This window comes from Sulfurospirillum sp. 1307 (assembly GCF_054408545.1).
Window position 1 is genome coordinate 402,912 of the sequence record NZ_CP176011.1, and the last position, 115,343, is coordinate 518,254.

A 115,343-nucleotide genomic window follows, 5' to 3' on the forward strand; every position below is an offset into this window, starting at 1 on the left:
ATATATTTTGGAATAGCTGCAATTATGCAAGTAAACATCAAAAAAATGTTTGCATACTCTTCAGCTTCACACTTAGGGTTTATTGTTGTTGGTATTTTTTCATTAAATGTATATGGTATGACAGGAGCTGCATTTTTAATTATAGCTCATGCAATGGCAACAGGAGGTCTTTTCTTGCTTGTTGGAAAGATGGAATTTGATATAGGTATAAAATCTATCCCTGCATTGGGAGGAATTGCAAAAAAAGCACCTTTATTTACATTTTATTTTGCGATTATGCTTCTTTGTATCGTTGGACTTCCAGGAACAAATGGCTTTGTAAGTGAGTTTTTGATTATTTTAGGAGCATTTGGGTTTAATCCAGCTGCAGGAATTGTTTCAGCATTAACTGTCTTGGTAGCAGCGAGTTTTATGTTTTGGGTGTTTCAAAGAGCAATTTTAGAAGAGACAGGAAATGATGTAGCTAAAATGAAAGATTTAAATAAAAAAGAATTTATAGGAATGCTTCCATTGGTTGTATTAATAATAGCGATGGGTGTATATCCAGATTGGTTTTTTTATAAGATTGACCCAACAATACAGCATTATATAAGAGATATTTTAGACATAAGGATTAATGGATGAAATCACCAGATATTATTTACATATTGCCACTTCTTTCTATAATTATTGGTGCAATTTTTATGATGATTTTAAGCAGCTTTAAAAAAACAACAATAAGAACTGCCGTATATTATACACTTTTCTTTTTGATTATAGCATTCATCATAAATATAGTTAATATGAATAGTTTTGAAGGTGCATATTCTCTTTATCCATTTGCTGAGACTTTTAACAAAATGATTGTAGTTGATACTTATTCAGATTATTTTAGTGTTTTCCTGATTTTAGGTGGAATCCTAACGATGCTTATTGGGCTTCATTATTTTGAGAATCACGATTATTTTAAGGTTGAATTTTTCTCACTTTTTTTATTTTCACTATCAGGCTTGATGCTTTTAACACATGCAAATGAATTAGTAACAGCGTATGTTGCTTTGGAAATAGCATCAATTTCAATGTATGTAATGATTGGTTTTCAAAAAACTAGAGATAAAAGAATTGAAGCAAGTTATAAATATTTGGTTTTAGGATCAATCGCTGGAATATTTTTTATATTGGGAGCATCATTTATATATGCTAGTACACAAACAACTGTTGTTGGTGAAATTGGTGGTTTCATCTCTAAAAATATAAATATGGACACTTCTTTATTTTTTATTGGTGGAACTATGATGTTATTTACATTTTTATTTAAAATAGCAGCATTTCCATTTCAAAACTGGGCAATAGATGTTTACGATGGGGCACCACTTCCAGTAACTGCATTTATGGCAGCTACTTTCAAAATGGCAGTTTTCGGTTTTATGCTAAGACTTGTACTTATAGACTTTGGCTCAATCAGGGATGATTGGTATGATATATTAGTGTATGTAATTATTTTAACTTTAGTTTATGGAAGCTTTTTAGCTATTATCCAAAAATCTTTAAAAAGAATGCTAGTTTCATCAAGTATAGTTCACACAGGATATATGCTTATAGCATTTGCATCAATTAGTGTTTTAGGTCAGAGTGCGGCTAGTTCTATAATTTTTTATTTAGTTGCATATTTTTTATCTTCAGTAGGTGCTTTTGGTCTATTGTCTTATATCTCAAGTGATGACCATATTAGAATTTCTTATGAAGATTTTAGAGGATTTGCACATATTAGACCATATATGGCAGCGATGTTGAGTGTATTTATGCTTTCTCTAGCAGGAATTCCTTCAACTATCGGTTTTATAGGTAAATTTTATATTTTTATTGGTGCAATTGAATCTGGGCATACTATTTTAGCTATATTTGCAATTTTAGCTACATTTGTATCAGTATATTACTATTTTAAATTAATTGCAGTAATGTATTTTTATCCAAGTGCTGAAATGAAAGGTGAAATTCCCACCTTAAGAGGACTAGCCCCTATTGTTATTGCAGTAATTGCTTTAGCGATTATTTGGGGAGGTATAGGAAATACTCTTGTAGTATATTTCCCTGGAGTTGACTTTTTGATTGATATTGCTAAAGAAGCTTATAAATCTCTTTTCTTGAACTGTTATTTAGTTCAATGTTTATAAAATAAAATCTTAAAAAACTAACTGAGTATACACGCTATTTAAAGTGCATATACTCAGTTTTATAATATCAATTTTTATCGTAGCTTGGACAACATGCAAAGAGTTCGCTTAAAGCATCTTTGTCTAAAATTTCAAATTCTTTTTTAGAATATTTTATAATACCATCATTTTGTAGTTTTTTTAAATTTCTAGAAAAAGTTTCTGGTGCAATATTTAAAATTTCAGCAATTTTGTATTTTTTTAATTTAAGAAATAGCTCTTGATTTTCAAAAATTAATCCAGCTAGTTTTTGCATAGAAGTTTGTTTTAGATTAGCATCCATAAGTTTTTTTATTTTAGAAATTAATTGCATAATAATTCCAATAGCAACTTTTGGATCATTTAAAAAATTTTTTTCAAACTCATCAAATGGAACAACTAAAATACTACACTCAGTTTCACATTCAGCAGTTACTTGATGAGGAGTTTTTTGTAAAGTTGCAGCTTCACCTATGAGAGCTTGAGAATAATAAAACATAAGTATATTTATATTGTCAAATTTGTCATATCTATAAAGCTTTACTAGACCATCAAGCAAGAAAAAGAGATTTTTTGGCTCATCTCCTTCATAAAAAAGAATATTTCCTTGCTTGTATGTTTTTATCGTACTAATAGAATCTAATTTATTAAGTTGATTGTCATCTAATGAGCCAAAAAGACATATATCTTTTAATTTTTCTTTCATATTTTCTTATGTACTACGCATCATTTAAAAGTGAATAAAATTCATCTTTAAATTTTGTTATGTAACTATTTGCTATAAATGCAACAGAAGGTGCAAAAACACAAATAGTTTTTCCGTTTAACATATCACATGCATCTAAGATGGTATCATAATCTTTCTTGTAACCATTTCCATCTAAAATTTTACCTAAAATTCTATCAACCCAACCGCAACCTTCACGACATGGAGTACATTGTCCACAACTTTCATGATGATAAAATTCAAAAAGATTTTTCATGACTTCAGGCATTGAAGTATCTTCATCCATGATAATCATACCACCAGTTCCTAAACTTGATCCATGAGCTCTTAATGATTCATAATCAAGCGTGATATCATCTATCTCGTCAGCTCTTAAAACATGACAAGATGAACCACCAGGAATTACAGCTTTTAATTTTTTACCACCTTTTACTCCACCACCAATTTGTTCTATAACATCCTTCATTTTAACGCCAAATGGAAGTTCATAAATTCCAGGGTTGTTTATATGTCCGCTCATACCAAAAAGCATAGTTCCTGGAGATTTTTCAGTTCCATAAGCTCTGTACGCTTCATAACCCTCTTTTATGATAAAGGGTACACTAGAGATGGTTTCTACATTATTTACCACTGTTGGTCCTCCAAAAAACCATTCTGGTTCTTTTTGTTGAGGTTTAAGTCTTGGATGACCTCTTTTGCCTTCTAGTGATTCTAAAAGAGCACTTTTTTCTCCACAGATATATGCTCCTGCTCCTCTGTGTACTGTAACATCAAGCTTATATCCACTGCCAGCTACATTCTCACCTAAATAACCTGCATCATATGCTTCTTGAATTGCTTCATTCAGCCTTTTTGCCCAAAAAACATATTCGCCTCTTATGTATATGTATGCGCTATGCGCTCCTATTGCATATGAAGAATTTATGATTCCTTCAATCAAAAGATGAGGGTCATACTCCATAATTTGTCTATCTTTAAAAGTACCAGGCTCACTCTCATCAGCATTTACTACAAGGTAGGATGGTTTTGGATGATCTTTTGGCATAAGTTTCCACTTATCACCAGTTGGTGCTCCACCACCACCTTTTCCTCTTAAACCGCTTTTTGCTACTTCTTCAGTAACATCATCTGGAGCCATTGTAAATAGCTTTTTTAGTGATGAGTATCTTCCATGCTTAAGAGCGACTTCTAGTTTATGAGAATCTTTGATATCAAAATTTTTACTTACAATTTTTACTATCATAATTTATCCAATACTTCATCTATTTTTTCTATTGTTAGATTTTCTATATAATCATCATTTAATTGAATCACTGGAGCTGTACCACAAGAGCCTAAGCACTCTACTTCACTTAGTGTAAACTTCATGTCTTTAGTACTTTCTCCAAATTTGATACCTAATTTTTTTTCTATATGGTTTTTTATCTTTTCACTACCACAGAGCTTGCATGAAAGAGTTTTACACATTTGAATATGATATTTTCCAACAGGTTTGAGATTGAACATCGAATAAAATGAAGCAATACTTTTTATATCCATTGGACTTGTATTTAATTTTTCAGCAAGATAAACCATAGCATCTTCGCTAATCCATCCCTCTTGATATTGTACCATCCATAAAGATGGTAGAGATAATGATGCTGGATCAGGGTATCTTTTTAGTAATTCTTGAAATTTTTTTTCATTTTCTTCATTGAATTTAAAATTACTCATCTATCTAACTCCCCAGCTATAATATTTAAACTACCCAAAACTAAAACATAATCAGCAACCATTCCTCCTTCAATCATAGAAGGAATTGCTGCCATCGCAGGAAAACAAGGAGGTCTTACCTTAACTTTGTATGGTGTTCCGCTTCCATCACTAACGATAAAAAATCCTAATTCACCATTACCACCTTCAGTAGCCCTATAATACTCTTTAGGCAATACTTTAACACCTTCCATAATAAGCTTAAATTGGTTCATCACGCCTTCAATTGTGGTATAAACTTGTTGTTTTTTAGGAAGCGCAATAGCATGATTGTTAACTATGATTTCGCCTTTAGGCAACATTTTCATAGATTGATTAATGATTTTTATGCTTTGTCTAATCTCTTCAAATCTAACCATCATTCTATCATATACATCACCAACGCTTCCAATTGCTATATCAAAATCTAGTGCATCATAAAAGTAATATGGGTTTGTTTTTCTAACATCATAAGCAACACCACTAGCTCTTAAATTAGGACCTGTAAAACCAAGATTTATAGCTTCTTCGGCACTTACTGATCCAACATTTTGTGTTCTATCATGAAAAATTCTGTTTTTTTCTACAAGATTTAAAGTATCACTCATACCTTTTTCAATTTCATTGATACAACCCTTCAAGTCCTCTTCAAATCCATCATAAAAGTCATGAGCAACTCCACCAACTCTCATATAAGAGTTTGTAAGTCTAGCTCCTGTTAGTTTTGACAAAAGATCATAAACTGCCTCTCTTGGATTGTAAAGATACCAATAGTTTGTTAATGCTCCCATATCAACTAAGTTTGCAGCCAAACATACAAGGTGGTCAATTATACGCGAAAGTTCCCCTATAATTACCCTAATAAATTGCGCACGCTCAGGAATATCAATACCCAACATTCCCTCAACACTATGAGCAAATGCGATATTGTTAAGTATTGCTGAACAATAATTAAGTCTATCAGTATAAGGTATGATTTGATTGTATGTATGGTCTTCACAAGATTTTTCAAAGCCTCTGTGAAGATATCCAATCTCACTTACAGCGCTTACTATATTTTCTCCATCAAGTGCTACAAACGTTCTAATAGTACCATGACTTGCAGGGTGAGCAGGTCCTAGATTTAGAAACATTAGTTCATCATGATTAAGATAATTTTTTTGTTCCAACTTTGGAATCATTTCATCCATTAAATCATCAGTTTGAGTACAAAGTTGGCCTTTTGTTTTTGGATAATCTTTTCTTAGTGGATGACCTTCAAAATCTTTATGGTTTAAAACTCTTTTTAAATTTGGATGATTTACAAATTTTATCCCATATTGATCATACACTTCTCTTTCAGCCCAATTTGCTGATTTAAAAAGATCAGTTATACTTTCTACATGTAAAGCATTGTCATCTAAAAACGCTTTTAAAATTATGTGCTTTTTAAAATCTTTTTCTCTAAGTATATAAACAACAGCAAACCTGCTTGGCATTTTTTTATTATAATCAAGATAATCGATTGCTGTAATATCAGCTAAAAAAACAAAACCTTCATTTTTTAAGTTTGAAATTACCTGCTTTACTTCATTTTGATTGATTAAATATATACCATTTTCATCAGTTGTTAATTGTTCCAATTGGCTACTCATCTAGCCTTCCTTTATAATCATTATTTACCCTATCTTTTAAAATGCTTTCTTTTTGAGCTTGAAGCTTTTGAATTTGCATAAGTCCATCTAGTAGTGCTTCTGGTCTTGGCGGACATCCAGCAACATAAACATCTACTGGAATAATTTCATCAATTCCTTGTAGTGTTGTATAATTATCATAAAATCCACCACTACAAGCACATGCACCCATAGATATAACCCATTTTGGTTCAGTCATTTGATCGTATATTCTTTTTAAAACTGGAGCTTGTTTGTAACTAATAGTTCCAGCAACTATCATTAAATCTGCCTGCCTTGGTGAAAATCTTACTACCTCTGCTCCAAATCTTGAGATGTCAAATTTACTCGAAGCAACACTCATAAATTCAATAGCACAACAAGCAGTACCAAAAATATAAGGCCACATTGAAGATTCTCTAGCCCAAGCAATAGCACTATCGAGCTTTGTTGTGATAACACTATCACCAAATACGGCTTCAGCACCTACTGCCATTTTAAAGCTCCTATTTTATAAACATAGATCAATCCAGCTATTAAAAGCCCCATAAAAGTAAACATTTCAAATAGCCCAAAAAAGCCTAACTCTCTTACATTTACTGCCCAAGGAAACATAAAAATGATTTCTACATCAAACAGTACAAAGAGTATGGCAACTAAATAAAATTTAACACTAAATCGCCCATCACTTCCCCCAATAGGATTAGTGATACCACTTTCGTATGAAAGATTTTTCTGCTTATTGCCTTGAGTATTTGGTCCCAGTTTTTTTGACATAACAAAAAGAGTTGGGATAGCAATAACTAAAACAAGAACAATAGAACTTGCAAGTATTAGTTCGAGTGACACAATAGTACCTCTCTTTTAAGATTTTAACTGACATTACACACTTAGATAGTGTGCTAGATTAGTTTTTAGTATCATACCTTAGAAAACTTGAAATCAAAGTAAATAAAAAAACCAAATAATCTTCTAAGACATTTTTAAATATAATAATTTTTTTTATATAAATATATTGGGGAAAATTTTGAAAAAATTTATTTTATTTATTTTCGTAGCACCTTTTTTATTCGCAAGTAATATTGTTGATATTTATAGGCAAAATGGCTTAGAAGCAGTAGAAGATGAAATAGTTTTACAATTAAAAAATCAAGATTATTGGAAAAATTATTTAAAAGATTTTGATGTTAGTTTGGGCTATTATGAAAATTTAGATTCTTTGTTGATTGCTAACAAAGAAAAAAAAGAGTTAAGTGTTTATAAGATTGAAGGAAAGTTAATTGAGTTACTTACAGTTTACAAAAATGTAATTGTTGGGGCAAATGGTGATAAACAAAAAGAGGGAGATTTGAAAACTCCATTGGGTGTGTATGAAATAAAAAAAAGATTTATCCCAATGGATCAATTTTATGGCCCTTTAGCATTTTCTTTATCTTATCCTAATACTTATGATAAAGTTCAAGGTAAAAATGGATATGGCATATGGATACATGGATCACCTCTTGATGGAAGCCCTAGAGATTCTATGAGCAAAGGTTGTATTGTTTTAGATAATGATACGATTGAGCTTTTAGATAAATTTATTAATCCAAAAAAAAGTGTAGTAATAGTTAGTGAAAATATTTCACCTGTCGTTACAAAAGATGATATAAGCTTAATACTTTCAGAACTTTATAGGTGGCAGGATGCTTGGAGAAAAAATAGATTAGAAGAGTATTTGGATTTTTACTCATCTGATTTTAGAAGATTTGATGGTATGCATAAAAGATATTTTTCTCAAATGAAAAAAACAATTTTTTCTAAGAAACAATCAAAAACTATTATTTTTAAAAATATCAATATATCACCTTATCCAAATTTATCAAAAAGAAAAATTTTCAAAGTGGCTTTTTATGAGATATATAAAAGTAAAAGTTATAAGTTTAAAGGTAATAAAGAACTTTTTATTGAGCTAAAAGATAAAACATTTTCAATATTATCAGAAAAATAGGAGAAAGCAATAATGTTAGATAAAGAAATGGTTGAGAAAGAATTAGATAAATTGATTAAAATAAGAACAGATTTTATAGATTATCTTGATAGAAATATCCCAAAAAAAAGTAATAATATGGAATTTGATTTTGAGAACAATCCAAAGTTAGATGCAAAAGACGTGTATGAACACTTTTTTAAGTTAGATTATCAAGCAAGAAAACTAAGAGGATTTCTAGTAAGTGAACTTGGTTTAAAAGCAGAATAGATATGGCTTGTATTAGAATTAGTAAGCAAAATTATTTTCATAATTTATCTTATCTATCAAATAAAGCTGGTGGAAAAGATAGGCTAATGGCAGTACTAAAAGATAATGCCTATGGGCATGATTTAAAGATTATGGCTAGATTAGCACATGAATTTGGTATAAACAAATGTGCTGTTAAAAGCCTGCAAGAAGCTTTAGAAATTTATAATTTTTTTGAAGATACCCTTATCTTAGCTGATCATCCGCCATTAACCTTACAAGATAGCTCGATTTCCTTTGCAGTTAATTCTATCGAGTGTTTAAAAAGGTTTCCTAAAAACAGCTCAATTCATTTAAATATTGATTCAGGAATGCATAGAAATGGCATAAAAGAAGAAGAGATTAAAGATGCACTTGAGATTATTTTAAAAAATGATTTAAATTTAAAAGGGGTATTTACTCATTTTAGAAGTGCAGATGATCTTGGAGGCGAACAATATTGGCAAGAGCAAAATTTTAAACAAGTAAAAAAAATAGTTATCAAGTATATAAATGAACTAGGTTTATCTATGCCAAAATTTCACTCATGCAACTCAGCTTCACTACTTAGAAGACAAAGTCCACTTGAAGATGATTTTGCAAGATGCGGGATTGCTACATATGGATATACTCATCTTCACCCATCCTTTGGAGAGTTTGATTTAAAACCAGTTATGTCACTTTGGGCAAATAAACTTAGTTCAAGAAAATTAAAAGTGGGAGATAGAGTAGGCTATGGTGGAATGTATACTTTAAGTAAAGATGATACGGTCTCTACATATGACATTGGCTATGGAGATGGATTTTTCAGACATGATGGAAAAACAAAGCTTATCTTAGAAGGCAAAGAGGTTTTAGGAAGAGTTTCTATGGATAGCCTTTCTATGCTAGGAGATGATGAGGAAGTTTGTCTTTTTAGTGATGCTAGATATTTAGCTAAAAAATTCAATACAATATCATATGAAGTGATTACTAAACTTATGCTAAATATAAAAAGAGAAGTTATTTAATAGGTGCTCTTAAGCAATAATTTTTACTTCAATAGAGTTGCCACCACGCTCTTTGGCTTCTTCAAGTGCTTTTTCAGCCCTTTTTCTAAATTCTCCCATAGTATCTTGCTTATTATATGTTGTAATTCCATAACTACATGTAACTTTCCCTACTTTACTAAACCTATGTTCTTTTAGTTTATTGTTCAGCTTCGTTGCAAAGCTTTTTGCACCTCTAAAATCAACATCAGGTGCTATTATTGCAAATTGTTGTTCATTACTCCATTTACCAAAAGTATCAGTTTCTCTTATGCCTTTTTTAAACAAAGCCACAAACTCTTTTTTTAGATTTAAAACATCTTCTTCATTAAATATATTTGATAGGTTTTGTATATGGTCAATTTCTAAAATTATGAGAGATAGTAAAGTTCCATATCTATCTGCACGCTTTCTTTCATGCTCTAGTATTTCTTGTAATTTTGCATTGTTATAAATCTTTAAATCTGGATCCATTGGTGAAAATTGTGATTTAAATCTCTCTTGTGACTCAACTAGTTCAGCTCTTTTTTTAGCAAGATTAACAATAAAAGCAATTTCATCACTAAGCATTTCTATGAAATTTTTATAATCATTTCTATCTTCTTTATTAGTTATGATTCCTACTAAACCAATATGCTGTTTTACATTTTTCATTTTAAAAGCGTGTAGAATTACTCTATATTCTTTATTGTTTATTTTTATGTTTTTATCAATAAATTCTTCTTTAGTTATATAAAAATCAGAAACTAATGCCTCTAGGCTATCTTTTTGTAAATTATCCCTGTGTGGTAAAAATTTATCTTTGATTCCAAATTTTTGCAGTGATTCATTGGTATTTAAAACGGAAATAAAATTTTCATTATATTCACCTACGAAGCTAGATTCTACATGTAAATCTTTTTCTAAAATAGTTACTATATTTTCAAGTTGTTTTTGAAGTGGAATTGGCGCTAAGATAATATTGGCTATATTTTGCATAGCATCTATCATAATTGATGTACAATATGTTAAGCTATCTTCTTGATTGTTATTTTCTTTATCGTTTTTTAAAAGCATAAATACCATAATAATAGCAGCAATTGCTATTTTTAAAAATGGATGTGCTTGAGGATAATTTAAAAAAAGTGCATCTTTCAAAGATAAGGTAAAAGTTTGCATATCAATATAAGAGTCAATTAGCCAGTATAGTATGGTTAAAATAATCGCCATAAATACTTTCATCTTTAACTCCTTATTATTGCTTGTTTATACAAAACTCCATCTATAAAATTTTCTATACAAAAATCAATCTCTTCTTCATCTTCTACCAAACAAAGAATTTTAGCATCAAACATATACTCTTCAGCAATTTTTTGAATTTTGCTTGCGATATCTTTTGGAGAAATTATATACTTAGCTCCAAGCGCATTTGCAAGGCAAGCTTCAATAGGCTTGCTGATTTGTACACAAAATGCTACATCAGTGTCTTTTATATATTGTAGCACTTCTTTATTATTAAAATCAAATAATATAGTGCTATTTGAAGGAGTTTTTTTAATTTGTGACATATTTGTAACTTTATATATCTTTTCATAAGGTATAAGTTTATGCCCAATTATTAGCATCATTTTACTCCTGCACACTCTTTTGAGCAATAATACTTGCCATCTTTGATAATGGCATCATCTTGAGCTACAAATGTCTGACATTTACTACACTCCATCAAAATTTCACCACTTACCGATTTATGGTTTGTTTTATTTGTCTTTGGTTTACCTTTTATTTTGGTGCTTTGTTTAAAAAATACTATATAGATTATTAAAAATATAATAATCAAAATTAAAAATTTAATCAACACAGATTTCCTTTAAAACAAGATAATTTCTCATCTCTTTTTTATATATTTTATACTCACTTAGACCTTCTAACTCTTCACTTACATTTTGTCCTTTATAAAACAAAAGTGTGCTAGATGGAGATATGTAAGATTTACACAGATTTATTAGCATTTTAGTATTTGTCACAGCGCGTGAACATATCAAATCTGCTTTAAATCCATTGTTTTTTTCAACCCTCGAAGTAGAAATTGTAACATTTTTTAGATTTAAACTAGATTTTGCTAAATGCAAAAATGAACTTTTCTTTGTAATTGGCTCAAATAGTGTAAAATGAGTATTTGGCATTGCCATTGCTAAAATCAATCCAGGAAATCCAGCACCACTTCCAACATCAACAGCAGTTTTGATATCTTCTACATGTAAAAAACTTATTGGATGTAAACTATCTTCAATATTTTCATAAATTTTTCTTTTATCCTTTGCTCCAGTTATATTGTGAACTTGATTGTATTTTAAAATAATATCACTAAATACTTCACATTTTTCATCAAAGCCTGAAGGCAGGTTGTACTTCTCTTCAAACAAATTATTCTCCGATTTTTTATTGTATAGTATACCAAATAAAAGATATTTTTGTATAAACAAGCTTTAATAAAATTACTTTTATTAAAGCTTGTTATAAGAGTTAATTTTTTGCCGGTGAAAATTTTTGTTTTACCCACATAACAACATAAAATAAAAATGGGATAAACAAAACTCCTATCATAGTCGCTGAAGTCATACCAAATACAACTGAAGTTCCAAGTATATGTCTACTGTTTGCTCCTGCACCACTGCTTAAAACTAAAGGAAGAGTTCCAAGTATAAATGCAAATGAAGTCATGATGATTGGTCTAAATCTAAGTTTTGCAGCCTCTAGAGTTGCATCCATTAGAGTATATCCTTTTTTTATCCTTTCAACTGCAAATTCTACTATCAAAATAGCATTTTTTGCACTAAGTCCTATGAGTGTTATAAGTGCTACTTGGTAGTATATGTCTGCTTCAAGGTGCATAAACTTCAGTAGATAAATACCTCCTGCTGCTCCAAACAATGCAAAAGGAACTGAAAGTACAACAGAAATCGGTATAGTCCAGCTCTCGTAAAGTGCTGCAAGGATTAAAAATACAAAAATCATTGCATAAATCATTGTATAGTTATTTGAATTATTTAATTTATCTTCTTGATATGAAGTTCCTGCCCAAGATATAGTATATCCGCTTTTTGGCAGTATTTTTGCACTTATTTCTTGGATTGCTTGCATTGCTTCACCTGAGCTATGACCTGGTGTTGCTGAGCCTGTAACATATCCTGAGTTAAACATGTTAAATCTTTGGATTACACTTGCTCCAACAACTCTTTTTACTTCTACTAGTTCACTAATCGGGATCATTTTAGCATCTGCTGATTTTACATAAATATTTTTAAAGCTATCAAGATTTTTTCTAAAATCTCCTTGTGCACTAGCATTTACATTGAAAACTTTACTAAAAAGATTAAAATCATTTATATAAGTTTGTCCAAAATATGAACTTATCGTACTATACAAATCTGATAAACTAACATTCATAGATTTTGCCTTTTCATTGTTTACATGTAGTTTATATTGAGGTGTACTTGTACTAAGAGTTGAGCGAACCATCATCAATCTTGGGTCTTGGTTTGCAGCTGCTACTATCTGTTTTACATACTTATCAAGCTCTCTTATATCTCCTCCTGTTCTATCTTGAACCCACATTTCAAAACCTTCAGTCATACTCATACCCATAATCGGAGGAGGATTAAAAGCTAAGACCATAGCATCTTTATATGTTGAGAATTGCCCCATGATGCCCCCAGCAATTGCTGTTGACATTTCATTTGGTTTAGTCCTTTCATCCCAAGGCTTTAGTTTTGCAAACATAAAAGATGAATCACTTTTAAATGCCATTGTCATTAAATCTAATCCACTAACTCCAGCAATTTCATCTATATATGGATTTTTAAGAAGCATATCTTCAACTTCTAATGTAGTTTTGTCAGTTTCACTCAAAGAAGTTCCAGGCATATTGAATTTAAACATCATCAAGACACCTTTATCTTCAGTTGGAACAAGTCCTTTTGGTAAAACCTTATTAATCTCAACAGTAGCATAGATTAAAATACCATATAAAAGTACTGAAAACACACCTATCTTTATGATAAATTTAGCTGTTTTTGTATATTTGTCTGTAATCCAAGAGAAAAGTTGGTTAAATTTCCTAATAGGCCAGATTTGTTTCTCTTCTCTTTTTAGTAAAAGTGCAGCCAGTGCAGGAGTAAGAGTAAGTGCAACCAATCCTGAAATTGCAACTGCAATTACAATAGTAAGTGCAAATTGCTTGTAAAACTCTCCACTAAATCCAGGAGTTAGAGCTGCTGGAATAAAAACAGCACTTAAAACTAAAACAATTGCAATAAGCGGTGAGGTTAGCTCTTTCATAGCATTTATTGTTGCATCTTTTACACTTATATTTTTATCTTCGCTAAGATTTCTCTCAACATTTTCAACAACAACAATAGCATCATCAACAACTAGCCCAATAGCAAGCACTAATGCAAACAAGGATAATAGATTTATAGAAAAACCAAATGCATAAAGTCCGGCAAATGTTCCTATAATAGCAACTGGAATTGCAATGACTGGTATGAGCGTAGCTCTGAAATTTCCAAGAAAAACATAAATCAGTATAATTACTAAAATCATTGCTTCAAAAAGTGTTTTTAAAACCTCTTCAATAGAAGCTTTTACAAATGGAGTTGTATCATAAGGAACTTTATATTCCAAATCTTTAGGAAAAGTTTTCATAAGCTTATCGACTGTTTCATTAACTGCACTAGACACTTCAAGGGCATTTGCTCCAGGAGACAAAAAGATTCCCATACCAACCATTGGTTTTAAATTGTATGAACTTTGTACATTATAAGAATTCATACCAAGCGAAACTTTTGCTATATCTTTTAATTTTAGTGTACTACCATCACTATTTGTTCTAACTATTATGTTTTCAAACTCTTTTGCGCTACTAAATCTTCCCTTTGTAGCTATTGTATACCTATATGGCGTTCCTTCGTTTAAAGGTTCTGCTCCTAAGCTTCCAGCAGTATATTGGTTGTTTTGCTCTCTTATAGTATTAATTACTTCACTAGGAGAAAGATTATAAAAGCTTAATTTTTGTGGATCAAACCAAACCCTAATAGCATAGTCTCTATCCCCAAAAACCATAACACTACCAACACCAGGAATCCTTTTTAAATCATCTACCATATTTATCTTTAGATAATTATGTATAAATGCTACATCATGAACATCATCTTTTGATGAAAAGGTTATAAATTTTAAAACATCTGGTGATCTAGCATCAACACTAATTCCTTGGTCTGTTACTTCTGAGGGAAGTTTACTAAGCGCTAGTTGAACACGGTTATTTACATCAACTTTTGCTTGTTCCTTGTCTGTCCCAATCTTAAAATATACATTAAGAGTTAACATCCCACTTGGAGAAAGAGTTGAGCTCATATATATCATATCATCTACACCATTGATTGATTCTTCAAGTGGTGCAGCCACTGTTTTTGCCAAAGTTTCAGCATTTGCCCCTGGATAAGCTGCAGTTACTACAATTTGAGGTGGAGTGATGCTTGGATACTCTTTTATAGGAAGTAGTTTTATTGACACTAATCCAGCCATAATAATAACAAGTGATATTACAGTTGAAAAGATAGGCCTATTGATAAAAAATCTAGAAAACATTGTTTTATTCCTTATTTATTGTCTTATCAACGACAATATTTGCGCCTGGTTTTATTCTAAAAAAGTTATTAACGATGACTTTATCACCAGGTTTGATTAAACCTTTTACTATGTACTTATCTTTATATTCACTCATTGAAAAAATAGGACGAACTCCTACTTTTCCATTTTCTTCGATAAATACAATAGTTCCTTTTGCGCTTTGTAAAATTGATTTTTGAGGTATCAATATAGCACCACTTTGATATACATTTGAAAGCTTTACTCTGATAAAATCTCCAGGTAAGAGTTTTTTATCTTTGTTGTCGATTATAGCTCTTAACTTAACAGTAGAAGTACTTCTATCAATCTTTTTATCAAGATAATCAATGTTACCATTAGCAATGACTTTGTTGTTTTTTAAAATATCGATTTTAAGATTACCGTCTACCTTATAAATACTTTGTAATTTTTCAAAATCACTTTTAGGCATTGAAAAATTTGCATAAATTCTATCTATATTATAAATATCAACTAAAGGAGTTCCTGGATTTACAAAGTTTCCTACATCTATTTTTTTGATTGTTGTAATTCCGTTTATCGGTGAAGTCACATTTGTATAATCAAAATTAATTTGCGCTTTTTGGATTGTGGCTTTTGCTGCTTGCACTCCTGCTTGTGCACTTTTGTAAGCACTAAAGGCATTGTCTTTTTCTTTTTCACTAATCGAGTGCTGCTTAAAAAGTTTTTTTGCTCTTTGCCAGTCTTTTTGGGCTCTATATAAGTTTGCTTCATTCAAATCTAGATTTGCTTTAGCTTCATCTAAACTAGCTTTGTATATGTTGTCATTTATTTTAAAAAGAGTGTCTCCTTTTTTGACAACATCACCCTCTTTAAATTTCATCTCTTCTAGTGTTCCACTAACTTTTGCTACAATACTAACATAGCTTTTTGCATTTGTTTGTGCTGGATAGATTAAATTATCTATTTTTAATTTGCTAGGTGCTTTTACTTCAAAAACATCAACATGAGGTGTTGGCATTTTATTGTTTGAAGGAGCTCCTGCTGCATAAACGATGCTTCCTGATATGAGCATTGTTGCACTTAAAATTGTATTTATTAGTACTCTTTTTTTCATTTTATATAATCCTTTATGTTTTTATTTGTATAGTAATAATATGTTGCATAAGCAATTTGCAAGTCATTTAAAGCTTTTTCATACTGAGCTTTAGCACTTGTTTTAACGCTTAGTGTGTCCAAATAAGCTACATTGTCAATAACTCCTGCTTGAAATTTTTGAGATATTGTTTTAAAAGCACTATTTGCTGAGATTAAAGAGCTTTTTGCGCTTTTTATTTGAGCTTTTATAGTTTGGATTTTTGACTTTGCTAATTTTGCATTGATATTTTGCATATCTTTTTGTTGGTTTATTTGTTTTTGAAGAGCCATTTTCTCTATCATAATTGATTCTTTTTGTTTTTTGACAACATCATTATCAAATAACCTTATATTGAAACTAAGCATAAGTTGATTTTGATGGTCAGCTCCTTCATAGTGAGTTGAATCGCTTCTTCCATAATTATATATGCTAAATGTATCTTCTAATCTAACTTGAGGTTTATAAGTAGAATTTAAACTATTTGCACTAAATTCTAAGCTTTTTGCGCTCTCAATCATGGCTTTGATATCATCACTTGGTGCTATTGTTAAATCTTTTGGCTCAATTATATTGCTTGATTGTATATCTTTTATATCTTGTCCGATTTTTATACTTAGCATTTGCTTTAAAGAGAAAATTTGAAATTTCAATGCCTCTATTTGATATGAACTATTGCTAAGTTCAGCTTGTAGTTTATCTATATCATCTTTTGTAGCACTTCCAACTTCATAAAATTTTTTTACTCTTTGAAGTTCTGCATTTAGTTGGTTTTTTTTGTTTTTTAGTGCTTCTAAATTCTCTTTAGCACTTAATATGTTGAAATAGTCATTGATAATATCTAGTTGTAAGCTTTTTTGGTATGCCAATTTATCATATTTTGCAGAGTTTAGTAATGCCTTGTTTTTTTCTATATCATTTTTTTTCTTTCCACCATCATACAAATCAACTCCAACCTTAGCATAGCCACTATATATATCTCCAGCTACACTTGGTGTCTTTACATTTGAGCTTTGAAAATATCCTCCTGCATCTACTGTTGGATAGTAGGCATTTTGTGATGATTCAAGCTGTTTTAATTTTGCATTTTGGCTTAACTCTTTTGATTGAATCATTTTATTATTAGTTAGTGCAATATCTAGTAATGATTTTAAATCATTTGCTTGTAAGGCAACACAAATTGCCAAAAATAATAATTTTTTCATTTATTTAATCCTTTATAATATTTTTTAATTTTACCCATTACTCTAAGAGCAACTTTGTAATCATCTTTTCCTATGATGTTTTTTAAATCTTCAATTTGTTTTTGAAAAATCGGGTTTAATTGTTTTGCCATTTCTTCAGTCTCTTTTGTTAGATAAATTTTGTAAATTCTTCTATCTTCATCAGAGTTTTTTCTAACAACAAAACCTTTTTTTTCTAGCGAATCAATCATCCTTGTTATAGTAGTTTTGTCTTTATGTACCAATTCAGCTAGCTTTGTTTGAGTAAGCCCAGGCATTTCATATACAAATTTCAATAAAAGACCTTGTTCACTACTGATATTTAGTGGTTTGATATATTTGTTGTGTTCATTATCCATTATGTTTTTAGTTAATTTTATCTCTAAAATAATGTTTTCAATAAGATCTTGCATGCAATCCTCCTTTCTTTATTGATATGCCAATAGTTGTATATGCAACTATTGGCTATGAAACTATATTTAATTAATCCTTAGATATACATAAAAAATAATACTAAAATTCAAATAGAAGATTTTTGTGGAATAGGGCTAAAACATATGCCCCATTTGCTCTTTTTTGGTTTTTAAGTAATTTTCATTGTATTTGTTTGATTCAATGACTATGGGGAGTCTTTCTACTATTTCTACATTTTGTAGTGATTCTATTTTATTTGGATTATTTGTTAGCAGTTTGATTTTATTGATTTTAAAATGAGCTAGTATAAACTCAACTACTTCGTAACTTCTCTCATCGGTTTTAAATCCCAGTTGGTGGTTTGCTTGAACTGTATCTAAGCCTTTGTCTTGAAGAGCATAAGCATTTGTTTTATTTAAAAGACCTATATTTCTTCCTTCTTGGCGAAGGTATATTACCATGCCACCATTTTTTTCTATCTTTTTTAATGCAAAAGCAAGTTGGTCTCCACAATCACACTTTAAGCTTCCAATAGCATCGCCTGTTAGACATTCGCTATGAACTCTTACTATTGGGATTTCGCCAAGAGGCTCTTTAAATATAACTAAGTGTTCTTTAATGCCTTCAGCAAAAGTTTGTATTTTAAAATTTCCAAATTTAGATGGAAGGTTTGCTATGTTTGAAATATTGATTCTCATTTTATTGATCCTTTTATCTTGTTATTTTACATGTAAATCCTTGCAAATTGGACTTAGAGAAAAATTTTATAATCTTTATGGTAAAATAACTACTTTTAAAAATAGGATTATACCCATAAAAGGACAAAAATATGTTTAAACGCTTTAGAAGATTAAGAATTAATAAAAATTTAAGAGACTTAGTAAGAGAAACATCTCTACATGTAGAGGATTTTATATATCCATTGTTTGTTAAAAGCGGTGAGGGTATAAAAAAAGAGATAAGCTCAATGCCAGGAGTTTATCAAATGAGTATAGATGAAATCTTAAAAGAGTGCGAAGTTTTACAAAAGTTGGGTATAAATTCTATTATACTTTTTGGAATTCCAGCTATTAAAGATAGTATCGGAAGTGATGCACTTTGTGAACATGGTATCATTGCAAGTGCTATTAGGGCTATAAAAGAGAAATTTCCAGATATGTTTGTAGTAAGTGATTTGTGTTTTTGTGAGTTTACTGACCATGGACATTGTGGTATTTTAGATTTAGAGCATGAAACAGTTGATAATGATGCAACTCTAGAGATTTTAGCAAAACAGGCTTTGATTCATGCAAAGGCCGGTGTTGATATGATTGCGCCTAGTGGTATGATGGATGGTACTATTGAGATTTTAAGAGAAGCGCTTGATAATGAAGGATTTATTAATCTTCCGATTATGAGTTATTCTACTAAGTTTGCAAGTGCTTATTATGGGCCATTTCGTGATGTAGCTGAATCTGCTCCTAGTTTTGGAGATAGAAGAAGCTATCAAATGGACCCTGCAAATAGAAGAGAAGCAATTAGTGAGAGTGTTGAAGATGAAGTTCAAGGCGCAGATATACTTATGGTAAAACCAGCGCTTGCATATCTTGATATCATAAGAGAAGTAAAAGACAATACAAGCTTACCACTTGCAGTTTATAATGTAAGTGGAGAATATGCTATGCTAAAAGCTGCTGCTAAGGCTGGTGTAATTGACTATGAAAGAGTTATGATGGAAACTATGCTTGGTTTTAAAAGAGCAGGAGCTGATATCATCATAAGCTATCATGCAAAAGAAGTAGCAGAGATTTTAAGGGGGACAGCAAAATGAAATGTATTCTAGGCGACAGCCTAAGCTTCAGTGAGAGGAATTTAACTTGGGCTTTGCTCAAGTTAAAGGAGACAGTCAAATGAAACATTTCCTTTCGATATACGACCACTCAAAAGAAGATTTACTAGAGATTTTTGATTTAGCAATTAAAATAAAAAAAGAGGCAAAAAAGAGAAACTATATCCCTTACCTTCAAAATCAAACTCTTGGAATGCTTTTTGAAAAGAGTAGTACAAGAACTAGAATAAGCTTTGAAGTAGGTATCCATCAACTTGGAGGACAAGGACTTTTCCTATCTTCGAATGATTTGCAATTAGGAAGAGGTGAGCCTATGAAAGATAGTGCTAGGGTGATGGGTAGAATGATAGATATGATTATGATTAGAACTTATGACCAAAAAGTTTTAGATGAATTTGCCAAGTACTCTGGAGTTCCTGTTATCAATGGCCTTACAGATAAGTATCACCCAGTTCAGCTAATGGCAGATTATTTAACTATGATAGAATATAACAAAACCAATAATCCAGTTGTTGCTTATGTTGGAGATGGAAACAATATGACTCACTCTTGGATGATGTTAGCAGGTAAGCTTGGTTTTGAGCTAAGAATTGCAACTCCAAAGGGAAGAGAGCCTTGGCAAGAGATAATTGATGATGCAAAAGAGCTTGCTAGTATCAGCGGAGCAAAGATTACTTATATGAATGATCCAAGAGAAGCTGTAAGTGGAGCAGATGTTGTAACAACTGATACTTGGATTTCCATGGGACAAGAAGCTGAAAAAGAGCAAAAAGTAAAAGAGTTTGCAGGATATATGGTTGATATGGATATGATGAAACTTGCAAAAGATGATGCTATATTTTTACATTGTTTACCAGCTTATAGAGGCTATGAAGTTAGTGATGAGGTTTTAGAGCATTATTCTAAAATCGTATTTGATGAAGCAGAAAACAGACTTCATGCACAAAAGGCTGTAATGGTTTGGTTAGATTCATGGAGGCAAAAAGATGGCTAACGATATTTCTGTTTATAAAATGATTAATGACCTATCAAAAGATTTGGGATTTGATGATGAAAAAACAGTTATAGAAGTTAAAAGTACAGATAATCAAGATATAAAGCAACTTAGTTTAAAAAGTGGAAGTTGGGATAGTGAGGAGCCATGGTTTGTTGTTGATGAAAATCAAAAACTTCATACTATGATTTCACTAAAATCTATCAATCAGATTATACAAAATTATAAAGAAACTATGGAAGAAAACTTCCAATTAAAACTTGAAAAAGCTATTTGGAAGAGTATTCCAATTGATTTTCAAGATGTGTGGGTAGTTGCTATGGATGAGATTAAAAAGATGGCAACTTCTCAAAATAAAGAGACAAGAAATCTAAATGTAGATTTAGAAGCCTTAATAAAAAAAATAAAAACAAAACACCCAAATCTATTTTTAGATTTAAAAGATTTGAATGTTTTAGGAATGTAGGAAAAAAATGATAAATTTCGAACAATTTTCAAAGTACTCAAAACCAGGTCCTAGATATACTAGTTATCCAACAGCACCAGAATTTAATGAAGAATTTAATGAGCAAACATATATCGATATATTAGAAAATCAAGATAAAAATAGAAAGTTGTCTTTATATTTTCACTTGCCATTTTGTAGAAGTGCTTGTTATTTTTGTGGGTGTAATGTAGTTTTTACTTCTAAAGAGGATAAAAAAGAGAGATATATAGGCTATTTAGAAAAAGAATTAAACATACTATCAAAACATCTTGACAAAAAAAGAGAAGTTTTGCAAATGCATTTTGGTGGAGGAACTCCAACTTTTTTTAGCGCCGAGCAATTAGAAAGAATCATAAAACTAATAAAAAAACATTTTCCAAATTTTAGTAGTGATGCTGAGGTTAGCTGTGAGATTGATCCGAGATTTTTAACACAAGAACAAGTTGATGTTTTAGTTCAAGGTGGATTTAATAGAGTTAGTTTTGGTGTTCAAGATTTTAATGAAAAAGTTCAAACTGCAATTCACAGAATTCAGCCATTTGAAGTAACTAAAAATGCTGTTGATATGGCAAGAATTGCTGGAATAAATTCAGTTAATATGGACTTGATTTATGGACTTCCTTATCAAAGTTTAGATACATTTAAAAAGACTTTAGAATTAGCGCTTAAATTAGACACTGATAGATTTGCTGTGTTTAATTATGCTCATGTTCCATGGATGAAAAAAACCATGAGAAAGATAGATGAAACTACGCTTCCAAATCCAAGTGAAAAACTAGAAATTTTAAAATATACCATAGATTATCTAACAAGCAATGGCTTAAAAATGGTTGGAATGGATCATTTTGCAAAGCCTGAAGATGAGCTGTTTTTAGCGATAGAAAAGGGCGAACTTCATAGAAATTTCCAAGGCTATACCACAAAAGGTGGGGCTGATTTGATTGGAGTCGGGCTTACAAGTATTGGTGAGGGAGTTTATCATTATGTTCAAAATGTTAAGGATATGAAAGAGTATGAGGCTCTTTTGGACAGTGGTCATTTGCCTGTTCATAGGGGTTTAAAATTAAATGATGATGATGTGCTTAGAAAAGCAGTTATTATGGAAATGATGAGTAATTTTAAGTTAGATATTACAAGAATTGAAAGAGAGTTTGGAATTGATTTTAAAGAATATTTTGATGACGCTCTTGAGAAGCTAAAAGTTTTTGAAGAAGAGGGACTTGTTAGAGTTAGTAATGAAAAGATTGAAGTTAGTCAAACAGGAACGCTTCTGATAAGAAATATAGTGATGCCTTTTGATGCGTATTTGCAAAAAATACCAGAAGATAAACGAAGATTTAGTAAGACTGTATAGATGAAATATATAACTTTTAGTCGCGAAGAATTTTTATTGGACTTGTTCAATAAAAAGGGGACAGTGTAAATGTTAGCAACTTTTGATTTTTCAAAAACAAGTGATTCTTGTATAAAATGTGGTAAGTGTATTCCTACATGTACAATACATCAAGTAAACTCTGATGAGGTTACAAGTCCAAGAGGTTTTTTAGAGCTTTTAGGAGCTTATCAAAAAGGAAATTTAGAGCTTGATAAAAATGCTAAAGATATATTTGAGAGTTGTTTTTTGTGTACTAACTGCGTAGATGTTTGCCCAAATGATTTGCCAGTTGATATGCTGATTGAGCAAGCTAGAAATGATATAAGAAAAAAATATGGCCTTGCTTGGTATAAAAGACTTTCATTTTTTCTTTTAAGAAATCGTAAAATTATGGATATTGTTGCTAAGTTTGGATTTGTTTTTCAAACTTGTGCATTTAAAAAAGATGACAAACGAAAATCTATGTTTTTAAGAAATTTTCCACTTATAAGATATGATAGGTTATTGCCAAGTATGGCAAAAAAAAGTTTTTTAAACTCTTATCCTGATGTAATCAAAAATGGTAGTAAAGGAAAAGTAGGGATATTTATAGGTTGTCTTGGAAACTACATGTACACAGATATTGGAAAATCACTTTTAAAAATTTTAGAAGTTTTACAAATCGATGCATACTTAATCAAGCAACAAAAGTGTTGTGGTGCACCATCTTATTTTACGGGTGATTTTGATAGCGTTGATTCCTTAGCCAAATTTAATATTGAGTATATTGAGGGTTTTGTAGATGAGCTAGATGCCATTATCATACCAGAAGCTACTTGTAGTGCTATGATAAAAGTAGATTATGCTCACTTTTTTCATGACCAGCTAGAATGGAAAAAAAGAGCTGAAGCTATAGCACCTCATATATACATGGCAACTGAGTATTTAGAAAAAAAGACAAACCTAAAAGAGATTTTAGCAAAAAAAGGTAAGCTTAATTCTACTGTAACTTACCATGACCCTTGTCACGCTAGAAAGATGCAAGGTATTTACAAAGAGCCTAGAGATTTGATTTCTCAAAACTATGTAATGAAAGAGATGAGTGATCCTAACAAGTGTTGTGGCTTTGGTGGAGTTACAATGCAAATTGAAAAATATGATTTTTCTGTAGCAGCAGGAATTCCAAAAGCTGATATGATTAAAAAAACGAAGGCTGAAGTAGTAAGTGCTGAGTGTAGTGCTTGTAGAGTGCAGATTGGAAACTCTTTACACTTAGCAAAAGCTGATACAATTTTTAAAAATCCTATAGAGTTAATTGCCGAAGCTTTAGAATGATACTAAAGTTGCATTTTTATTTAACTTTTCATGATAAAATTTGGCTAAAAAAGTAGGAGTTTGATATATGGCAATACTAATGCTTATTGTTATGAACCTAGCTGTAATGGCTTCTTTGTATTTAGTTTTATTTGTACTTGAGAATTTTTTTGGCATTTATATTGATCCAAATAGTGTAAATGGACTTTTTGTATTTGCTTTAATATTTGGTTTTGGTGGAAGTTTTATATCATTATTGCTTTCAAAACAAATGGCTATACGAGGTATGGGAGTTAGAATTATTGATACTCCTAGAAGTGATTTTGAAGTTTGGCTTTTGCAAACTGTAGAAAAATTATCTTATGAAGCTGGTTTTGATATGCCTGAAGTTGGAATTTTTGATGCCGCACCTAATGCTTTTGCAACTGGTTGGGATAAAAACAATGCTTTAGTAGCTGTAAGTACTGGTTTGATTGATATTATGAATAAAGAAGAAATTGAAGGAGTACTTGCTCACGAAATAAGTCATATTAAAAATGGTGACATGGTAACTATGACCTTGATGCAGGGTGTTTTAAATACTTTTGTAATTTTCTTTTCTAGATTGCTAGCAAATATGTTCTCAAGAGATCGTGAAGGAAATACAAACATCATGACTTATTATGCAATAAGCTTTGCTTTGGAGATGGTATTTTCACTCTTTGCAACTGCGATTTTGATGTGGTTTAGTAGATACAGAGAATACAAAGCAGATGAAGGAGCAGTTTCTTTGAGTGGAGTAAATGGAATCTATTATGCTTTAGCAAAACTAGGTAAAATTCCAGCAGAACAGTTAAGCTTACCAAATGATATGAAAGCTTTTGGAATAATTGGATTTTTAGAGACATTTTTTGCTTCACACCCTCCAATAGAAAAAAGACTTCTTCACATAGAAGAGTTAGCAAGAGGAAATTAAATTTTGGATTTTTGGAATCACATATACTCTCATTTTAATCCCATAGCCTTTGATTTAGGATTTATATCTGTTCATTGGTATGGGATTATGTATGTTTTAGCACTACTTACTGCGCTTGGTGCAGCTAAGTGGTTTGTTAAAAAAGATAAATTACCAATCAAAGATAAATTGTTGGATGATTATTTTATTTGGATTGAAATTGGTGTAATTTTAGGTGCTAGGATAGGATATATCCTTTTTTATGACACGCATACCTACTACTACTTAACACACCCTTGGCAAATGTTTAATCCATTTTTGGATGGAACTTTTGTAGGAATTCGTGGTATGAGCTACCATGGAGCAATTGTTGGATTTTTACTTTCTACTATACTTTTTAGTTATCGTCACAAAAAAGTTGACATATGGGGATTGTTAGATCTTGTAGCATTAAGTGTTCCGATTGGTTATATTTTTGGACGTATTGGAAATTTTTTAAATCAAGAATTGGTAGGAAGAATTACAGAAGTTAGCTGGGGAATTTATGTAGATGGAGTTTTAAGACATCCTTCTCAATTATACGAAGCATTCCTTGAAGGATTAGTTGTTTTTATTATCCTTTATATATATAGAAATAAAAAAAGATTTTCAGGAGAGTTAATTTCTCTTTATGGAGGATTATATTCCTTAGCTAGATTTATCGCTGAATTTTTTAGAGAGCCTGATTTTCAAGTAGGCTTTGTATATGGTGGCTGGATGACAAAGGGACAAGCTCTTTCACTAGTAATGATATTGATTTCTATCATTTTATATGTTTATTTGTATAAGATACATAAAAATAAATCAGTGAAATAAATTTAATACAAAATTTTAAATATTTTTTTTGTTTTAGTCCAATGTTTGTCACTTTAGAACTGCTATAATTCTTAAACTTTTTTTTTGATCTATGTATAGTTTTTACATAACTTAAATTTAATATTAAAAGTAGTATGATTTCTGAAACAACCATAGTTTAAAGCCGATTACAGCTAAATAGGTACCATTTAGCTGTAATCTGTCTAAGCTTTGGCAAACCACAAAAAGGATGCAAAAGTGAGTGACCTGATAGAAGGTTTTTTAGGTAAGTCTGTGGAGGGCAAAAAAAGTAGAGTTCCAGCTCGTCTTGATTTTGTCCAAAGTGCGACAGGTCTTTTTATGGCCTTGTTTATGTGGGGGCATATGATCTTTGTTTCAAGTATCTTGGTAAGCAAAGATTTTATGAATACAGTAACTGAATTTTTTGAAGGAAAGATGTTCTTAAGTGAGCCAAATCCTGTTTTAGTTTCTGTGGTAGTTGCGATTGTGTTCGCCATATTTATTATTCATGCTGGTCTTGGAATGAGAAAACTTCCTATAAACTTCAGACAATGGCAAGCTTATAGAACTCATATGAAGATGATGAAGCATGATGAAACCAATATGTGGTTTATTCAAGCATTTACTGGATTTGCAATGTTCTTTTTGGGCTCTGCTCATTTGTATTTTATGTTGACTAATCCAGGCTCTATAGGTGTTGATGGAGTTGGTGATTCAGAATTAAGAATGCTTTATCAATGGCCATTTTATTTAACATTATTATTAGCAGTTGAGTTCCATGGTGGAATTGGATTGTATCGTCTTTGTGTTAAATGGGGATGGTTTGAAGGAAATAATGCTAAAGAAACAAGAGCAAAACTTAAAAAGGTTAAATGGGCAATTACAGTCTTTTTATTGGTACTTGGTCTATTAACTATGGCTGCTTATATTAAATATGGTTTTGAAAAATCAAGTAGCGTTATGGGAGTGTCACACTCTGTGGTTATCACTAAAAATATCGATATGAAGGTTGCGTAATGAATATTAAATATTGTGATGCATTAGTAATAGGTGGAGGGCTAGCTGGCCTTAGAGCGGCTGTTGCTGCACAATCAAGAGGATTAAGTACTACAGTTTTAAGTTTGGTTCCGGTTAAACGTTCTCACTCTGCTGCGGCTCAAGGTGGTATGCAAGCAAGTCTTGGTAACTCTAAAATGAGTAGAGGTGACAATGAAGATGTACACTTTGCAGATACTGTAAAAGGAAGTGACTGGGGATGTGATCAAGAAGTAGCAAGAATGTTTGTTACAACTGCTCCAAAAGCTATTAGAGAATTGGCTGGTTGGGGTGTGCCTTGGACTAGAATTAAAAAAGGTCCTAGAGAAGCAGTTATAAATGCAGAAAGAACTACAATCGTAGAAGATGATGAAGTTCATGGTTATATCCACTCAAGAGACTTTGGTGGAACTAAAAAATGGAGAACTTGTTATACATCAGATGCAACAGGTCATACGATGCTTTTTGGTGTTGCAAATGAAGCTTTAAAACATAATGTAAATATTGAAGATAGAAAAGAAGCAATTGCTTTGATTCATGAAAATAATCGTTGTTATGGTGCAATTGTTAGAGACTTAGTAACTGGAGAAATTAGTGCTTACTTAGCAAAAGGTACACTAATAGCAACAGGTGGTTATGGAAGAATTTACAAACAAACTACAAATGCTGTAATTTGTGAGGGAACAGGTGCAGCAATTGCTCTTGAAACTGGCATTGCAAAACTTGGAAATATGGAAGCTGTTCAATTTCACCCAACTCCAATAGTTCCTTCAGGAATTCTTTTAACTGAAGGTTGTAGAGGAGATGGTGGAATCTTAAGAGATGTAGATGGTTATAGATTTATGCCAGATTATGAGCCAGAGAAAAAAGAACTAGCTTCTCGTGACGTTGTTTCAAGAAGAATGTTAGAGCATATTAGAAATGGGAAAGGTGTACCTTCTCCATATGGACATCACTTATGGCTAGATATTTCAATCTTAGGTCGTGAACACATCGAGAGAAACTTAAGAGATGTTCAAGAAATTTGTATGATATTTAACGGAATTGATCCAGCTGATGAAGGTCCAAAAGGTTGGGCTCCAGTTCTTCCGATGCAACACTACTCAATGGGTGGTATTAGAACTAAACCAACAGGAGAGTCTCCAACATTGAAAGGATTGTTCAGTTGTGGTGAGGCAGCTTGTTGGGATATGCACGGATTTAACAGACTTGGTGGTAACTCAGTAAGTGAAACAGTTGTTGCTGGTATGATTGTTGGTGATTACTTTGCGCAATTCTGTGAAGCTAATGATATAGATATTAGTACTAAAACTGTTCATGACAAACTAGAGCAAGAAACTAATTTCATAAAAGGTCTTTTAGAAAAAGATGGAAAATACGATGTATTTGAAATCAAAAACCGCATGAAAGAAATTATGTGGGATAAAGTAGCTATATTTAGAGATGAAAAAGGTTTAACTGAAGCTGTAAATGAACTCGAAGAATTGTATAAAGAATCAACAAATGTTAAAGTAAAATCTAAAACTATGGCGGCTAATCCAGAATTAGAAGAAGCATATAGAGTTCCTAAGATGCTTAAACTTGCTTTATGTGTGGCTTCAGGCGCGCTACAAAGAAAAGAGAGTAGAGGGGCTCACTATAGAGAAGATTATCTTAAACGTGATGATAAGAACTGGTTAAAGAGAACTCTTACTTCATGGAAAGAGGGTGATACACTTCCAACTATAGAGTATGAAGAATTAGATATTATGAAAATGGAAATGCCTCCAGCATTCCGTGGATACGGTGCAAAAGGTATGTTGATTGAAAATGAATTAAGTGCTAAGCGTCAAGAAGAAGTTGATAGAATTAGAGAAGAAATGGAAGCTCAAGGTAAAGATAGATACGAGATTCAAGAAGCACTTATGCCATTTGAGTTGCAACCATATTATAAAGCAAAAAATGAGAGATTTGGAGATTCAAAATGAGTAGAACTATAACTATAAGAGCATTAAAATATAATCCAAACTCAAAAGTTTCTAAGCCACATATTGCAGAGTATAAACTAGAAGAAACTGATGGTATGACTCTTTTTATTGCTCTAACTAAGATTAGAGAAACATTAGATGCTGACTTGTCTTTTGACTTTGTATGTCGTGCGGGAATTTGCGGAAGTTGTGGTATGATGGTAAACGGTAAGCCTCAACTTGCATGTAGAACATTGACAAAAGATTATCCTGATGGTGTTATTGAGCTTTTCCCAATGCCAGCATTTAAACTTATAAAAGACCTTTCAGTTGATACTGGTAACTGGATGAATGACATGAGTAAAAGAGTTGAGAGTTGGATTCACTCAAACGAGGAAGTAGATATCACTAAACTTGAAAAGCCAGTTGATCCTGATGTTGCAGATGAGACATTTGAGCTTGATAGATGTATTGAGTGTGGTATTTGTGTTGCAGCTTGTGGAACAAAACTAATGCGCCCTAACTTTGTTGGTGCAGTTGGACTAAATAGAGTTGCAAGATTCCATGTAGACCCACATGATGAAAGAACTGACGAAGACTTTTATGAGTTAGTTGGTGATGATGATGGAATTTTTGGATGTATGAGTCTTCTAGCTTGTGAAGATAATTGTCCAAAACACTTACCTCTACAAAGTAAAATAGCTTATATGAGAAGAAAGCTAGTAGCTTTACGTTAAACTTTTTTGAGGATGACATTTTAGTGTCATCCTCATACCTTTTTTAAATCTTTTTTCTGTATACTTTCATATATAAATTTTCAATTAAAGGAGATGATATGTGTGTAAGTAGAATACAAAGATTAATGACAGCTTTTGTCTTATGTATAGTTTTGTACTTTTTTTATGTATCTGATTTAGAAAATGCAAAACAAATTGCACTTTATTTACAGGTTTTTGTTATATTTATGCTAAGCCTTTGGGCATTTACTAATTTTTGTCCATCAATTTGGTTATTAAAAAAAATCTTTCCTCCTTGTAAATGGGAAGAATGATATAGGATATAAATGTATATTATAAATGATTTTTTTCTTTTAATTTGGCAAGAGGGTTCTAAATGTAGATTTTCTAGTTATGGAGATATTAAAAACTATTTAGGAATTGTTTTAGAAAAAAATTTTGAGTTATTTTGTGATTATGTCGCAATACTTTTAATAGTATCAAATGAAAATATAAATAGCTTAAAAGATATAAAAGAGGCAAGAGATGCTTTAAATTATCTTAGTGGGCTTAATGAATGGGATAAAAAAAGGATACAATTTACTCAAAAAGAGGTATTGTTTTTTTTAACTCAAGTAGGAAATGTAAAACTCAATAAAGCCATTGAAAAAAGGTTTGACAAACTTAGAAAAGAATCTATAATTGGATATGAAAAAACTAGAAAACTAATAAGCCTACTTGCCCTAATCAAAGAGAAGAAAAATCAAATAAAACCTTTACATGTAGAAAAAGCGAAAGAGGGTGAAAATTTTTATGAGAGTTCTATAAATCTAATTTGTAGTTCAATTGCAAATTTAAAAAAAGCTATAGAAGATACAAATAGTTTAAGTAGACTAGAAGTAATCCCACAAAAACTAAAAGAACAAAAATTTTCTATTGGTGTCACTGGAGTTATGAATGCTGGAAAATCTACTATGCTTAACGCTCTTTTGGGAAAAGAGATTTTAGGTACTTCAGTAATCCCAGAAACTGCAAATCTTACAGTTATTAAATATGCTAAAGAGCCAAGTGCAGTTGTTAATTTTTGGAAGCAAAATGAGTGGAAAAAGATAGAAGAATCTGCAAGCTATTTGGAAAATTTAAAGCCGTTTGTAGATGAAACAAAAAAGATTTTTTTTAAAAATTTAGGTGAGTTTATAACACAAGATGGATTAAGTAAAAAAATAGATATAAATGAGCTTCCTTCTTATACTTCAGCAGAACATTCAGATAAAAAATGTAATCTTGTAAAAAGTGTTGAGCTTTATACTGATTTGAAATTTGTAGAAAATGGTGTTGAGATAGTCGATACTCCTGGTCTTGATGATCCTGTTATACAAAGAGAAGAAATAACCAAAAACTACCTTTTAGAATGTGATTTGATGATTCATCTTATGAATGTAAACCAAAGTGCAACACAAAAAGATGTAGAATTTATCATAGATTCATTGTTATATCAAAATGTTGCAAGATTATTAATAGTAATTACAAGAATTGATACAGTAAGTAGCGAAGAACTCAATGAAGTTATTGAATATACAAAAAATAGTATCAAAAATAAACTAATTTCACTAAATAAAGAAAATAGCTTTGATGCGATTTTAAATAAAATTGATTTTATACCAATAGCTGGGTATATGGCTCTTCTTCATAGAATAGGAAGAAAAGATGAAGCTTTAAAAGCTGGGTATGATTTACAAAGTAGTGGTATTTTAAAAGTTGAAAATTATTTAGAAGAAGTACTTTTTGGAAAAGACTCTCAAAAAGCCAAAGTTATCATAGATGCTAATAAAAAAGAGATAATAAACATCATAAAATTTAATAAAACTTCATTTTTAAATGAGAAAGAATTACTCTCAAAAAGTTCTAGTGAAATTGCCAATGAATACAAAAAATATCAATCAGAAATTTCTGGGATTAAGGATAAATTAGAAAAACTTAATTCTTTGATAGATGAAGAAACAAATGAGTTAAAGGGGTATTTTAGTACATTAAAAAGATTTGCACAATCTAAGATAAATTCTTTAAAAGATATAGCCAAAAGAAGAGTTTGTGATGATTTTTCGTATGAAGTTAGAAAAAATAAAACAAAGCCTAAAGAAGAAAGAATCGCTTATATCATCGAAACAGCTTTAAAGGATGGCTTTATAGACTTAACTCGTGATTATAGATATCAATTTAGTAAAAAGATAGAAGAATCTTTTGAAAAAATCTCTAGAGAATTTGAAGAATTTAGCCAAATTGATAAAAATAGTATGACAGATTCAAAAGAATTTTTTAATAAACATTTTTCAGATATAAATTTTACTAATTCTAATGTATTGCTTATACAAAAGGTAAATACAGCTATAAGAACTGCAAGTAAAAAAGACATTGATAGTTTATGTGAAAAAGTTGATGTATATTTTGAAGAAGCTATGAAAAATATTTATGAAGAATTTAATAAAAAAGTTGAACATATCAATGATGATTTAGTGTTAGAGTTTACTAAAAGTGCAAAGCTTCCAATGCAAAATATGCAAGAGAGTATGCAAAAGCAAGAAGAGATTTTAAATCTTGCTAAGCAAAGAATAGAAGATAAATCTTTTGATACATCAAAAAGGGTTAGTGAGTGTGAACAAAAATTAAAACTTCTTGATATAGTTTTAAAAGATTTAGAGGATTTATAATGAGTGTGTTAGATAGTTTTATAAAAAATTATAATGATAAATTTGTAGAAAAAAAACCAGATTTTGATGAATCTTTAGTTGGTATTGTAAATAAAACAAAATTCACGCTCTTAGATGAAAAAATGTCTGCTTCAAAAGAGCTAAAAGATAGACTAAACTCTCTTGTAATAAGAGCAAAAGAGCCTATGAGAGTGGCTATCACTGGGCAATTTTCAAGTGGAAAATCTACATTTTTAAATGCACTATTATCAAAAAACATACTTCCAACGGGAATAACTCCTGTAACTTCTAAGGTAAATTATATTCGCTTTGGTGATGAACTTAAGATTAAAATAAACTACAATGATGGAAGAGAAGAGTTTCAAAGTGTTGAAAACATAGCAAAATTTACTGACCAAAGAGGAGTAGTTGAAGAGATTGAGTTTTTAACTCTTTATGTTCCATTAGAGCTTTTAAAAACTGTTGAGTTTGTAGATACTCCAGGTCTAAACTCACAATCAGCAAGTGATACGACTACCACTCAAAAGGTTTTAAAAGAGGTTGATGGAATTATTTGGCTTAGTCTTATAGACAATGCTGGAAAACACAGTGAGGCAAAAGTTTTAGAAGAGTACTTAGATAAGTACCAAAACAAATCTTTATGTGTTTTAAATCAAAAAGACAAATTCACAAATGAACAGATAGAAAGAACAACTTCATATGTAAAAAAGGCTTTTGCTCAATTTTTTAGTGAAGTTATACCAATTTCAGCGAAACAAGCTTTAGAATCAAGAAGTCACGATAAAAATCTGATGATTGAAGAGAGTTTAGAAGAGTTTTTACAAAATCTCAGAAAAAATATAAAAAATGGCTCTTTGGAAGATATCAATAGGGCTTATAAAGAGTATCAAAAAAAAGTAGAAGATATAAGTAAAGCAGATTTAAATGAAAATATTAAACTTTTAAAAGAATCAAATATTCAAGCTGTTTTAGATTTTATAGAAAATGAGATAAAACCACTTGAAAATAGTTCAAAAGATTTTGCTATTAAAAATGAGATTAAAAATATTTGTTCAACTTTGATTGAACAACATAATCTTTTTATAAAAATTTATGATGAATTAGCAGAAGAATTAAGAGAATTTGAAAGAGAAGCTGATGAAAAATTAGCAGATTTAAAGATTAGATTTACTAAAAAATTGAAAAATGCATATGCAAAAATTGAAGAGATTATAGATACTATTGCAAATGATATATTTAATCACGTTGTTGATTCAAAAAAGGTTAGATACAAAGCTGTAAAGACTGGGCTATTAAAAAGTAAAACTTTATATGAAGCAATTGAGTATAAAGTTCCTAAAATTGATTCTGATTTAGTGTACAAAAATCTTTTTTACGATGATGATGTTGTAGGAAAAATGTTTAAAAAGTATGTAAAGGAGTTAAAAGCCATTCAAGATGAAGTAAATGAAAATAATGCCTTAGTATATGAAATGCTAAAAAAACGCGTAAGAAAATGGCAAAATCCTTATGAGTTTATAAGAAAATCAAAAGAAATTCACTCAGATATTGAATTTGCAAACATAAGAAAATTTGCATCAAAAGCATATGAAAATATACTTAGACCATTTAGTGATGAAATTCACGCATCCTATGCAAAAATAAGCTCGGAATTTAATCATCTAAGTAGTGCAGTTAGTTTTAACTATCAAAATGCTACAGGAGTAAGTGTGGCATTTTTAGAGCAAAAAATTGCTCAATCAATCAAATTGTATGAAGAAAACCCAACTAAGTTTTCTTTATATCAACCAAAATTAGCAGAGATTAAAGAGCGCCTTAGAATTAGTTTTCATTTGTATGAACTTCAAAATATGATGAATACAAACAATACCTTCTTGAATAAAAACTATGACAGGTTGATTGAAGAGTTTAAAAATATAAGTAAAGATAGACAAAATTTCTGTGCAAAAAGACAAGAGAGACATATAAAAACAATAGAGATTTTAAATCTACATGTAAAAGATTTGTAATTCCTTTACATGTAGTGTTCTTTTTTTAATAATTCATATAGTTTTAAGATAGAAATAAAAAGTGCAGTTATTGCTGGACCTAAAATCATACCCCAAAAACCAAAGGTAGAAAGTCCCGCGATTATTGCAAAAAATATAACTAGTTCGTTTATATTTGTAGGTACTTTTGCAAGTTTGTTTATGTATTTTATAATCATAGGCTTTATAAATGTATCGGCTATGATTGAAATTACTATGATTGAGTATGAAGCGATTATGATAGCTTCAAGAACATTTCCTCTAGCTAATTCATAAGCACAAATAGGAACCCACATCAAAGCTCCTCCAATCACTGGAATTAATGAAGCAAATCCATAGAGTATACCAAGTAAAAGCCCATCATATCCAAAAACCATACCGATGATAGCAAATAAAGCACCCTCAAATATTGCAGTAACAAGGATAGAGTAAAAAAGTACACTCATAACATTTGCAACTTCACTAAAGACTAATGAAATTTGTTTTGGATCAATTGGAGTTAAACTTTTTGCGTATTTTACTATCTCTTTTCCATATAAATTTGCAAAGAAGAAAAAAACTGTGATTAAAAACATATCTTTTAAAAATTTAGCACTGTTTTTCCCAATAAACGCAGCATATGATAGAATATTTCCTGTGATTTTATCTACATTTATATTTTGTATAAACTCATCTATATTTGGTTTTAAAAATGCAATTGAATTCGGAAGATTTATTTTAATTGATAAAATATAATTTATAATTTTTTGTATGATTGCAGTATCAAAATTTGCTGCAGTTACTCCAATAGTTGTTATTATATATACAATAGGTGCAAAAAATAGAATCGAAAGCAATGTTGTTGATAAAAAAGCAGCTAGAATATTTCTTTTTGTTATATTAAGTATCTTTAAGTTTATATTGTAAGTTGCAATTGCAAGAAGTGATGCAATTGTGATGGTTAGTAAAAATGGCTCATACAGTTTTAAAACCCAGTACAAAACAATTACAAAAACTATTCCAAAAAAAAGCTTGTTATTATTCATCAAAAAGTCCTTTATTTGGTTTGCTTAATCTAAATACATCATATGATTTTGAAGTGGCGATTCTACCTCTTGCTGTTCTTTCTATGTAGCCTTTTGCTAAAAGGTATGGCTCAATTACATCTTCAATTGTACCTTCATCTTCACTCAAAGCAGCTGCAAGTGTACTAAGTCCAAGTGGTCTTCCTTTTGATTCTATCAAAATCTTGATATATCTTAAATCAAGCTCATCAAAACCTAAATCATTTACTCCTAATTCATCGAGCCCATACTTAGCTCTTTTTAATGATATACTCTCTTCATCTTCAACATCTGCATAATCTCTTATCCTTCTTAAGAGTCTTAGAGCAATCCTTGGAGTTCCTCGGCTTCTTTTTGCAATTTCTAAAGAAGCTTCTTTATCACACTCTTTTTCTAGTTTACTTCCAGCTTTTCTTATGATGGTTGCTAACTCATCTTGATTATAAAATTGCAATCTAAAATGCATACCAAATCTATCTCTAAGAGGCGAACTTATCATACCAGCTCTTGTAGTTGCGCCAATGAGAGTAAATCTAGGCAAATCAATCTTTATAGTTTGTGCTGCTGGTCCACTTCCTATGATAATATCTAAGCGAAAGTCTTCCATAGCAGGATATAAAATTTCTTCAATTGCAGGAGATAGTCTATGAATTTCATCTATAAAAAGTATATCTCCCTCTTCAAGGTTTGTTAAAATCGCAGCTAAATCTCCACTCTTTTCTATCATAGGAGCGGCAGTCATTTTTATATTTGTTTGCATATCATTTGCTATTATGTAAGCTAGAGTTGTTTTTCCAAGTCCAGGAGGTCCAAAAAATAAAATATGATCAAGCGCTTCTTCTCTTTTTTTTGAAGCCTTTATAAATACTTGCAAATTCTTTTTTATTTGACTTTGGCCTATATAATCTTCCCAAGTTTTTGGACGCAGTGAGGTTTCATACTCATTTTCAAAAGAAATTTTATCTATCTCTACTACTCTTTCCATTAGTAGGTATGTTCCTTTGCTGGAAATTTCCTAGCTTTAACATCTTGGACATATCTATCAACAGCATCTTTAACCAAAGTTGCACCATCAAGATATTTTTTAACAAATTTTGGTTGAAACTCTTCAAAAAATCCGAGCATATCACTCCAAACTAAAACTTGACCATCAGTTACATTACCTGAGCCTATACCAATAGTTGGGATATTTACAGCTTCAGTGATTCTCTTAGCAGCTTCTTCTTTTACCCCTTCAATAACCAAACAAAACGCACCAGCTTCTTCAACTGCTTTTGCATCTTCTATCAGTTTTAAAGTATCTTCTTCGCTTTTACCTCTGATTTTGTATCCACCTTCTACTCTTACAAATTGAGGCATAAGACCAATATGTCCTACAACTGCTATCGAGTTTTGAGTTAGCGCTTTTATGATATGAGCTCTTTCAACTCCACCTTCAATCTTTACTGCATGTGCAGTTGTTTCTTGATATACTCTTGAAGCATTTTTTAAAGCCATTTTTTCATCAGTGTAGGTACCAAAAGGCATATCACAAATGACAAATGTGTCTTTTGCACCTTTGCATACAGCTTTTGTGTGGTATATCATAATGTCAAGAGTTGCACTTAGTGTATCAGGTTTGCTATTAAAACTCATATTAAGACTATCACCTACTAAAATCATATCTACTTTTTTATCAAATAACGATGCAAAAAGAGCATCATAAGCAGTAATGACACTTAATGGAGTTTTGTTTTTTGAGTTTTTTATAGTTGTTATAGTTTGCATTTATTTCCTCGTATAAATCAATTGTATTTATTAAAATTAGATTTTATCTAAAAAATGGTATGATTACAATTATTCCAAAGGATTCTATATGGGTTTATTTACAGAATTAGAGATAGATTTTGATTTAGAAATTGTTGAAGACTTTGTCTCCCACTATGGAATAATGTGTGAAACTATGGAACCACTCATTATAGGACTTGGAAATAAAGATAATTATGAAAGAAATATTGGAGAACTTTTTAGGATATTTCATAACTTAAAATCAGCAGCTGGTTTTTTAAAATTAGACCCTATCATCAAATTAGCAACACTTTGTGAAGATGTAGCGGAAGAAGCAAGGATTATAGAAGGTCCTGCAAGTGAAGAGTTTATAGATTGGCTTCTTTTGGTAAGCGACCAGTTTAATAAGTACAGAGAAGACATTGAAGAAGATGCTGAGTATTTTAGTATGTTAAATCCTCTAATCATAAAAGTTCCAATACATTTACAAAGGTATGATGATAAATGAAAAAATTAGTAGCATATATAACAGCTGGATTTCCAGATAATAACTTTACTATAGATTTGGCTTTAGCATTAAAAGAAGCAGGTGTTGATTCTTTGGAACTTGGAATTCCTTTTTCAGATCCAGTTGCAGATGGACCGATTATCGAAGAAGCAAATTTAAGAGCTTTAGAAAATGGTTTCAAGATAGATGATTTACTTGATATTTCAAAAAAAGTAGCTCCAGTTATAGATACTTTATGGATGGGATATTTTAATCCATTTTACAACAAAGGATTGCCTTTTTTTACTGATAGAGCACAAGAGTATGGTGTAAGTGGATTTATAATCCCTGATTTGCCTTATGAAGAAACAAAACTATATAGACCTCTTATGGATAAAGCTAATTTATCTCTTATATCCTTTGTAGCTCCTACATGTAGTGATGCAAGGATAGAAGAAATTGTAAAAGATAGTAAAAAATTTATCTACCTTGTAGCATATGCAGGTATTACAGGAAGTGGTGCAAGTGAAAATTTGGACACTACTATTAAATCCATAAGAAGACATACAAATACCCCAGTTTATGTTGGATTTGGGGTAGATGAAAACACTGCAAAAGATAAAGCAAAAGGTGTAGATGGAGTGATTGTTGGGAGTGCATTTGTAAAGATACTATTGGATGATTCTTTAAAATACACTCAAAAACTAAGCTTGATTGCTAAAAAAGCAAAAAATATAAAAGAGATTATAAACGAGGTTTAAAAACTATTAGGAGTCTTGGAAGTAGCAACAATGCTCCAAGAAGTGCAAAAAACATAGCAATGACAGTTAATAATCCAAAATAAATTGTAGGTAAAAAGTTAGAAAGCACAAGGACACAAAAGCCTAAGATTATGGCAAAAGAGGTGTAATACATAGCATAGCCTATACTTTCGTGAGATCTTTTCATGGCATTTGTAAAATTATTATCTACTTTTAATTCTTCATAAAATCTATGTATGTAGTGGATTGTATCATCAACTCCAATTCCCATACTAATTGCAGCAATTGTTATGGTCATCATATCAAGTGGTATCTCAAACCAGCCCATAAAACCAAATATAACTCCTATACTAAGAGTATTTGTAGTAATTGCAATTAGAGCAATTTTAAATGATTTAAAAGTAATCCAAAACATCATAAAAAGTAAAATTAAAACAAATCCCAATGTAATGATTTGAGATTTAAAGAGAGATTGGAGCATATTGTTATACAAAATCATCAGATTAGTTTGTCTAAAAGTTGCAGTTTTAGGATCTATGATTTTTGCTAAATCTTTGTTTATCTCTTTTATTAGTTTGTCTCTTCTTAGCTTTGGATTTGAATCAATTATTCTAGTTGAAAATCTGATTTTATTTTTATATATGTTTATATAGGGTTCTAGTACAATTTTCCTAAACTTTTGAGGCAATTTGTTGTATATAAGAGCTAAGCTAAAACTATCTAATTCTTTATTTTTATTAAGTTTTCTTCCTATCTCAAGAAGCGTAGCAAATGATTGAACTTTGCCGATTTCATCTTTACTCTCAAGATAGTTATGAACCTTTTTTATAAGCTCAATTTTGTTTGGAGTAAACCAGTATTGGTTTTTATCTTTTGTCTCATCAAATTCATCATCAAAATCAGAAAATTCATCATCTGATGAAGAAGCTTTTGTTTGCTTTTTTTCTTCTTTAAATTCTACTACGATATCAAGGGGTGTAGTTCCTCCCAATTTTTCATCTATAACTTTCATTCCCTTGTAAATTTCAGTAGAACTTACAAAGTAGTTTATAAAACTATTTTCTACGATTAGTTTTTTAGCACCACTTACACTAAATATCGCTATGAAAATGGAAATCAAGATGATTAAATTCCCTCTTTTTTCTACCAAGTTAGCAAACACTTTAGTAGGGCTAAATTTTTCTTCTAATTTTGTATAAGGTTTTGAAATGTCAAGTTTTAAAAGTATTGTAGGAAAAAGTATAAAAGAAAGCATTAATGATATTGCGATCCCAGCACTCATCATCCAGCCAAGGTTTATAACTGGGAGGATATTTGAAAACATTAGTGAACTAAAACCGATGATGGTTGTTAGAACTGCAAAAAATGATGGAGATATTTTAGATAACACAGTTTGAAGAACTAACTCTTTTTGTGAAGCATTTGGCATAATTTGAACTAGTTCTCTATATCTAACAACAAGATGAAGTACAATTGAAAGAGTAATGATAAGCTGAAGAGAGATAAAATTTGATGATATTACCGTAACTTCCCAACCAAATAGCCCTAAAAGTCCAGAAGTTGCAACGATTGATACAAGAGAGATAAAAATCGGTATGACAACCCATCTTAATTCTCTAAATACAAACCATAAAACAAAAGCTAAAAGCAAACTAAGTGAAGTTCCAAAGATGATTAGGTCATTTTTCACAAAAGTAACCAAATCATCACTAATCATATTTACTCCACCCAAAAAGAGTTTTCCTTTGTTTTTATACTTTTCTATGATAGCTCTGGTTTTTGCGATAAATTGATGGTTTTTTTCTCTATTTAAATCTCTTAATTCTTTATATTTTGGATTTTTTTTGTCTATGATTTTTTCAGGCTTTAGATTTATGATAATTGCAGTTGTTTTAAAATCTTTACTAACTAAACTATCGCTATAAAGAGGATTTGTTAAAAACTCTTTTTTAAGTATCTCTTTTGATATATTTGAATCACTTAAAGTTGGTATTTTATCTAGCAATTCTTGAAGCTCAATGTTTGAGCTGTATAAAATAGGAACATTTAAAATTGAAGTTATACTCTGCACTTTTGAGAGTTTTAAAAGCTCATTGCTTAAATTTTTGATTGCTTTTAAAGTATCATTTGATAACAATTCATTTTTTGGGCTAAAAGCTATGATTAAAAAATCATTTGTTTTAAAATCTTTATTTGTCAATCTTGAGTAAAGTAAATCAGAATCATTTTCTAAGATGATTGTATCACTAGATGCATCAATCTCTAATTTTGTAGCAAAATATCCTAGTATTATTATAAAAACAAGTAAAAATGAAAGTACAACTTTAGGATATTTTAGTATATAATCTAAATATATTTTCTTTATCATTTAAGTTTGTCTAAAAGAGCTGTAAAAGTTGCATTTTTTAGAGTATCTGCAAATTGAACTCGATATGATTGTATGATGCTAACGCCTATAATATTTACATCATATATTTTCCAATCACCTGTTTTTTTTCTATAAAACTTATAAGTTATTTCATATTTATCTTTATTGCTTACAAGCTGGGTTATTAGCCAAAGCCTATTTTTTTTGACCTCTTTTAAATCTAGTATTTTTATTTTCTCATCTGTATAAAGATTTAATTTATCCATATATGAATGTTTTAAATGTTTTTCAAATTTTTTTGTAAATTCTTTTTTTTGCTCACTCGTTAAATTGTTCCAATTTGTTTTTCCAAGACTAAGTCTTGCCATCAAATCATAATCAAATACTTCATCTAAAAGATTAAAAATCTTATTTGCTTTTTGTTCAATTGATAAGTCTTTTTCATTTCTAAGTATGCTTGTTGCTTGGTCTATCTTACTTGTCATACTAGGTATAATTTCTTCTTTTTGAAGCGCAAAAAGAGAGCTTGTTAAAAGACATATTATTAAAATTATATTTTTCATTTTATTCCTTGATTAGTTTGTTTCTTCTTTGTTCATAAGCACTTTTAAGCAAAGGGTATAGGTCGATTGAGCTTTTCCTTATAGCTTCATACTCTTTTACATGTAAAGAGTAGTTATTGATAGTTTTTCCACCTTGAAGCAAGTAGTAGTTAAGGTCATCATCTAAATTACTTATTTCATTGTTTCGTGCGTAATTTAGTGGGCTTATAAATGTATCACCTACAATTCCAACAACATCTCTTAAATTAGAAGGACCAAGTAGTGGGAGTACTATGTGAGGACCACTTCCTACACCATAAAATCCTAAAGTTTGTCCAAAGTCTTCATTGTGAGCTTCTAGTTTTCCTTCACTTTTTGCAACATCTAACAGTCCTGCTACTCCAAAAGTAGAGTTTATCAAAAATCTTGCACTCTCTTCAAAACTATTTTTAAATTTTAACTGTAAAAGGTTATTTGCAAGTCTTATTGGAAAGAAAAGGTTTTCAAAAAAATTAGATATGCTAGTTCTAACAGGTTTTGCAACTACTTTTGCATAATTTTTAGCAATTGGCCCCATGATATTTGTGTACATGTAGTCATTAAAATCTGTCATAACTACATTATAACTTTTTAGTGGATCATACTCTTTTTGAGTATTTATAGCACCAAACTCATCGCTAAAATCATCTTCACTTACAGCAGAAAAAAGTAGCGAAAAACCAAAAACAAGAACAAGTAAAAATCGCATATAATAAAACCTTAAATGATTAGTAAACATTAAAGTGTTATTATATTGTTAGTTTTATTTAATAAAGGTTAAATAAATAATTATGGTGGAGTTGTGGGGAATCGAACCCCAGTCCAAAAGTAGCCACTTATGACGTCTACATGCTTAGATATGATTGTTTAAATTTAACTTCTACCTTGCACAACCAACAAAGCTTAGTAGAAGCGAGTCTTTAAACTTCGCTTTAGCCCAAGACATTGCTAAAGTATATCTATCATAGCTATTATACTTCCAAAATCACCCTTAGATAGAATTGAGTGTGGAAGCAGTCCTAAGTTTAGTTAAACTTACGCTACAGCGTAAGCAGGACGATAGTTACTGTTGTTAGCAGTTATTTGTTTAAGGGTTGTCTAACGCAAGACCCTTACTCGCGACATGCAGCCATAAGCTAAAAACTACTCCTGTCGAAGCCAAGTCAACCCCGTTTGTAAGTAGACAGCAATTATATCTAAAATTTCATAAATTTTATCTTTTTAAAATTTTTTCTATGTTAGAGTAAAGAAAAATTATGGAGTTGTTTTTTGAAAAATATCGTTTTTTTATTTATTACTATCTTTTTAACAGGTTGTATTAGTACAAATCAAAAAGTTGTGTATGAAGAGTACAAAGCTACTAAACAAGTAAAATATACTAAAAAAGTTGATACAAAAAAACAAGTTACAGTAAAAAAAGAGATAAAAGAGCAAAAAATTTTTATCCCCAAAAGTGGAATTATAAAAGGGGTTGTTAAGAAAATAAACTTTGATACAAAATATAGATATGAAATAAGAGGAAAAGACATATCAAATGGAAAACTACCATATGCAGTTGTGTTTAGTAACAAAAAACTTTTTTCTTTGAATGATGAAGTATATGTTATCTTTGAAAATTTAAAAATCAAAGAATTTTACATGCTAAAAAAAGCAAATAAAATAAAAAAACAAAAAATTAAAAAAGCAAAAAAAGTTTTTCGCTCAAAACAAATTGTAAAAAAAGAGCCAAAAAAAGATATTATAAAAGGCAAAAAGCATCAAATCTTAGCAGTTCCAACCAGTGAATCAATAGAGTTAGATTAGTTTTTTTAGCCTTATCGTAAAAATAGCACCATTTTTGCCATTTTTTACATTTAAAATTCCACCCATACTTTTTTCAACAATGAGTTTTGACATGTAAAGTCCTATACCTGTTCCACCACTTTCTTCTTTGGTAGTAAAGTAGGGTTCAAAAATCTTTTCGGTGGGTTCTACTTTGATTCCTCCTGCATTGTCTTTGATTTGAAGGTATAAAAAACTATCATCTACATGTAAAGAAATATCTATTAAGGCATCTTCTACTTTTTCACTGACTAGAGCATGTTTTGAATTTGTTATGATATTTAAAAGAACTTGTTCAAATTCGCTTTTATGTCCAAAAGTTTTAATCTCTTTTGGGATGTTTATATTTACTTTTATATTTTTGTTTTTTATTGTCGTACCAATTATGTTCATAACTGATTGGACTGTATCTAATATATAAAATTCTTTTTTATCTCGTTTTGGCATAAAAAATTCTCTAAAATCATCTATAGTTTTAGACATAAACTCCAATATATTCTCAGCCTCTTTAGTTTTTTGATTCATTGTAGAAGAATCTAGTTTTCCAAGATTGTATTTGAATTTTAAAGTCATTAGGATTGCTGAGAGTTCTGAGAGTGGTTGCCTCCACTGATGAGCAATATTACTTATCATTTCTCCTAGAGATATAAACTTTGATTTTTGTATAAGAAGTTGTTCTTGATCTCTACTTTTTTGGATTTCACTATGAATTCTGTTTTCAAGATTTTTATTTAATTCTTTTAATTCTTCTGTTTTTTGTTTTACTTGTAAATTGTAGCTGTTTAAGTATTTTTCTATTTGTTTGCCAAGAAAAATTGCAAATGCATTTGCTACCAAAGAAAAAAGCAAAAAAATCACAATAGCAGAAGTAACTTCGATTTGCATTGTTCTTTTTAGTTCATTTTTTCTATATTCTATTTGTGAATCTATATCATCAAGATATGCACCAGCTGCTATAACCCAGTCCCACTGTGGAAATAGTCTAAAGTAAGATACTTTTGGTCTAACATCACTAGAGCCTGGTTTTTTATACATGTAAGTAACAAATGAACTTCCTTCTTCGTTTATGTCTCTTAAAAATATTTTACGAAATTTTTTACCATTTGCATCTTCATACTCATCTGATATCAGTTTGCCTTCTAAATCAGGTCTATTGGGATTTATTAAAAGTCTAGCAAAGTTTTTACCTCCACTAAAATTTTTGATTTCGTAAACAAATATATAATTTTTTTTATCTTTTCCAAATCTAATGCTTCTAATCCAGTCTTTTAATTCTTCTTTATAAGCCTCTTCAATGCTCGCATCTTCTATATTGCTAAATTGTGCCCTTTTATATCTGATAAGATCGATTATAGCATCAACCTCTCTTTTTATTAGACTCTTTTGTGATTTTATAAAGTTTTCTCTACTTTGAGCAATCCCTCTATCTAATATGTCGTATTGTTTTTTTATGAAATAGTATCCATTAAATATCATCAGAGTTGTGATAATGATCATGGTGCTAAGAATGATAATATTTGAAATATTGTTTTCTTTGATAATTTTCAAATTTAACCTCATTTTAAAAACATTTGAATATTATACATTATTGGATGAGGATATACAAATGAATAAAAATGTGATAGAACAATTAAATAACTACAACATACTATATGCAGAAGATGATGCAGGTGTTAGAAAAAATGTCTCTGAGATGCTATCTTTGCTTTTCAAAGAAGTATACATTGCAAAAGATGGTCAAGAAGCGTATGAGCTTTTTTTAGAAAATGATGTAGATATTGTTATAACTGATATAAAAATGCCATATATTGATGGTATAGAATTAGCCAAAAAAATAAGAAAAGAAAATGAAAATGTAGCTATCATTATAGTTTCAGCATATACAGAGGTTGATTATATGCTAGAAGCCATTGATTTATCACTTATCAAATACATAGTTAAGCCTATCACAGAAACAAAGCTTCTTGAAGCCCTTGAAAAATTTTTAAATTTACAAAAAAGTAGTGGCATAACTTTTTTATGTGAAGGGTGGATCTATGACAGCTCAAAACAGGTTATTATTCATGATGATGAAATTTATGAGCTAACCAAAAGAGAATCCAAACTGCTAGAACTTTTACTATCCAAAAAATCTATTTTAACGTATGAAGAGATAGAAATGGAACTTTGGAAAAATGAGTATATGAGTCTAAACGCTCTTAGATTGCTTATGAAAAACTTTAGAAAGAAACTTCCAGAGGGATATTTAAAAAATATACAAGGAGTAGGTTACAAATTGTAACTCCTTTTAATTTTAAATGTAACTTTTTGAACAAATTACACACTTTGACATAATTTATACATACCTTTTTTTTATACTGCTAGTAGATTTAAACTAAAGGAGTTAAAATGACAAAGTTTTTAAAAGTTGCAGTAGCATCTGCATTAATGGTTTCAGCGAGTGTTGCAGCTGATTACACTATCAAGTTTTCTCACGTTGTTAGTGCAAATACACCAAAAGGTAAAGCAGCTGACTTTTTTGCAAAAAGAGTTGGTGAGTTAACTGCTGGTAAAGTAGAAGTAAAAGTTTTCCCAAGTTCTCAGCTATATACTGATAAAGCTGTAATGAAAGCTTTAAAACTAGGAAATGTTCAAATGGCAGCTCCAAGTTTTTCAAAGTTTACAAGTTTAGTTCCTCAACTTCAACTTTTTGATTTACCATTTTTATTTAGAGATGTAGACCATGTTCATGCAGTAATGGATGGCGAAGTTGGTCAAAAACTAAAAGACTTAGTAACAAAAAAAGGATTCGTTGCACTTGATTATTGGGATAATGGATTCAAACATTTATCTTCAAACAAAAAAGCACTTATTAGACCAGAAGATGCAAAAGGACAAAAATTTAGAATTATGAGTTCTAAAGTTATTGAGTCTCAATTCTTAGCAGTTGGTGCAAACCCACAAGTTTTACCGTTTTCAGAGGTTTACTCAGCACTTCAACAAGGTGTTGTTGATGCAGCAGAAAATCCACTTTCAAATTTCTATACTAAAAAGTTTTATGAAGTACAAACTGACTTAACACTTTCATCTCATGGATACTTAGGATACTTAGTTGTTATGAGTAAGAGATTTTGGAATAAATTGCCAGATGATTTAAAACCAAAAATCAAACAAGCTATGAGAGAAGCAACTGAGCTTAACAGAAAACTAGCAGCTGAGTTAGAAGCAGATTACTTAGCAAAAATCAAAGATTATGCAAATAAAACAGGAAAATTAAAAATCCATACTTTAACTCCAGAGCAAAAAGCAGCTTGGAAAAAAGCAACAAGTGTAATCTATAAAGATTTCTACAAAGTAATAGGTGAAGATTTAATCAAAAAAGCTGAAAAATAAAGCTAAAAAAGGTCTGTGATGGGGAAATTTTTTAAAATTCTAGACATAGGGGTAGCAGCCATCAATAAAAATATGTCAGTTATTGGCATAACCCTAGGCGTTCTTCTCGCCTTTGTTAATGTTGTGTTACGTTATGTGTTCAATAGTAGTTTTACTTGGGTTGGAGAATTAACTATTTACCTTTTTATGTGGGGCGCACTTTTTGGTGCGGCCTACGGGTTTAAAAAAGGTATTCATATACAAGTTACGATTCTCTTAGCAAAAATGCCACCAGCTTTAGGTAAAGCATTTTTGATTTTTTCTCATACTTTATCTTTTATCTATCTTGCTGCTATGAGTTACTTTGGCTATCAGCTAGTACTTTTAATAGCAGATTTTGGAGAGATGAGTGTGGATCTTAATATCCCTATGTGGATACCAAATCTAGTTCTTCCTATAGCCTTTGGTGCAGCTGCTTTTAGAGCAGGTGAAAAGGTTTATGAAGTATCAATTACTGATGCCGAGGATGTACTAAGAAGTAGTGAAGAAGAAATGATTCACGATTTAACTGAGTTTGAAGGAGCAGAAAAATGATTATGATGTTAACTCTTTTTGGTCTGCTCTTTGGTCTTATGTTAATAGGTGTTCCAGTAGCAGTTAGTCTTGGAACTAGTACAATGCTTACATCTTTGATGTTTACAGACATTGATCTTATGGGAGTTCCTCAAAAAGTTTTTGATGGATTGGATCACTACTCTTTGATGGCAATTCCTATGTTTATCTTAGCGGGTGCATTTTTATCAAAAGGAAGTGCTTCAACTAGGATTATTGATTTTGCAAAATCAATAGTTGGGCATTTGCCTGGAGGTTTGCCAATATCAGCGATTTTTGCAAGTATCATTTTTGCTGCAGTTTCAGGAAGCTCACCAGCTACTGTTGTTGCAATTGGCTCAATCATGTATGGAGCAATCAAAGCAGATGGTTATCCTACCAAATACGCCATAGGAACAATCGCAACAGCAGGAAGCTTAGGGATTCTTATACCTCCTTCAATCGTGTTTATTGTTTATGGTGTTACAGCAGAGCAATCAATCGGAAAACTATTTATGGCTGGAGTCATGCCTGGGTTATTGATTGGTTTTATGATGATGGCAGTAACCTACATCGGGGCAGTTAGGTTAGGTAGAAAAAGAACCAAAATGGCTCCGATAAAAGAGATAATGATAAAATTCAAAGATGCTTTTTGGGCATTGATGTTAATTGTTCTAGTTATCGGTGGAATCTATGGAGGTTTATTTACTCCAACAGAAGCAGGTGCTGCAAGTGCTGTTTATGCTTTTGTAATCTCAGTTTTTGTTTATAAAGATTTAAAATTAAGCAAGATTTATCCAATCATCCTAGAAGCAGCGATGACAAGCTCTATGATCTTTTTTATCATTGCAAATGCTATGATATTCTCTCACTTCTTAACTGATGAGAGTATACCTCAGTTCATTACGCAACTTATAGTTGATGCAAATGTAGGGCATGTTATGTTCCTAGTAATAGTAAATATACTATTATTCTTGATGGGACAGTTTATGGAGCCAAGCTCAATCGTTATGATTACAGTTCCACTGCTCCTTCCAATAGCAATGACTTTAGGAGTAGATCCAATTCACTTTGGTGTTGTAATGGTTGTAAATATGGAGCTAGGTATGATAACCCCGCCAGTGGGACTAAATCTCTTTGTGGCAAGTGGTATAACAGGCCTTAGCCTAAAAGAAGTCATCATAGCCTCACTCCCATGGAGTTTAACAATCCTATTTGGATTACTACTTATAACTTATATCCCAGAGATATCTCTGTGGCTACCAAATATGATGTTTGGTCAATAATACTTCATTCTACATGTAAAGATTTTTCTTTACATGTAGAAGTTTTAAAAGTTTACAAGATAAATTAGGACTTCTTTCAGGTTATGCCATTTAAATTGACAAACTATATATTTTTATATATAATTAAATATATATTTAATTATGGAGAAAAATATGGTTACTTATGCAAAAAATGAAATGGTTGGCATAACAGAGTTTGGAAAAAGTTTAGGTAAATACCTCGATAAAGTAACTTCTAACTCTTTATCTAAGATAGCTATTATTAGAAGAAATAAGCCAGAAGCTGTAATAATACCAATAGAAGAGTACGAAAATCTTCAAAAAGCATATGAAATTTTAGAACAAAAAGAAATCGAACAAATACTAAATAATAGAACAGATGAAGAAAAAGAAATATCACATGAAAAAATAATTTCATTAGATATTTAAGATGAAAAAAAATATAAAACTTATATATCTAAAAAAGGCTACAAAATTTTTAAGTAAAAACGCATATGTAATAGCCGAAAAAGAAGTTTTATAATAAAGAGCTAAATATTGATTTTAAACAAATGAAAGGAAATATTAGCGATATTTACAGAATAAGAAAAGGAAATGTAAGAATTCTAGTAAAGGTAGTAGATAAAGAAGTAATTATAGAAGCCATCATAGAAGATATAGGTTTTAGAGGAGATATTTACAAAAAGTTTAAAGTTTAGCCCTGACCCCTTTTACTTAAGTTTTCAAAGAAACTTTGCTACGCAATCGCTATTCGCTAGTTTTCAGAGAAACTTTGCTTTAATAGAGATTTTTTATATTTTTTACTTTAAGGTATATTTTAGTATAATACTGTATTACAAAATACAGGAGTTTGTTATGACGGCTACAGTAAGATTGGATAAACATTTAGAAGATAAACTAAAAATGTTAGTAAAAACGCTAAACAAAAAAAAGAGTGATGTCATAAGAGAAGCTATTGAAGCTTACGCTAACAATGTAAATAAAACAAAAGAAAAAAGAATGTTAGATGCAGTAGAAAGAACAAAACGAGTAGATGAAAAAGAATCAGTTTTGCTAGAAGGAACACTTGATGATGGTTTCTAAAGGTGAAATTTGGCTTGCAAATTTAAATCCCACTAAAAAATCAAATGAAGTTGGCAAAACAAGACCTGTATTGATTTTTCAAAATAACATTTTAAACAAAAGTACTTATCCCACAACTATTATAATCCCTCTGTCAACTTCTCTTATTGATGATGCAAAACCTCTTAGGTATAGAATTAATAAAAGAGAAAAATTAGAAAAAGATTCAGATTTATTAATCGCACAAATAAGATCAGTTGATAACAGTAGATTTATAGAAAAACTAGCAACATTAAATGAACAAGAATTGTATCAAATCAAAACTTTATTAGATGACATCATAGATTGATTCGGAAATATCAGAAAAGATTTACAAAAGTTTAAAGTTTTCACAGAAACTTCGTTTTGCAATGACCCCTTTTAAGCAAATAAAGTAAAAAATATTTATTTATAAATAAATTAAATTAAAATAATTTATTTAAGTTAATATTTATTGACATTAATCTTTCATTTTGGTAAACTTTTTTAAATTTTTTAGGAGGAATTCATGAAATTAACTAAAATTAGTTTGGCTGTTGTTTCAGTTTTGGCACTTGGTTCTAGTTCTTTTGCTTCAGATAATCTTGTTGATGCATTTAAAAATGGTAAGGTAAAGGGCGAATTAAAAGCTTACTATTTTGATAGAGATAAAGGAGCTAGTGAAGCTGATATCGTTACTACTGGTGTTATGCTAAACTATGTAACTGGCTCATTTAAGGGATTTAAATTTGGTGCAACTTTCCAATCTTCTGCATCACCATTTGCAAATAGTGATGCTAAAAATGTTTTTAAGAAAGATATGTATGGCTCAGGTGCAGTACTTTCTGAAGGATACTTAGCATATACTATGGGCAAAACAACTGCTAAAGTAGGTCGTCAGTTTATCAAAACTCCATTAGTTGCTGGTAGTGGTTCAAGATTGATTAAAGAATCTTTTGAGGGCGCTGTTTTAGTAAATAAAGATATTCCAAAAACTACATTAATAGCTGCTTATGTAGATAAATACCAATCTAGAACAGACTTAAGTGGAAATATAGCAGTATTTGAAGATGTGTATGATGATGGTGCTTATACTTTAGCAGTTATCAATAAATCTTTCCCTGGATTAACTCTAATAGGTCAATATGCAGATGCAACTGATACTGTTAAATTAGTATATCTAGAAGGAAAATATGCAGGAAAAGAAGATTCATTTTCTTATAACTTAGCAGCTCAATACAATGATACAAATTATGATGCAGCTACATCAAAAGATTCAAATTTTTACGCTCTAAAAGCTGGTGTAGGAATGGGCGGACTTAAGGCTTATGTAGCTTACTCAAAAACAAATGACGATAATGCTGCCGTAGCTGGTGTAGGAAAAGGTCCTTATGGTACATACTATACAAAATCTTTGATAGGTTCAAGTGTTGGTATTGTGAACAAAGCTGGAGCTGAAGCTTATGCTATAGATGCAAACTATGCAATAAAAGGTGCTAAAGTTGGTGCAAGGTATATTTCACTAGAAGCAAATGCAGGATATGAAGAGACTAGATACAATCTATATGGTTCATATAAATTCACTGGTGCACTAAAAGGCCTCAAAACAGATTTGATTTATGAAGACCAAGGAAAAGATGCAGATTTGCAAGAACTTTGGTTTAAAGCAACTTATAAGTTCTAATGCAAAATTAGGGCTATATCTTAGCCCTAATTCGATAAATAAGTTACATTTACCGCTCATTTACTCTTTTTTGTAACAATATCGTAACTTTTTTTACTTTTTTTCTCTTTTTTATTGATTTCTTCAAAACTTTGTGATACAATCTTTTCGTAAATTAAATTTCTTAAGGAGAAAATATGAAATTAGCTAAACTTAGCTTGGCAGCTATCATGGCAGTTGGCGCAATAAGCGCTGCAAACGCAACTTCACTAGAAGATTCAATCAAAGGTGTAAATTTAAGCGGGTATGCACACTACAGATTACATGATGCATCAGGTGCTGAAGCATACAGTGAAATCGAATTAAGAGCACAATTAACTGCTCCAGTTCAAGAAAATATTCAGTTTGTAACAAGATTTACAGCTGATTGGAGTACTCCAATGAATGGAACTTCAGGAGCGGCTGACCCATGGGTAGATAGACTATTTTTTAACTATACAGGATTTGACAAAACTACAGTTACTTTAGGTAGAATGTATGCTGGTACTCCACTAGATGATACTGCTGCTCTTGGTCTTAAAGTTGTTAGTTCACCTGTAAAAGGTTTAACTCTTGCAGCTGCATATTTTACAGATAACTCAGCAGTAACAAATGCTTTAACTGCGGTAGCTGGTATCTATGCAAATGACATGTTTAATGCTAGAGCATGGTATGTAATGGCTGATCCAGAAAATAGTAGTGCAAATAATGGTGCAGATTTTATTTTCGTAGAAGGTGGAGCAAATGTTGGACCAGTGGCTCTTAAAGCTCAGTATGCTCAAGCAAATCCTGATGGAATAGCTCCAACAGCAAGTACAATTCGTGTACAAGCTTCTGCTAAAATGGATGCATTTGGTTTAAGAGTTGGATACGTTACAAATGATAAAGATGCTGGTGATGTTACAATTGACGGTTCAGCAGAAGGCGATAACGATTTAATCTATGGCGGTATCTATGGCCTAGTTCAAATCAATGAAGCTGATGAGAGTGCATACTTTGGTGAAGTATCAGGAAAATTTGGTAAATTTGCTGCAAAAGCTGGTTATGTAAGCTATGACAATGGTACTTATGATGATCAATACTATGGACAAGTTAGTTACCAAATGACTAAGAAGTTCTCAACTTACGTAAGATATGGTTCTGCAGATCCTGTAGCAGCTGGTGCTGATGACAAGACTCTTGCAAGATTCCACGCTCAATATAACTTCTAATTTAATTTAGATTATATTATAAAAAGCCGAGGTTATTTTAACCTTGGCTTTTTTTTTGCCTTTTATTTCCCCAAAGCCCTATATAAAGAAAATCTTGCTATAATCTTCAATCAATAATATGAAGGGAATAATATGTTTAAAATTCTGTTATCATTACTATTTGTTTTTGTTGCTTTTACATATGCTGCTGAAGATAAATATGTATTTGAAGCAAAAGGTGAATTTGCAAAAGAACTAAAGGCCTTAGTTGAGAAATACTCTAAAGAAGGTAAAATTGATGCAAAAGTATATAAAAGAGATGATTCTATTGTAAGCTCAATACTAGGTAGTGGAAGTTATGATATAGATGGCAAAAAATTGTATGAAAAGAAATGTGCATCTTGTCATGGTATGAACGGGGAAGTTGGAGCTGGAGCAGGAAGTAGAATTCTAAAAGACATACCAAAAGAAGATATGATTACTGCTATTTATGCTTATCAAAATGATATGCATTATGGTGGAGCATTAAAATCACTTATGCAGCCAAGTGTTGTTGGCTTAAGTGAAAAGAAAATAATCTCGATATATAATTATTTACATGGAGTTGGTAATGAAAAAAAATCAACGAAAGTAGAAGAAAAAATTGAAGAAAAAAGTAGCTATCTTCAGTAGTTGTTGTAAAGGGTATCAGGTATTTACTTTTAACTAAAAAATGTTATAATCCTACTTAAGGATAAAGTAAATGCCAAGAAAACAGAGAATTAATGAGATAGGTTTTTATCATATTATCAACCGTGGAGTAGAAAGAAGAACTATTTTTATAGATAAAGAGGATTATGAAAAATTCCTCGAAATTGTAGATGAAAGTAGCGAAACTTACTCTTTTAAAGTTTGTTCATTTTGTTTGATGGACAATCACTACCACCTTTTACTCCAAATACAAGAAGAAAATCTGTCTTTGATTATGAGGCAGATAAACTCCAGATATAGTATCTATTTCAATAAAAAATATAAAAGAGTAGGACCTTTGTGGCAAGGTAGGTTTAGATCCTTTTATATATATGATGAAAATTATTTATCTAGTGTAATAAAATATATAGAATACAATCCAATAAAAGCAAAAATAACACAAAATATTGGTCAATATCAGTGGTCAATGAGTAGTAAAAAGATAGCTTATGACTGTTTTGATTTTTCATTAATGGATAACATCGATTTAAAAAGTAAGCCAAATGAAGATGATTTAAAAAAAATAGATGAACTTTTTTCAGCAAAGCTAAAAATCAAAGATAAGAAAGTATTAAAACAATCAAAAAAAGAACTTCATAGTTACTTTGAAGAATACGATAGAGAGTTTGCAATAGCAAATGCCATAAAAGATGGATATCTTCAAACTCAAATTGCAAATTATTTACAACTTTCTGTAGTTTCAATCTCAAAGATTTATAAGAGATACAATGAAAAATCAAAACTATTTGAAAAATTAAAAAAGAAAGGTATTTTTTGGAGCTATAGCAAAGACATTATATATGATAAATCAAGTGAGAGTCTGTTTGTAGAATATCTGTTAAAGTATGGAGATTTTTATGATATAGTTTTAGCATTTAAACTTTTTGGTAAAAGAATTATGAGAAAAATTTGGGAAGAAAAAGTTATGAGTGATCAGAGGTTTATCAAAACAAATCTAATGATTGCAAGAATTTTTTTTGATATGGATGTAGAGAGTGACTACTTTAAGGGACTTAAAAATGCTAGATTTGAAAAACTCAGATTTCTTGCTTCCTAATACAACAAAAATTTTACATAAACTTAGTGATGATTGTCCTTTTTTGCATAAGTATGTTCTTGTTGGAGGCTCAGCACTTGCTTTACATTTAAAACACAGAAAAAGTGAAGATTTAGATTTTTTTACTTATGAAGATAGTTTTGACAAAGAAGAAATTTACAAATATATAAAAAATTTTAAAACTAGTGAAATAATAAATCAATCAAATGAACAGATTGATCTACTACTAAATGGAGTTAAGGTAACTTTTTTTAATGCCAAATGGGATTTTTTGAAGCCAAATACGATAAAAAAATTTAATTTATCCTCCATAGCATCAATATCTGCAATGAAAGTTAATGTTTTGTTTTTAAGGGCTAAATATAGAGATTATTATGATTTGTACTTTTTGGTAAAAGAGCTAGGTATACAATTTATCTTTGATAAAAGTATAAAAATTTTAGATGGATTAACACTGAAGCTTTTTTTAGCATCTCTTTTGTATATTGATGATATAGAAGATGACAACATAGATTATCTTTATCCAGAAGAAAAAATAACAAAAAAAGAAATTAGGGATTTTTTTCAAAATGAGATAAAAAAACTACAATAAACTATTGTTACAATTAACCACAATCATTAAAAAAAACAAATTTTGTCACTAAAAATATGCTAAATTTAAAGATAATTTTAGTATTATCTACCATCATATAAAATAATGAAGGAGTCTATATGAAAAGATTAGCTATATTAGCTACTTCTGTTGCATTGGTTGCGTCTAGTGCAATGGCTAAGGAGATAAAAGTTGGGGCTGTTATGCCTATGAGTGGTCCGCTTGCGGCTTATGGTCAAACAACTTATGATGGAGTTGTATTGGCAAATAAACTTCAGCCAAAACTTAAAAACGGCGACACTGTTAAGTTGGTACTAGTTGATAACAAGGGTGATAAAGTTGAAACTGCAACTGCGACAACTAGACTTATTACTTCAGATAATGTTGTAGCAATCCTAGGAGCACTTACAAGTACAAATACTGCTCAAACTATAGCAGTTGCTGAAAAGAAAAAAATCCCTGTTATTGCTTCAGTTGCAACAAATGATAAATTGACTGCAAAGAGAAACTTCGCAAACCGTGTTTGTTTTATGGACTCTTTTCAAGGTGAAGTTATAGCAAACTATGCTTATAAAGATTTAGGTTTAAAAACAGCTGTTGTTATAGTTGACCAAGCTCAAGTTTATTCACTAGGACTTGCAAAAGCATTCCAAAAAGCTTTCAAAAAAGCTGGTGGAAAGATAGTTAAAAAGATTAAAATAACTTCAGGTGACAAAGATTTTAAAGCTGTGGTTTCTCAAATCAAAACATTAAATCCTGATTTTATGTTCTTACCACTTTACCATCCAGAAGCTTCTATGATAGCTCGTCAAGCTAAGCAAGTTGGTTTAAATCAACCAATGTTCTCAGGAGATGGTGTTGCAAATCAAACTTTTATTGATTTAGGTGGAAAAGCAGTTGAAGGTTACATGTATACAGATTTCTTTGATTACTCTGCACCTCCAACACAAAAATCAAAAGATTTTATAGCTTCATACGCAAAAGAAACTGGTAAGAAAGAGTTACCATCTTTTACTGCACTTGGAGCTGATACTTACTTTGTTTTAGTAAATGCAATGAATCAATGTGATGATCCAACTGATAGCATTTGTATCAATGAGAAAATCAAATCAACAAAAGGTTTTGAGGGAGTTTCAGGAGTTATCAATATAGATAAATCAGGTAACGCTACTCGTTCAGCAGTAATTAAAACTATCAATAATGGAAAAGCTGTATATAAAGCTACAGTAAACCCATAATTAAAAAGGAGGCAAATCTTGCCTCCTAAAATTCCCCAATCTTATACATGTAAAAATTGCGAATTTTTATTTTTATAAGATATGCAATAATTGAAGGATAGGTATTAATGGATTTTACAGTATTTATGCAACAAATGGTCAACGGCTTTAGCCTTGGCAGTATGTATGCTTTAATCGCTATTGGTTACACAATGGTATATGGAGTTTTAAGACTCATAAACTTTGCTCACGGCGATATTATGATGGTAGGTGCCTTTTTGGGTTATTTAGGAATTGCAGTGCTAAATCTTCCTTTTGCAGCAACAGTTTTACTAGCTGTTTTAGGCTCAGCAGCTCTAGGGATGCTAACAGATAAGATAGCTTATAAGCCACTTCGCTCGGCTCCTAAAATTTCACTTTTAATAACAGCAATCGGTATAAGCTTTTTTCTTGAAAATGTTATCAATGTCTTTTTTGGAGGAGTTCCAAGACCATTTCCAGTTCCAGCTTATATGGAAAACATTATAAGTGTTTTTGGATTGACTTTTCCAGTTTCAGCTCTTATGGTGCCAATTATAACCTTGGTTTTATTAGTAGCTATACTTTGGGTACTTTTTAAAACAAAATATGGTATGGCAATTAGAGCACTTGCTTTTGATGTCAATACAGTTAATCTAATGGGAATAGATGCCAATAAAATCATCATGATAGTTTTTGGAATAGGCTCAGCTCTTGCGGCAATTGGCGGTATATTTTGGGCAGTTAATTACCCATCGGTTGAACCTATGATGGGAGTATTGATAGGTCTTAAAGCATTTGCAGCAGCTGTTGTTGGTGGTATAGGAAGCGTTGCGGGAGCAGTTGTTGGTGGATTTATCATAGGATTTACTGAAGTTGTAGTTATCGCTTTTTTACCTGAACTTGGTGGTTACAAAGATGCTTTTGCATTTGTATTTTTGATTTTAGTTTTACTTTTTAAACCAACTGGAATTTTGGGTTACGATTTTGAAAAGAGTAGGTTTTAATATGAGTTTAGTTATAAGAAAAGATCAATGGATAAATTTAGGATTAGTAGCAACAACACTTTGGTTTATGTGGTTTGCTTCTACTCACTTTGATGAGTATACAGTTAGGATTTTAAATAATATTGCTATTTTTATAATATTGGCAGTTAGTTATAACCTTATAAATGGGGTTACTGGGCAGTTTTCTTTGGAGCCAAATGGATTTGTTGCAGTTGGAGCATATGTAGCTGCTCTTTTACTTTTAGGTCCAGATGCTAAAGAGTATCAATATGATATTGAAGATCCATATCCATGGGTTTTAATGTTGCATGCAAATTTTATTTGGGCTTTGTTTTTTGCTGGCCTTTTTTCTGCACTTTTGGCCTTAGCACTTTCATTTCCTGTTTTTAGAGTAAGAGGTGATTATCTAGCTATTGTAACGCTTGGATTTGGTTTTATCATCAGAATTATAGCTATCAATAATCCAGAAGTTACAAATGGCTCACTTGGTTTAAATGACATACCAGAGTATTCCAATCTCTACTGGACTGGTGGTATTGCTCTTTTTGCAGTTATTGGGATATTAAATGTTGTTGGCTCAAAGTATGGAAGAGCAATGAAAGCAATCAGAGATGATGAAGATGCTGCGATTGCAATGGGAGTTAATACATTTAAAGTAAAAACTTTAGCATTTTGTACAAGTGCATTTTTTGAAGGAGTTGGAGGAGGTTTACTAGCTGCTCTTCTTACTAGTATTTCACCAGATTTATTTACATTCTTCTTTACTTTCCAACTACTTATCATCATAGTTCTTGGAGGTCTAGGAAGTACGACTGGAGCGATAATTGGTACAGTATTGGTCATTGGTGGAAGTGAATGGATGAGATTTTTAGATGAACCAATGAACTTTGGATTTTTTCAAACTCCAGCGATGCCTGGTATGAGGATGGTTGTATTTTCACTCATACTTATATTTGTAATGCTTTTTGCTAGAGAAGGGATTATGGGAAAAGGTGAACTTACTGACCTCTTTAAAAAAAGGGGTGAAAAATGACACTGCAAGTTAAAAATGTAACGATGAAATTTGGTGGGGTAACTGCCATAAAAGATACTACATTTAGTGTTGAAGCAAAAGAGATATTTGGACTTATTGGGCCAAATGGTGCTGGAAAAACTACAATGTTTAATATCATCACTGGAAATTATATTGCAACTGAAGGAGAAGTATTTTTTAGGCAAGAAAGCCTTAAAGGACTAAAGCCGCATATGATTGTTAGAAAAGGCATAGCAAGAACTTTTCAAAATATCAGACTTTTTTCTTCTATGAGTGTAATGGACAATGTTTTAATTGGCTTTGATTTTCAAGCAAAATACTCATATATGGAGAGTATGTTTAGACTTCCAAGATTTTTTGGAGAAGAAAAAAGAATTAAAAAAAGAGCTATGGAGATACTTGATTATCTTGGAATTGCTGAGTTTGCTGATTATAAGGCGACTGATCTTAGCTACGGTCAACAAAGAAAAGTTGAGATTGCAAGAGCACTTGCTACAAATCCAGAACTATTACTTTTAGATGAACCAGCAGCTGGAATGAATCCAGCTGAAACAAAAGAGCTGGCAGACTTGATATATAAAGCAAGAGATGATTTTGATTTGACGATACTTTTAATAGAGCATGATATGACATTTGTAAATCAGTTATGCGATAAGGTTTTGGTATTAGACTATGGCAAAACCATATTTGAAGGAAAACCAGCAGATGCAATTAAAGATGAAGAAGTTGTTGCAGCTTACTTAGGAGATTTCAGTCATGATTAATGTTAAGGATTTACATGTGTATTATGGTCTTATAGAGGCTGTAAAAGGAATAGATTTTAAAGTAGATGAAGGACAAATTGTTTCACTGATTGGCTCCAATGGTGCTGGAAAGACTTCAACTTTGCAAGCATTATTAAATAGTGTTAAAAGAACAGGAGAAGTTACATTTACAGGATTTAACACAGTAACACATAAAACTCATACTCTAGTTCAAAAAGGGCTTTGTTTAGTTCCTGAGGGAAGAAGAGTTTTTATAAATTTAAGCGTTGAAGAAAATCTTCGAATGGGTGCTTTTAACAATGATGAAGCATATGAGAGATTAAGAGATGTTATGTACAATCTTTTCCCTCGCATAAAAGAAAAAAGAAATCAGATGGCAGGAACACTAAGTGGAGGTGAGCAACAAATGCTTGCGATTAGTAGAGCTTTGATGAGTGAGCCAAAACTTTTGATGCTAGATGAGCCAAGCCTTGGGCTTGCTCCAAAGATTGTTGGAGAAGTTTTTGAGACTATTACTAAACTAAAAGAAGAAGGAATTACAATTCTTTTGGTAGAACAAAATGCTTTTGCTGCACTTAAAATTTCTGATTATGCTTATGTATTAGAAAATGGAAAAATTGCAATGCAAGGAGTTGCCAAAGATATGATTGGCGATGATAACATACGAAAAAAATATCTTGGTGGATAAAAACTAAATATAAATACCTAAGTAATGAAATATTTACTTAGGTATACTTTCTTGACATATATCACTGCTTTACTTAACTCTTTTTAGCTAAAATTTCTCTTGTGTTAATTAAATGTTTAAAAATATAAGTTAGTATTCTTTAGAGTATTATAAAAGGAGTTTTATGAAGTCTTTTCTAAAGGGTTTATTGTCTATGAAAGTGGCTATAGTTTTTTTGCTTCTATTTGCAGTAGCAAGTGGTGTAGCTACGTTTATAGAAAATGATTTTGGTACAGCAGGAAGCTGGGGGCTTGTTTATGAGTCTAAATGGTTTGAATTTATTCAAGTTTACCTTGGAATATCAATTATTTATAATTTATATAAATACAGAGTTTTCAAGATGTCAAAACTTCCATCTGCAATGTTTCATATAGGGTTTGTTGTTATATTAATTGGAGCTGGAATTACTAGATATATGGGATATGAAGGAAGCTTACACATTAGAGAAGGAAATATTGAAAATCGTGTAGTCTCTAGTGATAGTTATATTCAAGCAAGTGCTAGTAAAAATGGTAAAACATATAGTGTTGCTAAAAAGAAGACAATTTCAGCTATTAGTGATAATGATTTTAATATGAAGCTAAATGTTGATGGAGAGATTGCTACTATAAAATATAAAAATTTTATACCAAATGCAACAACATCAGTAGTGGATGATCCAAATGGAAAACCTCTTATCTCTATGATGGTAAGTGGCTCAATGGGTGCAAAAAATGTTATATTAGGTGATGGAGAAGTTACTCTTGATAATGCTGTTACATTTAGTTTTAACAATCCTGTTGTAGTTAGAGATAGACCAGTAGTAAATTTTTATACAAAAGATGATGGTAAATTTTATTTTAAATCAAGTGAGCCAATTAGTTGGTTTAAAATGGTTGAAAATAAAAGAGGACAGTACGAAGCAAACAAAGAATATCCTTTTATAGGAGGGCAATTATACACAATACATGATACTAATTTTGCACCAAAATTTATTGGTTTAAAAGGCGTTAAAAAAGTTGTACAAGATAAAAATCCTATGCAAAGAAATAAAAATGCTTTATCTGCTTTAGTAGTAGAAGTTGATTATAAAGGACAGACAAAAGAAGTTACTATGTTTGGTAGAGGAAAAGGAAGCAAAGGATTTGCTAAGCAGGTAGAAATAGCTGGAGATAAATTTTCTTTTGAGTGGGGATCTCAAATCTATGTTTTACCATTTGGAATAAAATTAATTGATTTTCAACTTGATAGGTATCCTGGAAGCATGTCTCCTATGAGTTACGCAAGTGAAGTAGAGGTAGTTGATAAGGAAAAGGGTGTAAATATGCCTTTTAGAATATACATGAATCACGTTTTAGACTATCGAGGATTTAGATTTTTCCAAGCATCTTATGATACAGATGAGTTAGGTACAATACTCTCAGTCAATAGTGATCCTGGTAAATGGCCAACGTACATTGGTTATATTTTATTGTCTTTAGGTATGTTTTTAAATTTATTAAATCCAAAAAGTAGATTTAGAAAACTCTCAAGTTTGATTCAAAGGGATACAGTTAAAATGAAATCAACAATAATAGCATTTTTAGCACTTTTTAGTATGCTAAATTCTAACTCACTTCAAGCAGCTGAGTTAGGAGTGTATGATAAAGCGCATGCAGATAAATTTGGAGAAATTTTAGTTCAAAGTGCAGATGGTAGAATTAAACCTATCGATACTGTATCTACTGAAGTGTTAAATAAAGTTTATAGAAAATCAACCTATAAGGGTTTGAGTGCAAACCAGGTAATTTTAGGGATGATGGCCGATCCTGCAAAATGGCAGAATGAACCAATGATTCATGTTTTTCATCCAGAATTAAAAAAGCTTTTGGGACTTCCTAAAAATGTTAAAAAAGCAACTTTTAATGACTTTTTTGAAAAAGATGGAAGTTTTGCTTATAAATTACAAAAATATGCAGAAGAGGCAAATAGAAAAAAGCCTGTAAACAGAAATAAATTTGATAAAGATGTTATAAAGGTTGATGAGAGAGTTAATATTGTATACTTTGTATATACTGGTGAAATGTTTAAAATGATTCCAAAAATAGGAGATCCTAATCATAAATGGTATAGTCCAAAGAGTGCAATCTCTCTTTTTCCTAAAGATGAGAGTGACGATGTTAGGCATTTTTTAGCTAGTTATTTTGAAGGTCTTTCAAAAGGTGTTGAAAGTGGAGATTGGAGTAGTGCTAACAAGGCAGTCGAAAAAATAAAATCATATCAAGAACAATACGCTTCGGATATCATGCCTAGCCCTAGCAGAATTAGTGCAGAAAAGTTTTTTAATAAGGCTGCCATTTTTGATAGATTAACACCAGTTTATCTTTTAAGTGGTTTGATATTACTTTTTTCAATTTTTGCAAAAATGATAAAACCGACTATGTCATTAAGATTAGTAAGTAAAATTATATTTTTTATTGTTGCACTAGGTTTTGTAGCACATACTTTTGGATTGGGTCTTAGAGCGTACATAGCAGAGCATGCTCCTTGGAGTGATGGGTATGAATCTATGATTTATATTGCTTGGGCAATTGTGCTTGCTGGATTATTCTTCTCTAGACAATCAATTGTATCTTTGGCACTTACTTCTATATTAGCTGGAGTTACGTTATTTGTTGCTCACCTTAGTTGGATGGATCCTCAAATTACAACATTGGTACCTGTTTTAAAATCATATTGGTTAAATATACATGTATCAGTTATCACTGCTAGTTATGGATTTTTAGGACTTTGTGGATTACTTGGATTTTTTACAATGATTTTATTTATCATAAGAGGTAAAAATACTAAAAATAAAAGAGCTGAAGAAATTGATAGAAATATAACAGAAGCAACAAGAATCAATGAAATGGCAATGATTCTTGGACTTAGTTTACTTACTGTTGGAAACTTCTTAGGTGGAGTTTGGGCAAATGAGAGTTGGGGAAGATATTGGGGATGGGATCCAAAAGAGACTTGGGCACTAGTTTCAATCCTAATTTATGCTGCAGTGCTTCATATGAGATTTGTTAAATCTTTAAATAATCAATTTGCATTTGCAGTTGCTTCTACGGTTTCTTTTGCTTCAATTATAATGACATATTTTGGGGTGAACTTTTATCTTTCAGGAATGCATTCATATGCTGCAGGTGATCCTGTGCCAATTCCTACATTTGTTTACTATACAGTTGCAATTGTAGCTTTAGTTATAGCTCTAGCTACTAGAAATAGAAAAATAGCAAAACCACTATAATCTATCAAAAAGGGGGCAAATTTTAAGCCCCCTTTTAATATAATAAATACATGGAAGAAAAAAGTTTAATAATTTCACTTATAATTGCTATATCTTTTATTGTCATTTTGGTTTTAGTTGTGGTTGTTTCCTCTATGCGAAAAAAAGCACAAGTTACTAAAAAAGTTAAAAATACTACAACAATTCCCAATAAAAAAAAGTACAAGATAGAAGATATGGTAGAAATTGCTGCAAATAGAAACTCTACTAGAAATGATCTTACAAATGCAATACTCAAAGTTTCTCGCGAACTTCATTTTCCTAAAAAGATAAAAGGAAAACTTCCTAAAGAGTCTAAAGTTTATTTGAATTTTGTTCTTTTAATAGCAAGCCATAAAAATGCAGATCCAAAACTCATTGCATTTTGTAATAAAGAATTAAAAAAAGCAAATCCTGAATATTCTATGGAAATTGATATTTATGAAAACGAAGGATTAAGGCAAAGAGCCAATAGAATTTAATGGCGACCCCAAGGGGATTTGAACCCCTGTTACCGCCGTGAAAGGGCGGGGTCCTGGACCACTAGACGATGGGGTCGCACAAAAAATGGTGACCCGTGTTGGATTCGAACCAACGGCCACCTCCTTAAAAGGGAGATGCTCTACCGGCTGAGCTAACGAGTCACAAAATGAAATATCTTAACTTAAACTCATAATCAGAAGATAAATTAAGGAATGTTTGGGAGTAAATATCATGGCGCGGCGGACGAGACTCGAACTCGCGACCCCCGGCGTGACAGGCCGGTATTCTAACCAACTAAACTACCGCCGCGCATGAAAATGGTGGTCGCTACAAGACTCGAACTTGTGACATCCACCTTGTAAGGGTGGCGCTCTACCAACTGAGCTAAGCGACCAAATAATAGCAACTAATTTTATGGCGACCCCAAGGGGATTTGAACCCCTGTTACCGCCGTGAAAGGGCGGGGTCCTGGACCACTAGACGATGGGGTCGCACAAAAAATGGTGACCCGTGTTGGATTCGAACCAACGGCCACCTCCTTAAAAGGGAGATGCTCTACCGGCTGAGCTAACGAGTCATCTTTTGTTGCTGTATCTCGTAATGAGGGTGAAATTATAGACAAATATATTTCATTTGTCAAGAGTTTTTTGAAAAAAATTGCAAATTTTTTTAAATTTTAAAAAAAATCTCTTTTCCAACATATAAAAGAAGCCTAAAAGCATGGTAGCAACTTTGAGTTTGGATATATTTTCTATCTCCTTTTAGCAAAAGTCTTTCTATAATTACATCACCTTCTTTATTTCTAGCTCCTACAAAAACAGTTCCAACTGGCTTTTCTTTGCTTCCTCCACTAGGCCCTGCTATTCCACTTGTTGCCATAGCAAAATCAGAATTGCTAAGTTTTAAAACTCCTTCTAACATCTCTCTTACACAAAGCTCACTCACTGCTCCATAACTTTTTAGAGTGTCATCACTAACTCCTAGCCATCCTCTTTTTATATGATTAGCATAACTTACTACACTTCCATTAAATACTTGGGATGAGCCACTTACACTTGTAATCATAGAAGCAATCTTTCCTCCAGTACAACTCTCAGCAACACTTACAGTTTTATTTGCTTTTGATAGTGAAGCTACAATATGCTGTTCAATATCACTTGAGTTTATAAATTTATCAGGAAATAGAGATTGGACTGATTTTATAAAGTTTTCAATGTTCCCATACTTGTAAGTTGTAGCTTCTATTAAGCTCCATCCTTCTACTATAGAAGTTGAAGTTAGTTTAATCTCGTAAGTTTCAGCTAAAGGGTTTAGAAGGATTTTAGCAGTATCTTCATCAAGGCCAATCAGCGAAAAAGTTGTAGCTTCTATTTTGTCTTCTAAAAGGATTGTTGATAAAGTTTCATTTTCTTTAGCTAAAATTACATTAACTATATTGTCATTATACTCAATCAAATAACTATTTTTTTCAAATTTTGTTGATTTTGAAGGGATAAGAGTATCTTCTTTTAACTCTAGTGAATCTTCATTTAGAGTTGATAAAACTTTTCCGATTAGATTAAAACTGTCATTGGAAGCTACTATTAGAGTTTTTTGTGATTTTGAGATAATTTTTTCAATGTTTTCAAAGATGTTTTTATCACTCTTTTGCAAAAATATAATTTTTTCTACATGTAGAGGAATTTGGGAGTATATATACTCTAAAAATGGCTTATTTATCTCAATGGTTTTTCCTACGATTACAAGAGTTGATGACATATTATTCCTTAGGATTAGTTTTAACTATAATTATATCATAAGTACTATTTAGATATAATCGCATAATTTTATAGAAACAGGATAAACAAAATGGACTACAAGGATACTTTACTCCTGCCAAAGACAGGTTTTGCGATGAGAGGAAATCTTCCTCAAAATGAACCAAAAAGATATGCAAAATGGTTCGAAAATGATTATGCTTATAACAAAATGAAAGCAAATAGAAAAGAGGCAAAAAAGCAATTTTTCTTGCATGATGGACCTCCATATGCAAATGGACATATTCATATAGGTCATGCGCTAAATAAAATTTTAAAAGATATTATAGTTAAAACTCATTACTTTTTTGGTGAAGATGTAAGATATGTTCCAGGTTGGGATTGTCATGGGCTTCCAATAGAACAACAAGTTGAAAAAAAGATAGGAAAAGAAAAAAAAGAGAGTTTACCTAAGAGTAAGATTAGAGAGTTGTGCCGTGAGCATGCTAGAAAATTTATAGATATTCAAAGAGATGAATTTAAATCTTTAGGTGTTATAGGGGATTGGTCAAATCCTTATATGACTATGAAGTTTAAATTTGAAGCTGACATCTATAGAGCTCTTTGCGAAGTGGCTAAAAAAGGGCTTTTGATTGAAAGAAGTAAGCCAGTTTATTGGTCATGGGCAGCAAGAACTGCTTTAGCTGAAGCTGAAGTTGAGTATGAGGATAAAGAAGATTACTCAATCTTTGTTGCTTATTCTTTACAAGAAGAAGCATTAAAAGTTTTAGAAGTTAAAGAGGCTAGTGTAGTGATTTGGACTACAACTCCTTGGACACTTCCTGCAAATATGGCGATTAGTTTTAATCCTGAAGAAGATTATGTTTTAACAAGCGATGGCTATATTGTTGCAAAAGCATTATATGAAAGTTTGCTTGAGCAAGAAGTACTAAAGGGTGAAATAGTAAAAACATTTAAAGCTAAAATTCTAGAAAATTTAAAAGCAAAAAGTCCACTAAATGGTCGTGATTCACTTTTGATTTTAGGTGAGCATGTAACTATGGATGGTGGAAGTGGATGTGTTCATACAGCTCCTGGGCATGGTGAGGATGACTATAGAGTCGGACTTAAATATAATCTTGAAGTTATAATGCCTGTTGATGAGAGAGGTTGCTATGATGAAAGTGTTGTAAGAGAGAATTTATTGCCTGATGCTTTTGTTGGGGAACATATATTTAAAGCAAATGAGAGAATTTTAGAGCTTTTAGGTGATAGTTTACTAAAATGTACTAAGTTTACTCACTCCTATCCATTTTGCTGGAGAACTCATAAACCAGTGATTTATAGAGCTACAAAACAGTGGTTTATCTCTATGGATGAACTTGGAAACAATGAAAAAACTTTAAGACAGATTGCTACAAGTAATCTTCAAAATGTAAGATTTTATCCAAGAAGTGGTATCAATAGACTTGGAACTATGATTGAAAATAGACCAGATTGGTGTATTTCTCGCCAAAGAGATTGGGGGGTTCCTATCGCATTTTTTAGAGATAAAACGACAGGTGAGCCAATCTTTGATGAAAAAGTTTTAAATTATGTTGCAATGATTTTTGAAACAAAAGGTGCTGATGCTTGGTGGGATATGGAGATAAAAGACTTATTATATCCTGAGAGTGGCTATAATCCAGACAACTTAGAAAAAGTTATGGATATCCTTGATGTTTGGTTTGATAGTGGAAGCACATGGAGAGCAGTTTTAGAATCAAGTGAATATGATGCAGGAAAATATCCAGCTAGTATGTATCTTGAAGGAAGCGATCAACACAGAGGCTGGTTTCAAAGCTCACTTCTAGTTTCTTCTGCAGCAAGAGGAATTGCTCCTTATGAAAAGATTTTAACTCATGGTTTTACTGTTGATGCTAAGGGTGAAAAGATGAGTAAATCCAAAGGAAATGTAGTAGCTCCAGATAAAGTTGCAAAGCAATATGGAGTTGAGATTCTTCGCCTTTGGGTAAGTCTTAGTGAATATACAACTGATTTAAAAATAAGTGATGGTATACTTAAACAAGTAAGTGAACAGTATAGAAAACTAAGAAATACATGTAGATTTTTACTAGCAAACTGTGATGGATTAGAAAAGATTTTACCATATGAAAAAATGGGCATTTTAGATAAATGGATACTAAGCAGAGCAAAAAATGTTTTTGATAAGGTAGAAGCTTATTTTAAAGAGTATGAGTATGCAAAAGGATTTTCCCTTTTAAATCATTTTGTAACGGTTGAGCTTAGTGGAATTTATCTTGATATTTCAAAAGATAGATTATACTGTAATGCAAAAGATGATGAGATAAGACTTTCGACTCAAAGTGCAACTGCTCTTATCGCAAGAGCACTTTTAGCTTTAATAGCTCCAACTTTAACATACACAGTTGATGAAATTTTAGAGCATGCCCCAAGTATCATCAAAGGTGATGCAAGTGATGTTTTTGATTTGGTTTATAAGCCACTTGATGAGGTTGAAGTAGAATTTCCTTTTGAATTTTTAAGCGAAGCAAGAGAAAAGTTTTTTGAGATTGTTGATACTTTGAAAAAAGACAAGACTATAAAATCAACTTTAGAATTAAGCTTAGTTACACGAGCAAAAGAAGTACTTGATTACTCTCAAACTGATATGGAAGATTGGTTTACATGTAGTAGTGTAAAAAATGTATCAGAATCACAAGCTCTTGGTAGTTTTGAAGTTGATGGTAAGGTTTTTAAAATTGTTTTTGCAAGTGAACATAAGTGCCCTAGATGTTGGAAATATAAAGCACAAGAAGAAGATGGATTATGTCCAAGATGTAGTGAGGTTGTGTAATGCTTGAAAATCCAGTTGAATTTAGTTTTATCCTAAAAACAATTGCTATTTTAATTGGACTAACAGTTGTTGGGATAATTTTTGTAAAAATGAAAAAAGTTAAGGAGTAGTTTTGATAACTTTAAAGGAAGCCTTAAGTTTAAGCAAAGAAGAGATAAAGAGCCTAAGAGAAGATTTAAAGAAAAAAATTGAAGAAAAAAAAGAGATTGGTGCATATATTGAGCAATTAACAAATCAGCCAATTAGTGAGTATGGCGAAGGTATACCAATTGCGATAAAAGATAATATTCAAGTCAATGGTTGGAGTATAACAAGTGGCTCAAATATACTTCAAGGATATATCGCTCCTTATAATGCAACTGTGATTGATAATATGCTAAAGAGTGGATTATCTCCATTTGGTAGAGCAAATATGGATGAATTTGCAATGGGAAGTTCAACTGAAAGTAGCTTTTATGGAAAAACATTAAATCCAAATGATACTAAAAAAGTGCCAGGAGGAAGTAGTGGCGGAAGTGCAGCAGCAGTAGCTGCTGGGATTGCAATAGCAGCTTTAGGAAGTGATACTGGAGGAAGTATCAGACAACCTGCGGCATTTTGTGGTTGTGTGGGGATGAAACCAACATATGGAAAAGTTAGTCGTTATGGACTTGCATCATACTCAAGTTCGCTTGATCAAATTGGCCCAATTACTCAAAATGTAGAAGATGCTGCAATTCTTTATGATATCATAGCTGGACACGAGCCAAAAGATTCAACAAGTGCAAATATTGTTCATCAAAAAGTTAGTGATAAATTAGATAGCGATAGAAAACTGACTATTGCTGTTATAGAAAACTACTTAAATGAAGCAGATAAATCAGTTCAAAAAAGCATCAAAGAAGCAATAAGTGCATTAGAAGATGCTGGGCATAAAATAATTTATAAAAATTTAACTAACTCAAAGTATGATATAGCAACTTATTATGTCATAGCAGCTGCTGAAGCTAGTGCAAACTTTTCAAGATATGATGGTGTAAGATATGGAAATAGAGCAGATAGCTCTAGCTTAAAAGATATGTATTTTAAAACTAGAAGTGAAGGTTTTGGTGAAGAGGTTAAAAGAAGAATTTTACTTGGAACTTTTGTTTTAAGTAGTGGATATTATGATGCTTATTATATAAAAGCTCAAAAAGCTAGACATTTGATTAAGTCAAATTTTGAAGCTATTTTAAATGAAGCTGATTTGATTTTTGCTCCAGTTACTCCAACAACTGCTTTTGAATTTGGAAGTAAGAGTGATCCACTTGAGATGTATTTGCAAGATATTTATACTATCTCAGTAAACCTAGCTGGGCTTCCAGCTATCTCACTTCCTGTTGGAAAAGATGAAGAAGGAATGCCAATAGGTGCACAGTTTATAGGTAAGGCTTATGATGAACAAACATTGTTTGACGGTGCTTTTAGCTTAGAGAAAATTTTAAAGGGGAAATAATATGAAAATTAGAAAAAGAGCATTAACATTTGAAGATATTTTGTTGGTACCAAAGTACTCTGAAATTTTACCAAAACAGGTTGATATAAAAAGTAAATTTAGTAAAAATGTATCTTTAAACACCCCTTTAGTTTCAGCTGCTATGGATACAGTAACTGAGCATAGAGCTGCTATTATGATGGCTAGACTTGGAGGCCTTGGAATAATTCATAAAAATATGGATATAGAATCTCAAGCAAGAGAGATAAAAAGAGTTAAAAAAAGTGAAAGCGGAATTATCATTGATCCAATATCAGTTAAAGCAGATGATAGTATATCTCAAGCACTTGATATTATGAGTGAGTATAGAATTTCTGGAGTTCCTGTTGTAAATGATGATAATACACTCATAGGAATTTTAACTAATCGTGATTTGAGATTTGAAACTGACTATGATAAAAAAGTAGCAAGTGCTATGACTCCAATGCCATTAATTACAGTTAAAAAGGGTACAACTCTAGATGAAGCTGAAGCGATTTTTAGAACAAATAAGGTAGAAAAGCTTCCTGTTGTTGGAGAAAACAATAAACTTGAAGGCCTTATTACTATAAAAGATTTGAAAAAAAGAGTAGAGTATCCACATGTAAATAAAGATGAATTTGGAAGATTAAGAGTAGGAGCTGCTATTGGTGTAGGTCAGATTGATCGTGCTGAGGCTTTAGTAAAAGCTGGAGTTGATGTTTTAGTTCTTGATTCTGCTCATGGTCACTCAAAAGGTATCATTGATACAGTTAAAAAAATAAAAGAGACTTTGGATGTAGATGTTGTTGCTGGAAATATTGCAACAAAAGAGGCTGCACTTGCACTAATCGAAGCTGGTGTTGATGGGGTAAAAGTTGGAATTGGACCTGGAAGTATTTGTACTACCAGAATAGTAGCTGGTGTTGGAGTTCCTCAAATAAGTGCTATTGAAGAGTGTAGCGAAGTTGGTAAGAAACATGGCATACCAGTTACTGCTGATGGTGGTATCAAGTACTCTGGTGATGTTGCAAAAGCCCTTGCTGTTGGAGCTGATTGTGTTATGATTGGAAGTTTGCTTGCAGGAACTGATGAGAGTCCAGGAGAGCTTATTACATATCAAGGAAGACAATATAAAACTTATCGTGGTATGGGAAGTATTGGGGCAATGACAAAAGGAAGCACTGATAGATACTTTCAAGAAGGAACAGCAGCCGATAAGTTAGTTCCTGAAGGAATTGAAGGAAGAGTTCCTTATGTCGGAAGTGTAAAAAGTGTTGTTCACCAACTAATTGGAGGATTAAGATCTTCTATGGGTTATGTTGGCGCTAAAGATATAGCTGATTATCAAGAAAAAGCAGAATTTGTTGAAATTACTAGTGCAGGGTTAAAAGAGAGCCATGTTCATGACGTAATAATCACACACGAAGCACCAAATTATAGAGTTAATTAATGCTCATAACCACTACAGTAGAAAAATTTAACGAGCCACTCTACCTTGAGAGTGGTCGTATTTTAGATGGTTTTGAATTAGCTTATGAGACTTATGGAAAACTAAATGAAGATAAATCAAATGCTATTGTAGTCTATCATGCCCTCACAGGAAATCATCATGCAGCTGGTAGATATGAGGGTGATAAAAAATCTGGTTGGTGGGATCCATTAATTGGTGATGGGAAGATTTTAGATACAACTAAATACTTTGTAATTTGCGCAAATGTGCTTGGAAGCTGCTTTGGCTCAACCGGACCAATGAGCGGAGAAAATCCTCTTAGATTAAAATTTCCAGTCATCACAATAAGCGATATGGTAGCTGCGCAAATGAAGCTTTTTAAAAGGTTAGGTATTCAAAAGGCTCACGCTGTAATTGGTGGTTCGATGGGTGGTATGCAAGCTTTATGTACAGCAGTTGAGTATCCAGAATTTACTGATAGGATTATATCAATAGCTTCTACTTATGCTACTCAAGCTTGGGCTATTGCATTTAATCGATTGGCTATGGAGGGTATCATTAATGATCCTAGATTTAAAAATGGTCAATATGATAAGGATGATTTTAAAGAAGAGGGGCTTTTTGGTTTTGCAGTAGGTAGGATGGCAGGTCATATAAGCTTTTTATCTCCTATGTCAATGGATAAAAAATTTGGAAGAAACTATGTAGCAACAGATGGTTTGTATGAACTCTTTGGTAGGTTTGAAGTAGAAAGATATATGCAGTACAATGGGCATAGTTTTGCTAAAAGGTTTGATCCATTGAGTTATCTTTACATCATAAAAGCTATGAATATATTTGATGCTACAAGAAACTATGATTCACTTGCTCATTCGCTTCATCATATAAAAGCAAAAATGACTTTGATCGCTTTTAAAGAGGATAAACTCTTTCGCCCTCGTGAAATGGAAGAGATAAGAGATACTCTAGTAGATATGGGAAGAGGTGAAATGGTGGATTATGTTTGTATAGATAGTAATTATGGGCATGACGCATTTTTGATAGAGTATGAGAAGTTTGATTTTTATATAGAAAAGGCTTTGCGTTCATAGTCAATGCTACAGTTTACAAGAGTGTAAACTTTCGCTTATTTAATGGAGAAATTATGTCATTTGAAAAGAAATTAGAAGATGCAAAAAAAATACTTGAAGAGTTATCAAATCCAAAACTAAGTTTGGCTGATGGTATGAAGAAGTACAAAGATGGATTGAAACTTTTAGATGAAGCTACTAAGATGATAGAAGATGCTAAATTGGAGTATAAAACTCTTCAGGAAGATAAATGACAGTAGCCGCTTTGCAACTTTCAACTTTGCCTATGAGTAGTGCAAAGCTTGATTATTATTTTAGAATTTGCCAACAAAAAAATGTAAGATTGTTGCTTCTTAGTGAGTATGCACTTAACAGTTTTTTTAAGGAGTTAGAATTAACTCCAAAAAGTATGATAAAAGAGCAGTCAAATCATAAGATAAAAGTTTTAAAAGAGTTATGTTTGAAATATGATTTGAGTGTTGTTGCGCCTATTGTACATGTAAAGAGTGGCGAGTTTTATAAATCAACCATAAAAGTTACACCAAAATCCATTCATTATTATGATCAGCAATTTTTGATAAACTATAAACATTGGAATGAAGAAAAGTTTTTTTCAAATGAAATTTGTGACTTTAATCTACCATCTTTTAGTATAGATGGAGTTAAATTTGGAATTGTAAATGGCTTTGAAACTCATTTTGATATTGCTTTTGGTCAAGTTTTTCAAAAAGGAATTGATGTAATATTATCTCCATCTGCTTCAACATTTGATTCTAGTGCTAGATGGAATGAACTTTTAAAGATGAGGGCTTTTACAAATAGTGTGTATATACTAAGAGCCAATAGAGTAGGAGTTTATAAAGATAGTGAGCAAAATGAGTGGAGATTTTATGGTCATAGTAATTTGATTTCTCCTTGGGGAGAGATTGAGCTTAGTTTGGGACATCAAGAAGAGATTTTGATAGCTAATATCTCAAAAGATGAGTTAAATAGTGCTAGAAAGACATGGGGCTGGAAAAAAGCACTTAGCAAAAGGAATATGATATGATAAATAAGGATAAAATGTTAGAATATTTTCACAGACAAGTTCAGCTCTGGGGAGAAGAAACTCAAATTTCATTACAAGATAAATCAATTGCAATTATTGGTTGTGGAGGACTTGGAAGTTCTCTTGCGATTTCATTAGGCTCTAGTGGTATAGGAAAAATTCATTTAGTAGATTTTGATGAGGTAAGTGTACATAATATACATAGGCAAATTGCATTTAAAGTTGGCGATGAGGGAAAGTATAAATCTGAAATTGTAGGTAAATTAGTTGAAGATAGATGTCCTTATGTAAAAACTGTTGTACATGTAGAGAGTTTTGAAGAGTTTAGCAAAAAAGATATTAAAGTAGATTTGATTTTAGATGCAACAGATAACTTACCTGTTAGAGCTTTGATAGATGAGTATGCTAGAGAAAAAAATACACCTTGGATTTATGGTTCAGTTGAAGCTTTTAATGGTCAAGTTTGTTTTTTTGAAAAAAGTAATTTCAAAGCATTTAAAATAAAGAAAAAAACACCAGCAGGAATAGCAGCGCCAATTGTTATGCATATAGCTTCACTTCAAGCTAATTTAGCTTTGAGGTATTTAGCTGGGCTAAGTGTAAAAAAAGATTTATTGTATTATCTTTACATCAATGATGATGGTGAGTTAGTTACTCAAAAATTTGGTATGCCTATTTAGTTTGGACTTGAAGTAGTATTAAATTTGAATTAAAATTGTTTTTTTGTTAGAATTCTAAAGTATGAGGAGAAATTAAAATGCAAGAAAATAAAAATACTAAAGATTCTGCTCCCATATTTGAAGATAACTCAGAAACAGTTTTTAAAGCTATTGAAATCATACACGATTTTTTGGATGATTTTTTCTCAGATGAGCAAGAAGTTTTGAGATTTAATATAAATTTTCTTGAGAACAATGGATTTGAGTATCAAATAAAAATAGATTATATGCAATTAAATCGTTTTATCTCATCTGCTTATAACACAATATTGGCAAATGATTCGCAAGTTATTGATAACTTGATAAATAAATTCTACAAAGATATTATAAACCTAAATAAATTTTATAAATCTTTTTTGGAAAAAACTAAAGATCCTTTTTCTATATACAAATTTAACTTTTTAAAAACAAATCAAGGCTTAGTGGGAATAGCTAAGAAATTATTAGAAAATGACAAGAATAAAGATAAGAAATTGGCAAATATTTCTTTAGATAATCTTAATGAGCTTGGGGATTTTTTAAAAGCTCAGTTTGAATCAGAATTTTTGAAAGAATTTGATGAGTATGATGAAAGCTTGAGAATAATAATAAATACAAAAACATACTACTTTGATTCGCTTTTATGGAAAGAGGCTAGGAAGAGTCAATCTATACAGGAGTTTTTTAAAAAATCAAAAAGATCTGACACTAAATTAGAAGAAGAACTTTCGACAAAATTATTTATAAATGAATATTTAAAAAAAGTAGATATGGCTCAGACTAAAAATCAAAAATGGCATGAATATTTACAAGAAATCTTAAAAGTCATGGATTAATGTGATGGTTATAAAAAATACTAATTACACAAAGCAAGAAATTCAAAGGATGCTAGAAGCTGGAAGTAGGCGTGAGCTTAGTGTATCTGAAAAGAAACTTTTAGAGATAAGTAGTAAAATATACCTTTTTGATGAAATAAGTAAGGAAGATATCATTCGTATTACTAAAAATGTAAAGTTTAGAAGACATAAAAAGGGTGATATTATAATGAATGAGGGAGATAAATCTGAAGAAATTTATTTTATCCTTTATGGCTTAGGTGTTGTAGTAGTTGATAATAAAAAGATAGTTGCAACTATAGAATCAGGTAGTATGTTTGGAGAGATGGCATTTTTAACAAAAAAACCAAGAAATGCTACAATCTTAGCACATACAGAGGGAACTACTGTAATATCATTTGAAATAAATGAGGAAAAGTGTACAGAATTATACTCTTATCCTTTTGCAAAATTATATAGAAATATTTCATTAGATTTGACACATAAAATTGAACTATCAAACAAAAGAAATACTACAACTTAATCAAAAAACAATTACACAATTAATGAATAAATTGAAAATATAATTTTGTCAATATTAATGAAACATATGTTAAAATAAAAACACTACATACGAACAGGAATACAATAATTGAAATTTGAAAAATATCCATTTGAAAAATTAAGTGAGCTTTTAGTAGATATTAAGCCAAGTAGTGATTATGAGACAGTAGTTTTAACCATAGGGGAGCCTCAGTTTGATACTCCTTTGTTTATACAAGAAGAGTTGAAAAATAGTACAGCTTTACTAAATAAGTACCCAAAAAGTGCTGGTGAAGAGTTTTTAAAAAATGCTCAAATCGAATTTGTAAAAAAAAGATTTGGAGTTGAGCTTAAAAAAAGTGAGATAATTCCAACTTTTGGAACAAGAGAGGTGCTTTTTAACTTTCCACAGTTTTTGTTTTTTGATGTAAAAGATCCGCTCATTGCTTATACTAATCCTTTTTATCAAATTTACGAAGGTGCTGCTAAAATGAGTAGAGCTAGAGTCTTACATCTAAATCTTACAAAAGAAAATGGCTTTAAACCTGATATAAATATAAAAGAGTTAAAAGATGCAAACTTAGTTATACTAAATTTTCCAAATAATCCAACAAGTTCGACTCTTAGCTTAGAAGAACTTGGGCAGTGGGTTAAACTTGCTTTGAAATATGACTTTGTGCTTTTAAATGATGAGTGTTATAGTGAGATTTATTGTGATGAAAAACCTGTTTCTTTGCTTGAAGCAAGTTTACATGTAAACAATGATAATTTTAAAAATGTATTAGTTATCAACTCTATCTCAAAAAGAAGTTCAGCGCCAGGCCTTAGAAGTGGTTTTATAGCTGGTGATGAGAATATTTTAAAAGATTATATGAAATACAGAACATATGTTGGAGCTGCAATTCCACTTCCGCTTCAAAAAGCTAGTGCTATTGCTTGGGCTGATGAATTACATGTAGAAAAATCGCGAGAGATTTATAAGAAAAATTTAGAATTAGCCAGTGAGATTTTGGGAGTTGAAAAAAGTGATGCTACATTTTATGTGTGGCTTGAGGTTAAAGATGATTTAGAGTTTACTAAAAAACTTTATGAAAAGAAAAATATAAAGGTACTTCCAGGCAGTTTTTTAGGGCGTGAAGGAATAGGAAGTGCTTATGTTAGGATAGCTTTGGTAGAAGATAGTAAAAAAACAGAGCAAATTTTAAAGCATATCAAAGACTTTATAGAAAACGAGGATAATAAATGAAATCAATCCATTTTGTAGGAATTGGTGGGATTGGGCTATCTGCACTTGCAAGATATTTAAAAAAAGAGGGTTATAGCGTAAGTGGCTCAGATATAAAAGAGACAAAAATTACTAAAAAATTACAAGAAGAGGGGATTGAAGTTTGTGTTCCTCACTGCAAAGAAAATATAAAAAATCAAGATTTAGTTATTTACTCAGCCATTATAAAAGATGATAATATAGAATTAGTTGAGGCTAGAAAAAAAGGAATCATTACTCTTTCAAGAAAAGAAGCGCTTCCTTTGATACTAAAAGAAAAAAGAGTTTTTTCTGTTTGTGGGGCTCATGGAAAGAGTACAACAAGTGCAATAGTTGCAAGTATGGTTGATGGCTCAGTCATTATAGGAGCTGAGAGTAAGCAGTTTGATACAAATATGCACTATATGGCTAGTAATAATATCATTTTTGAAGCTGATGAGAGTGATTCTAGTTTTTTAAATTCAAATCCATATATTGCAATTGTTACAAATGCAGAACCTGAACATATGGAGTATTATAACTACGATTATGACAAATTTTATGATGCTTATAGGACATTTTTAAAAAGTGCAACTATTAGAGTTATAAATGCAGAAGATGAATTTTTATCAACTCTAAAGGATTTAGATGCAATTAGACTATATCCTAGTAAAGATATTACTGAAATTAAAACAATCATAAAAAATGGCGAGCCTTATACTTCATTTATCTTAAAAGATTTAGGAAGGTTTGAAGTTTGGGGAATAGGAGAGCATATTGCAGTTGATGCTTCACTTGCAATACTAGCTAGTATTAATGAGATAGATTTAGAGAGTTGTAGAGAAAAGATAAAAAATTATAGAGGTATAAAAAAGAGATTTGATATACTTACAAAAAAAGATGGGTATGCTTTGATTGATGATTATGGTCATCATCCAACAGAGATAAAAGCAACTATTGAATCAGCAAAGAAGTATGCAAATTTACTAAATTTGGATAAAATTACAGCTATTTGGCAACCACATAAGTACTCTAGAACAATTTTTAATTTAAAAGCTTTTGTTGAGTGTTTTAGTGGAGTAGATGAGCTAATAATCATGCCTGTGTGGAGTGCTGGAGAAGCAAAAAAAGATATTGATTTTGCTAAAGAGTTTGAAAAATATAATCCAAAATTTATACAAAATTTAAAAAGAGATGGAGATTTTATCATTCTTGATGAAATTACAAAATTAGATAAAGGTTTGGTTATTGGTTTTGGAGCTGGTGATATTACTTATCAGTTAAGAGGAGCTTAAGAGTGCAAATTGTTTTATTTATAATTTTAGTTTTACTTGTTGTTGTTATCTTGGTAAGTAAAAAAGATACTATGGGTAAAAATACTAAAATTTCTTTGTTTATTGCTGTTGCAATTTTATCATTGATTATATATTTTTATGAGAGTTTTCAAGAAAACAGTGCCTTACAAAATAGAGAAATTGTAAATGCCTTTAGGCAAGGTAAAACTCTTACATGTAAAGAGTATGATAGTGTAAATAAAAAAGATTTTATATATGTAAGTGGTACTCAAACTTTTATACCAAAAAGCGGAATAGAAACTCTAGAAGGAGTTATTGTAAGAGTATCTACATGTAGTGTAAAGAAGTGATGGATTTACTTTCTCAGTTAGATTTAAAGGAGTATGTAGACTCTTATGAAGCATTTCTTTCTCGCTCAAAGCCTCTTTTTATACAAGGAGATATGCATCTTCATCATAAGTTGATACAAGAGTTGTTTCAAAAACCATCGATTAAACAAATTCCAGAAGTTATTAATCTAGACAGAGCTTTAGCAATACTTCAAAAAAATGGTGTTTTAAGTCTAAAAGAGATTTTTTCATTTGTAAGTATCATACTTTATTTTAAAGAGCTGAAAAAAGAGTTCCTTGAGGGTTTACTTGGTGAGTGGATGAGTAGGATTGAACTGCCAGATAATCTTTTGGAAATTTGTTCTTATTTTGATAAAAATGGTGAATTTAAAGATGAGATTGATGAGAGATTTGGAGTAATTACTAAGAGTTTAAATCATATAAAAGAGGATATGAGAGTAGCTCTTAAAAGAGTTATGAACAACTCAAAACTTCATTCTTACTTAGTTGATAGGCAAGTACACTTTATAAATGACCAAGAAGCACTTTTGCTAAGGGGTGGCTTTAATCATGTTTTAAAAGGAAGTGTTGTTGCTAGAAGTAGTAGTGGGTTTTTTTATGTAACTCCTGAAAATCTTTCAAAATTAATCTCTAAGCAAAATGATTTATTAGCAAAAAAAGAGGATTTGATTTATGAGTATACTAAATCAATTTCATCTATTTTTTCAAAATCTCTACTTTTTTTAAAATTTATAAATAAAGAGTTTGATAGATTTGATGCTTACCAAGCAAGAGTTAATTTTGCAAAATCAAAAGATATGGAGTTTATACTTCCTAATAAAACTACCAAAATAAAGCTAAAAAACTTTTCACACCCAGCTTTGAGTAATCCAAAACCAATTAGCATAGATTTTACAAAGCAAGTTTTAATGATAACTGGAGTAAATGCTGGTGGTAAAACTATGCTTTTAAAATCAATCCTAGCCTCAGCGTATCTTGCTAAGTATTTACTTCCTATGAGCATTGATGCTTCAAAATCTTCTATTGGTTCATTTAAAGATTTTTATGCGATTTTAGATGATCCTCAAAATGTAAAAAATGACATCTCTACATTTGCAGGTCGTATGAAGCAATTTGCAAATCTTTTATCAAAAAAATCACTTTTAGTGGGCGTTGATGAGATAGAGCTTGGAACTGATGCAGATGAAGCTGCGAGCTTGTTTAAAGTAATCATTGAAAAATTAATTAAAAAGGATATGAAGATAGTCATCACTACTCACCACAAAAGATTAGCCTCTTTGATGGCTACTCATAGTGAAGTTGAATTGATGGCTGCAATTTATGATGAACAAAACCAAAGACCAACTTTTGGATTTTTAAGTGGAACTATTGGTAAGAGTTATGCTTTTGAGACAGCTTTGAGATATGGCGTTCCTGAGAATTTGGTTAGTGAAGCAAGAAGTGTTTATGGGGAAGATAAAGAAAAATTAAATGATTTGATTCAAAAAAATATTGATTTAGAATTAAAAATTAGAGAAGAATCTCAAAAATTGAACAAAGAATTAGAAGAAATAAACAGATTAAAAATCAATTTAAAAGATAAAAAAGAGGCTCAGCAAAAAGAGTTTGAAGAGTTAAATTACAAACTAAATAAAGAGTATCAAAAAGCCATAAATGAAGCAAAAGAAGCAATTAAATCAAAAGATATAAAAGAGGCACATAGGCATTTAAACAAAGCAAATGAGTATAAAAAAGCAACAAGAATACCTCTTAAGATTGAGCAAGAAAAAGAAGAGATTAAAGTTGGTGATAATGTAAAATATGGAAGCAATAGAGGAGTTGTTAAGAGTATAAAAAAAGATATTGCTTTTATTGAATCAGATGGTATGAATTTAAGAGTTCCAATAAGTAGCTTAAAGAAAGCTGGAAAGCCACCTAAGAAAAAAACTAAAGCAATGATTAGAGTTTCAAAAGAGGGAGCAAACTCCACTGTTGTTTTAGATTTGCATGGACAAAGGGCAGAAGAAGCCATAGAAAATCTTGATAAATTTATCTCAGATGCGCTTATCCAAGGATATGAGAGTTTAAGAATTTATCATGGAATTGGAACTGGGAAATTAGCTTACGCAGTAAGAGAATTTTTAAAAACTCATCCAAGTGTAGCCTCTTTTAGGGATGCTCCACCAAATCAAGGAGGATTTGGAGCGACCATAGTAGAATTATAATTGTTTTTATAGTATAATATTTCATGGTTGTGTGCTAAAGGAAGTTTTTTGAAACAGATAAATAAGTTATCAAAGTTTATTTTATTTGCTCCTGTTATTGGAGCTATTTTATTAATTCTTGGTATATATTTTTTAGGTCATGATGGGGAAGTTTTAATATATATATTATTGGTTTGTTTGCCCTTTATCTTATTTGTAGCTAAAAAGATCAATGATAAATTAAATGAATATGTAAACTCGATAAATATACATAAAGAAAAATTACATATAGTGAATAAAACTTTAAGAGACCAATTATATAAAGATAACTTAACAAAGCTTTCAAATTTAAAATCTTTAGATAAAAGGTTGAAAAAAACAAAAAATCCAAAAATAATTTTATTAGATATTGACTCTTTTAAAGAGATAAATGAGTTTTATGGAAAAAATTCTGGTGATTTCGTATTGAAAGAGATGTCTAGCATAATAAAAGAGTTTGCAAATAAATACAATTTAGAAGCTTACAGAATTGGTGCAGATGAATTTGCACTTTTAGATGTTTCTGATTTTGATATAGGAAAGTATGAAACGATTGTTTTTGAACTTGTTAAAATTTTTAAAACAAAAGAGCTTTACTTAGAGGAGTATGAAACTTCAGTTGTTATAAATACAACTATAGGAGTTTCTTTTGAGAGCGAACAATGTTTTGAAAAAGCTCAAAAAGCACTAAATTTTGCTAAAACTCATGGAAAAGATTTTGCATCTTATCTTCATATAATGGATACGAAAGATGAATATGAAGATAGAATAAAACATATCAAGCTTATAAAAAAAGCATTATATGAAGATAGGATTCTTCCATTTTTTCAGCCGATACAAGATAGAAATGGAGATACTATAAAGTATGAATGTTTAGCAAGAATTATAGATGAAAATGGCAATATAATTAGTCCTGCAAAGTTTTTAAATACAAGTAAAAAAGCAAGGCTTTATTCACTTATGACAAAAAGGATAATAGATAAAAGTTTTGCTATGATTTCAAAAAGTAATAAAGCTTTATCTTTTAATCTTCTTCCAAGAGATATGATGGATAGTGATATAAATAATTATGTCATTGATAAGATAAGAGAACTAGGCATTGCTAAAAAGATAGTTTTTGAAGTCTTAGAGGATGAAAGTATTGAGCACTTACAAAGAGTTGATAACTTTATAGCAAAAGCAAAAATGCTAGGAGTAAAAATAGCAATAGATGATTTTGGAACAGGATATAGTAACTTTTCTTATCTATTAAAATTAAAACCAGATTATCTAAAAATTGATGGTTCATTAATCAAAAACATTGATACAGATGAAAACTCACAAGAGATTGTAAGAGCTATAATCTCATTTGCCAAAACTTTACATGTAAAAACGATTGCAGAGTTTGTTTGCTCTAAAGATGTTTATGAAAAATGCCTTGAATTAGGCATTGATGAGTTTCAAGGCTTTTATTTAGGTGAGCCTAAAGCCAATTTGATATAATACATTTTTTAATAAAGGTGTATTATGACAACAAAAGAGCTTTTTTTTAAACTACTAAGATATAAATCGATAACTCCAAATGATGATGGTGCATTTTTATTCATAAAAGAATATCTAAGTGATTTTACATGTAAAGAGATAAATGTAGAAGATACTAAAAACCTATTTTTATATAAAAAGTTTGGTGATGGAAAGCATTTATGTTTTGCAGGACATATTGATGTAGTACCTCCAGGCAATGGTTGGGATACAAATCCATTTGAGCCAGTTATAAAAGATGATAAGGTATATGCAAGAGGTACACAAGATATGAAAAGTGGAGTTTGTGCCTTTTTAAAAGCTTGTCATGATACTAAGAATTTTAGTGGAACACTCTCAATCATTTTAACAAGTGATGAAGAAGGTGATGCAAAGCATGGAACTATTGAAGTGCTTAATTATCTAAAAAAAGAAAATTTTTTACCTGATTTTGCCATAGTAGCTGAGCCAACTTGTGAAAAAGTTTTTGGGGATGCTATAAAGATAGGAAGAAGAGGCTCGATAAATGGGGTTTTAAAGATTTTTGGTTCACAAGGACACGCAGCTTACCCAGAAAAGTCTATAAATCCAGTTCATAAATTTGCTTCTATTTTACCAAAAATGGCTGGTCATTTTTTTGATAATGGAGATGAAAATTTTGCTCCAAGCCAGTTAGTAATCACTGATATTAGAGGTGGTATGGAAGTTACAAATGTAACCCCAGGTGAACTTAAGATAATGTTTAATGTAAGAAATTCAACAAATACAACAAAAGAAGATATAAAAAGCTATATAGAAGAATTGTGTAAAGATTTGGATTTTGAACTTGTTTTAACTCAAGGCTCATTTCCTTTTGTTACAAATAATGATTCTAAAGTGGTAAAAGTTTTAAAAGAAGCGATAAAAGAAGAGTTACATGTAGATACTAAATTTTCAACTGCAGGTGGAACTAGCGATGCTAGGATGTTAGCGCCACTTGGAATTGAAGTAGTAGAATTTGGAGTTATAAATGATACAATACATGCTCCAAATGAAAGATGTGGATTAAGTGAAGTAGAAGGACTTGAAAAAGTCTTTAAAAATGTAATTAAAAAATTTTAGGAGTAATATTATGAAATATGTAAAGACAACAAAGGCACCTCAAGCGATTGGACCTTACTCTCAAGCTGTAATTGTAGGAGATTTTATATACACTTCAGGACAAATTCCTCTAAATAGTGATGGGATTTTGGTAGAGGGTGATATAAAAGTTCAAGCAACACAAGTTTTAACTAATCTTAGTGAAGTTTTAAAAGAGGCTGGAAGTAGCCTTTCTAATGTAGTTAAAACAACTATATTTTTATCTGATATGAATACATTTAAAGATGTAAATGAAGTTTATGCTGAGTTTTTTGGCGAGCATAAACCTGCAAGAAGTACAGTGGCTGTTAAAACATTGCCTTTGAATGTTGGAATCGAGATAGAAGTAATTGCTTTAAAAGTTAATTAAAATTTGACGAAATAATTTTTTAAAATTAGCTTTAAATTAGTCATAATTCTTTTAGCCTTTATTTTATTTTAATATATTATTTTAAAAGTGACATTTTGAGCTTAATTTATTTTTCTTTTTGTAATATTATGTAATTATATTATAAAAATTTAGTTCAAGGAAATTTTATGTCTAACAAACACTATGAGGTCATAGTCATCGGTGGTGGGATTTCAGGGGCAGCTCTTTTTTATGAATTAGCTAAGTATACTGACGTAAAAAGTATAGGGCTTTTGGAAAAGTATGATACTTTAGCTAGTTTAAACTCAAAAGGAACTAGTAATTCTCAAACTATACATTGTGGTGATATAGAAACAAACTATACAGTAGAAAAAGCTAAAAGTGTTAAAAGAACTGCAAAAATGATTGAAAAATATTGCTTGCAGTACGGATATGAAAATAAATTTATGTTTGCTCATCAAAAAATGGCTATTGGTGTTGGAGATGATGAAGTAAGATATATGAGAAAAAGATATGAAGATTTTAAAGAGCTTTTCCCATATCTTGAAGTATTTGAAAAAGATAAATTAGCTAAGATTGAACCAAAACTTGTATATGATGAAAATGGTAAAGAAAGACCAGAAGATGTGCTTGGTGTTGGAGTAGAAGCAGGAACTAGTAATTACAGCACTGTTGATTTTGGTAAAATGACTGAAAGTTTGGTAGAAAATGCCAAGAAAATCGAAGGAAAAGAGTGTGATTTATATCTTAACTCACAGGTTATAGATATACAAAAGCTAGGCTCAACTCATGTAGTAAGAACAAAAGATGAAACTTTTAGTGCAGATTTTGTTGTGGTAGATGCTGGTGCTCACTCTTTATATTTGGCTCATAGAATGGGGCATGGATTAGATTATGGATGTCTTCCTATGGCTGGAAGTTTTTATCTTACTACAAAAAAGATACTAAATGGAAAAGTATATATGGTGCAAAATCCAAAGCTTCCTTTTGCTGCACTTCATGGGGATCCAGATATTTTAGCAAATGGATATACAAGGTTTGGACCAACTGCGCTTGCTCTTCCTAAGTTAGAGAGATATCATGGCAATTCAACTGTTATTGATTTTTTTCAGACTCTAAATTTTGATAGTTCAATTGCTAAAATTTTTGCTGATTTATTAGGAGATAGTGATATAAGAAATTATGTATTTAGAAACTTTTTATTTGAAGTTCCATATATCAATAAAAAATTATTTTTAAAAGATGCAAGAAAAATAGTTCCATCATTGCAACTTGAAGATATAGAGTATGCAGATGGATTTGGTGGTGTTAGACCACAAGTTTTAGATAAGAAAAACAAAAAGCTTATGCTAGGAGAAGCTAGTGTAAATCCAGGAACTGGAATTATTTTTAATATGACTCCAAGCCCAGGAGCAACTAGTTGTCTTGGTAATGCTGAGAGAGATTGTAAAATAGTTTGCGAATATCTTGGCAAAACTTTTAATCAAGAAGAATTTAATAAGGATTTAGTTGAATAGTTCACTAGATTTATATGCAAAAATAGAGCCAATGATTGGCTTTTATGATGAGTATGAGGAATTATACTCATCATACCTTCAAATCATTTCTTCTTTACATGTAGAAAATATTTTAGATGTTGGTTGTGGAAATGGAAGATTTTTAAAACATTTAAAAGAACAAAACTATAAGCACCTAGGTATTGATAAAAGCAAAGAGATGATCAAAAGAGCAAATTTGCTTGGAGTTAATGCAAAGGTTTTAGATTTAAATGAGATTGAGAGTAAATCCTTTGATTGTGTAGTGAGCATTGGTGATGTGATTAATTATATAAAAGATCAGGATTTAGATAGCTTTTTCGTATCAATTGGCAGAGTTTTAAAAGATGATGGATATTTTTTGTGTGATATTAATACAAAAAATGGATTTGAAGTTACCGATGGCATTATGGTAAAAGATAGTGAAGATAAATTTTTATCAATTGAAGCAAATTTTGAAAATGAAATTTTAAAAACAAATATAACTCTTTTTGAAAAGCAAAATGAGTATTTTAAAAAATACAGTGGAGAGATTTTGCAATATTTTCATCATTTCTCAAGATTTAAAAATATACCAGGCTTTAAACTAATCTCAAAATCCTTAGTTGGAATGTTTGAGTATGATGATGAAAAGATATTGATGCTGTTTAAAAAGGCTACTTAACTAGTTTACTTATCTCTTTAAAAGCTTTATTTTTTGAACTTACACAAAGTTCAAAAAGTAATGATTCATAAGTAGTTACAACCGAACCTTCACTTATAATTCTTTGTATAGCTATCTTTTTATCATTTGGATTTCTAGAAGTTGTAGCATCTTCAACCAAAATAGGGATAAAACCTTCTTCTTTTAAATCCAAGATCGTTTGAAGTACACATACATGAGTTTCTATACCAAAAACAATGACAAATTTTTTATCTCTTTTTTTTATTTCTTCTAGAGTTGAGTTGTTTTTACAGCAACTAAATGTTGTTTTTTCAAATGAGTTTTTATCAAGTAAAATTTCTCTTATAGGCTCTATGGTTTCACCTAAGCCTTTTTTGTATTGTTCGTTTAAAAGCACAGGAATTTCAAGTAATTGCAATCCTTGTACAAGTTTAAGAGTTTTTTCTAAAAAAAGTTCTTTTTCATACATGTGAGGGAAAAGTTTTTTTTGTATGTCAACTAGTAGTGCTTGAGTATTATTTGCTTCAATTCTCATTTTAAATCCTTATTTGACTATAAATATATGAAAAAGCTCATTTTCAAGTTGCATTTTTATTAGTATGCCATTGTTATGGGGGATGTTTGTGTTTATTAGTGACTTGCTAGCTTTTGGTAAGTCAAATGTTAGGTTGATTCCTTTTTTAGAAAGCGCAGTTTTTATGCTACCAGTTATGATGTTACAAAATTCACTAATACCATCTAGTAAATCTTCTAATAAATTCTCTTCTTTTAGTTTTTCTTGCAACATTGACTCAATCGCTTTTTTTGCTAAAACTTCAGGAAACATTAGTAAAAAATATCCATCGATTTCTCCATGAAATTCCATGACTGAACAGATATTGTCCAAAAAATTTGATGGTTCAAACATGGTTATTTCATGTGATACTTTGCTAGCTTCCAATGCTGTAATCGAAGTTAAAGTATCTACTGCAGTATTTACAAAAATCGGAAGATTACTTACTAGAGTTTTTGATAGATTAAAATTTCCTACCTTTTGTTTTTCGCTTATTGAGTTTTTTACTTTTATAAAATTGATTTTTGTTTCATATATGAGTATATCTTTTTTATTTGTTTCAATATACTCCCTAAATTTTGTCATATCTTTAATATAGACAAGACTATGCTCTCCTTTTGAGAGAATTGATGAGATTTTTTCTAAATCTTCCTCATCTCCATCATCAAAAATAAAAACTTTTAGCGATTTATTGAAAGATTTTGGAGCAAGTAGTAGTTTTGCAATTTGCCAATTTTTAAACAGTTTTACTCTTGTTAGTTTTGTTTCTACTTTTAAAATATTATATACCTTGTGGTCATAATCTCCAAGAGCAATTGATGTATTTAGTTTTTTACTCAAACTTTCTAAAATTGCGACTAAGTTTTTTAATTCATTTAAATCGTAAGGATTGTCTTTGATAGATATATAAATACCAAAAAGATTTCTTTCGTAAATAGTTTGTTCTAATGCTATAATTTGCTGTGCAACTAGCTTATTGTTTCTAGCATCAATCTTACCTTCGTAAATGATATATATGATTTTATCTTTTATGGTTTGCATAGACTCGCTTTTAATATGGTTATATAATATTTAATTAGATACAATAACTTTTATAAACTATTATAACATATGAAATTAAACAAAAATTTTTATTAATAAACACTTAGATAGAAAATTATGTGTATTTGAAACTAAAATGTAATTTAATTAAGGTAATATAAAGACGAAAAGGAGAATAAATAATGATTGAGTCAAAAAAAACAAAAATTTTAGCAACAGTAGGACCAGCTAGTGATAATATAGAAGTATTAGAAGGATTGATAAAAGCAGGTGTAAATGCATTTCGTCTTAATTTTAGTCATGGAACACATGAGTACCATTCTCAAACTATAGAAAAGATTAGAGAAGCGTCAAAAAATGTAGGAATAAAAGTAGGAATTTTACAAGATATTTGTGGGCCAAAAATCAGGGTTGGAAAACTAAAAAGCGATTTTTTACTTAAAAAGGGAGATAAACTAATATTTGTAAAAGATGATATTGTAGGTGAACAAACATCAGAGAACTCATATAAACTTTGTATAAATCAACCTCAGATTTTAGATATGTTGAAAGTTGATGAGTACATATATCTTTATGATGGGATTATAAAAGCAAAAGTAGTGTCAATTGGTGAAGAGATTTTAACAGTTGTTGAAAATGATGGTAAATTATCTTCAAATAAAGGGGTTAATTTTCCAAATACTGTGATAAATATAGATGTAATTACTCCAAAAGATGAAAAAGATTTACTTTGGGGAGCTAGAAATGGTGTTGATTTTGTAGCTGTTTCTTTTGTCCAAAATGCAAATGATGTGCTTAAAGTAAAAGAGATATTGAAAAAATATAAATCAAGAAGTCAAGTATTTGCAAAAATAGAAAAGTTTGATGCTGTTGAAAATATTGATGAAATCTTAGAAGTAAGTGATGGTTTGATGGTAGCAAGAGGTGATTTAGGGATAGAAGTACCTTATTATAAAGTTCCAAGTATTCAAAAAAAGATTATTAGAAAAGCAAATGCAGCTTCAAAACCAGTTATCACGGCAACTCAGATGTTACTTTCTATGGCTCAAAATGAAGTTGCAACAAGAGCAGAGATTAGTGATGTTGCAAATGCTGTTTTAGATGGAACTGACGCAGTTATGCTTAGTGAAGAGAGCGCAGTAGGAAAAAACCCAGTAAATGTTGTTGAAGTTATGTCAAATACTATAAAAGAGACTGAAGAAGTTTATCCATACAATAAATTTAACAGATATGAATTTTTAGATGATACAGATGTGGTTTCAGAATCTATTGCTAAATTAGCTAAAAATTTAAATGTAGAAGCAGTAATTACTCTTACTAGCTCAGGTAAAAGTGCTAAAAAATTAGCTAGATATAGAATACAAAATAAAATTTATGCGGTAACTCATGATGAAAGAGTAGCTAGGTCTTTAACTCTTGCTTGGGGAGTAATACCTGTTATGAACATAGAAAAAGGAAGTCTAAACATCATACTAGCGCATACTATGCAAAAGGGTATCAAAAGTAAAATATTAGATAAAAACAAAACATACATTGTAACTGCTGGTTATCCAACTGGAGTTGCTGGAAATACTAACTATATTCGTATCATGAGAAAAGAACAGATTGATTATTATCTGGATTTTGCACTATAGTTTACTGATAAATACTACCTCATTAGCCTTGTCATTGTAGTAGATGCCAAGGCTATATTTTCTGCTCATAAATACTCCTCTTTGATTAAAGCTTTTGCTGATTCCAAATATATTTGATAACATGCTCGTATCAAATCCTTTGCCTTCATCTTTTATGATTATAATTAAGTATTTTTGCTGATTGTCGTCTTTAAATATATAAGTATCGATTAGAATTTCTTTTTTACATGTAGATTCTTTTTGTGTTAAATAATCAAAATATTTATCTTCTTCTATGAGTTTATGTTTTTTTCTATTATCAATTTGTAAATTTCCATGTTCGTAAGCATTTAACATTAGCTCATTAAAGGCAATTGATAGTTTTTCTGCTTTAGAAGATCCAACAGAAATATCATCTAATATGCTAGAAAACCACTCTTGAGATTTTTCTATATCATCTATACTAGTTTTTATACTCATTGAATCAATTTTATTTTCTAAGTTAATTTTGCTTAAAAATATAAAAGATATATCATCTTCTTGCTCAGAAATTTTTTCCATAAATTTTGCTTTTAAATCTTCTCGGTTTATGGAGTTTTTAAAATCCTCTTTGATATATTTTGCATATGAAGAGTTTTCATTTTTTAAGCTGTTTTCAATCAATCCATCACTATAAACTAAGAGTTTAGTTAAGTTTGAAGTTGATAATTTATCGGTTTTAAAATCATATGTATAAGGATTTATTGCTGGGTTATTTGATTTTAAAGATACAACTTCATTGCTACCCTCTTTTTGCAATAATATTGGTGGCATTGAAAATAAACTGTATTCGATATATTCTTCATCTGGGTTAAGCCATAAAAAAGAAGCAGATAAAATTTCTTCATCTAAAAGTATTGATTGGATACTATCAATTAGGTTTGAAACAATTGTTTTTAAATTTATGTTTTCTTGTTCGTTTGATTTTTCATCAATAAATTTATTGATAAATGCAGTAGCAATTGTAGAAGTGATAGAAGCTGAAACTCCTTTTCCCATACCATCAATTATACTTAAAAAAGTACAATTTCCTACTTTTCTAGCACTATAAGTGTCACCACAAAGTATATCTTTTGCTCTATATAAAAAATCTATCAAAAGCAAAGACGTCTTATCTTTTTTTACATATTTGTAGTAAAAGTCATTGCGAGAAATTTTTATCTCTTTTTGTAAGGCTAGAGTTTCTTGATAGTTTGAATAATCTATCTTTTTTTGAAAATTGGCAATTTTTTCTTTTTCTTTTTCCTCTATATATTTTTTAGCAAGTAATTTTTTTGTTGCATCTTCAATAGAACTTAGTAAATCAACCAATTCAAATGGCTTTTTTATAAAATTGTGAACATTTAGATGCAAAGCTTGTGTTAAAACATCGATACTCTCAAACTCACTTGCAAAAATTATGGGTATATTTGCATTTATCTTTCTTATTTGTTTTATAAAATCAATTCCATTTTGAACTTCAAATTTATAGCCTGTAATTATAATGTCGATATGGTTTTGATTGTAAATCTTTAAGGCATCATCTATCGATTGACTTGTGATAACTTTTTTAAAAAGTATACTAAGTGAGTCTTCATAGATAGCTCTTGTAATGATAGAGCTATCTATACATAATAAAGTAAGATTTTTTATATAACCTTTTAAGTCTTTCATCTATATTTTAAATTCTTTTAATGTATTCTCTAGTTCTTTTGCTTTTTGTGCTAGCAATGTAGAAACATTATACGTTTTTTCATTTAAATTTTCGCTTTCATTTGAAATTTTAACAATATCATTCATAAGTTCAATTAAATTTTTTGTTTGTATTGCAATGTCTGTTGCTTTTTGCACAACATCTTCAGATTTTTGAGTGGTTAATGCCAAGTTGTCTTTTGTTGTTCTTGCATTTTGTATTAATTCATTAGAAAGATTTGAAGTTTCAATCATCTCTTGTGATGTCTTAGCCGTTTGCTCAGAAATATTACTTATGCTTTGAGTTATGACATTGATGCTAACACTAATCTCAGATAGACTCTTTTGAGTTCTCTCAGCTAATTTTCTAACTTCATCGGCAACAACTGCAAAACCTCTTCCATGTTCACCTGCTCTAGCTGCTTCAATTGCTGCATTTAATGCTAATAAATTTGTTTGATCAGCAATCTCTCCTATGATGGTTAAAACATCATTTATACTTTGTGCTTGGTCAGTTAAGTCATTTACCTTTAGAGATAACTCTTCTTGCCTTTGCGCTCCTGATTCTATGTTTTGAACAGAGTAAGTTAGTTTATCTATGAAGTCATGTAGAGTTTTTTCTGTTGTATTAAGATCTTGTGTTGTACTAATCGTTGCTTCTTTTACTTCATTAAAATTATTTCCTACATTTTCGATTAATGTATTCATATCCTTTATTTTTTCTTGTTGCTTATGTAGGTTATTGCTCAGAGTATTTACTAAATTATCTAGTTCTTTGCTTTGTTCAGTTGTTAGATATGATACATCCATACTATTTTGTATAGTTTTTAATATCTCTTTTAAAAGGCTATTTATGGAGATTGAGATTTGATCTAACTCATCTTCATTTTTACTTACATTTATCTCTTTTGTTAAATCTTTATTGTTTGCTATATATCCTATATCATTTAAGTTTTTATCTACATTTTTTATGATATTTCTTTCTACAAAAAAGATAATTAAAACAACAATCAAGCCAAAGATAGCATTTGCTACAACAACCAACAAAGTATTAGTTGTATTTGCTTGTATTTTATCTTCAATAAGTAGTTTATTGCTTTTTGCGATACTATCATCAACTTTTTTTAAAACATTGATTTTTTTAGTTATCGTTTTAAACCAAGTTTCTGCATTTACCCCAAAATTGGATTTTTTACTTAAAGCTATATTTCTAAATTTTTGTACTTCTTCTACGGAATCATCTTTTATGAGAGAATTGTAAGTATCAATCATTTGTTTTGAAGCAATTGATAAAAAGGCATCTGTATAACTCTCTTGTTCTGTCATAAGTTTAATCCATTTGGCAAACATACCTTCTCCAAATTTATCATTTGCAAATGTTGCACTCATAACAGCTCTTTCAATCCCCGCTCTTTCTTTAGCTTTCAAAAAATTAGAATAAGCAGAAAGAGCCTTGACTAATTCATCATCTTTTGATAATTTAGCAGTAATAGATGTGATATTTAAAATATGCCTGTTTAGATTTGTATAAAAAGCAACACTATCTTTAACGCTTATTTCAAGTTTATCAACTCTTTGTCTAATATTTGGAATTTGTTGTGATAATTCTTTTACTTTATTTACTTCATATACAAGTTCTTCTGAAAAATCATCAAAATTTATGCTTTTTGAAAAACTATTGAGTTCAGACAATCTTGAATCTGTAAGTTTTCTTTGTTCTGGTAAAATAGTAGTAAACTTTTTCCCTTTAGAACCTAAAAATCCAGCACTTGCTCCTCTTTCTTTTTGAGTTTCGTGTATAAAAAGACTTAATTTTGAAGCTAAGTTATTTAGGATTTCTACTTGTTCTAGATTACTGTCTTTTTTTATTGCTTCATTTATCGCCAAAGAAATATTGACAAATACATATAAAGCTGTGAGAACTAAAACTATAATTAATTTATTTTTGATTTTCATTGTAATTATCCTTTCACTAATATTAATGATCTTATATTAGTTTTAATTTGTCACTATTATATCATATCTTTATTTTAAGTCAATTGACTTTACAAACACCCAACAAACTTTTGATAAAATGGGTAATTATTTCTCTAAAGGATAGAAAATGAAAGATTATAAAAAACCAACTTGGCATATAAAGGATGATGAGATAACTAGTGAAAAACTATTTAACAAAAGAAGAGATTTTTTAAAGTTAGGTGCAGCTACAATGGTTTCATCTAGTTTGGTTGTTGAAAAATTATCAGCAATTGAGAGTGATTATAGAAAACCACTACAATTTAGCAAGAGTGATTATGGTAAAGAATTAGAGCTTACAAGTTTTGATAAGGCTAGTACTTACAACAACTTTTATGAGTTTTCCACATCAAAAAAACTACCTGCAAAAATGGCATATACTTTAGATACAACAAATTGGATGGTAGATATATCTGGGGAGTGTGAAAATAAAATCAATATAGATGTTGATAGCTTAATAAAAAAGTTCAATTTAGAAGAAAGAGTATATAGATTTAGATGTGTTGAAGGATGGAGCATGGTTGTTCCTTGGATTGGTTTTCCTCTAAGTGAACTTATAAAAATGGCAAATCCAAATAAAAATGCAAAATATGTAAAATTTACAACAAAAGTAGATAATGATATGTTTCCTGATCAAAAAAAAGGCATATTTGGTGCAATTCCATATCCCTATGTTGAGGGTTTGCGTATGGATGAAGCCATGAATGAACTTGCCTTTATAGCAGTTGGGATGTATTCTAAAGCACTTCCAAAACAAAATGGTGCGCCAATGAGGTTGGTTGTTCCTTGGAAATACGGTTTTAAAAGTATAAAATCAATTGATAAAATTGAGTTTGTAAGCGATGAGCCTAAAAATACTTGGCAGGTTGTAACTCCAAAAGAGTATGGGTTTTATGCAAATGTAAACCCAAATGTTGATCATCCAAGATGGTCTCAAGCAAAAGAGCGAAAATTAGGAAGTTTTTTTAAAAGTAAAACTTTGATGTTCAATGGCTATGAAAAAGAAGTTGGACACATGTACAAAGGTATGGACTTAAGGAAATTTTACTGATGAAAAAAGCAGTGTTATTTATACTTTTACTAATGCCATTTTTTTATCTTCTATGGAGTGTGCAAGAAGCAAATGACCCCATAAAATACATATTTACATATACAGGTATTAGCTCTATTGGTATACTTATGATTTCACTTTTTATCACACCTTTAAAAGGTGTGATAAACTTGCTTAAGTATAGAAGGATGGTAGGACTATTTGCTTTTTTTTATGCCTTTTTACATTTTGCAAATTTTTATATTTTAGATGCAGAACTTGATTTTTCTTTTGTTGTAAAAGAGACTTTAGATAAACCTTTTATTTATCTAGGTATGATTGCTTTTGGCATACTTTTTTTTATGGCCATAACTTCTACAAAAAAACTCTTTAAAAAGTTTAACTCATGGCATAAACTAGTTTATATTGCTCTTATTTTAGTAACTATCCACTTAGCTATGGCACAAAAAGTTTTAAGCTCTTTGGAGTATACTTTCATAATAACTACATGTATACTTTTAGGATATAGGATTTATGAAAAAAACAAACGCCGCTCGCTTGCTAGACAAATATAAAATTGACTATGATATCGTTGAGTATAAAGTAGATGAAAACGACTTGAGTGCTTTACACGTAGCCAAAGTTACAAATGCAAATATAAAAACTATCTTTAAAACTTTGGTTACGATAGATGAAAAAAATCAGCCTATTGTAGCTTGCATTGCAGGTGATGAGGAACTTGATTTAAAAGCTTTAGCAAAAGCGGCTAATGTAAAGAAGTGCGTGATGATACCTTTAAAAGATGTTTTAAAAACAACAGGTTACATGAGGGGAGGGTGCTCTCCCATTGGCATGAAAAAGATTTATAGAACATTTGTAGACAGCGATGCACTTTTGCACGAAAAGATTTCACTAAGTGCAGGAGTAAGAGGCCAGCAGATTGTTTTAAAACCAAAAGATTTAGAAAAAGCTTTACATGTAGAGTTTAAAAGAGTGATACATGCATGATATAGAGATTATTAATTTACTATATTTATTAGTTCCTGTTGGCTTTGTAGGGTACTTTTACTATAGATGGGTTGGCAATAAGTTTGAGATTCTTTATGCAAGCATTAGAATGCTTTTGCAACTTTTGCTGATTGGTTATCTTTTATCTTATGTATTTGCCGCTAAAACTTCATATATGACGGTATTGATAGTCATAGTGATGATAAGTGCAGCTAGTATGATAACTCTTAGAAATATAACTTTTAAAAGCAGAAAGATTTATAAAAACATATTTGTTGCCATTTTCGTAGGTGGTAGTGTAAATCTGTTTTTAGTTTTATACTTTGTCTTACATGTAGACGCATTTGATAACCCAAGATACATAATCCCAATAGCCGGCATGCTTTATGCGAACTGTATGAACGCTGTATCTTTAGTTGCTGAAAGGTTTGAGAGAGAAAGAGAGAGCCATGACTATCAAAAAGCTAGAGCGAACTCCCTTAAAGCTTCACTTATACCTCAAATAAACTCATTTTTAGCAGTTGGTTTAGTCTCGCTTCCAGGTATGATGACAGGACAAATACTCTCAGGGGTTGACCCTATTGTAGCAGTTCGTTATCAAATCATGGTTATGTTTATGATTTTAGGAAGCTCAGGAATTAGCACGATTATTTATCTTAAGTTCCTATCCATAGATAACCCCAACTTAAGCGATAAGTAGATGTCTCTTGTGCTAGGCAGATTAGTGAAAGCCTAGCCTTAGCTAAGGTGAACTAATCTAACGACGCAATAGAGTTATCTACTTATCGTCCGAAGGAAATTTAAAAGAATGAGCTACTGCTTCGTTAAAAGATTTTGAAGCACAATAAGTGCAACTTCAATCTTTTGCCTTACATTAGCCCCTTCTTTTAAATTCTTAAGTTGGGGTTATCTATGGATAGGAACTTATACAAAGGAAACAAGATGATATTTAAATTTGCCAAACAACCATTAAATACTGGGGATGATTGTTGTACCCCTCAACCAAAAGGTAAAGCGAAATGTCCACTTTGTGCAAATGAAGCAAAAGGAGTTTTAGCTAAAACTTTAAATGCGCTTTTAAAAGATGATGCAAAAAAGAAGCTTTTTTCATTAGATGGTTTTAGTCTTTGTAAAACTTCTACATGTAAAGCAGTTTATTTTAGAGGAGATGAAGTTTTAACTCTAGATGATGTGAGTGTAAGTGTTGGATTTAAAGATGGTGCAAAAGTAAAAAATTACTGCTACTGCTTTGGTTGGACAGAAGATAGGATGATTGAAGATATCAAAACCAATGGTAAAAGTACAGCCATAGAAGATATACAATCAAAAATGAAAACTATTGGATGTTCTTGTGAAGTAAAAAACCCAAGTGGAAAATGTTGTCAAGGTGATGTAAAAAAAGTATTGGCTAGCTTACAGTAAACTGTCCCATCATACCAGCATCTTCATGTTCAAGGATATGACAGTGGTACATGTAAGGTCTATTTTTAGTCGCCTTATGTTTAAAAGTGACCAGTATTTCTACTTTTTCTCGCCCGTAAACTAGAACTGTATCTTTTAGTCCAAACTCATTTTTAAATGGTTGATTACCATTTCTTGAGAGAACTTTAAAAGCAGTTCCATGAACATGAAAAGGATGAGGTCTTGGACTTGGATTTCTTATCTCCCAAATCTCGTAAGTGTCTTTTTTAACCTCTTCATCAATCCTACTCATATCCATTTGTTTACCGTTTATGCCTAAAAACATCATTGACATATTGAGTGTAAAAACTCTTCTGTTTGAAATTTTTATATTTTTATAATCATCTACATTTATAAGTCTTTTTGGTATTTTAGGTACAATTGGATTAGATTTTTTTACTATGATTTTTAAAAGAGCTTTTTGGCTGATACCATCTCCAAAGTATATTGTTTGACCTGCTAATTTTGAAAAATCAGCTAATATTTCGCCTCTTTCTCCAGGAGCTATAATAAAATTTTTTAGTTTTACTGGTTTTGGTAAAAAACTAGAATCACTAGCTATTTGAACAAACTCTTTGCCCTTTTCAAACATAATATTATAGATCCTTGCATTTGCACCATTTAAAATTCTAAACCGTATCAATTTTGGCTCAACTTCTAAATATGGATCATTTATGCCATTGATTAAATGAACATTCCCAGTAACTCCCATCATAGTATCGTGCATACTTTGCTTGTATAAAAACTGTCCACTGTTATCAAATCTTCTATCTTGTAAAACTAAAGGTATATCATCTATGCCATACTCTTTTGGTAAATCAAGTCTTTTTGAATCTTCATCCTCTATGATAAATAATCCAGCAATACCTTTAAAAACTTGCTCTCCCGTTTTATGCATAGCATGAGGATGATACCAAGCAGTACAAGCTCTTTGGTCAATTTTTATATCTGCACTCCATTTTTCTCCAGCAGGTATTATACTATGTGGACCGCCATCACTACTACCTTTTACTTTGAGTCCATGCCAATGAAGTGTTGTAATTTCATCTAATGAATTTTTTACATGTAGAATAAGTTTGTCATTTTTATTTACTCTTATAGTAGGCCCTAAAAAATTTCCATTTACGCCATAAGTATCAGTCATAGCGCCATCGAGAAATGCCATTTGGCCTTTTTTTATATTAAGCTCATAAACTTTTGTATCACCTTGCATTTTAAATGATGCTACTGGTGGAATCGCCAAAGCTTCACTAAATTGCTCTTTAAATGATATAGTTTTGGCATCCGCTTTTGTATTATATAATGAACTTGCAACCAATACTGAGCTAAATTTTATAAAATTTCTTCTTTTCATCATAAACTCCTACTAATATGCAAGTTTAACATTTATCTGTGTAAATATTGTGTATTGTTTGTAGTTTTTAATTTATGAGGTAATCTGATTATAAATTTAGCTCCATTGTTACTATTTTGAGCTTCAATTGTACCATTGAATTGATTTTGTATAACTAGTTTTGACATATAAAGTCCAATGCCTGTTGAAGGATTTTGCTTTTTACTGTGAAAAGGTTTAAATATATCTTCAATAGGGTTTACTTTAATACCACCAGCATTATCTTCAATTTCAAGTATTATATGGGTGCTTGTATCGTATAGTGATATTTTGATAAACGGATCTTTTATTTGTTTTAATTTTACTATGTCAATTATATTTTGTAAGATTGATAAAACTACATGTGCTAGTGAATTTGCATTTCCAAAGATTTTTATTTGAGATTCGACATTCATAATTAGTTTGATTTGATTTAAGTGTAGTATAGAATCAACAATACTAAGAGCTTGCTTGATAGATAAACTAGGATTAAAAGTTACATTTTCACTTTTCTTGTAAAAATCTTGAAAGTTAGTAATGGTTTCAGACATAAATTGGATTATTTTTTGGTTTTTCTCTGCCTCTTTAGCAAGTTCATTATCTTTTAATTTTCTTTTTATATACATACAATTAAAACTAAGTTCAGCTAGTGGCTGCCTCCATTGGTGTGCAATAATAGCAATCATTTCTCCAAGTGCTGCAAATTTTGATTGTTGTTGTAGTATTTTATCATTTAATTTTTCGACAGAGATATCTTGTATATTTGCAACTATCATATCATCACTGCTTGAACCAAAAGAAATTCTTATAGGAAAAATTTTACCTTTTTTATTTATAGCATTTATTTCTCGTACTTCTTCTTTTTTTTCATGAGTAGTTAAATCTCTACAATCAGGGATGATTTTTTCAAAACTTGTTTTACCTATCATTTCATCTCTTGTGTAGCCAAAAATATTTTCTGCCATTTTATTAAATGTTTTAATTTCTAGATTTTTATTTATAGTAATGATGGCGTTTGTACTAGATTCTATGACTGTATTTGAGTAATCTTTCTCTTTTATTAACTCATTTGTTTTATTAGCAATCTTTCTATTAGCAGGCCTAAAGATAAATAGTGCTTCAAAAAATAGAGTAGTTAATGTCATCAAAAAAATATAAAATTCAACTTTTTTTAATTGTTCTATATGTTTTTTAGCTTCATCTAGGTATAAAAGAACAGTTGAATCCAAATCCTTAAGTAAAGAATTTGAGTGCTTTAAAAGGTATGTTAGACTTTTTCCAGCCCTGTTTTCATTAAATTTTTTTGCGTGATATAGATAATCTTTAACTTTTTTATCAAGCATCATGGGTTTTTCAAAAAAAGCTTTTTTTATCCTAGGTGACATATAAGATGAGAGTAGTTGTTTGTGATTACTTTCAAATTTTTTTATATTTCCTTCAAGATTTTTAATTTTGTAATATATGGCATGAAATGCGATTTGTTGAGCTAGAATTTTTTGTTGACCACTTATATTGATAAGTTTACCATCGTCTGATTGTATACTTATTAGTTTATCTAAGTTGACATAAGCCAAAGTAGAAAGAATTGCTATAATACTAAGTGCTAAAACGTATCTTTTTGTAAAACTAACTTTTTCCACTCGCCCTCTTTTAATTATTTATCAGAATCATATAGTATAATAACATTCTTTAATAAAGGGTTTAAAATGGAATGTGAATATGATATTGTGTTACAAAAAAGCTCCATCCTTTTAGCTGAAGATGATGTGAGGGTAAGACAGAGCTTTAAGAAGGTTTTACTACTTTATGTAGATGAGGTATATGAAGCAAAAGATGGCGAAGAAGCTTTTGCTTACTATAAAAAGTACAATCCAGATATTATAATATCTGATATAAAAATGCCTCGTTTAAGTGGGCTTGATTTTGTAAAAAAAGTTCGCTTAGAAAATAAAAACATTCCTATCATAGTAACAAGTGCATACACTGACCAAGATTTTTTATTAGACTCTATTAAGCTTTCTCTTATAGAATATGCCATAAAACCTATAACAGAGTCAAAACTAAATTCGATGCTTAAAGAGTGTGCAAAAATTCTATCACAAAACAAATCTCAAATTGTTAAATTAGAAGAAAATATAAACTATGATTTAGAGAATAAAGTTTTAAAATGTGATAACAAAGAGATAATTCTTACAAATAAAGAAATTGAATTAATAGAGTTGCTTCTATCACACCGAGGAAATCTCGTTACTAAACAACATATTGAAGATAAATTGTATATCTATGAAGAAGCACCTCCTAGTGCTTTAAAAAATTTGATTTTTAAACTAAGAAAAAAACTTCCTACAAATATCATCCAAACTGTATCTAAATTGGGATACATGATAAAATAGATTACTTCTTATTAGTACATCTCCTAGTAAAATTTATTAAAAAAAGATAAAAAAATATTTTTTTATTTTTTTTTAAACTAGCGACCGAAAAGAAACTTTAGCAGTAGTATAATTTCGTAAGATGTTAATTTTGTGTTAAATTGACATTTTGATTCTGTTGATTAGAATCAATGTAGTTGAGTTTAATATAAGAATATAATAAAAAAGTTATTTCTTATATAAATAATTGCAAATTTACAAAGGAGGAACGTAAATGAAGAATGTTTTACGTAAGGTTTCTTCATTATCTGCATCTCTGGCTCTTTTAGCAACTTTTTCTAGTGCTGCTACTGAGTTAGATAAAGTAATGAAAGAAAGAGGTTTGTCTCAAGCAGATATTTTAGCAGCAGCTAAAACCTACACCCCAAGTGGTGGCAGAGATAAATACTTGGTATTTAGTTCAGGCGGGCAATCAGGTCAAGTACTAGTATATGGTGTTCCATCAATGAGAATATTAAAGTATATTGGTGTGTTTACTCCAGAGCCTTGGCAAGGATGGGGCTATGATGATGATACTAAAAAAGTATTGGCTCAGGGTAATATTAGAGGAAAAGAGATAACTTGGGGAGATACTCACCACCCTGCTATTTCTGAAACTAATGGTGCATATGATGGAAAATGGTTAGTTATAAACGATAAAGCCAATCCTCGTATTGCTGTAATTGATTTAGATGATATGGTTACAAAACAAATTGTTGTTAACCCTGTTTTTAAAAGTGATCATGGTGGAGCTTTTTTTACTCCAAATAGTGATTATATCTTAGAAGCTTGCCAATATGGTGCTCCTCTTGATAATAACTATCACCCTATGGATGAGTTTGCTGAAACTTATAGAGGTGGTGTTACTGTTTGGAAGTTTGATCATGAAAAAGGTTTGATTGAGCCTAAAAAATCATTCACTATTGAAATGCCTCCATATATGCAAGATTTAAGTGATGCGGGAAAAGGTGTTAGTGATGGTTGGGGTTTTACAAACAGTTTTAACTCTGAAATGTACACTGGCGGTATAGAAAAAGGTCTTCCTCCATTTGAGGCAGGTACTAGTAGAAATGATACTGACTTTTTACATGTATATAACTGGAAAAAACTTGCAGAACTTGCAAAAGATGATAAAAATGTAAAAGTAGTAAATGGACATAGAGTTGTACCAATTGATGTTGCAGTTAAAAACAATGCACTATTTTTAGTGCCAGAGCCAAAATCTCCACATGGTGTTGATGTCAGTCCTGATGGAAAACATATAGTAGTTTGTGGTAAACTTGACACTCATGCAACTGTATATAGCTGGGCAAAAATCAAAAAAGCAATTGATAGTAAAGATTTTGTAGGAACTGATCCTTATGGTATACCAATCATTGATATGAAAAAAGCAGCTCATTGTCAAGCAGAGCTTGGCCTTGGACCTTTGCATAATCAATATGGACCAAAATGGAAAACAGATGGTGAGATTTATACTTCATTGTACGTTGACTCTCAAGTTGTAAGATGGAATTATCTTACATGTAAAGTAACTGATAGACAAAATGTTAACTACAACATAGGTCACCTTTGTGGAATGGAAGGAAAAAGTACAGATCCTCAAGGAGATTATATAATTGCTCTTAATAAATTAGCAATTGATAGATTTAATGAAATTGGTCCATTGCATCCTCAAAACCATCAATTAATTGATGTAAGAGGTAAAAAAATGCAACTACTTTATGATATGCCAATCCCATTGGGAGAGCCTCACCAAGCAGTAGCAATCAGAGCAGACAAGATTAAGCACCATGTTAGATATAAAATGGGAACAAATCCTTTCACAGGAAAAATCCATGAGGGTAAGACTCTAGCAGGTCAAGAAAAGATTGTTAGAAAAGGTAATCATGTTTATGTTTATGGAACAATGGTTAGAAGTCATATCAACCCAGAGCACGTAACAGTAAATAAGGGTGATACAGTAACTTTCTATCTTACAAACTTAGAAAGAGCAGAAGATGAAACTCATGGTTTTACAGTTGACCAATATAATGTTCATGCTTCACTAGAGCCTGGTAAAACTGTTGCATTGACTTTCAAAGCTGATATGGAAGGTGTTTTCCCTTACTACTGTACAGAGTTTTGTTCAGCACTTCACTTAGAAATGATGGGTTACTTGATGGTTAAAGATCCAAGTAAGAAGTACACAAAAGCAGCTAAGCTAAAACTTAAGAAAATGTCAAAAGCTGAGTTAAAAGCTGAGTATGACAAAACTGTTGCTACTAACAAAGCAACTGACGCTGTTATTCAAAGTGTTGTTAAATTCTTAAAAGATAATCATTTTGATAAATATCCAACAGTTAAAAATCTAGTAACTGATGCTCTTGATCAGTATAGTAAGATTCCAGAACAAAAGAAAAAATCTGATGAAGCTATTAAAGCTGGAAATATTGACAAAGCTATTTTATTTGAAAATATGATTTGGCAATATATGGTAAAAACAGCAGATGTTGGAATTAGAGCAAAAGATTTACTTGTTAAGAAAATTGCAACTCCAATGAGTGAAGCTGCTCAAAGAGGACATGCTGCTTATCTAGAAGGTGGATGTAATGGATGTCACGTTGTAGGTAAAGTAAGTTCTGGTCCAGACTTAGTTGGTGTTCTTGATCGTCATGAAAATGGTGAAAAATGGGTTAAAGAGTGGATTATGCATCCTGAGACAATGTATGACAATGATTACATCAAATCAATGACTAACTACTTTAATCTAAGAATGCCTAACCAAGGTATGAGCGAGCAACAAACAAAAGATATCATTGAATATCTTAAATGGATAGATAAAAACGCTAACTTGTTTTAATCTATAAATTTTTGGTCTAGGTAATTGGTTACCTAGACCTTTTTCTTGAGCAATATCATTACATTTTTTTAATTTTAAATATATAATGTATATAAAATTAAGAAAATAAATCTATAAGGTCGCATTATGAATAGTTCTTTAATCAAATCAAAAATTTTTGCTTTTTTAGCATTAGTTCTTTTATTGTATTTCTTTGTGATTCCAGCAGTATTAACACACAATGTTGTTGAATTAAAAGAGGAGGGAATGGGTGACAAGATTTCAGTACTAACACAAAAAGTTTGGAATTTTTACCAAAAAGGAAGGTATGTAAGTCCAACAACTCCAAAAGATATAGCAGGAGATTTGAAAAAGTTAGTAGATGAAGATATGGAGATTGGAGTTGCAACAACTCCCATATGGTATGTAGCACTAGAAGCTCCAAACTATCCAAAAGAATCGTTTCCAAATGGAATTCCAGTTTATTATCATTTTGATGGATTTAGTGGAGATGTTTTTGAGATGGAAACGATAAATCACTTTATAGGAATGGACCCAATGGAAAGAGGAGCTCCTTATCTTAGGATGATAGCACCTTATGCACTTATTTTTGTAGCACTTTTATTTGTACTATTCATGCTTTATAACTCAAAAATTTTGAATTTATTAATGCTTATTCCAGTTAGCTTACCTATCATATTTTTAGGGTTTTATTCGTATTGGTTATATTGGTTTGGTCATCATATGCATGAGTGGGGTGCATTTAAAATAAAACCTTTTATGCCAACAGTATTTGGAGATGGAAAAGTGGCTCAGTTTACTACTCATTCATATCCAACAATTGGTTTTTGGATTTTAATTGCTATAAGTGTGCTTTCTCTTTTGGCAATCGTATCTAGAAAAAAAGCTTTAAAAGCTATTGAAAGTTAAAACAGAGTCATGAAAACTATATTTGTAACTATATTACTTACTATTCAACTTTTTGCACAAAATATATTGCAAGAAGCGATAGACAATGCACCAAGCGGTTCATTACTTGAACTTCCAGCTGGTGTTTATAAGGGTAATATAGTTATAAATAAACCTTTGATTATTGATGGTAAAAACCAAAAAGCTATAATTGAAGGAGATGGTAAAGGAACAGTAATTAGCATTACTAGTTCATATGTTACTATTAAAAATTTAACCATTAGACATAGTGGAGCTCAGCATGAAAGAGTTGATGCTGGGGTGGCACTTAAAAAAGTTAAACATTCAAAAGTATTAAATTGTAAAATTGTTGATGTACTTTTTGGAATAGATTTACAAGAAACCCATAATAGCGAAATAATAAGTAATTATATAACATCTAAGCCCTTTAGTTTAGGACTAAGAGGAGATGCAATAAGATTGTGGTATAGCAATGATAATATACTTAAAAAAAATTATATAACAAAATCAAGAGATTTTGTTGTTTGGTATTCACATGGTAATTTGATTGAGGGTAATTATGGTGAATATTGTAGGTATTCTCTTCATTTTATGTATACAGGAAAAAACATAGTAAAAAATAATGTTTATAAACATAATAGTGTTGGGATATTTTTTATGTATTCTCAAGATACAATTGCAACTGGTAACGTAATAGAAAATTCATTAGGTACAACAGGACTTGGCATTGGATTGAAGGACGCTTCCAATTATACTATCAAAGATAATACTATGATATATTGTGCTAGAGGATTATATATAGATAGATCACCATTTCAGCCAGATACTCATAACTATATTGAAAATAACAAGCTTTTATATAATTCAGAGGCTGTTCATTATCACTCATTGAGTATTGCAAATATATTTAAAGGCAATATAATCAAAGGCAATATTGAAAATATCATCAACGATTCATACAATACAAAAGTAGAAGAAAATAGATGGGATGGAAATTATTGGGATAATTATGAAGGTTTTGATAAAAATGGCGATGGCATAGGAGACACCCCTCACACAGAGCATTATTATGCTGATAAGATGTGGTTGTTTAATCCTAGTTTAAAGTTTTTTTATGGCTCTCCAGTTATTAGTATTATTAACTTTTTAGCAAAACTTGCTCCAATATCAGAGCCAGTTGAATTAGCTAAAGATGAGCATCCAAAGATGAAGATAGGAGAAGTTCTTTGAACGATAAAAAAAGAAGACAATTTATAAAACAAACAACAGGTATTGGTATATTAGGGCTCATTAGTGGAGCTGGTATTTATCTAGCACCATCATTAAAAGCTAAAGAGCCAATACTTAGACCTCCTGGAGCAGTTAGTGAAGAGCAATTTTTAAAACTTTGTATAAAATGTGGACAGTGTTTGCAAGTTTGTCCATATGATGCAATTGAACTTGAAGATATAGATGGTGGAGCTAGCATTGGAATGGCTTATATTTCGCCTTCTAAACGTGGATGTTATCTTTGTGAGGCTTTTCCTTGTATGCTCGCTTGTCCAACTGGTGCACTAGATCATGAACATGACAATATAAAATATGTTCAAATGGGAATGGCAGTCATAGGGGATATAAATACTTGTTTAGCAATAAACAATAAAAAACCACCAAAGAGCATTGTAGATAGACTTTATGAGCATACTAAAATATTATCAAGTGAAGAATTAGAAAGTAAACATGTCAATATAAACGGAAATGAGAGTGAAAAAGAGAAACTTCAAAAAGATGTATTGGTTAAATTAGAAGAAAATAAAGATAAACCTTGTTCATTATGTGCTTCAATGTGTCCTTATCCAAGCCCACTTGATGCTATTGAAATGGTAAGTTATAAAAGTGGATCAATTCCAAAAATAAAAGAAAAGTGTGTAGGCTGTGGTGTATGCGTTGAGATGTGTCCTGTGGATATAATCAAAGTTATTCCTAGAAAAAATTATGAGGATATTTATAATGCGTAAAATGAATATAATGTTATGGACTTTGATCATAGTAGCTTTATTTAGTGGCTGTGATAAAAAAGAGCAAAAAGAAGAACAAAAAGTTGCAACACCAGCTAAAATAAAAGTAACTAAAGATGTTGTAAAAGAAGAAGCAAAACAAGAGATAGAAAAAGCAAATAATGGTCAATTTTATTACTCTTATAACAAAGAGGGAGAATCAAAAGAATCAAAAGATATAAGTAAATATAATGCAGAAAGCACAAAAGTAAAAACGACTTTAGATGCTTACTTGCGTATTAAATCTCCATATGAAAGAGTTCAAATTACAATGATGATACAAAAATTGAGTCATGATTATGTTGTTAAATGTTCAGCCTGTCATGATGATTACGCAAATGGTGTGATTGGACCATCTCTTTTAGATAAAGATTCTGATTTTATATTTGCAAGAATTATGGATTTTAAAAATGGAAAAAGAAAAAATATTCTCATGAAAGAGTTGGTTACTCAAATAAGTGATGATAAGTTGAAAAATTTAGCCATAGAAATAGCTAATTTTAATAAACAAATAAGAAAGATGAGGGATGCAAGATGATAAAACATATAATAGCGGCAATTTCTACTGTTTTAGCTTTATGGGCAATGGTACATGTATATAATTTAGATAAAGAGGTTAATAAAACTGGTAGGATTGCAAGAATTATAGAAAAATCTAAAATGGAAGTACATTTAAAGACTAAAAAAACTCAAGTTGTAGAAGAAAAAAAAGCTGTTAAAGTACAAAAAACAAAAAAAGTAGAAGACGAAATGGCTGTTAAATTAAAAGCACTTAAAGATAAGGCTGGAAATATAGCTGCATTTAAAGTTAGCCCTCTTTATAAGAAAAATTGTTCTTCTTGTCATGGCTCTATGGGCGAGGGAATAATTGGTCCAAAACTAATAGGCCAAAGTGAAGATAAGATTTTTCAGGCATTAAAAGATTTTAAATCTGGGAAAAAGAAAAACTATGTAATGTATGGATTACTAGGGAATTTAAGCGAAGAGCAGTTGGCTAGTTTATCAAAAGAAATTGCATCTTTTAAAGATAAGTTAGATGCATCAAATAACAACTAAAGAGTATAAAAATGGATAGATATAATGGAAGTGTTAGAGAACTTGTAAATGCCTCATTTTTTTCTACCTTTTTTAGTAAAAACAAAAGTGGAAAAACAAGGCTATCTTGGAGAGGATGGAGGTGGATTAGTATAATTCTTATTAATCTTGCATTTTTTCTATCATTTCATATAGATGTCCAATTATTAGAAGGAACACTAAATGGTTCTAGACTTTTAGGATTTCACCTGATTGATCCATTTACTGCTTTAGAAATTTTAGTATCAGATTTTGGTATTCATATCAATGTAATAATTGGTAGTTTAACCCTTATAATTTTTTATTTTTTTGTAGGAGGTAAGGCATATTGTGCATGGGTTTGCCCATATGGTTTACTTAGTGAAATTGGTGAAAAAATTCATCTAAAGCTTGTTTCAAAAAGAATTATAAAAGAGAGAGCTTTCAATCCAAATATCAGATTTTTCTTTTGGGCTGTTTTTTTACTTGCAGCATTTATTGATGGATACTTGGTTTTTGAAGTTATAAACCCAATAGGAATTATTAGTAGATTTATCTCGTATGGTTGGAGTTTGGCTTTAGTTTGGGTCATCGTTGTATTGGGATTTGAAATTTTTTATTCAAGAAGGGCTTGGTGTAAATATATTTGTCCAATTGGAACAACATATAATTTTATAGGTTGGATTGGATTAAATAGAATAAAATGGGATATGGATAAATGTGATCACTGCATGGCTTGTATAGCAGTCTGCCCTGAAGATCATGTCATTGAATTTATTAAACCAAAATATGATAAAGCTAGAAAAGATAAAAATAAAACTCAAGAGTATATAAAAAATGGAGATTGTATTTTGTGTGGAAGATGTTTTGATGTTTGTCATACAGATGCTTATAAGTTAGATTTTAGATTGAAAGACTTAGTCTGATGTTAGTAGATATAAAAAATGTAACAAAAATTTTTCAAAAAGCAAAAGTGTTAGACGATGTAAGTCTTAGTATAACAAAAGGTGATAGAATTGCTATGATGGGTCCAAATGGAGCTGGTAAAACTACACTCATTAGAGCGATGTTAGGATTTTATCATATTGATTCTGGAAGTATACATGTAAACGGGTATGAGCCTATAAAACAAAGAGTAAAAGTTTTAGATGATATTAGTTTTATTCCTCAACTGCCACCTCCAATAAGGCTTAGTTTAGATGAGATGATATCTTTTATCTCAAAAAGTTCAAATGTATCAAAAGAATCAATTTATGAAGAAGCTCATAAAATGGACTTGGATATAAAAAGTAATTTGCATAAACAGTTTTTAAAACTTTCAGGCGGTATGAAACAAAAACTTCTTATCGCAATCGCACTTTCAAAAAAAAGTTCAATGCTTGTATTTGATGAGCCAACTGCAAACTTAGATCCAAAAGCAAGAGAACATTTTTATAGATTATTGAGTGATTTGGATAAAGATTGTTCAACTCTGTTTATAACTCACAGACTTGATGAAATAGAAGATTTAGTAAATAGAAAAATTTATATGGATCTTGGAAAAGTAGTAGAAGATGAAAAAATTTAGCCTATTTTATCTGCTTGGTTTATTTATAGTAGCTAGTATATTTCTTGGTTGTGAAAAAAAAGAGATTGGTAAAGTTAGCCAGATACATTGGGATAGAGATATGTGTGAAAGATGTAAGATGGCTATAAGTGAGCGAAAATATGCTTTTGAGATTATAAATCCCAAAAATGGTAAAGCATATAAATTTGATGATATAGGATGTGGAGTTTTATGGCTGGAAGAAGAAAAAATTCCTTGGGCAAAAGATGCTATTATGTGGATAACAGATGCTAAAACTGGAGAATGGATTGATGCAAAAAAAGCATATTACACTGATGATAGTATAACTCCTATGGCATATGGATTTGCGGCATTTAGTGAAAAAACAAAACCAGCAGGGAAAGAACTTCATGATTTTGAATATGCAAGAAAAGAGATATTTGAAATCGAAAAGCTAAATTCTCAAAAAGTACAAAAATTAGGACAAAATTGATGAAGAACTTATTGTTAGTTGCGTATTTGGACGTAAAAGAGTCACTTAGGTCTAAGTGGTTTTATGTATATGCCTTAGTTTTTGGTGGTCTTATGGCTTTGTTTTTTATAACAGGAGTTTCTGATTCTGTTGTTATGGGCTTTACAGGCCTTAGTAGAATGTTGCTTATTTTTATCCAAGTGACAATTATAATTTTACCTATATTTATACTTATAACTACAGTTAAATCAATCAGTGGTGATAGAGAAAGTAATGTATTAGAATATATGCTATCATTTCCAATTTCACTTAATAGCTATTATTGGGGGAAAATGCTTGGAAGATTTTTAACGGTATTTTTACCAGTTATCTTTGCTCTACTTTTAGGAGTAATTTTTGGTTTAACAAAAGAGGGAGAACTTCCTTGGGCTATGGTTTTTTTATATTCTGGGCTTTTATTTTCAATGTGTTTTGTTTTTTTAGGTATTGCTTTTTTTATCTCAACTATTGTAAAATCAACTGATATTGCAATTGGTAGTGCTTTTATGATTTGGATGATACTTTTAGCATTTATTGATATTGCACTTATTGGACTTATGCTTCAAGGAAGAATCAATGATGGAGCTATTATTACAGTTGCACTTCTAAATCCTATTGAAGTATTTAGAATTGGAGCGATATCACTTTTTGATCCAGAATTAACTGTAATTGGACCTGTGGCTTATTATCTTTTAGATACACTAGGAGCTAAATTACTCATGGTTTATTCTATGGTATATCCAGTGATTTTAGGATTTGTTTTTGCCTTTTTAGGCTTTTTGGCATTTAAGAAAAAAGATTTATTATAGGAGATATTTAAATGAAAAAAATTATTTTGGTTTTGATGATACTAACAGTTAGTTTATTTGCAAATGGTATAAAGCTACTAGATGAAAAGGCAGTAGATTTAGCATATCAATTACCATTAAAAAAATATCCAAATTTTTTATGTGAAGCAACACTAGAAAATGGAAAAGTGATTCAGTTTGTTTCAGTTAAATCAATGTTCCAAGTTTATTTTCATCAAGAGTATTTTTTAAAACATAAACTAATTGATGCTAAGATAAAAGATATGTATATTCAAGATTATCTTAATAAAACAAAGAAAAATGCTAAAAGGTCAATCTATGTATTTGGAAGCAGAGTTCCTGGACCACATGGAGATGATTTGATTCCTTTTAAAGATAAATATAGTGCAGATTTATTTAAGTTAAAATATGGTGGAACTAAAACATTGCCATTTGACGCTATAACTATAGGTTTAATTAGATATTTGGATATGTAGTATGATAAAAAAGGCTATTTTGATACTTTTTCCAATAGTAGCGTTAATTGGGATATTTTATTATGCAAATGTAACTAATGCAAATCCAACTGAAACTATAAATGAAAAAAAGATTCCATTAGAGATTAAAGACAATACGGTTCAATGTCCTCAGTGCAATATGTTCATTGTTGGTAAAAAATATACAGCTCAAATAGTAACAAGTGACAATAAAACACATTTTTTTGATGACCCTGGATGTGCAGTTTTATGGCTCGATTCTCATAGAGATTATGCGAAAGATAGAGTATTTTGGGTTTATACAGTTGATACAAAAAAATGGCTACATGTAGAAGATGCATATTTTAGTATAAGTGATGCAACTCCGATGAGATATGGTTTTGGAGCGTATGAGAATAAAAAAGATGGTTTTATAGATTATGAAGAGATGAAATTAAGGATGCTAAGAGGAGAAAATATGACAAATCCAAAAATCAGGAAGAAAATACTTTCTTCACTAAAGGAAAACTAGATGCAAAGACCAACTCCAATAGATGAAGAGATTATTTTAGATAGAACAAAATACATAGAATCTCAAACAGACACAAGAGGAATCATCACTTTTTGTAACGATTACTTCGCTGAAATTTCAGGATATAGTGTAGAAGAACTAATAGGTCAACCACACAACATTGTAAGACATCCTGATATGCCAAAAGTTGTTTTTAAACTTCTTTGGGAGAGGATAAAATTTGGTAAAAATATACTAGCAGTCATAAAAAACTTAGCAAAAGATGGAAGATATTATTGGGTATTTACTCATTTTGAAACCATTAGAGATATAAATACTAAAGAGATAGTAGGATATAAGGCTTATAGGAAAGCTACTTCAAAACATGTAACCGAAGTGCTTGAACCACTATATAAAAGACTAGTTGAGATTGAATCGCTTGAAGATATTGTACAAAGTGAGATATATTTAGATGATTTTTTAAAGAGCAAGGGTGAGCATATAACTGTAGATAATCTTATGGAAGAAATATATAGGTTTTATTAGAAAGAAGTAAATCCTAAAGAGCTACCTCTTTAGGATTAATGTTTTACGTAAGGTTTTTATCTATTTGATAGGTAAAGAGCTACTTGTTGTAGTGGTTTTCCTTTTAATTTACCACAAAGTTTATTCATTTTTATATAAGATTTTGCCAATGCTGGATTGTCAAATCTTTTATCAGTTTTTTTACACATTTCATTGTAAATTTTCATTCCTTTTTTTGCCGCTTTTGCTTGACGCTTTTTAATCATAGCAATCTCTTTTTTAAGATTTTTCTTGACTAAAGTTGCAACTTCGTTAAAACTCATAATTTTACCACCAAATTTTTTAACAAAGTTTTCGGCTCCACTTTTTGTACCAAATGCATATTTGCTAACTGCTGACATAGTTCCAGGTTGTTTTGAGCCAACAACATAGTATGCTTTTGTAGCATCCATAAATTTTAGAGTGTCATTATCTACAACTCTTGGGTTTTTAACTTCAACACCTTTGCTCATCGCTTCTTCAAACATGCAGTGAATTGAGCAGTACTGGTGAGTTTTACCATCAATGTCTGCAGCATGGTTTGTTTTATAAAACATAGGTAGAGTCATACCACAAACATTACAAAACATTTTTGTTTTACCCGATTGCAAAATCTCAGCTTTATCCATAGGAACAGCCCTAAAATTTCCCGCACTAAGCATCAAAGTTAATGCAAAAAAACCTAAAAAAATTTTTCTCATTTAAATCCTCCTATTAATTTGAAATATTTTATCTAAAGAGTGTTAATTTTATGTAAAATTAACACTTATAAGATAGAATAAATTTATGAAAAAAATAATTTTAACTATAATGATTTCGGTTTTTGTTTATGCCTCTCCTTGGTGTAGTGTTAGTGGTTTAAAAATTGCAGATAACTTAGATAGCTCTTATCAGGCAAAATTGCAATCAAATGATAAGATAAGAGTATACGCAAATGTATATGCTCTTTTAGAAGACATGAAAAACTTAGGTTTATATGACATTAAAAAATATGACACAAAATTAAAAAGTTATGTAAAAGTAAGTGAAAAAGAGCTTCGTATAGCTAAACTAAAACTTGGTGAGTACAAGCAAATTCAAAAAGAGATAAATAAAAAAAGATACTACCCAATGGGTAAAAAAATTTATCAAAAAAAATGTCAAAACAAAGAGATAGATGTTGAAGATTTTATCAACATAGCAGATTTGAAAGAAGAGTTACAATCAACTTGTAAGATATCTGATGAAACTCATCTTCAAGCAGTTGCACTTTACATGTGGGATATTTTAAGAGATGATGGAGCTATGACAAAAGAGAGTAGGTTACATGTAAATGAACATGAAAAGTGTCCAGTTTGCGGAATGTATGTTTATAAGTATCCAAAATGGGCAGCGCAAATTTATTATAAAGATAAACATTTCTCCTTTGATGGTGTAAAAGATTTGATGAAGTGGTATTTTGATCATAAAGATGGAATACAAAAGATTTTAGTAAGTGATTATTACTCAATGGTAGCGATTGATGGTACAAAGGCATACTATGTAGTAGGAAGTGATAAGTACGGACCTATGGGGCATGAGTTTGTTCCATTTGAGAGTTTAAGAGATGCAAAAAACTTTTTAAAAGATCACAGAGGTAAAAAAATCTTAAAATTTAGCGAAATAACAAAAAAAATGCCTTATGCTCTTGATCATGGAGAATTTTGACAAATTGTTGATTTGTTGTTATAATATTTGACAAAGGAGTGACAATGAATACGACATATGGCGCAAGAGATATCGTAAGAAATCCATCACTTTTGAAAATAGATAAAAAAGATAGCTTTATAGTAGAAGATAAAAGAGCTCACAAAGAACTTGGAGTATATCTAGGTATTGATTTAGCAAAAGAATTTTTTGAATATAAAAGAAAGCAAGAATTATTAAAAAGTGCAAGAAAGATAAAAGATAGTGCTATTGAGGAAAATTTAAAATTGGAAGAGAGCACTGATGATGGATTATAATCGTGGAGATATAGTCTTAGTAAATTTTAATCCTCAAAAAAAGGCTGAAGAAATAGGCAAAGTAAGACCAGCAGTTATAGTTTCAGATAGTAGCTTAAATGAAATTTTGGATTTAGTAAGCGTAGTTGCACTTACTACAAATTTGATAGATGATTCAGAGCCACTTAGGATACGAATCAAAAAAAGAGATTTATTGGAAAAAGATAGTGATATTATGATAGAGCAATTAAGAAGTCTATCTAAAACAAGAATCATAAAAAAAATTTCTTCACTCACCCAAGAAGAACTAGAAAAAGTAGAGTATGGGATAAAAATGATGCTAAACTTATAGCCACACACCATTTTTAAGATAATACACCAAAACATAAGCAGTTATGATAAAAGAATAGGCTAGATTAAATAAGAGTGAATAAAAAAAGTATTTCTTAGGGTAGTTTTTTTCTAGCAAAGATAAAATTCCTCCACTGATTCCACTAAAAGTTCCTGCAAAAAGTGTTGCATAAAGAAGATATCCTACATAGTGATATTCTTTTTGTAAAAAACAAAATGGACAGTGATGAGTTGGAAGTTCGTAAATATATGTTCCAAAAAATAGTATCAAAGATATGATAGATATGATAAAAAACAAAAGATTTGAAATAACAAAAAATAGCTCATTCTTTATAAAATATCCGATTATGATACTAGCTAAACTTATATAAAAAACTGTAACAACTACACTATTTGGAATTGAAAAAATAATTGATATACTAGAACTACTAGCTACACTAAAAAGTGTACCACAACAACTTACGATTTTATCAACATCAAGTGCCATAAAAAATGAAAGCTCATACCAAATTTCAAGGATTAAAAGTATAAATGCTGCTATGAAGATATAAAACTTTAGCTTTGTAAATTTTAAACTTTCATTGTTCATATCTAGTTTATGCAGTGCTATCCAAAAACCAAAAATAAATAAATTTATAATTTTAAAAACAAAAAGAGGTAAACCAAAGCTAACAGAGTTTACAACTCCAGCCGCACACATTGCTCCAGTTATTACATTTGAAATTTTATCAGCTGTAAAAACAAAAAATACAAAAAGAGGAATTTTTAGTAAAAAAATGTATTTGATGATGGTAGCGACTAGGATTGATTTTTTCTCAAGCTTGTATTGGTACTGTGTAGTTTTGTTTAAATCCCAGTTTTTTACTATTTGCAAGCTGATAAAAAAAGCGAAAATTCCAAAAACAAAAAATACAATATCAAGTGTTAAGATAGCTATGATTTCAGGAGTTAGATTCATCGATTTTTCCATTTTTCATAGTTATAATTCTATCTACAAAATCAAGTTCAAAAAATAGCGGATCGTGAGTTGCTATGATAATCGTTCTTGAATCGTTTTTTAGCTCTTTTATAGTTTTTATAAATTCTAGTGAGAGTTTTTCATCTAAGTTTGCTGTTGGCTCATCGGCAATGATTATGCTTGGGTTGTTTATGAGTGAGCGAGCTATTGCTACTCTTTGTTGTTCTCCTCCAGATAGATTTTTTACAATGGTATTTTTTTTATCTTTTATTCCAAGCATTAAAAGTAACCTATTTACCTCTTTTTCTATCGTTTTTTCATCAGGGTTTGAAGGGATTAGTGGTGTTATGATATTATCAAATACGCTTAAATTTGGTATGAGGTTATACCTTTGGAAAATAAAACCAAGATTTTCTCTTCTAAATAGAGCTACAAAATTATCTGGCATTTTTGAGATTCTTTTACCTTTGATGATAACTTCTCCAAAAGTTGGCTTTGCAAGACCTGCAATCAATGACAAAAGAGTACTCTTTCCACTTCCACTACTTCCTTTTAAAACTATCACTTCGCCTTTTTTACATGTAAAGCTTACATCATTTAAAGCTTTTACATCTTTGTAAATTTTAGTTAGATTTTTGCACTCTATCATCTCATCACCTCATCAGCATCTTTTGAAGCTATTTTCCAAGAAGGCACTATAATCGAAGCTATATAGAGTGGAACGCTTAGAAAAAACAGCAATGCAATTGTTGAAAAATCAATCACAAAAGGTAAATCAAAAGATGGCTTCAATCTTGAATAACCAGTAAAAATTTCTCTAAGAATTGGAGCATTTAGAGTATAGACAAAAAATATTGAAAAAATTAGGGCTAAAACAAATGCAACAAAAGAGATGATAAAACTTTCATAAAATTTTTCTTTTAGTATATCATCCATAGTCCAACCAAGGGCTTTTAGTATGCCTATTTCTCTTTTTTCTTCGCTACTTAATCCACTTGCTCTATCATAGATTATCATAAAAAATGTAAAGGTGCTAATCACAAAAAGTGCTAAAAATAAACCTGTTTTATAATCAAATATATTTTGATAACTAACTCTTAAATCACTATTTGTTATAACTCTGCTATCAGGATACATGTATTTAATTTTTTGAGCAATTGTTGGGATTTCTACTTCATTTGAAACTTTTAAGACGATGTCAGTTACTTCATTTTTGTTGATTCCAAAAATTTTTCTAGCCAAATCTTTTGGCATAAGTATGATATCGTTTGATTCTAGTGAAGTTGAATCTTTAAAAGTTGAAGCTATATGAACTTTTTTTAGTGAGCCATCTGGTTTGATAAAGTTAAAGTATGTTTTATAATAGTTTTTTGAAAGTATATCTTTTACTCCTACTCCAACTACCATAGAATCTTTTTGTTTTAATTTTTCAAAATCAATTTGTTCTACAACCCCTTCAAAACTTTTTTTATATTGTTTATCATACTCATCAATTCCAACAACACTAAAATTAACTCCAGCCTTATCAAAGTAATAATACCCCCAAATT

General features: G+C 30.6%; 115 protein-coding genes, 6 tRNA genes and 1 other RNA gene (2 of these 122 cut by a window edge). 82 read left to right on the plus strand and 40 right to left on the minus strand.

Going from position 1 to position 115,343, the window contains the following annotated elements:
* Both ACKGJI_RS02120 and ACKGJI_RS02125 read left to right on the plus strand, forming a co-directional pair.
* Positions 1-624, plus strand: the 3' portion of a protein-coding gene (locus ACKGJI_RS02120; protein WP_458700909.1) for a complex I subunit 4 family protein. The gene continues 858 nt to the left of window position 1, outside the view; 624 of the gene's 1,482 nt are visible here — the last part of the coding sequence; the start codon falls outside the window, past its left edge; it ends in the stop codon at positions 622-624.
* Complete coding sequence (locus ACKGJI_RS02125) at positions 621-2,153, plus strand: NADH-quinone oxidoreductase subunit N (RefSeq protein WP_458700911.1); 1,533 nt, start codon at positions 621-623, stop codon at positions 2,151-2,153. Before ACKGJI_RS02120 ends, ACKGJI_RS02125 begins: the two co-directional genes overlap by 4 nt.
* A gap of 67 nt (positions 2,154-2,220) precedes the next feature.
* Here the strand turns inward: ACKGJI_RS02125 and ACKGJI_RS02130 are convergent, their stop codons facing one another.
* From ACKGJI_RS02130 to ACKGJI_RS02155, 6 genes are read right to left on the minus strand one after another with little or no spacing between them, the layout of a single operon-like run.
* Positions 2,221-2,877: a Crp/Fnr family transcriptional regulator gene (locus ACKGJI_RS02130; protein ID WP_458700912.1), complete on the minus strand. Its 657-nt coding sequence runs from the start codon at positions 2,875-2,877 to the stop codon at positions 2,221-2,223.
* A 13-nt stretch (positions 2,878-2,890) separates the two neighbouring features.
* Positions 2,891-4,141 carry an NADH-quinone oxidoreductase subunit NuoF gene (gene nuoF, locus ACKGJI_RS02135; RefSeq protein ID WP_458700913.1) on the minus strand — a complete coding sequence of 417 codons (1,251 nt, stop codon included), beginning with the start codon at positions 4,139-4,141 and terminating at the stop codon, positions 2,891-2,893.
* Positions 4,138-4,611 carry an NADH-quinone oxidoreductase subunit NuoE gene (gene nuoE, locus ACKGJI_RS02140; protein WP_458700914.1) on the minus strand — a complete coding sequence of 158 codons (474 nt, stop codon included), beginning with the start codon at positions 4,609-4,611 and terminating at the stop codon, positions 4,138-4,140. The genes nuoF and nuoE overlap by 4 nt, the downstream gene beginning before the upstream one ends.
* On the minus strand, positions 4,608-6,263 hold the full coding sequence (gene nuoD, locus ACKGJI_RS02145) for an NADH dehydrogenase (quinone) subunit D (RefSeq protein ID WP_458700915.1): 1,656 nt from the start codon (positions 6,261-6,263) through the stop codon (positions 4,608-4,610). The genes nuoE and nuoD overlap by 4 nt, the downstream gene beginning before the upstream one ends.
* The gene (locus ACKGJI_RS02150) at positions 6,256-6,777 is read right to left on the minus strand and encodes an NADH-quinone oxidoreductase subunit B (protein ID WP_458700916.1); all 522 of its coding nucleotides are present in this window, start codon (positions 6,775-6,777) and stop codon (positions 6,256-6,258) included. Before ACKGJI_RS02150 ends, nuoD begins: the two co-directional genes overlap by 8 nt.
* Positions 6,768-7,130 (minus strand): NADH-quinone oxidoreductase subunit A, encoded by a 363-nt coding sequence (locus tag ACKGJI_RS02155; RefSeq protein ID WP_458700917.1) that lies wholly within the window; start codon positions 7,128-7,130, stop codon positions 6,768-6,770. Before ACKGJI_RS02155 ends, ACKGJI_RS02150 begins: the two co-directional genes overlap by 10 nt.
* A 178-nt stretch (positions 7,131-7,308) precedes the next feature.
* Here ACKGJI_RS02155 and ACKGJI_RS02160 point away from each other — a divergent pair, with 178 nt between their 5' ends.
* Genes ACKGJI_RS02160 through ACKGJI_RS02170 form a run of 3 tightly spaced genes read left to right on the plus strand, consistent with a single transcriptional unit; the run spans position 7,309 to position 9,548 of the window.
* Entirely contained in the window at positions 7,309-8,271 is a 963-nt protein-coding gene (locus tag ACKGJI_RS02160; RefSeq protein ID WP_458700918.1) for a L,D-transpeptidase family protein, read from the plus strand.
* Between the two features lie 12 nt (positions 8,272-8,283).
* On the plus strand, positions 8,284-8,520 hold the full coding sequence (locus ACKGJI_RS02165) for a hypothetical protein (protein WP_458700919.1): 237 nt from the start codon (positions 8,284-8,286) through the stop codon (positions 8,518-8,520).
* A 2-nt stretch (positions 8,521-8,522) separates the two neighbouring features.
* Positions 8,523-9,548, plus strand: a complete 1,026-nt coding sequence (locus tag ACKGJI_RS02170; RefSeq protein ID WP_458700921.1) for an alanine racemase — start codon at positions 8,523-8,525, stop codon at positions 9,546-9,548.
* Positions 9,549-9,557: 9 nt separating this feature from the next.
* On the opposite strand, the gene ACKGJI_RS02175 is transcribed toward ACKGJI_RS02170, so the two are convergent.
* The 9 genes from ACKGJI_RS02175 to ribA form a co-directional block, all read right to left on the minus strand.
* A complete protein-coding gene (locus tag ACKGJI_RS02175; protein WP_458700923.1) occupies positions 9,558-10,787 on the minus strand; it encodes a GGDEF domain-containing protein in 1,230 nt (409 codons plus the stop codon).
* Positions 10,788-10,789: 2 nt separating this feature from the next.
* Positions 10,790-11,173, minus strand: coding sequence for a hypothetical protein (locus ACKGJI_RS02180; RefSeq protein ID WP_458700925.1), 384 nt, complete (start codon positions 11,171-11,173; stop codon positions 10,790-10,792).
* Entirely contained in the window at positions 11,170-11,400 is a 231-nt protein-coding gene (locus ACKGJI_RS02185) for a PP0621 family protein (RefSeq protein WP_458700926.1), read from the minus strand. The genes ACKGJI_RS02180 and ACKGJI_RS02185 overlap by 4 nt, the downstream gene beginning before the upstream one ends.
* Positions 11,393-11,968 (minus strand): 16S rRNA (guanine(527)-N(7))-methyltransferase RsmG, encoded by a 576-nt coding sequence (rsmG, locus tag ACKGJI_RS02190; RefSeq protein WP_458700928.1) that lies wholly within the window; start codon positions 11,966-11,968, stop codon positions 11,393-11,395. Before rsmG ends, ACKGJI_RS02185 begins: the two co-directional genes overlap by 8 nt.
* Before the next feature lie 100 nt (positions 11,969-12,068).
* Positions 12,069-15,194, minus strand: a complete 3,126-nt coding sequence (locus ACKGJI_RS02195) for an efflux RND transporter permease subunit (RefSeq protein ID WP_458700929.1) — start codon at positions 15,192-15,194, stop codon at positions 12,069-12,071.
* Between the two features lie 4 nt (positions 15,195-15,198).
* Positions 15,199-16,311 carry an efflux RND transporter periplasmic adaptor subunit gene (locus ACKGJI_RS02200; protein ID WP_458700930.1) on the minus strand — a complete coding sequence of 371 codons (1,113 nt, stop codon included), beginning with the start codon at positions 16,309-16,311 and terminating at the stop codon, positions 15,199-15,201.
* On the minus strand, positions 16,308-17,534 hold the full coding sequence (locus ACKGJI_RS02205; RefSeq protein WP_458700931.1) for a TolC family protein: 1,227 nt from the start codon (positions 17,532-17,534) through the stop codon (positions 16,308-16,310). The genes ACKGJI_RS02200 and ACKGJI_RS02205 overlap by 4 nt, the downstream gene beginning before the upstream one ends.
* On the minus strand, positions 17,531-17,965 hold the full coding sequence (locus ACKGJI_RS02210; protein WP_458700932.1) for a MarR family winged helix-turn-helix transcriptional regulator: 435 nt from the start codon (positions 17,963-17,965) through the stop codon (positions 17,531-17,533). Before ACKGJI_RS02210 ends, ACKGJI_RS02205 begins: the two co-directional genes overlap by 4 nt.
* A gap of 135 nt (positions 17,966-18,100) precedes the next feature.
* Positions 18,101-18,664, minus strand: coding sequence for a GTP cyclohydrolase II (gene ribA / locus ACKGJI_RS02215; RefSeq protein ID WP_458700933.1), 564 nt, complete (start codon positions 18,662-18,664; stop codon positions 18,101-18,103).
* A gap of 131 nt (positions 18,665-18,795) precedes the next feature.
* Here ribA and hemB point away from each other — a divergent pair, with 131 nt between their 5' ends.
* The 13 genes from hemB to ACKGJI_RS02280 all read left to right on the plus strand — a co-directional run bounded on the left by hemB (position 18,796) and on the right by ACKGJI_RS02280 (position 34,146).
* Positions 18,796-19,776 carry a porphobilinogen synthase gene (gene hemB, locus ACKGJI_RS02220; RefSeq protein ID WP_458700934.1) on the plus strand — a complete coding sequence of 327 codons (981 nt, stop codon included), beginning with the start codon at positions 18,796-18,798 and terminating at the stop codon, positions 19,774-19,776.
* A gap of 79 nt (positions 19,777-19,855) precedes the next feature.
* Positions 19,856-20,788 (plus strand): ornithine carbamoyltransferase, encoded by a 933-nt coding sequence (argF, locus tag ACKGJI_RS02225; RefSeq protein ID WP_458700935.1) that lies wholly within the window; start codon positions 19,856-19,858, stop codon positions 20,786-20,788.
* Positions 20,781-21,254 carry a DUF2603 domain-containing protein gene (locus tag ACKGJI_RS02230; protein ID WP_458700936.1) on the plus strand — a complete coding sequence of 158 codons (474 nt, stop codon included), beginning with the start codon at positions 20,781-20,783 and terminating at the stop codon, positions 21,252-21,254. Before argF ends, ACKGJI_RS02230 begins: the two co-directional genes overlap by 8 nt.
* A gap of 7 nt (positions 21,255-21,261) precedes the next feature.
* Positions 21,262-22,629 (plus strand): oxygen-independent coproporphyrinogen III oxidase, encoded by a 1,368-nt coding sequence (gene hemN / locus ACKGJI_RS02235; RefSeq protein ID WP_458700937.1) that lies wholly within the window; start codon positions 21,262-21,264, stop codon positions 22,627-22,629.
* A 69-nt stretch (positions 22,630-22,698) separates the two neighbouring features.
* Positions 22,699-23,964: a (Fe-S)-binding protein gene (locus tag ACKGJI_RS02240; RefSeq protein WP_458700938.1), complete on the plus strand. Its 1,266-nt coding sequence runs from the start codon at positions 22,699-22,701 to the stop codon at positions 23,962-23,964.
* A 67-nt stretch (positions 23,965-24,031) separates the two neighbouring features.
* Positions 24,032-24,898, plus strand: coding sequence for a protease HtpX (gene htpX, locus ACKGJI_RS02245; RefSeq protein ID WP_458700939.1), 867 nt, complete (start codon positions 24,032-24,034; stop codon positions 24,896-24,898).
* Positions 24,899-24,901: 3 nt separating this feature from the next.
* Positions 24,902-25,732: a prolipoprotein diacylglyceryl transferase gene (lgt, locus tag ACKGJI_RS02250; RefSeq protein WP_458700940.1), complete on the plus strand. Its 831-nt coding sequence runs from the start codon at positions 24,902-24,904 to the stop codon at positions 25,730-25,732.
* A 237-nt stretch (positions 25,733-25,969) separates the two neighbouring features.
* Positions 25,970-26,749 (plus strand): fumarate reductase cytochrome b subunit, encoded by a 780-nt coding sequence (locus tag ACKGJI_RS02255; RefSeq protein WP_458700941.1) that lies wholly within the window; start codon positions 25,970-25,972, stop codon positions 26,747-26,749.
* Complete coding sequence (locus ACKGJI_RS02260; RefSeq protein WP_458700942.1) at positions 26,749-28,734, plus strand: fumarate reductase flavoprotein subunit; 1,986 nt, start codon at positions 26,749-26,751, stop codon at positions 28,732-28,734. Before ACKGJI_RS02255 ends, ACKGJI_RS02260 begins: the two co-directional genes overlap by 1 nt.
* Complete coding sequence (locus ACKGJI_RS02265) at positions 28,731-29,450, plus strand: fumarate reductase iron-sulfur subunit (RefSeq protein WP_458700943.1); 720 nt, start codon at positions 28,731-28,733, stop codon at positions 29,448-29,450. Before ACKGJI_RS02260 ends, ACKGJI_RS02265 begins: the two co-directional genes overlap by 4 nt.
* Positions 29,451-29,548: 98 nt before the next feature.
* Positions 29,549-29,764: a hypothetical protein gene (locus ACKGJI_RS02270; protein WP_458700944.1), complete on the plus strand. Its 216-nt coding sequence runs from the start codon at positions 29,549-29,551 to the stop codon at positions 29,762-29,764.
* 12 nt (positions 29,765-29,776) lie between these two features.
* Positions 29,777-32,137 (plus strand): dynamin family protein, encoded by a 2,361-nt coding sequence (locus tag ACKGJI_RS02275; RefSeq protein WP_458700945.1) that lies wholly within the window; start codon positions 29,777-29,779, stop codon positions 32,135-32,137.
* The gene (locus tag ACKGJI_RS02280) at positions 32,137-34,146 is read left to right on the plus strand and encodes a dynamin family protein (protein ID WP_458700946.1); all 2,010 of its coding nucleotides are present in this window, start codon (positions 32,137-32,139) and stop codon (positions 34,144-34,146) included. Before ACKGJI_RS02275 ends, ACKGJI_RS02280 begins: the two co-directional genes overlap by 1 nt.
* A gap of 5 nt (positions 34,147-34,151) precedes the next feature.
* Here ACKGJI_RS02280 and ACKGJI_RS02285 read toward each other — a convergent pair whose 3' ends face one another.
* Genes ACKGJI_RS02285 through panB form a run of 3 tightly spaced genes read right to left on the minus strand, consistent with a single transcriptional unit; the run spans position 34,152 to position 36,974 of the window.
* A complete protein-coding gene (locus ACKGJI_RS02285) occupies positions 34,152-35,189 on the minus strand; it encodes an AI-2E family transporter (protein WP_458700947.1) in 1,038 nt (345 codons plus the stop codon).
* Entirely contained in the window at positions 35,182-36,192 is a 1,011-nt protein-coding gene (ruvB, locus tag ACKGJI_RS02290; RefSeq protein WP_458700948.1) for a Holliday junction branch migration DNA helicase RuvB, read from the minus strand. Before ruvB ends, ACKGJI_RS02285 begins: the two co-directional genes overlap by 8 nt.
* Positions 36,192-36,974 carry a 3-methyl-2-oxobutanoate hydroxymethyltransferase gene (panB, locus tag ACKGJI_RS02295; protein WP_458700949.1) on the minus strand — a complete coding sequence of 261 codons (783 nt, stop codon included), beginning with the start codon at positions 36,972-36,974 and terminating at the stop codon, positions 36,192-36,194. Before panB ends, ruvB begins: the two co-directional genes overlap by 1 nt.
* Positions 36,975-37,062: 88 nt before the next feature.
* Between panB and ACKGJI_RS02300 the strand changes: the two genes are divergently transcribed.
* Together ACKGJI_RS02300 and trpA are read left to right on the plus strand one after the other, a co-directional pair.
* Entirely contained in the window at positions 37,063-37,482 is a 420-nt protein-coding gene (locus tag ACKGJI_RS02300; protein WP_458700950.1) for an Hpt domain-containing protein, read from the plus strand.
* Positions 37,479-38,222 (plus strand): tryptophan synthase subunit alpha, encoded by a 744-nt coding sequence (gene trpA / locus ACKGJI_RS02305; RefSeq protein ID WP_458700951.1) that lies wholly within the window; start codon positions 37,479-37,481, stop codon positions 38,220-38,222. The genes ACKGJI_RS02300 and trpA overlap by 4 nt, the downstream gene beginning before the upstream one ends.
* On the opposite strand, the gene ACKGJI_RS02310 is transcribed toward trpA, so the two are convergent.
* The 4 genes from ACKGJI_RS02310 to ssrA form a co-directional block, all read right to left on the minus strand.
* Positions 38,206-40,590, minus strand: a complete 2,385-nt coding sequence (locus ACKGJI_RS02310; RefSeq protein ID WP_458700952.1) for an efflux RND transporter permease subunit — start codon at positions 40,588-40,590, stop codon at positions 38,206-38,208. The genes trpA and ACKGJI_RS02310 overlap by 17 nt on opposite strands.
* Positions 40,587-41,153 carry a Tgt2/MlaC family protein gene (locus ACKGJI_RS02315; RefSeq protein WP_458700953.1) on the minus strand — a complete coding sequence of 189 codons (567 nt, stop codon included), beginning with the start codon at positions 41,151-41,153 and terminating at the stop codon, positions 40,587-40,589. The genes ACKGJI_RS02310 and ACKGJI_RS02315 overlap by 4 nt, the downstream gene beginning before the upstream one ends.
* A 1-nt stretch (position 41,154) precedes the next feature.
* Positions 41,155-41,880 carry an MlaA family lipoprotein gene (locus tag ACKGJI_RS02320; RefSeq protein WP_458700954.1) on the minus strand — a complete coding sequence of 242 codons (726 nt, stop codon included), beginning with the start codon at positions 41,878-41,880 and terminating at the stop codon, positions 41,155-41,157.
* 83 nt (positions 41,881-41,963) lie between these two features.
* Positions 41,964-42,342, minus strand: a transfer-messenger RNA (tmRNA) gene (gene ssrA, locus ACKGJI_RS02325).
* A gap of 98 nt (positions 42,343-42,440) precedes the next feature.
* On the opposite strand from ssrA, the gene ACKGJI_RS02330 reads away from it, so the two are divergent.
* Positions 42,441-42,974: a hypothetical protein gene (locus ACKGJI_RS02330; RefSeq protein ID WP_458700955.1), complete on the plus strand. Its 534-nt coding sequence runs from the start codon at positions 42,441-42,443 to the stop codon at positions 42,972-42,974.
* Here ACKGJI_RS02330 and ACKGJI_RS02335 read toward each other — a convergent pair.
* On the minus strand, positions 42,966-44,540 hold the full coding sequence (locus ACKGJI_RS02335; protein ID WP_458700956.1) for a cache domain-containing protein: 1,575 nt from the start codon (positions 44,538-44,540) through the stop codon (positions 42,966-42,968). The two genes, ACKGJI_RS02330 and ACKGJI_RS02335, sit on opposite strands and share 9 nt — an antisense overlap.
* A gap of 58 nt (positions 44,541-44,598) precedes the next feature.
* Between ACKGJI_RS02335 and ACKGJI_RS02340 the strand changes: the two genes are divergently transcribed.
* The 20 genes from ACKGJI_RS02340 to ACKGJI_RS02435 all read left to right on the plus strand — a co-directional run bounded on the left by ACKGJI_RS02340 (position 44,599) and on the right by ACKGJI_RS02435 (position 63,086).
* Positions 44,599-45,273, plus strand: a complete 675-nt coding sequence (locus ACKGJI_RS02340) for a response regulator transcription factor (protein ID WP_458700957.1) — start codon at positions 44,599-44,601, stop codon at positions 45,271-45,273.
* 107 nt (positions 45,274-45,380) lie between these two features.
* On the plus strand, positions 45,381-46,364 hold the full coding sequence (locus tag ACKGJI_RS02345) for a TRAP transporter substrate-binding protein (RefSeq protein ID WP_458700958.1): 984 nt from the start codon (positions 45,381-45,383) through the stop codon (positions 46,362-46,364).
* 18 nt (positions 46,365-46,382) lie between these two features.
* Positions 46,383-46,937: a TRAP transporter small permease gene (locus tag ACKGJI_RS02350; protein WP_458700959.1), complete on the plus strand. Its 555-nt coding sequence runs from the start codon at positions 46,383-46,385 to the stop codon at positions 46,935-46,937.
* Complete coding sequence (locus ACKGJI_RS02355) at positions 46,937-48,220, plus strand: TRAP transporter large permease (RefSeq protein ID WP_458701683.1); 1,284 nt, start codon at positions 46,937-46,939, stop codon at positions 48,218-48,220. The genes ACKGJI_RS02350 and ACKGJI_RS02355 overlap by 1 nt, the downstream gene beginning before the upstream one ends.
* Before the next feature lie 153 nt (positions 48,221-48,373).
* The gene (locus tag ACKGJI_RS02360) at positions 48,374-48,649 is read left to right on the plus strand and encodes a type II toxin-antitoxin system Phd/YefM family antitoxin (RefSeq protein WP_458700960.1); all 276 of its coding nucleotides are present in this window, start codon (positions 48,374-48,376) and stop codon (positions 48,647-48,649) included.
* A 122-nt stretch (positions 48,650-48,771) separates the two neighbouring features.
* Positions 48,772-48,918 carry a type II toxin-antitoxin system RelE family toxin gene (locus ACKGJI_RS02365; RefSeq protein WP_458700961.1) on the plus strand — a complete coding sequence of 49 codons (147 nt, stop codon included), beginning with the start codon at positions 48,772-48,774 and terminating at the stop codon, positions 48,916-48,918.
* A gap of 157 nt (positions 48,919-49,075) precedes the next feature.
* The gene (locus ACKGJI_RS02370) at positions 49,076-49,303 is read left to right on the plus strand and encodes a ribbon-helix-helix protein, CopG family (protein ID WP_458700962.1); all 228 of its coding nucleotides are present in this window, start codon (positions 49,076-49,078) and stop codon (positions 49,301-49,303) included.
* Entirely contained in the window at positions 49,290-49,631 is a 342-nt protein-coding gene (locus tag ACKGJI_RS02375) for a type II toxin-antitoxin system PemK/MazF family toxin (protein WP_458700963.1), read from the plus strand. Before ACKGJI_RS02370 ends, ACKGJI_RS02375 begins: the two co-directional genes overlap by 14 nt.
* Before the next feature lie 198 nt (positions 49,632-49,829).
* Entirely contained in the window at positions 49,830-50,984 is a 1,155-nt protein-coding gene (locus ACKGJI_RS02380; RefSeq protein ID WP_458700964.1) for an OprD family outer membrane porin, read from the plus strand.
* A gap of 176 nt (positions 50,985-51,160) precedes the next feature.
* Positions 51,161-52,213: a major outer membrane protein gene (locus ACKGJI_RS02385; RefSeq protein WP_458700965.1), complete on the plus strand. Its 1,053-nt coding sequence runs from the start codon at positions 51,161-51,163 to the stop codon at positions 52,211-52,213.
* A gap of 132 nt (positions 52,214-52,345) precedes the next feature.
* On the plus strand, positions 52,346-52,864 hold the full coding sequence (locus tag ACKGJI_RS02390; RefSeq protein WP_458700966.1) for a c-type cytochrome: 519 nt from the start codon (positions 52,346-52,348) through the stop codon (positions 52,862-52,864).
* Positions 52,865-52,934: 70 nt separating this feature from the next.
* Positions 52,935-53,978 (plus strand): REP-associated tyrosine transposase, encoded by a 1,044-nt coding sequence (locus tag ACKGJI_RS02395; protein WP_458700967.1) that lies wholly within the window; start codon positions 52,935-52,937, stop codon positions 53,976-53,978.
* Positions 53,941-54,570, plus strand: coding sequence for a nucleotidyl transferase AbiEii/AbiGii toxin family protein (locus ACKGJI_RS02400; protein ID WP_458700968.1), 630 nt, complete (start codon positions 53,941-53,943; stop codon positions 54,568-54,570). Before ACKGJI_RS02395 ends, ACKGJI_RS02400 begins: the two co-directional genes overlap by 38 nt.
* A 119-nt stretch (positions 54,571-54,689) precedes the next feature.
* Entirely contained in the window at positions 54,690-55,808 is a 1,119-nt protein-coding gene (locus ACKGJI_RS02405; protein ID WP_458700969.1) for an ABC transporter substrate-binding protein, read from the plus strand.
* A 191-nt stretch (positions 55,809-55,999) separates the two neighbouring features.
* The gene (locus tag ACKGJI_RS02410) at positions 56,000-56,812 is read left to right on the plus strand and encodes a branched-chain amino acid ABC transporter permease (RefSeq protein ID WP_458701684.1); all 813 of its coding nucleotides are present in this window, start codon (positions 56,000-56,002) and stop codon (positions 56,810-56,812) included.
* 1 nt (position 56,813) lies between these two features.
* Positions 56,814-57,845 (plus strand): branched-chain amino acid ABC transporter permease, encoded by a 1,032-nt coding sequence (locus ACKGJI_RS02415; RefSeq protein ID WP_458700970.1) that lies wholly within the window; start codon positions 56,814-56,816, stop codon positions 57,843-57,845.
* Positions 57,842-58,609 carry an ABC transporter ATP-binding protein gene (locus tag ACKGJI_RS02420; protein ID WP_458700971.1) on the plus strand — a complete coding sequence of 256 codons (768 nt, stop codon included), beginning with the start codon at positions 57,842-57,844 and terminating at the stop codon, positions 58,607-58,609. Before ACKGJI_RS02415 ends, ACKGJI_RS02420 begins: the two co-directional genes overlap by 4 nt.
* On the plus strand, positions 58,602-59,297 hold the full coding sequence (locus ACKGJI_RS02425; RefSeq protein WP_458700972.1) for an ABC transporter ATP-binding protein: 696 nt from the start codon (positions 58,602-58,604) through the stop codon (positions 59,295-59,297). The genes ACKGJI_RS02420 and ACKGJI_RS02425 overlap by 8 nt, the downstream gene beginning before the upstream one ends.
* A gap of 163 nt (positions 59,298-59,460) precedes the next feature.
* Positions 59,461-62,586: a cytochrome c biogenesis protein gene (locus tag ACKGJI_RS02430; RefSeq protein WP_458700973.1), complete on the plus strand. Its 3,126-nt coding sequence runs from the start codon at positions 59,461-59,463 to the stop codon at positions 62,584-62,586.
* A 134-nt stretch (positions 62,587-62,720) separates the two neighbouring features.
* Positions 62,721-63,086, plus strand: a complete 366-nt coding sequence (locus ACKGJI_RS02435; RefSeq protein WP_458700974.1) for a hypothetical protein — start codon at positions 62,721-62,723, stop codon at positions 63,084-63,086.
* On the opposite strand, the gene ACKGJI_RS02440 is transcribed toward ACKGJI_RS02435, so the two are convergent.
* The 7 genes from ACKGJI_RS02440 to ACKGJI_RS02470 form a co-directional block, all read right to left on the minus strand.
* Positions 63,087-63,162, minus strand: a tRNA-Glu gene (locus ACKGJI_RS02440).
* Between the two features lie 10 nt (positions 63,163-63,172).
* Positions 63,173-63,248: transfer RNA gene (locus tag ACKGJI_RS02445), tRNA-Lys, on the minus strand.
* Positions 63,249-63,319: 71 nt separating this feature from the next.
* Positions 63,320-63,396 (minus strand) — tRNA-Asp (locus ACKGJI_RS02450).
* A 9-nt stretch (positions 63,397-63,405) separates the two neighbouring features.
* A tRNA-Val gene (locus ACKGJI_RS02455) sits at positions 63,406-63,481 on the minus strand.
* A gap of 21 nt (positions 63,482-63,502) precedes the next feature.
* Positions 63,503-63,578 (minus strand) — tRNA-Glu (locus tag ACKGJI_RS02460).
* Positions 63,579-63,588: 10 nt separating this feature from the next.
* Positions 63,589-63,664, minus strand: a tRNA-Lys gene (locus ACKGJI_RS02465).
* Between the two features lie 92 nt (positions 63,665-63,756).
* On the minus strand, positions 63,757-64,845 hold the full coding sequence (locus tag ACKGJI_RS02470; RefSeq protein ID WP_458700975.1) for a CinA family protein: 1,089 nt from the start codon (positions 64,843-64,845) through the stop codon (positions 63,757-63,759).
* Between the two features lie 90 nt (positions 64,846-64,935).
* Here ACKGJI_RS02470 and ileS point away from each other — a divergent pair, with 90 nt between their 5' ends.
* From ileS to ACKGJI_RS02560, 18 genes are all read left to right on the plus strand, one after another.
* Positions 64,936-67,680 (plus strand): isoleucine--tRNA ligase, encoded by a 2,745-nt coding sequence (gene ileS, locus ACKGJI_RS02475; RefSeq protein ID WP_458700976.1) that lies wholly within the window; start codon positions 64,936-64,938, stop codon positions 67,678-67,680.
* Positions 67,681-67,792: 112 nt separating this feature from the next.
* Positions 67,793-69,154 (plus strand): Asp-tRNA(Asn)/Glu-tRNA(Gln) amidotransferase subunit GatA, encoded by a 1,362-nt coding sequence (gene gatA / locus ACKGJI_RS02480; RefSeq protein ID WP_458700977.1) that lies wholly within the window; start codon positions 67,793-67,795, stop codon positions 69,152-69,154.
* Between the two features lies 1 nt (position 69,155).
* Positions 69,156-70,604, plus strand: coding sequence for an IMP dehydrogenase (gene guaB, locus ACKGJI_RS02485; protein WP_458700978.1), 1,449 nt, complete (start codon positions 69,156-69,158; stop codon positions 70,602-70,604).
* Positions 70,604-71,695, plus strand: coding sequence for a homoserine O-acetyltransferase MetX (gene metX / locus ACKGJI_RS02490; RefSeq protein ID WP_458700979.1), 1,092 nt, complete (start codon positions 70,604-70,606; stop codon positions 71,693-71,695). The genes guaB and metX overlap by 1 nt, the downstream gene beginning before the upstream one ends.
* A 53-nt stretch (positions 71,696-71,748) precedes the next feature.
* Entirely contained in the window at positions 71,749-71,928 is a 180-nt protein-coding gene (xseB, locus tag ACKGJI_RS02495; RefSeq protein ID WP_458700980.1) for an exodeoxyribonuclease VII small subunit, read from the plus strand.
* The gene (locus tag ACKGJI_RS02500; RefSeq protein WP_458700981.1) at positions 71,925-72,722 is read left to right on the plus strand and encodes a carbon-nitrogen hydrolase family protein; all 798 of its coding nucleotides are present in this window, start codon (positions 71,925-71,927) and stop codon (positions 72,720-72,722) included. The genes xseB and ACKGJI_RS02500 overlap by 4 nt, the downstream gene beginning before the upstream one ends.
* Before the next feature lie 14 nt (positions 72,723-72,736).
* On the plus strand, positions 72,737-73,402 hold the full coding sequence (locus ACKGJI_RS02505) for a HesA/MoeB/ThiF family protein (protein ID WP_458701685.1): 666 nt from the start codon (positions 72,737-72,739) through the stop codon (positions 73,400-73,402).
* Positions 73,403-73,479: 77 nt separating this feature from the next.
* Positions 73,480-74,256, plus strand: coding sequence for a hypothetical protein (locus tag ACKGJI_RS02510; protein ID WP_458700982.1), 777 nt, complete (start codon positions 73,480-73,482; stop codon positions 74,254-74,256).
* A 4-nt stretch (positions 74,257-74,260) separates the two neighbouring features.
* Positions 74,261-74,779, plus strand: coding sequence for a cyclic nucleotide-binding domain-containing protein (locus ACKGJI_RS02515; RefSeq protein WP_458701686.1), 519 nt, complete (start codon positions 74,261-74,263; stop codon positions 74,777-74,779).
* A 108-nt stretch (positions 74,780-74,887) separates the two neighbouring features.
* On the plus strand, positions 74,888-76,024 hold the full coding sequence (locus tag ACKGJI_RS02520; RefSeq protein ID WP_458700983.1) for a succinyldiaminopimelate transaminase: 1,137 nt from the start codon (positions 74,888-74,890) through the stop codon (positions 76,022-76,024).
* Positions 76,021-77,316: a UDP-N-acetylmuramate--L-alanine ligase gene (murC, locus tag ACKGJI_RS02525; protein ID WP_458700984.1), complete on the plus strand. Its 1,296-nt coding sequence runs from the start codon at positions 76,021-76,023 to the stop codon at positions 77,314-77,316. Before ACKGJI_RS02520 ends, murC begins: the two co-directional genes overlap by 4 nt.
* A 2-nt stretch (positions 77,317-77,318) precedes the next feature.
* Complete coding sequence (locus tag ACKGJI_RS02530) at positions 77,319-77,666, plus strand: hypothetical protein (protein ID WP_458700985.1); 348 nt, start codon at positions 77,319-77,321, stop codon at positions 77,664-77,666.
* Positions 77,666-79,870, plus strand: coding sequence for an endonuclease MutS2 (locus tag ACKGJI_RS02535; protein WP_458700986.1), 2,205 nt, complete (start codon positions 77,666-77,668; stop codon positions 79,868-79,870). Before ACKGJI_RS02530 ends, ACKGJI_RS02535 begins: the two co-directional genes overlap by 1 nt.
* Positions 79,871-79,918: 48 nt before the next feature.
* Complete coding sequence (locus ACKGJI_RS02540; protein WP_458700987.1) at positions 79,919-81,370, plus strand: EAL domain-containing protein; 1,452 nt, start codon at positions 79,919-79,921, stop codon at positions 81,368-81,370.
* A gap of 24 nt (positions 81,371-81,394) precedes the next feature.
* Complete coding sequence (gene dapE, locus ACKGJI_RS02545; RefSeq protein ID WP_458700988.1) at positions 81,395-82,489, plus strand: succinyl-diaminopimelate desuccinylase; 1,095 nt, start codon at positions 81,395-81,397, stop codon at positions 82,487-82,489.
* A 10-nt stretch (positions 82,490-82,499) separates the two neighbouring features.
* Positions 82,500-82,877 (plus strand): RidA family protein, encoded by a 378-nt coding sequence (locus tag ACKGJI_RS02550; RefSeq protein ID WP_458700989.1) that lies wholly within the window; start codon positions 82,500-82,502, stop codon positions 82,875-82,877.
* Positions 82,878-83,044: 167 nt separating this feature from the next.
* Positions 83,045-84,394 carry an FAD-dependent oxidoreductase gene (locus ACKGJI_RS02555; protein ID WP_458700990.1) on the plus strand — a complete coding sequence of 450 codons (1,350 nt, stop codon included), beginning with the start codon at positions 83,045-83,047 and terminating at the stop codon, positions 84,392-84,394.
* A complete protein-coding gene (locus tag ACKGJI_RS02560; protein WP_458700991.1) occupies positions 84,387-85,076 on the plus strand; it encodes a class I SAM-dependent DNA methyltransferase in 690 nt (229 codons plus the stop codon). Before ACKGJI_RS02555 ends, ACKGJI_RS02560 begins: the two co-directional genes overlap by 8 nt.
* Here ACKGJI_RS02560 and ACKGJI_RS02565 read toward each other — a convergent pair.
* Both ACKGJI_RS02565 and ACKGJI_RS02570 read right to left on the minus strand, forming a co-directional pair.
* The gene (locus ACKGJI_RS02565) at positions 85,069-85,611 is read right to left on the minus strand and encodes an isochorismatase family protein (protein WP_458700992.1); all 543 of its coding nucleotides are present in this window, start codon (positions 85,609-85,611) and stop codon (positions 85,069-85,071) included. The two genes, ACKGJI_RS02560 and ACKGJI_RS02565, sit on opposite strands and share 8 nt — an antisense overlap.
* A 9-nt stretch (positions 85,612-85,620) precedes the next feature.
* Positions 85,621-86,670: a chemotaxis protein CheX gene (locus ACKGJI_RS02570; RefSeq protein WP_458700993.1), complete on the minus strand. Its 1,050-nt coding sequence runs from the start codon at positions 86,668-86,670 to the stop codon at positions 85,621-85,623.
* A 182-nt stretch (positions 86,671-86,852) separates the two neighbouring features.
* Here ACKGJI_RS02570 and pyk point away from each other — a divergent pair, with 182 nt between their 5' ends.
* Complete coding sequence (gene pyk, locus ACKGJI_RS02575; protein ID WP_458700994.1) at positions 86,853-88,304, plus strand: pyruvate kinase; 1,452 nt, start codon at positions 86,853-86,855, stop codon at positions 88,302-88,304.
* On the opposite strand, the gene ACKGJI_RS02580 is transcribed toward pyk, so the two are convergent.
* Both ACKGJI_RS02580 and ACKGJI_RS02585 read right to left on the minus strand, forming a co-directional pair.
* Positions 88,299-89,975: a SpoIIE family protein phosphatase gene (locus ACKGJI_RS02580; RefSeq protein ID WP_458700995.1), complete on the minus strand. Its 1,677-nt coding sequence runs from the start codon at positions 89,973-89,975 to the stop codon at positions 88,299-88,301. The two genes, pyk and ACKGJI_RS02580, sit on opposite strands and share 6 nt — an antisense overlap.
* Positions 89,976-91,949 (minus strand): methyl-accepting chemotaxis protein, encoded by a 1,974-nt coding sequence (locus ACKGJI_RS02585; protein WP_458700996.1) that lies wholly within the window; start codon positions 91,947-91,949, stop codon positions 89,976-89,978.
* A gap of 148 nt (positions 91,950-92,097) precedes the next feature.
* On the opposite strand from ACKGJI_RS02585, the gene msrP reads away from it, so the two are divergent.
* From msrP to ACKGJI_RS02610, 5 genes are all read left to right on the plus strand, one after another.
* Entirely contained in the window at positions 92,098-93,060 is a 963-nt protein-coding gene (gene msrP / locus ACKGJI_RS02590; protein WP_458700997.1) for a protein-methionine-sulfoxide reductase catalytic subunit MsrP, read from the plus strand.
* Positions 93,060-93,614, plus strand: a complete 555-nt coding sequence (locus ACKGJI_RS02595) for a protein-methionine-sulfoxide reductase heme-binding subunit MsrQ (protein WP_458700998.1) — start codon at positions 93,060-93,062, stop codon at positions 93,612-93,614. Before msrP ends, ACKGJI_RS02595 begins: the two co-directional genes overlap by 1 nt.
* On the plus strand, positions 93,574-94,047 hold the full coding sequence (gene ybaK / locus ACKGJI_RS02600; RefSeq protein ID WP_458700999.1) for a Cys-tRNA(Pro) deacylase: 474 nt from the start codon (positions 93,574-93,576) through the stop codon (positions 94,045-94,047). Before ACKGJI_RS02595 ends, ybaK begins: the two co-directional genes overlap by 41 nt.
* Entirely contained in the window at positions 94,040-94,747 is a 708-nt protein-coding gene (locus ACKGJI_RS02605) for an ABC transporter permease (RefSeq protein ID WP_458701000.1), read from the plus strand. The genes ybaK and ACKGJI_RS02605 overlap by 8 nt, the downstream gene beginning before the upstream one ends.
* A 242-nt stretch (positions 94,748-94,989) precedes the next feature.
* Entirely contained in the window at positions 94,990-95,469 is a 480-nt protein-coding gene (locus ACKGJI_RS02610; protein WP_458701001.1) for a putative iron-sulfur cluster-binding metallochaperone, read from the plus strand.
* On the opposite strand, the gene ACKGJI_RS02615 is transcribed toward ACKGJI_RS02610, so the two are convergent.
* The gene (locus tag ACKGJI_RS02615) at positions 95,456-96,862 is read right to left on the minus strand and encodes a multicopper oxidase family protein (protein ID WP_458701002.1); all 1,407 of its coding nucleotides are present in this window, start codon (positions 96,860-96,862) and stop codon (positions 95,456-95,458) included. The genes ACKGJI_RS02610 and ACKGJI_RS02615 overlap by 14 nt on opposite strands.
* Before the next feature lie 32 nt (positions 96,863-96,894).
* Positions 96,895-98,520, minus strand: coding sequence for a PAS domain-containing sensor histidine kinase (locus ACKGJI_RS02620; protein WP_458701003.1), 1,626 nt, complete (start codon positions 98,518-98,520; stop codon positions 96,895-96,897).
* Between the two features lie 66 nt (positions 98,521-98,586).
* Between ACKGJI_RS02620 and ACKGJI_RS02625 the strand changes: the two genes are divergently transcribed.
* The 14 genes from ACKGJI_RS02625 to ACKGJI_RS02690 all read left to right on the plus strand — a co-directional run bounded on the left by ACKGJI_RS02625 (position 98,587) and on the right by ACKGJI_RS02690 (position 110,506).
* Complete coding sequence (locus ACKGJI_RS02625) at positions 98,587-99,273, plus strand: response regulator transcription factor (protein ID WP_458701004.1); 687 nt, start codon at positions 98,587-98,589, stop codon at positions 99,271-99,273.
* A gap of 253 nt (positions 99,274-99,526) precedes the next feature.
* The gene (nosZ, locus tag ACKGJI_RS02630; RefSeq protein ID WP_458701005.1) at positions 99,527-102,130 is read left to right on the plus strand and encodes a Sec-dependent nitrous-oxide reductase; all 2,604 of its coding nucleotides are present in this window, start codon (positions 99,527-99,529) and stop codon (positions 102,128-102,130) included.
* 126 nt (positions 102,131-102,256) lie between these two features.
* Positions 102,257-103,039, plus strand: a complete 783-nt coding sequence (locus ACKGJI_RS02635) for a cytochrome C (RefSeq protein WP_458701006.1) — start codon at positions 102,257-102,259, stop codon at positions 103,037-103,039.
* Positions 103,040-103,048: 9 nt separating this feature from the next.
* Entirely contained in the window at positions 103,049-104,269 is a 1,221-nt protein-coding gene (locus ACKGJI_RS02640) for a nitrous oxide reductase family maturation protein NosD (protein WP_458701007.1), read from the plus strand.
* On the plus strand, positions 104,266-105,036 hold the full coding sequence (locus ACKGJI_RS02645; protein WP_458701008.1) for a 4Fe-4S dicluster domain-containing protein: 771 nt from the start codon (positions 104,266-104,268) through the stop codon (positions 105,034-105,036). The genes ACKGJI_RS02640 and ACKGJI_RS02645 overlap by 4 nt, the downstream gene beginning before the upstream one ends.
* Complete coding sequence (locus ACKGJI_RS02650; RefSeq protein ID WP_458701009.1) at positions 105,029-105,613, plus strand: c-type cytochrome; 585 nt, start codon at positions 105,029-105,031, stop codon at positions 105,611-105,613. Before ACKGJI_RS02645 ends, ACKGJI_RS02650 begins: the two co-directional genes overlap by 8 nt.
* Positions 105,610-106,131 (plus strand): c-type cytochrome, encoded by a 522-nt coding sequence (locus tag ACKGJI_RS02655; RefSeq protein WP_458701010.1) that lies wholly within the window; start codon positions 105,610-105,612, stop codon positions 106,129-106,131. The genes ACKGJI_RS02650 and ACKGJI_RS02655 overlap by 4 nt, the downstream gene beginning before the upstream one ends.
* Positions 106,132-106,142: 11 nt before the next feature.
* Positions 106,143-107,054 carry a NapH/MauN family ferredoxin-type protein gene (locus ACKGJI_RS02660; RefSeq protein ID WP_458701011.1) on the plus strand — a complete coding sequence of 304 codons (912 nt, stop codon included), beginning with the start codon at positions 106,143-106,145 and terminating at the stop codon, positions 107,052-107,054.
* The gene (locus tag ACKGJI_RS02665) at positions 107,054-107,695 is read left to right on the plus strand and encodes an ABC transporter ATP-binding protein (RefSeq protein ID WP_458701012.1); all 642 of its coding nucleotides are present in this window, start codon (positions 107,054-107,056) and stop codon (positions 107,693-107,695) included. Before ACKGJI_RS02660 ends, ACKGJI_RS02665 begins: the two co-directional genes overlap by 1 nt.
* Entirely contained in the window at positions 107,682-108,167 is a 486-nt protein-coding gene (locus tag ACKGJI_RS02670) for a hypothetical protein (RefSeq protein ID WP_458701013.1), read from the plus strand. The genes ACKGJI_RS02665 and ACKGJI_RS02670 overlap by 14 nt, the downstream gene beginning before the upstream one ends.
* Positions 108,167-108,994, plus strand: coding sequence for an ABC transporter permease (locus ACKGJI_RS02675; RefSeq protein WP_458701014.1), 828 nt, complete (start codon positions 108,167-108,169; stop codon positions 108,992-108,994). Before ACKGJI_RS02670 ends, ACKGJI_RS02675 begins: the two co-directional genes overlap by 1 nt.
* Before the next feature lie 11 nt (positions 108,995-109,005).
* A complete protein-coding gene (locus ACKGJI_RS02680; RefSeq protein WP_458701015.1) occupies positions 109,006-109,470 on the plus strand; it encodes a nitrous oxide reductase accessory protein NosL in 465 nt (154 codons plus the stop codon).
* A gap of 1 nt (position 109,471) precedes the next feature.
* Positions 109,472-109,981, plus strand: coding sequence for a hypothetical protein (locus ACKGJI_RS02685; RefSeq protein WP_458701016.1), 510 nt, complete (start codon positions 109,472-109,474; stop codon positions 109,979-109,981).
* Complete coding sequence (locus ACKGJI_RS02690; protein ID WP_458701017.1) at positions 109,982-110,506, plus strand: PAS domain-containing protein; 525 nt, start codon at positions 109,982-109,984, stop codon at positions 110,504-110,506.
* 56 nt (positions 110,507-110,562) lie between these two features.
* Here ACKGJI_RS02690 and ACKGJI_RS02695 read toward each other — a convergent pair whose 3' ends face one another.
* Entirely contained in the window at positions 110,563-111,225 is a 663-nt protein-coding gene (locus tag ACKGJI_RS02695; RefSeq protein WP_458701018.1) for a nitrous oxide reductase accessory protein NosL, read from the minus strand.
* Between the two features lie 85 nt (positions 111,226-111,310).
* Between ACKGJI_RS02695 and ACKGJI_RS02700 the strand changes: the two genes are divergently transcribed.
* Genes ACKGJI_RS02700 through ACKGJI_RS02710 form a run of 3 tightly spaced genes read left to right on the plus strand, consistent with a single transcriptional unit; the run spans position 111,311 to position 112,837 of the window.
* The gene (locus tag ACKGJI_RS02700) at positions 111,311-112,210 is read left to right on the plus strand and encodes a nitrous oxide reductase accessory protein NosL (protein ID WP_458701019.1); all 900 of its coding nucleotides are present in this window, start codon (positions 111,311-111,313) and stop codon (positions 112,208-112,210) included.
* Positions 112,211-112,254: 44 nt separating this feature from the next.
* Positions 112,255-112,506: a hypothetical protein gene (locus tag ACKGJI_RS02705; protein ID WP_458701020.1), complete on the plus strand. Its 252-nt coding sequence runs from the start codon at positions 112,255-112,257 to the stop codon at positions 112,504-112,506.
* Entirely contained in the window at positions 112,493-112,837 is a 345-nt protein-coding gene (locus ACKGJI_RS02710) for a type II toxin-antitoxin system PemK/MazF family toxin (protein ID WP_458701021.1), read from the plus strand. The genes ACKGJI_RS02705 and ACKGJI_RS02710 overlap by 14 nt, the downstream gene beginning before the upstream one ends.
* Here the strand turns inward: ACKGJI_RS02710 and ACKGJI_RS02715 are convergent.
* The 3 genes in view from ACKGJI_RS02715 to ACKGJI_RS02725 are tightly spaced (each overlapping or abutting the next) and all read right to left on the minus strand, a layout consistent with a single transcriptional unit that may run on beyond the window.
* Positions 112,832-113,794: a hypothetical protein gene (locus tag ACKGJI_RS02715; protein ID WP_458701022.1), complete on the minus strand. Its 963-nt coding sequence runs from the start codon at positions 113,792-113,794 to the stop codon at positions 112,832-112,834. The genes ACKGJI_RS02710 and ACKGJI_RS02715 overlap by 6 nt on opposite strands.
* Complete coding sequence (locus tag ACKGJI_RS02720; RefSeq protein ID WP_458701023.1) at positions 113,778-114,443, minus strand: ABC transporter ATP-binding protein; 666 nt, start codon at positions 114,441-114,443, stop codon at positions 113,778-113,780. The genes ACKGJI_RS02715 and ACKGJI_RS02720 overlap by 17 nt, the downstream gene beginning before the upstream one ends.
* Positions 114,440-115,343, minus strand: partial view of an ABC transporter permease gene (locus ACKGJI_RS02725; RefSeq protein WP_458701024.1) — the 3' portion only. It continues 284 nt past the right edge of the window; 904 of the gene's 1,188 nt are visible here — the last part of the coding sequence; the start codon falls outside the window, past its right edge; its stop codon occupies positions 114,440-114,442. The genes ACKGJI_RS02720 and ACKGJI_RS02725 overlap by 4 nt, the downstream gene beginning before the upstream one ends.

Coding starts and splice junctions, on each gene's coding strand:
- ACKGJI_RS02165 (WP_458700919.1), top strand. CDS start 8,284: ATGTTAGATAAAGAAATGGTTGAGAAAGAATTAGATAAATTGATTAAA.
- ACKGJI_RS02690 (WP_458701017.1), top strand. CDS start 109,982: ATGCAAAGACCAACTCCAATAGATGAAGAGATTATTTTAGATAGAACA.
- metX (WP_458700979.1), top strand. CDS start 70,604: ATGCTCATAACCACTACAGTAGAAAAATTTAACGAGCCACTCTACCTT.
- trpA (WP_458700951.1), top strand. CDS start 37,479: ATGAAAAAATTAGTAGCATATATAACAGCTGGATTTCCAGATAATAAC.
- ACKGJI_RS02535 (WP_458700986.1), top strand. CDS start 77,666: ATGGATTTACTTTCTCAGTTAGATTTAAAGGAGTATGTAGACTCTTAT.
- ileS (WP_458700976.1), top strand. CDS start 64,936: ATGGACTACAAGGATACTTTACTCCTGCCAAAGACAGGTTTTGCGATG.
- ACKGJI_RS02700 (WP_458701019.1), top strand. CDS start 111,311: ATGAAAAAAATAATTTTAACTATAATGATTTCGGTTTTTGTTTATGCC.
- ACKGJI_RS02650 (WP_458701009.1), top strand. CDS start 105,029: ATGCGTAAAATGAATATAATGTTATGGACTTTGATCATAGTAGCTTTA.
- hemB (WP_458700934.1), top strand. CDS start 18,796: ATGTTTAAACGCTTTAGAAGATTAAGAATTAATAAAAATTTAAGAGAC.
- ACKGJI_RS02300 (WP_458700950.1), top strand. CDS start 37,063: ATGGGTTTATTTACAGAATTAGAGATAGATTTTGATTTAGAAATTGTT.
- ACKGJI_RS02240 (WP_458700938.1), top strand. CDS start 22,699: ATGTTAGCAACTTTTGATTTTTCAAAAACAAGTGATTCTTGTATAAAA.
- ACKGJI_RS02515 (WP_458701686.1), top strand. CDS start 74,261: ATGGTTATAAAAAATACTAATTACACAAAGCAAGAAATTCAAAGGATG.
- ACKGJI_RS02180 (WP_458700925.1), bottom strand. CDS start 11,173: ATGATGCTAATAATTGGGCATAAACTTATACCTTATGAAAAGATATAT.
- ACKGJI_RS02210 (WP_458700932.1), bottom strand. CDS start 17,965: ATGCAAGATCTTATTGAAAACATTATTTTAGAGATAAAATTAACTAAA.
- nuoE (WP_458700914.1), bottom strand. CDS start 4,611: ATGAGTAATTTTAAATTCAATGAAGAAAATGAAAAAAAATTTCAAGAA.
- ACKGJI_RS02550 (WP_458700989.1), top strand. CDS start 82,500: ATGAAATATGTAAAGACAACAAAGGCACCTCAAGCGATTGGACCTTAC.
- ACKGJI_RS02410 (WP_458701684.1), top strand. CDS start 56,000: ATGGTATATGGAGTTTTAAGACTCATAAACTTTGCTCACGGCGATATT.
- ACKGJI_RS02595 (WP_458700998.1), top strand. CDS start 93,060: ATGAAAAAAGCAGTGTTATTTATACTTTTACTAATGCCATTTTTTTAT.
- ACKGJI_RS02150 (WP_458700916.1), bottom strand. CDS start 6,777: ATGGCAGTAGGTGCTGAAGCCGTATTTGGTGATAGTGTTATCACAACA.
- nuoD (WP_458700915.1), bottom strand. CDS start 6,263: ATGAGTAGCCAATTGGAACAATTAACAACTGATGAAAATGGTATATAT.
- ACKGJI_RS02580 (WP_458700995.1), bottom strand. CDS start 89,975: ATGAAAGACTTAAAAGGTTATATAAAAAATCTTACTTTATTATGTATA.
- ACKGJI_RS02375 (WP_458700963.1), top strand. CDS start 49,290: ATGATGGTTTCTAAAGGTGAAATTTGGCTTGCAAATTTAAATCCCACT.
- ACKGJI_RS02275 (WP_458700945.1), top strand. CDS start 29,777: ATGTATATTATAAATGATTTTTTTCTTTTAATTTGGCAAGAGGGTTCT.
- ACKGJI_RS02710 (WP_458701021.1), top strand. CDS start 112,493: ATGATGGATTATAATCGTGGAGATATAGTCTTAGTAAATTTTAATCCT.
- ACKGJI_RS02625 (WP_458701004.1), top strand. CDS start 98,587: ATGGAATGTGAATATGATATTGTGTTACAAAAAAGCTCCATCCTTTTA.
- ACKGJI_RS02585 (WP_458700996.1), bottom strand. CDS start 91,949: ATGAAAATCAAAAATAAATTAATTATAGTTTTAGTTCTCACAGCTTTA.
- dapE (WP_458700988.1), top strand. CDS start 81,395: ATGACAACAAAAGAGCTTTTTTTTAAACTACTAAGATATAAATCGATA.
- ACKGJI_RS02320 (WP_458700954.1), bottom strand. CDS start 41,880: ATGCGATTTTTACTTGTTCTTGTTTTTGGTTTTTCGCTACTTTTTTCT.
- ACKGJI_RS02195 (WP_458700929.1), bottom strand. CDS start 15,194: ATGTTTTCTAGATTTTTTATCAATAGGCCTATCTTTTCAACTGTAATA.
- ACKGJI_RS02345 (WP_458700958.1), top strand. CDS start 45,381: ATGACAAAGTTTTTAAAAGTTGCAGTAGCATCTGCATTAATGGTTTCA.
- ACKGJI_RS02340 (WP_458700957.1), top strand. CDS start 44,599: ATGAATAAAAATGTGATAGAACAATTAAATAACTACAACATACTATAT.
- ACKGJI_RS02415 (WP_458700970.1), top strand. CDS start 56,814: ATGAGTTTAGTTATAAGAAAAGATCAATGGATAAATTTAGGATTAGTA.
- nosZ (WP_458701005.1), top strand. CDS start 99,527: ATGAAGAATGTTTTACGTAAGGTTTCTTCATTATCTGCATCTCTGGCT.
- ACKGJI_RS02285 (WP_458700947.1), bottom strand. CDS start 35,189: ATGAATAATAACAAGCTTTTTTTTGGAATAGTTTTTGTAATTGTTTTG.
- ACKGJI_RS02665 (WP_458701012.1), top strand. CDS start 107,054: ATGTTAGTAGATATAAAAAATGTAACAAAAATTTTTCAAAAAGCAAAA.
- ACKGJI_RS02395 (WP_458700967.1), top strand. CDS start 52,935: ATGCCAAGAAAACAGAGAATTAATGAGATAGGTTTTTATCATATTATC.
- ACKGJI_RS02270 (WP_458700944.1), top strand. CDS start 29,549: ATGTGTGTAAGTAGAATACAAAGATTAATGACAGCTTTTGTCTTATGT.
- ACKGJI_RS02660 (WP_458701011.1), top strand. CDS start 106,143: ATGGATAGATATAATGGAAGTGTTAGAGAACTTGTAAATGCCTCATTT.
- ACKGJI_RS02265 (WP_458700943.1), top strand. CDS start 28,731: ATGAGTAGAACTATAACTATAAGAGCATTAAAATATAATCCAAACTCA.
- ACKGJI_RS02695 (WP_458701018.1), bottom strand. CDS start 111,225: ATGAGAAAAATTTTTTTAGGTTTTTTTGCATTAACTTTGATGCTTAGT.
- ACKGJI_RS02680 (WP_458701015.1), top strand. CDS start 109,006: ATGAAAAAAATTATTTTGGTTTTGATGATACTAACAGTTAGTTTATTT.
- ACKGJI_RS02675 (WP_458701014.1), top strand. CDS start 108,167: ATGAAGAACTTATTGTTAGTTGCGTATTTGGACGTAAAAGAGTCACTT.
- ACKGJI_RS02125 (WP_458700911.1), top strand. CDS start 621: ATGAAATCACCAGATATTATTTACATATTGCCACTTCTTTCTATAATT.
- argF (WP_458700935.1), top strand. CDS start 19,856: ATGAAACATTTCCTTTCGATATACGACCACTCAAAAGAAGATTTACTA.
- ACKGJI_RS02555 (WP_458700990.1), top strand. CDS start 83,045: ATGTCTAACAAACACTATGAGGTCATAGTCATCGGTGGTGGGATTTCA.
- ybaK (WP_458700999.1), top strand. CDS start 93,574: ATGAAAAAAACAAACGCCGCTCGCTTGCTAGACAAATATAAAATTGAC.
- ACKGJI_RS02310 (WP_458700952.1), bottom strand. CDS start 40,590: ATGATAAAGAAAATATATTTAGATTATATACTAAAATATCCTAAAGTT.
- ACKGJI_RS02510 (WP_458700982.1), top strand. CDS start 73,480: ATGCAAGAAAATAAAAATACTAAAGATTCTGCTCCCATATTTGAAGAT.
- ribA (WP_458700933.1), bottom strand. CDS start 18,664: ATGAGAATCAATATTTCAAACATAGCAAACCTTCCATCTAAATTTGGA.
- ACKGJI_RS02615 (WP_458701002.1), bottom strand. CDS start 96,862: ATGAAAAGAAGAAATTTTATAAAATTTAGCTCAGTATTGGTTGCAAGT.
- ruvB (WP_458700948.1), bottom strand. CDS start 36,192: ATGGAAAGAGTAGTAGAGATAGATAAAATTTCTTTTGAAAATGAGTAT.
- ACKGJI_RS02655 (WP_458701010.1), top strand. CDS start 105,610: ATGATAAAACATATAATAGCGGCAATTTCTACTGTTTTAGCTTTATGG.
- ACKGJI_RS02565 (WP_458700992.1), bottom strand. CDS start 85,611: ATGAGAATTGAAGCAAATAATACTCAAGCACTACTAGTTGACATACAA.
- ACKGJI_RS02130 (WP_458700912.1), bottom strand. CDS start 2,877: ATGAAAGAAAAATTAAAAGATATATGTCTTTTTGGCTCATTAGATGAC.
- ACKGJI_RS02200 (WP_458700930.1), bottom strand. CDS start 16,311: ATGAAAAAAAGAGTACTAATAAATACAATTTTAAGTGCAACAATGCTC.
- ACKGJI_RS02610 (WP_458701001.1), top strand. CDS start 94,990: ATGATATTTAAATTTGCCAAACAACCATTAAATACTGGGGATGATTGT.
- ACKGJI_RS02350 (WP_458700959.1), top strand. CDS start 46,383: ATGGGGAAATTTTTTAAAATTCTAGACATAGGGGTAGCAGCCATCAAT.
- ACKGJI_RS02170 (WP_458700921.1), top strand. CDS start 8,523: ATGGCTTGTATTAGAATTAGTAAGCAAAATTATTTTCATAATTTATCT.
- ACKGJI_RS02720 (WP_458701023.1), bottom strand. CDS start 114,443: ATGATAGAGTGCAAAAATCTAACTAAAATTTACAAAGATGTAAAAGCT.
- ACKGJI_RS02175 (WP_458700923.1), bottom strand. CDS start 10,787: ATGAAAGTATTTATGGCGATTATTTTAACCATACTATACTGGCTAATT.
- ACKGJI_RS02435 (WP_458700974.1), top strand. CDS start 62,721: ATGCGAAAAAAAGCACAAGTTACTAAAAAAGTTAAAAATACTACAACA.
- htpX (WP_458700939.1), top strand. CDS start 24,032: ATGGCAATACTAATGCTTATTGTTATGAACCTAGCTGTAATGGCTTCT.
- ACKGJI_RS02430 (WP_458700973.1), top strand. CDS start 59,461: ATGAAGTCTTTTCTAAAGGGTTTATTGTCTATGAAAGTGGCTATAGTT.
- nuoF (WP_458700913.1), bottom strand. CDS start 4,141: ATGATAGTAAAAATTGTAAGTAAAAATTTTGATATCAAAGATTCTCAT.
- ACKGJI_RS02670 (WP_458701013.1), top strand. CDS start 107,682: ATGAAAAAATTTAGCCTATTTTATCTGCTTGGTTTATTTATAGTAGCT.
- ACKGJI_RS02360 (WP_458700960.1), top strand. CDS start 48,374: ATGGTTACTTATGCAAAAAATGAAATGGTTGGCATAACAGAGTTTGGA.
- hemN (WP_458700937.1), top strand. CDS start 21,262: ATGATAAATTTCGAACAATTTTCAAAGTACTCAAAACCAGGTCCTAGA.
- ACKGJI_RS02715 (WP_458701022.1), bottom strand. CDS start 113,794: ATGAATCTAACTCCTGAAATCATAGCTATCTTAACACTTGATATTGTA.
- ACKGJI_RS02315 (WP_458700953.1), bottom strand. CDS start 41,153: ATGAAAAATATAATTTTAATAATATGTCTTTTAACAAGCTCTCTTTTT.
- ACKGJI_RS02380 (WP_458700964.1), top strand. CDS start 49,830: ATGAAATTAACTAAAATTAGTTTGGCTGTTGTTTCAGTTTTGGCACTT.
- ACKGJI_RS02280 (WP_458700946.1), top strand. CDS start 32,137: ATGAGTGTGTTAGATAGTTTTATAAAAAATTATAATGATAAATTTGTA.
- ACKGJI_RS02685 (WP_458701016.1), top strand. CDS start 109,472: ATGATAAAAAAGGCTATTTTGATACTTTTTCCAATAGTAGCGTTAATT.
- ACKGJI_RS02705 (WP_458701020.1), top strand. CDS start 112,255: ATGAATACGACATATGGCGCAAGAGATATCGTAAGAAATCCATCACTT.
- ACKGJI_RS02370 (WP_458700962.1), top strand. CDS start 49,076: ATGACGGCTACAGTAAGATTGGATAAACATTTAGAAGATAAACTAAAA.
- guaB (WP_458700978.1), top strand. CDS start 69,156: ATGAAAATTAGAAAAAGAGCATTAACATTTGAAGATATTTTGTTGGTA.
- ACKGJI_RS02365 (WP_458700961.1), top strand. CDS start 48,772: ATGAAAGGAAATATTAGCGATATTTACAGAATAAGAAAAGGAAATGTA.
- murC (WP_458700984.1), top strand. CDS start 76,021: ATGAAATCAATCCATTTTGTAGGAATTGGTGGGATTGGGCTATCTGCA.
- ACKGJI_RS02470 (WP_458700975.1), bottom strand. CDS start 64,845: ATGTCATCAACTCTTGTAATCGTAGGAAAAACCATTGAGATAAATAAG.
- ACKGJI_RS02570 (WP_458700993.1), bottom strand. CDS start 86,670: ATGCAAACCATAAAAGATAAAATCATATATATCATTTACGAAGGTAAG.
- ACKGJI_RS02260 (WP_458700942.1), top strand. CDS start 26,749: ATGAATATTAAATATTGTGATGCATTAGTAATAGGTGGAGGGCTAGCT.
- ACKGJI_RS02230 (WP_458700936.1), top strand. CDS start 20,781: ATGGCTAACGATATTTCTGTTTATAAAATGATTAATGACCTATCAAAA.
- ACKGJI_RS02385 (WP_458700965.1), top strand. CDS start 51,161: ATGAAATTAGCTAAACTTAGCTTGGCAGCTATCATGGCAGTTGGCGCA.
- ACKGJI_RS02635 (WP_458701006.1), top strand. CDS start 102,257: ATGAATAGTTCTTTAATCAAATCAAAAATTTTTGCTTTTTTAGCATTA.
- ACKGJI_RS02205 (WP_458700931.1), bottom strand. CDS start 17,534: ATGAAAAAATTATTATTTTTGGCAATTTGTGTTGCCTTACAAGCAAAT.
- ACKGJI_RS02390 (WP_458700966.1), top strand. CDS start 52,346: ATGTTTAAAATTCTGTTATCATTACTATTTGTTTTTGTTGCTTTTACA.
- msrP (WP_458700997.1), top strand. CDS start 92,098: ATGAAAGATTATAAAAAACCAACTTGGCATATAAAGGATGATGAGATA.
- pyk (WP_458700994.1), top strand. CDS start 86,853: ATGATTGAGTCAAAAAAAACAAAAATTTTAGCAACAGTAGGACCAGCT.
- ACKGJI_RS02425 (WP_458700972.1), top strand. CDS start 58,602: ATGATTAATGTTAAGGATTTACATGTGTATTATGGTCTTATAGAGGCT.
- xseB (WP_458700980.1), top strand. CDS start 71,749: ATGTCATTTGAAAAGAAATTAGAAGATGCAAAAAAAATACTTGAAGAG.
- ACKGJI_RS02605 (WP_458701000.1), top strand. CDS start 94,040: ATGCATGATATAGAGATTATTAATTTACTATATTTATTAGTTCCTGTT.
- ACKGJI_RS02500 (WP_458700981.1), top strand. CDS start 71,925: ATGACAGTAGCCGCTTTGCAACTTTCAACTTTGCCTATGAGTAGTGCA.
- ACKGJI_RS02505 (WP_458701685.1), top strand. CDS start 72,737: ATGTTAGAATATTTTCACAGACAAGTTCAGCTCTGGGGAGAAGAAACT.
- panB (WP_458700949.1), bottom strand. CDS start 36,974: ATGCAAACTATAACAACTATAAAAAACTCAAAAAACAAAACTCCATTA.
- ACKGJI_RS02405 (WP_458700969.1), top strand. CDS start 54,690: ATGAAAAGATTAGCTATATTAGCTACTTCTGTTGCATTGGTTGCGTCT.
- ACKGJI_RS02640 (WP_458701007.1), top strand. CDS start 103,049: ATGAAAACTATATTTGTAACTATATTACTTACTATTCAACTTTTTGCA.
- ACKGJI_RS02420 (WP_458700971.1), top strand. CDS start 57,842: ATGACACTGCAAGTTAAAAATGTAACGATGAAATTTGGTGGGGTAACT.
- ACKGJI_RS02400 (WP_458700968.1), top strand. CDS start 53,941: ATGCTAGATTTGAAAAACTCAGATTTCTTGCTTCCTAATACAACAAAA.